The 93,099-nt window shown below is 68.8% G+C and carries 87 protein-coding genes, 1 tRNA gene and 2 pseudogenes; 46 read left to right on the top strand and 44 right to left on the bottom strand.

All coding sequences use genetic code 11. The annotated features are described in order from the left end of the window. The 7 genes and pseudogenes from ACFSCV_RS05995 to ACFSCV_RS05965 all read left to right on the top strand — a co-directional run. A partial coding sequence (locus ACFSCV_RS05995) for a TonB-dependent receptor (RefSeq protein WP_378797958.1) occupies window positions 1-855 on the top strand: 855 nt, incomplete at its 5' end. Further along, window positions 855-1,778, top strand: a complete 924-nt coding sequence (locus ACFSCV_RS05990) for an iron-siderophore ABC transporter substrate-binding protein (protein ID WP_378797956.1) — start codon at window positions 855-857, stop codon at window positions 1,776-1,778. The genes ACFSCV_RS05995 and ACFSCV_RS05990, both read left to right, overlap by 1 nt. Next, the gene (locus ACFSCV_RS05985) at window positions 1,775-2,803 is read left to right on the top strand and encodes a FecCD family ABC transporter permease (RefSeq protein WP_378797954.1); all 1,029 of its coding nucleotides are present in this window, start codon (window positions 1,775-1,777) and stop codon (window positions 2,801-2,803) included. The genes ACFSCV_RS05990 and ACFSCV_RS05985 overlap by 4 nt, the downstream gene beginning before the upstream one ends. Then, complete coding sequence (locus ACFSCV_RS05980; protein WP_378797952.1) at window positions 2,800-3,786, top strand: FecCD family ABC transporter permease; 987 nt, start codon at window positions 2,800-2,802, stop codon at window positions 3,784-3,786. The genes ACFSCV_RS05985 and ACFSCV_RS05980 overlap by 4 nt, the downstream gene beginning before the upstream one ends. 324 nt (window positions 3,787-4,110) lie before the next feature. Beyond that, complete coding sequence (locus ACFSCV_RS05975; protein ID WP_378797950.1) at window positions 4,111-4,662, top strand: RNA polymerase sigma factor; 552 nt, start codon at window positions 4,111-4,113, stop codon at window positions 4,660-4,662. A 32-nt stretch (window positions 4,663-4,694) separates the two neighbouring features. Further along, window positions 4,695-4,883: pseudogene (locus ACFSCV_RS05970) on the top strand (FecR/PupR family sigma factor regulator); the annotation flags it as partial. Between the two features lie 174 nt (window positions 4,884-5,057). After that, on the top strand, window positions 5,058-5,672 hold the full coding sequence (locus tag ACFSCV_RS05965) for a FecR family protein (RefSeq protein ID WP_378798074.1): 615 nt from the start codon (window positions 5,058-5,060) through the stop codon (window positions 5,670-5,672). 328 nt (window positions 5,673-6,000) lie between these two features. Here the strand turns inward: ACFSCV_RS05965 and ACFSCV_RS05960 are convergent, their stop codons facing one another. The 3 genes from ACFSCV_RS05960 to ACFSCV_RS05950 form a co-directional block, all read right to left on the bottom strand. Continuing rightward, window positions 6,001-7,335: an FAD-dependent oxidoreductase gene (locus ACFSCV_RS05960; RefSeq protein WP_378797948.1), complete on the bottom strand. Its 1,335-nt coding sequence runs from the start codon at window positions 7,333-7,335 to the stop codon at window positions 6,001-6,003. After that, the gene (locus ACFSCV_RS05955) at window positions 7,332-7,637 is read right to left on the bottom strand and encodes a ferredoxin family protein (protein WP_378797946.1); all 306 of its coding nucleotides are present in this window, start codon (window positions 7,635-7,637) and stop codon (window positions 7,332-7,334) included. The genes ACFSCV_RS05960 and ACFSCV_RS05955 overlap by 4 nt, the downstream gene beginning before the upstream one ends. Before the next feature lie 82 nt (window positions 7,638-7,719). Beyond that, a complete protein-coding gene (locus ACFSCV_RS05950) occupies window positions 7,720-9,846 on the bottom strand; it encodes a molybdopterin-containing oxidoreductase family protein (protein WP_378797944.1) in 2,127 nt (708 codons plus the stop codon). A gap of 198 nt (window positions 9,847-10,044) precedes the next feature. Between ACFSCV_RS05950 and ACFSCV_RS05945 the strand changes: the two genes are divergently transcribed. Further along, window positions 10,045-10,953: a helix-turn-helix domain-containing protein gene (locus tag ACFSCV_RS05945; RefSeq protein ID WP_378797942.1), complete on the top strand. Its 909-nt coding sequence runs from the start codon at window positions 10,045-10,047 to the stop codon at window positions 10,951-10,953. Between the two features lie 66 nt (window positions 10,954-11,019). Here the strand turns inward: ACFSCV_RS05945 and ACFSCV_RS05940 are convergent, their stop codons facing one another. Both ACFSCV_RS05940 and ACFSCV_RS05935 read right to left on the bottom strand, forming a co-directional pair. Beyond that, a complete protein-coding gene (locus tag ACFSCV_RS05940; protein WP_378797941.1) occupies window positions 11,020-11,886 on the bottom strand; it encodes a transporter in 867 nt (288 codons plus the stop codon). Window positions 11,887-12,563: 677 nt separating this feature from the next. Then, on the bottom strand, window positions 12,564-14,693 hold the full coding sequence (locus ACFSCV_RS05935; protein ID WP_378797939.1) for a molybdopterin-containing oxidoreductase family protein: 2,130 nt from the start codon (window positions 14,691-14,693) through the stop codon (window positions 12,564-12,566). Between the two features lie 246 nt (window positions 14,694-14,939). Between ACFSCV_RS05935 and pdxR the strand changes: the two genes are divergently transcribed. Both pdxR and ACFSCV_RS05925 read left to right on the top strand, forming a co-directional pair. Continuing rightward, window positions 14,940-16,457: a MocR-like pyridoxine biosynthesis transcription factor PdxR gene (pdxR, locus tag ACFSCV_RS05930; protein WP_378797937.1), complete on the top strand. Its 1,518-nt coding sequence runs from the start codon at window positions 14,940-14,942 to the stop codon at window positions 16,455-16,457. A gap of 140 nt (window positions 16,458-16,597) precedes the next feature. Continuing rightward, window positions 16,598-17,296 carry a DNA alkylation repair protein gene (locus ACFSCV_RS05925; protein WP_378797935.1) on the top strand — a complete coding sequence of 233 codons (699 nt, stop codon included), beginning with the start codon at window positions 16,598-16,600 and terminating at the stop codon, window positions 17,294-17,296. Between the two features lie 288 nt (window positions 17,297-17,584). Here ACFSCV_RS05925 and ACFSCV_RS05920 read toward each other — a convergent pair whose 3' ends face one another. Further along, window positions 17,585-18,034 (bottom strand): RrF2 family transcriptional regulator, encoded by a 450-nt coding sequence (locus tag ACFSCV_RS05920; RefSeq protein WP_378797933.1) that lies wholly within the window; start codon window positions 18,032-18,034, stop codon window positions 17,585-17,587. Between the two features lie 592 nt (window positions 18,035-18,626). On the opposite strand from ACFSCV_RS05920, the gene ACFSCV_RS05915 reads away from it, so the two are divergent. Beyond that, window positions 18,627-20,120 (top strand): APC family permease, encoded by a 1,494-nt coding sequence (locus ACFSCV_RS05915; protein ID WP_378797930.1) that lies wholly within the window; start codon window positions 18,627-18,629, stop codon window positions 20,118-20,120. Window positions 20,121-20,183: 63 nt separating this feature from the next. Then, window positions 20,184-20,570 (top strand): hypothetical protein, encoded by a 387-nt coding sequence (locus tag ACFSCV_RS05910; protein ID WP_378797929.1) that lies wholly within the window; start codon window positions 20,184-20,186, stop codon window positions 20,568-20,570. A 51-nt stretch (window positions 20,571-20,621) separates the two neighbouring features. On the opposite strand, the gene ACFSCV_RS05905 is transcribed toward ACFSCV_RS05910, so the two are convergent. The 3 genes from ACFSCV_RS05905 to ACFSCV_RS05895 form a co-directional block, all read right to left on the bottom strand. Further along, on the bottom strand, window positions 20,622-23,228 hold the full coding sequence (locus ACFSCV_RS05905; protein WP_378797927.1) for a heavy metal translocating P-type ATPase: 2,607 nt from the start codon (window positions 23,226-23,228) through the stop codon (window positions 20,622-20,624). A gap of 3 nt (window positions 23,229-23,231) precedes the next feature. Further along, window positions 23,232-23,558, bottom strand: coding sequence for a hypothetical protein (locus ACFSCV_RS05900; protein ID WP_378797925.1), 327 nt, complete (start codon window positions 23,556-23,558; stop codon window positions 23,232-23,234). A 63-nt stretch (window positions 23,559-23,621) separates the two neighbouring features. Further along, on the bottom strand, window positions 23,622-24,029 hold the full coding sequence (locus ACFSCV_RS05895) for a hypothetical protein (protein ID WP_378797923.1): 408 nt from the start codon (window positions 24,027-24,029) through the stop codon (window positions 23,622-23,624). Between the two features lie 417 nt (window positions 24,030-24,446). Between ACFSCV_RS05895 and ACFSCV_RS05890 the strand changes: the two genes are divergently transcribed. Both ACFSCV_RS05890 and ACFSCV_RS05885 read left to right on the top strand, forming a co-directional pair. Further along, on the top strand, window positions 24,447-25,361 hold the full coding sequence (locus ACFSCV_RS05890; RefSeq protein ID WP_378797921.1) for an exopolysaccharide biosynthesis protein: 915 nt from the start codon (window positions 24,447-24,449) through the stop codon (window positions 25,359-25,361). Window position 25,362: 1 nt separating this feature from the next. Then, window positions 25,363-25,683, top strand: a complete 321-nt coding sequence (locus tag ACFSCV_RS05885; protein ID WP_378797920.1) for a hypothetical protein — start codon at window positions 25,363-25,365, stop codon at window positions 25,681-25,683. A 37-nt stretch (window positions 25,684-25,720) separates the two neighbouring features. On the opposite strand, the gene ACFSCV_RS05880 is transcribed toward ACFSCV_RS05885, so the two are convergent. Both ACFSCV_RS05880 and ACFSCV_RS05875 read right to left on the bottom strand, forming a co-directional pair. Further along, complete coding sequence (locus tag ACFSCV_RS05880; RefSeq protein WP_378797919.1) at window positions 25,721-28,210, bottom strand: P-type ATPase actuator domain-containing protein; 2,490 nt, start codon at window positions 28,208-28,210, stop codon at window positions 25,721-25,723. 403 nt (window positions 28,211-28,613) lie between these two features. Next, window positions 28,614-29,357 carry an SDR family NAD(P)-dependent oxidoreductase gene (locus ACFSCV_RS05875; RefSeq protein ID WP_378797917.1) on the bottom strand — a complete coding sequence of 248 codons (744 nt, stop codon included), beginning with the start codon at window positions 29,355-29,357 and terminating at the stop codon, window positions 28,614-28,616. Window positions 29,358-29,982: 625 nt separating this feature from the next. Here ACFSCV_RS05875 and ACFSCV_RS05870 point away from each other — a divergent pair. The 9 genes from ACFSCV_RS05870 (at window position 29,983) to ACFSCV_RS05830 (ending at window position 40,187) form a co-directional block, all read left to right on the top strand. Continuing rightward, window positions 29,983-31,041, top strand: a complete 1,059-nt coding sequence (locus ACFSCV_RS05870; protein WP_378797915.1) for a hypothetical protein — start codon at window positions 29,983-29,985, stop codon at window positions 31,039-31,041. Between the two features lie 231 nt (window positions 31,042-31,272). Continuing rightward, entirely contained in the window at window positions 31,273-32,361 is a 1,089-nt protein-coding gene (gene rutA / locus ACFSCV_RS05865; protein WP_378797913.1) for a pyrimidine utilization protein A, read from the top strand. Further along, the gene (gene rutB, locus ACFSCV_RS05860) at window positions 32,361-33,098 is read left to right on the top strand and encodes a pyrimidine utilization protein B (RefSeq protein ID WP_378797911.1); all 738 of its coding nucleotides are present in this window, start codon (window positions 32,361-32,363) and stop codon (window positions 33,096-33,098) included. Before rutA ends, rutB begins: the two co-directional genes overlap by 1 nt. A 10-nt stretch (window positions 33,099-33,108) precedes the next feature. Beyond that, window positions 33,109-33,498, top strand: a complete 390-nt coding sequence (gene rutC, locus ACFSCV_RS05855; RefSeq protein ID WP_378797910.1) for a pyrimidine utilization protein C — start codon at window positions 33,109-33,111, stop codon at window positions 33,496-33,498. Between the two features lie 20 nt (window positions 33,499-33,518). Further along, the gene (gene rutD / locus ACFSCV_RS05850) at window positions 33,519-34,292 is read left to right on the top strand and encodes a pyrimidine utilization protein D (protein ID WP_378797908.1); all 774 of its coding nucleotides are present in this window, start codon (window positions 33,519-33,521) and stop codon (window positions 34,290-34,292) included. A gap of 54 nt (window positions 34,293-34,346) precedes the next feature. After that, window positions 34,347-34,865, top strand: a complete 519-nt coding sequence (locus ACFSCV_RS05845) for a flavin reductase (protein WP_378797906.1) — start codon at window positions 34,347-34,349, stop codon at window positions 34,863-34,865. A gap of 234 nt (window positions 34,866-35,099) precedes the next feature. After that, entirely contained in the window at window positions 35,100-36,734 is a 1,635-nt protein-coding gene (locus tag ACFSCV_RS05840; RefSeq protein WP_378797904.1) for an OFA family MFS transporter, read from the top strand. Between the two features lie 116 nt (window positions 36,735-36,850). Then, window positions 36,851-38,233 (top strand): sigma-54-dependent transcriptional regulator, encoded by a 1,383-nt coding sequence (locus ACFSCV_RS05835; RefSeq protein ID WP_378797902.1) that lies wholly within the window; start codon window positions 36,851-36,853, stop codon window positions 38,231-38,233. Continuing rightward, window positions 38,226-40,187, top strand: coding sequence for a sensor histidine kinase (locus tag ACFSCV_RS05830; protein WP_378797900.1), 1,962 nt, complete (start codon window positions 38,226-38,228; stop codon window positions 40,185-40,187). Before ACFSCV_RS05835 ends, ACFSCV_RS05830 begins: the two co-directional genes overlap by 8 nt. 103 nt (window positions 40,188-40,290) lie before the next feature. Here the strand turns inward: ACFSCV_RS05830 and ACFSCV_RS05825 are convergent. Next, window positions 40,291-40,364: transfer RNA gene (locus ACFSCV_RS05825), tRNA-Gly, on the bottom strand. A 159-nt stretch (window positions 40,365-40,523) separates the two neighbouring features. Between ACFSCV_RS05825 and ACFSCV_RS05820 the strand changes: the two genes are divergently transcribed. Together ACFSCV_RS05820 and ACFSCV_RS05815 are read left to right on the top strand one after the other, a co-directional pair. After that, on the top strand, window positions 40,524-40,697 hold the full coding sequence (locus ACFSCV_RS05820) for a hypothetical protein (protein ID WP_378797898.1): 174 nt from the start codon (window positions 40,524-40,526) through the stop codon (window positions 40,695-40,697). Between the two features lie 14 nt (window positions 40,698-40,711). Further along, entirely contained in the window at window positions 40,712-41,311 is a 600-nt protein-coding gene (locus ACFSCV_RS05815; RefSeq protein ID WP_378797896.1) for an SCO family protein, read from the top strand. Between the two features lie 7 nt (window positions 41,312-41,318). On the opposite strand, the gene ACFSCV_RS05810 is transcribed toward ACFSCV_RS05815, so the two are convergent. Next, window positions 41,319-43,121 (bottom strand): glycosyltransferase, encoded by a 1,803-nt coding sequence (locus tag ACFSCV_RS05810; protein ID WP_378797894.1) that lies wholly within the window; start codon window positions 43,119-43,121, stop codon window positions 41,319-41,321. 204 nt (window positions 43,122-43,325) lie between these two features. Between ACFSCV_RS05810 and ACFSCV_RS05805 the strand changes: the two genes are divergently transcribed. From ACFSCV_RS05805 to ACFSCV_RS05795, 3 genes are all read left to right on the top strand, one after another. Then, on the top strand, window positions 43,326-44,183 hold the full coding sequence (locus tag ACFSCV_RS05805) for a transporter substrate-binding domain-containing protein (protein ID WP_378797892.1): 858 nt from the start codon (window positions 43,326-43,328) through the stop codon (window positions 44,181-44,183). A 74-nt stretch (window positions 44,184-44,257) separates the two neighbouring features. Continuing rightward, a complete protein-coding gene (locus ACFSCV_RS05800) occupies window positions 44,258-45,904 on the top strand; it encodes a lysine--tRNA ligase (protein ID WP_378797890.1) in 1,647 nt (548 codons plus the stop codon). A 19-nt stretch (window positions 45,905-45,923) separates the two neighbouring features. Continuing rightward, window positions 45,924-46,208, top strand: coding sequence for a DUF6460 domain-containing protein (locus ACFSCV_RS05795; RefSeq protein ID WP_378797888.1), 285 nt, complete (start codon window positions 45,924-45,926; stop codon window positions 46,206-46,208). Window positions 46,209-46,211: 3 nt separating this feature from the next. Here ACFSCV_RS05795 and ACFSCV_RS05790 read toward each other — a convergent pair whose 3' ends face one another. Together ACFSCV_RS05790 and ACFSCV_RS05785 are read right to left on the bottom strand one after the other, a co-directional pair. Next, window positions 46,212-47,306: a quinone-dependent dihydroorotate dehydrogenase gene (locus ACFSCV_RS05790; RefSeq protein WP_378797886.1), complete on the bottom strand. Its 1,095-nt coding sequence runs from the start codon at window positions 47,304-47,306 to the stop codon at window positions 46,212-46,214. Next, a complete protein-coding gene (locus tag ACFSCV_RS05785; protein ID WP_378797884.1) occupies window positions 47,303-47,668 on the bottom strand; it encodes a DUF952 domain-containing protein in 366 nt (121 codons plus the stop codon). The genes ACFSCV_RS05790 and ACFSCV_RS05785 overlap by 4 nt, the downstream gene beginning before the upstream one ends. 206 nt (window positions 47,669-47,874) lie before the next feature. Between ACFSCV_RS05785 and ACFSCV_RS05780 the strand changes: the two genes are divergently transcribed. Continuing rightward, window positions 47,875-48,504 carry a S24 family peptidase gene (locus ACFSCV_RS05780; RefSeq protein WP_378797882.1) on the top strand — a complete coding sequence of 210 codons (630 nt, stop codon included), beginning with the start codon at window positions 47,875-47,877 and terminating at the stop codon, window positions 48,502-48,504. Between the two features lie 3 nt (window positions 48,505-48,507). Here the strand turns inward: ACFSCV_RS05780 and ACFSCV_RS05775 are convergent, their stop codons facing one another. The 7 genes from ACFSCV_RS05775 to zigA form a co-directional block, all read right to left on the bottom strand. Further along, entirely contained in the window at window positions 48,508-50,160 is a 1,653-nt protein-coding gene (locus ACFSCV_RS05775; RefSeq protein ID WP_378797881.1) for a cisplatin damage response ATP-dependent DNA ligase, read from the bottom strand. After that, window positions 50,157-51,200, bottom strand: a complete 1,044-nt coding sequence (locus ACFSCV_RS05770) for a ligase-associated DNA damage response exonuclease (protein ID WP_378797878.1) — start codon at window positions 51,198-51,200, stop codon at window positions 50,157-50,159. The genes ACFSCV_RS05775 and ACFSCV_RS05770 overlap by 4 nt, the downstream gene beginning before the upstream one ends. A gap of 46 nt (window positions 51,201-51,246) precedes the next feature. Beyond that, window positions 51,247-52,509, bottom strand: coding sequence for an Hsp70 family protein (locus tag ACFSCV_RS05765; protein ID WP_378797876.1), 1,263 nt, complete (start codon window positions 52,507-52,509; stop codon window positions 51,247-51,249). 803 nt (window positions 52,510-53,312) lie between these two features. After that, window positions 53,313-54,311, bottom strand: a complete 999-nt coding sequence (locus ACFSCV_RS05760) for a DUF2806 domain-containing protein (RefSeq protein ID WP_378797875.1) — start codon at window positions 54,309-54,311, stop codon at window positions 53,313-53,315. A 244-nt stretch (window positions 54,312-54,555) separates the two neighbouring features. Continuing rightward, window positions 54,556-55,302 (bottom strand): YebC/PmpR family DNA-binding transcriptional regulator, encoded by a 747-nt coding sequence (locus tag ACFSCV_RS05755; protein ID WP_378797873.1) that lies wholly within the window; start codon window positions 55,300-55,302, stop codon window positions 54,556-54,558. Window positions 55,303-55,429: 127 nt separating this feature from the next. Next, the gene (locus tag ACFSCV_RS05750; RefSeq protein ID WP_378797871.1) at window positions 55,430-55,702 is read right to left on the bottom strand and encodes a hypothetical protein; all 273 of its coding nucleotides are present in this window, start codon (window positions 55,700-55,702) and stop codon (window positions 55,430-55,432) included. Between the two features lie 18 nt (window positions 55,703-55,720). Next, window positions 55,721-56,929 (bottom strand): zinc metallochaperone GTPase ZigA, encoded by a 1,209-nt coding sequence (gene zigA, locus ACFSCV_RS05745; protein ID WP_378797869.1) that lies wholly within the window; start codon window positions 56,927-56,929, stop codon window positions 55,721-55,723. A 223-nt stretch (window positions 56,930-57,152) separates the two neighbouring features. Here zigA and ACFSCV_RS05740 point away from each other — a divergent pair, with 223 nt between their 5' ends. After that, window positions 57,153-58,256: an ATP phosphoribosyltransferase regulatory subunit gene (locus tag ACFSCV_RS05740; protein WP_378797867.1), complete on the top strand. Its 1,104-nt coding sequence runs from the start codon at window positions 57,153-57,155 to the stop codon at window positions 58,254-58,256. Further along, a complete protein-coding gene (gene hisG / locus ACFSCV_RS05735) occupies window positions 58,253-59,260 on the top strand; it encodes an ATP phosphoribosyltransferase (protein ID WP_378797865.1) in 1,008 nt (335 codons plus the stop codon). The genes ACFSCV_RS05740 and hisG overlap by 4 nt, the downstream gene beginning before the upstream one ends. Window positions 59,261-59,437: 177 nt before the next feature. Here hisG and ACFSCV_RS05730 read toward each other — a convergent pair whose 3' ends face one another. Both ACFSCV_RS05730 and ACFSCV_RS05725 read right to left on the bottom strand, forming a co-directional pair. After that, window positions 59,438-60,328 (bottom strand): dienelactone hydrolase family protein, encoded by an 891-nt coding sequence (locus tag ACFSCV_RS05730; RefSeq protein ID WP_378797863.1) that lies wholly within the window; start codon window positions 60,326-60,328, stop codon window positions 59,438-59,440. Between the two features lie 93 nt (window positions 60,329-60,421). Next, window positions 60,422-60,973, bottom strand: a complete 552-nt coding sequence (locus ACFSCV_RS05725) for a hypothetical protein (RefSeq protein WP_378797861.1) — start codon at window positions 60,971-60,973, stop codon at window positions 60,422-60,424. A 295-nt stretch (window positions 60,974-61,268) separates the two neighbouring features. On the opposite strand from ACFSCV_RS05725, the gene hchA reads away from it, so the two are divergent. Next, window positions 61,269-62,138, top strand: a complete 870-nt coding sequence (gene hchA / locus ACFSCV_RS05720; protein WP_378797860.1) for a glyoxalase III HchA — start codon at window positions 61,269-61,271, stop codon at window positions 62,136-62,138. Between the two features lie 2 nt (window positions 62,139-62,140). Next, a complete protein-coding gene (locus ACFSCV_RS05715; protein WP_378797858.1) occupies window positions 62,141-62,857 on the top strand; it encodes a PA1136 family autoinducer-binding transcriptional regulator in 717 nt (238 codons plus the stop codon). Window positions 62,858-62,914: 57 nt separating this feature from the next. On the opposite strand, the gene ACFSCV_RS05710 is transcribed toward ACFSCV_RS05715, so the two are convergent. Together ACFSCV_RS05710 and ACFSCV_RS05705 are read right to left on the bottom strand one after the other, a co-directional pair. Beyond that, window positions 62,915-63,406, bottom strand: a complete 492-nt coding sequence (locus tag ACFSCV_RS05710; RefSeq protein WP_378797856.1) for a DUF2269 family protein — start codon at window positions 63,404-63,406, stop codon at window positions 62,915-62,917. Then, entirely contained in the window at window positions 63,403-64,698 is a 1,296-nt protein-coding gene (locus ACFSCV_RS05705; RefSeq protein WP_378797854.1) for an SDR family oxidoreductase, read from the bottom strand. The genes ACFSCV_RS05710 and ACFSCV_RS05705 overlap by 4 nt, the downstream gene beginning before the upstream one ends. 276 nt (window positions 64,699-64,974) lie before the next feature. Between ACFSCV_RS05705 and ACFSCV_RS05700 the strand changes: the two genes are divergently transcribed. Both ACFSCV_RS05700 and ACFSCV_RS05695 read left to right on the top strand, forming a co-directional pair. Then, window positions 64,975-65,835, top strand: coding sequence for a hypothetical protein (locus ACFSCV_RS05700; RefSeq protein ID WP_378797852.1), 861 nt, complete (start codon window positions 64,975-64,977; stop codon window positions 65,833-65,835). A gap of 145 nt (window positions 65,836-65,980) precedes the next feature. After that, window positions 65,981-67,339, top strand: a complete 1,359-nt coding sequence (locus tag ACFSCV_RS05695; RefSeq protein WP_378797850.1) for a diguanylate cyclase domain-containing protein — start codon at window positions 65,981-65,983, stop codon at window positions 67,337-67,339. Here ACFSCV_RS05695 and ACFSCV_RS05690 read toward each other — a convergent pair. Continuing rightward, entirely contained in the window at window positions 67,323-68,210 is an 888-nt protein-coding gene (locus tag ACFSCV_RS05690) for a LysR substrate-binding domain-containing protein (RefSeq protein WP_378797848.1), read from the bottom strand. The two genes, ACFSCV_RS05695 and ACFSCV_RS05690, sit on opposite strands and share 17 nt — an antisense overlap. Window positions 68,211-68,299: 89 nt before the next feature. Here ACFSCV_RS05690 and ACFSCV_RS05685 point away from each other — a divergent pair, with 89 nt between their 5' ends. Further along, entirely contained in the window at window positions 68,300-69,049 is a 750-nt protein-coding gene (locus tag ACFSCV_RS05685; RefSeq protein WP_378797846.1) for a sulfite exporter TauE/SafE family protein, read from the top strand. Between the two features lie 156 nt (window positions 69,050-69,205). On the opposite strand, the gene groL is transcribed toward ACFSCV_RS05685, so the two are convergent. The 3 genes from groL to ACFSCV_RS05670 all read right to left on the bottom strand — a co-directional run bounded on the left by groL (window position 69,206) and on the right by ACFSCV_RS05670 (window position 72,350). Then, a complete protein-coding gene (gene groL, locus ACFSCV_RS05680; protein ID WP_378797844.1) occupies window positions 69,206-70,852 on the bottom strand; it encodes a chaperonin GroEL in 1,647 nt (548 codons plus the stop codon). Between the two features lie 96 nt (window positions 70,853-70,948). Then, on the bottom strand, window positions 70,949-71,236 hold the full coding sequence (gene groES, locus ACFSCV_RS05675) for a co-chaperone GroES (protein ID WP_378797843.1): 288 nt from the start codon (window positions 71,234-71,236) through the stop codon (window positions 70,949-70,951). A 175-nt stretch (window positions 71,237-71,411) separates the two neighbouring features. Continuing rightward, window positions 71,412-72,350 carry an alpha/beta fold hydrolase gene (locus ACFSCV_RS05670; protein WP_378797842.1) on the bottom strand — a complete coding sequence of 313 codons (939 nt, stop codon included), beginning with the start codon at window positions 72,348-72,350 and terminating at the stop codon, window positions 71,412-71,414. A 198-nt stretch (window positions 72,351-72,548) separates the two neighbouring features. Here ACFSCV_RS05670 and ACFSCV_RS05665 point away from each other — a divergent pair, with 198 nt between their 5' ends. Beyond that, a complete protein-coding gene (locus tag ACFSCV_RS05665) occupies window positions 72,549-72,986 on the top strand; it encodes a MarR family winged helix-turn-helix transcriptional regulator (protein ID WP_378797840.1) in 438 nt (145 codons plus the stop codon). 3 nt (window positions 72,987-72,989) lie between these two features. Here ACFSCV_RS05665 and ACFSCV_RS05660 read toward each other — a convergent pair whose 3' ends face one another. After that, window positions 72,990-73,481, bottom strand: a complete 492-nt coding sequence (locus ACFSCV_RS05660) for a GNAT family N-acetyltransferase (RefSeq protein WP_378797838.1) — start codon at window positions 73,479-73,481, stop codon at window positions 72,990-72,992. 216 nt (window positions 73,482-73,697) lie between these two features. Between ACFSCV_RS05660 and ACFSCV_RS05655 the strand changes: the two genes are divergently transcribed. Together ACFSCV_RS05655 and ACFSCV_RS05650 are read left to right on the top strand one after the other, a co-directional pair. Beyond that, window positions 73,698-74,642, top strand: a complete 945-nt coding sequence (locus tag ACFSCV_RS05655; protein WP_378797836.1) for a L,D-transpeptidase — start codon at window positions 73,698-73,700, stop codon at window positions 74,640-74,642. Between the two features lie 131 nt (window positions 74,643-74,773). After that, window positions 74,774-75,136: a response regulator gene (locus ACFSCV_RS05650; RefSeq protein ID WP_378797835.1), complete on the top strand. Its 363-nt coding sequence runs from the start codon at window positions 74,774-74,776 to the stop codon at window positions 75,134-75,136. 133 nt (window positions 75,137-75,269) lie between these two features. Here the strand turns inward: ACFSCV_RS05650 and ACFSCV_RS05645 are convergent, their stop codons facing one another. Together ACFSCV_RS05645 and ACFSCV_RS05640 are read right to left on the bottom strand one after the other, a co-directional pair. Beyond that, complete coding sequence (locus ACFSCV_RS05645) at window positions 75,270-75,461, bottom strand: hypothetical protein (protein WP_378797833.1); 192 nt, start codon at window positions 75,459-75,461, stop codon at window positions 75,270-75,272. 76 nt (window positions 75,462-75,537) lie between these two features. Further along, entirely contained in the window at window positions 75,538-76,203 is a 666-nt protein-coding gene (locus ACFSCV_RS05640) for a DUF2076 domain-containing protein (protein ID WP_378797832.1), read from the bottom strand. Window positions 76,204-76,416: 213 nt separating this feature from the next. Between ACFSCV_RS05640 and ACFSCV_RS05635 the strand changes: the two genes are divergently transcribed. After that, a complete protein-coding gene (locus ACFSCV_RS05635) occupies window positions 76,417-76,593 on the top strand; it encodes a hypothetical protein (protein ID WP_378797830.1) in 177 nt (58 codons plus the stop codon). Window positions 76,594-76,722: 129 nt separating this feature from the next. Here the strand turns inward: ACFSCV_RS05635 and ACFSCV_RS05630 are convergent, their stop codons facing one another. Further along, window positions 76,723-78,516, bottom strand: coding sequence for a hypothetical protein (locus tag ACFSCV_RS05630; RefSeq protein WP_378797828.1), 1,794 nt, complete (start codon window positions 78,514-78,516; stop codon window positions 76,723-76,725). A 176-nt stretch (window positions 78,517-78,692) separates the two neighbouring features. Beyond that, the gene (locus tag ACFSCV_RS05625; RefSeq protein ID WP_378797826.1) at window positions 78,693-80,060 is read right to left on the bottom strand and encodes a cytochrome P450; all 1,368 of its coding nucleotides are present in this window, start codon (window positions 80,058-80,060) and stop codon (window positions 78,693-78,695) included. Window positions 80,061-80,156: 96 nt separating this feature from the next. On the opposite strand from ACFSCV_RS05625, the gene ACFSCV_RS05620 reads away from it, so the two are divergent. Next, window positions 80,157-80,840 (top strand): TetR/AcrR family transcriptional regulator, encoded by a 684-nt coding sequence (locus tag ACFSCV_RS05620; protein WP_378797824.1) that lies wholly within the window; start codon window positions 80,157-80,159, stop codon window positions 80,838-80,840. An 87-nt stretch (window positions 80,841-80,927) separates the two neighbouring features. Here ACFSCV_RS05620 and ACFSCV_RS05615 read toward each other — a convergent pair whose 3' ends face one another. From ACFSCV_RS05615 to ACFSCV_RS05575, 9 genes are all read right to left on the bottom strand, one after another. Beyond that, window positions 80,928-81,410 (bottom strand): DUF3617 domain-containing protein, encoded by a 483-nt coding sequence (locus ACFSCV_RS05615; protein ID WP_378797822.1) that lies wholly within the window; start codon window positions 81,408-81,410, stop codon window positions 80,928-80,930. Between the two features lie 112 nt (window positions 81,411-81,522). Continuing rightward, complete coding sequence (locus ACFSCV_RS05610) at window positions 81,523-82,398, bottom strand: S-methyl-5'-thioadenosine phosphorylase (protein WP_378797821.1); 876 nt, start codon at window positions 82,396-82,398, stop codon at window positions 81,523-81,525. Window positions 82,399-82,487: 89 nt separating this feature from the next. Continuing rightward, window positions 82,488-83,351 (bottom strand): cytochrome c1, encoded by an 864-nt coding sequence (locus ACFSCV_RS05605; protein ID WP_378797819.1) that lies wholly within the window; start codon window positions 83,349-83,351, stop codon window positions 82,488-82,490. Between the two features lie 29 nt (window positions 83,352-83,380). Beyond that, the gene (locus tag ACFSCV_RS05600; RefSeq protein ID WP_378797817.1) at window positions 83,381-84,649 is read right to left on the bottom strand and encodes a cytochrome b; all 1,269 of its coding nucleotides are present in this window, start codon (window positions 84,647-84,649) and stop codon (window positions 83,381-83,383) included. A 48-nt stretch (window positions 84,650-84,697) separates the two neighbouring features. Next, window positions 84,698-85,261 (bottom strand): ubiquinol-cytochrome c reductase iron-sulfur subunit, encoded by a 564-nt coding sequence (gene petA / locus ACFSCV_RS05595; protein WP_378797815.1) that lies wholly within the window; start codon window positions 85,259-85,261, stop codon window positions 84,698-84,700. A 240-nt stretch (window positions 85,262-85,501) separates the two neighbouring features. Then, window positions 85,502-85,762, bottom strand: coding sequence for a hypothetical protein (locus ACFSCV_RS05590; protein ID WP_378797813.1), 261 nt, complete (start codon window positions 85,760-85,762; stop codon window positions 85,502-85,504). Between the two features lie 69 nt (window positions 85,763-85,831). Then, window positions 85,832-86,305 (bottom strand): response regulator, encoded by a 474-nt coding sequence (locus ACFSCV_RS05585; RefSeq protein WP_378797811.1) that lies wholly within the window; start codon window positions 86,303-86,305, stop codon window positions 85,832-85,834. Window positions 86,306-86,394: 89 nt separating this feature from the next. Further along, window positions 86,395-87,591 carry a winged helix-turn-helix domain-containing protein gene (locus ACFSCV_RS05580; RefSeq protein WP_378797809.1) on the bottom strand — a complete coding sequence of 399 codons (1,197 nt, stop codon included), beginning with the start codon at window positions 87,589-87,591 and terminating at the stop codon, window positions 86,395-86,397. 31 nt (window positions 87,592-87,622) lie between these two features. Next, complete coding sequence (locus ACFSCV_RS05575; RefSeq protein WP_378797807.1) at window positions 87,623-88,513, bottom strand: HpcH/HpaI aldolase/citrate lyase family protein; 891 nt, start codon at window positions 88,511-88,513, stop codon at window positions 87,623-87,625. 272 nt (window positions 88,514-88,785) lie between these two features. On the opposite strand from ACFSCV_RS05575, the gene ykgO reads away from it, so the two are divergent. The 5 genes and pseudogenes from ykgO to ACFSCV_RS05550 all read left to right on the top strand — a co-directional run. Further along, window positions 88,786-88,911, top strand: coding sequence for a type B 50S ribosomal protein L36 (gene ykgO / locus ACFSCV_RS05570; RefSeq protein WP_271200636.1), 126 nt, complete (start codon window positions 88,786-88,788; stop codon window positions 88,909-88,911). 90 nt (window positions 88,912-89,001) lie between these two features. Then, window positions 89,002-89,661: a tetratricopeptide repeat protein gene (locus tag ACFSCV_RS05565; protein WP_378797805.1), complete on the top strand. Its 660-nt coding sequence runs from the start codon at window positions 89,002-89,004 to the stop codon at window positions 89,659-89,661. Beyond that, window positions 89,661-90,632 carry an alpha/beta fold hydrolase gene (locus ACFSCV_RS05560; protein WP_378797803.1) on the top strand — a complete coding sequence of 324 codons (972 nt, stop codon included), beginning with the start codon at window positions 89,661-89,663 and terminating at the stop codon, window positions 90,630-90,632. Before ACFSCV_RS05565 ends, ACFSCV_RS05560 begins: the two co-directional genes overlap by 1 nt. Window positions 90,633-90,718: 86 nt before the next feature. Continuing rightward, window positions 90,719-92,365 (top strand): GspE/PulE family protein, encoded by a 1,647-nt coding sequence (locus tag ACFSCV_RS05555; RefSeq protein ID WP_378797801.1) that lies wholly within the window; start codon window positions 90,719-90,721, stop codon window positions 92,363-92,365. 74 nt (window positions 92,366-92,439) lie between these two features. Beyond that, window positions 92,440-93,099, top strand: a pseudogene (locus tag ACFSCV_RS05550) (hypothetical protein); the annotation flags it as partial.

Here is a 93,099-nt window from a genome sequence, read left to right as displayed (position 1 = left end):
AACGACGGCGTGGCGCTCGATCTCGACGCTACCCTCGGTTGCCTCTTCGCAGGCTGTCCAGTGCCGGTCTACGGCGCGCTCGACGAGCGGAGCTCCGTCAGCAAGATCGTGTTTCTCCCCAAGTTCGGTCTGGCCTACGACCTCGCCGAGAACCAGACGATCGCCGCGACCGCGGCGAAGGGCTACCGTTCCGGCTTCTCGGAGGTCGTCGCCGGCACGACGGCGCTCCGCAAGATCGCCCCGGAATATCTGTGGTCCTACGAGCTGGCGTACCGCTCGAAGTGGTTCGACGACCGCCTGCAGATCGACGCCAACGCGTTCTATTACGACTACAAGGACCAGCAGATCGAGTCCCTCAACCCGGCCTTCCCGGGCCAGACGATCACCGAGAACGGCGGCAAGTCGCACGCCTATGGCGCGGAGATCGAGGCGCGCTGGCGCCCGATCGACGAACTGACGCTGTTCACCAACATCGGCCTGCTCAAGACGGAGTTCGACAAGGCGCTGACCACGGCCGGCGACCTGAAGGGCAACGAGTTTCCCCAGTCCCCGGCCGTCACGGTGGCGGCGGGCGCTCACTGGAAGCATCATTCCGGCTTCTTCGTCGGCGCCGACGGTTCCTACACCGACGGCTTCTTCAGCACGGGAGACCTGGCGAACACGCGCAGCCGCTACGTCAAGTCGTTCACGCTGGTCAACGCCACGCTCGGCTACGAGATGAAGCACGCGACCGTCGCTCTGTTCGCGCGCAACCTATTCGACAAGCAGTACCTGACCGGCATTGGCTCCACCGGGACTTCGGCCTCGATCGGCGACGGCCGGGTGGTGGGCGTGCGAGGCACGGCGAGGTTCTGATGACCGCAAAGCGCGGCGCGCTGGCCGCTGTCCTGGCCGTCGTGCTGTCCTCACAGGCGCTGGCCTGCGAGGGACGGCTGTTTGAGGGCGCGGACGTGATGGGCGCGCCGCTCTGCCTGCCTGCCGAACCGAAGCGCATCGTCGCGCTCGAGCCGACCTTCAGCCTCGGCATGGCGCTCGAGCTCGGCGCTCCGGTCGTGGGGGCCTCCATGTCGGGCATGAGCGACAAGGCGCTGAGGGCGCGCGCCGAGCAGGCCGGCGTCGTCGACATCGGCACGTTCGAGCAGCCGAGCATCGAGCGAATCATCGCGCTCAAGCCCGACCTCATCATCGGCAGCGCCTTCCTGGGCGCCAAGGTCCGCGACATGGCGGCGCGGATTGCGCCCACGGCCTTAATCACCGCCGACGACTGGAAGACGTTCTATCTTGCGGTGGCCAGGATCTCCGGCAGAGAAGAGGCCTCGAAAGGAGTCTTCTCCGATTACGAGCGGCGCGTCGCGGACATCCGCGCCCGGATGCCGGACGTGAAAGTGTCGTCCGTGCGCATCACGCCCTGGGACTTTCAGGTCTATCTCGACAAACCTGGCGCTTACGCCCCTTTCGCGGTGATGCGGGAGGCCGGCGTGAAGCGATCCGCCTACGAGACGTCCGAAAGCGGTCCCGGCGTGAAGCGTCCGGACTGGGAGGAGCTGGCGGGGCTCGACGGCGACGTGCTGCTCTACATCGTCGGGGGCTCCAACGATTCCGACCGGAACGGCAGGCATGAAGAGGTCGTGTCCAATCCGCTGTGGCTCATGCTGCCCGCCGTGAAGGCGGGGCGCGTCCACCGCGTCGACGCCGCGACCTGGATGGAGTTCAGCGGGCTCAATTCCGCCAACCGCGTCCTCGACGACATCGAGCGGTACGTCCTGAAGGCGCCGTGAGCGGCGCGGCGGAGCCAGAACACCGGAAGAACCGGGGGAGTCGGCGGCCGGCGGCGCTCGCCGCCCTTTGCGTCATTCTCATCGCCGTCGCGATCTGGTCGCTGTCGGCGGGGACCACGCTTTATCCCGTCGGGACGGTGCTGGACGCGCTATTCGCCGGCGACGGTTCGCGCGATCATCTCGTCATCGGGACCATCCGGGCGCCCCGCCTTTTCGCCGGCATGCTCGCAGGCTCCGCGCTCGCGGTGGCGGGAGCGATCATGCAGGCGGTCACGGGCAATCCCCTCGCCTCGCCCGGACTGCTCGGGCTCAACGCGGGCGCCGCCTTCGCGGTGGTGCTCGCGACCACGATTGCGGGCGCCTCGACGGGCGAGGCCTTCGTCTGGCCGGCTTTCGCAGGCGCAGCCGCCGCGACCGCAATCGCCTACGGGCTCGGATCCATTGGCCGCACGGGCGCGACCCCGCTCAAGATCGTGCTCGCAGGCGCGGTGCTGTCAGGCTTTCTCGGCTCGCTCACCGCAGCTGTGCTGGTGCTCGACAAGGGCACGATGGACACGGTGCGCATGTGGACCGCGGGGTCGCTCGCAGGCCGGACCATGTCGCATATCGAGGATGTCTCCCCCTTCATCCTCGCCGGGCTTGGCGCATCGCTCTTCCTTGGCCGGTTCCTCACGGCGCTTAGCCTGGGGACGGATGTCGCGCGCGCGCTTGGCCAGAACGTGCGGTTCTGGCGCGGCGCCTCGGTCGTCATCGTGGTGCTGCTGGCCGGCGGAGCCGTCGCGCTGGTAGGGCCGATCGGTTTCGTGGGGCTGGTGACGCCGCACATCGTCCGCATGGCGATCGGACAGGATCAGCGTTGGGTGATCCCGTTCTCCGCGCTGGGAGGCGCGCTTCTGCTGACGGTCGCCGACACTGCAAGCAGGACGCTGCTCGGCCAGAACTTCCCGGCTGGCGCGACCATGGCGCTGATCGGCGCGCCCTTCTTCATCATGCTCGCACGCCGTCGGCTTGGCCCCACGCCATGACGCGGATCGTCGCCGGAGCCGGTCTTCTCATCGTGCTGCTGGCTCTCGCCGGGCTGAAGATGGGCGACGTGCCGGTCGCATGGACCGATATCGCCTGGACCCTGACAGACCCGACGTCCAGCCCGCGCGACCTCGCGATGATCGTGCTTGATCTGCGCCTGCCACGCGTTCTGCTGGGGGCGTTGGTCGGCATGGCGCTCGGCGTCGCTGGCGCGATCACGCAAGCGATCTTGCGCAACCCGCTGGCCGAGCCCGGAACCCTTGGGGTCAACGCCGGCGCCGCGCTCGCCGTCACGGTGCTGATCGTGGCCTATCCGGCCTCCTCTCCCTTCCTCACGCCTTGGGCCGGATTCCTCGGCGCGACAGCCATGGCCGCGGCCATCTATGCACTGTCGTGGCGCGCGGGCGCGACATCGCTGCGCATCATCCTCGTCGGCGTAGGGCTGAGCTCTCTTTCCGGCGCCGGCATCACCCTGCTGACCGCCCTCGGCGACGCCCGAGACGTGCACCGCGCCTTCATCTGGCTGTCGGGCAGCGTCTACGAGGCGAACTGGTCTCAGGTCGCGGCGCTGAGCCTCTGGCTTGGACCGGCGCTCCCTCTCTGCTGGCTCGCCTCTCGCGCGCTTGACGTTGCTTCGCTCGGCGAAACGGCGGCGCGCAGCGTCGGGCAGGACGTCACGCGCTTCCAGGGCTTCGTTATCCTCCTGTGCACGCTGGTTTCGGGCGCCGCGGTCGCTGTGTCGGGCCTGATCGCCTTCGTCGGGCTGGTCGCGCCCCATGCGGCGCGGCGGCTGGTCGGGCCTCGTCACGCGAGGATCATTCCGGCCTCGGCCCTGATCGGCGCCGTGATCGTCATGACCGCCGACCTGATCGGCCGCGTCGCCTTCGCGCCGCTGCAGATTTCGGCGGGCGTCCTCACGGCGGTGATCGGCGCGCCGGCTTTCGCGTTCATTCTGTGGCGACGCCGGGCGTCGCTCGGATGAGGTCGTCAGCCGGCCAGCGCTCAGCCCGCTTGTTGTAGCGGCGCCACAAGCCGGCGCAGATCGTGCGGACGGCAGGCGGTCCCCGCGAGGGTCGGCGCCGTAGCCAATCCGAACGAAATGAGGAGCTTCGCTCATTCCTAGAAAGACGCCGAGCCCTGGCGGCGCGGCTGAGTTGGAGGCATTCTAAAACATTGAGATTGCATCACTTTCTTGGTGCGCCAACGATGCCGGACGGGTGCGAGCGCGGCCGTCGGCCGACGGGGGGCTGCCGACCGGCGTTTGAACTCGCGCAGCGAATGACGGATTGCGGGACGACGCGCGACGATGACGACCGGTACTGGCGCACTGACGGGGTTTGGAGCCGGCGACGGCCGTGACCTGCTGAACCGCGCGATCGAGGCGCATTATGAGGAAATGGTCGCGGCCGCGAGCGGGGGCGGCCGCCCCCGCTCGGCGGCGCTCGACATCGTCCACGATCTTTACGTCAAGCTCGCCATGCGGCCGGAAGCGCTGGCGGACACACGCTCGCTCGGAGCCTTCCTGCGCCGCGCCGCCGCCAATCTCGGCGTCGACCGGTTACGGCGCGAACGCTTTGAGGGCCGGCTGTTCTCGGGCACCGACGATGAGGCCGCCGCCGTCCCGGTTGAGTCCGCAGCGCCCTATCACGCGTTTGACGCCGAGCGCCGTATCGCCCTGCTGAAGCGGGCGATCGCCGAATTGCCCCCTCGCCGCCGCGCGGTCTTCGTGCTGCATCGGATGCATGGGCTGACGCCCGGCGAGATCGCGAACCGGCTGAAGCTCAGCCGCAACATGGTCGACCGCCACCTGCGGCGCGCCTTCACGCACTGTCTCGATAGGCTGGCGGAGTTCGACTAAGAGTCCGGAACACGCCTGCTCATTCGTCAGGGATGGGAGACACGAGGGCCGGGGAGCGTTTTTTGACGAACAGGAGGACGGCTGACCCGCGTCGAAAACGTCATGAGCAGGCCGTGGACTGGCTTCTGCGTGACCAGGACGGAACGTTGACGGACGAGGACCGGGCGCGGTTCGAGGCTTGGCGCGCCGCCTCTCCCGAAAACGACGAGGCCTATGCGGCGGCGGAACGCATCATGGGCGACGCCCGAACCGCGATTGCGGACGACCCGACGCTTCGAAGCGCGCCGACGAGAGCGGGCGGCGCGGGAAAACGGATCGCCGCAGGCCTCATCGTCGCGATCGCGGCCGGCGGGCTGTTTTTCGCCTTGGATGGACCGATCCGGCTCGAGGCCGACATGATCTCGGGCAAGGGAGAAATGCCGATCTTCACTCTGGCGGACGGTTCGACGCTGCAGCTCAACGCCTCGTCGGCCGTCGCCGAAGACTATTCGCCGGGTCGACGGACGATCCGCCTGCTTAGGGGCCAGGCCTATTTCGAAGTGAAGCCGGATTCCGACAGACCGTTCACGGTCGAGGCCGGGGACGCTCGGGTGACGGCTCTCGGCACTGCCTTCGACGTGCGGCTGGGAGGTTCCGAGACCGACGTCTCCGTGACCGAGCATTCTGTTCTCGTCGAGTTCACGCATGACCGTCCCGCCATCCGTCTTGAAGAAGGCGAGCAGGTCGCGTACCGGGCGTCGGCGGGTCAACTGACGAAGGGCGCAGGCGGCAAGCTCGCCGCTTCCTGGAGAAACGGGCGCCTGGTCGTCGAGAACCGGCCGCTGTCATTCGTCATCGAGGAACTGAACCGCAGATTTTCGGGCCGCGTCCTGATTGGACGCCCATCGCTGGAGGCGCGAAGGGTGACCGGCGTCATCCACATGTCGGACAAGGACGCGGCGCTGTCGTTTGTGGCGAAGGCGCTCGGGATCAGGATCGTGACGATCGGACCGATCAGCGTTCTGATCTGACCGATTGGTTCATGTCCCGATCGCAGGCGCAGGCGCGCCGGGATAGGATCCGCCGAGCGCCCTGCGGATGCAGGACGAAGAAGATCGTGACACGGGGCGATCATCGCTCAGACTATGGCCGCGATGATTGTATTCTGCAGAGATTCGCGCCTCAGCTCGTTCCCCCGCGAGCAATTTGCCCTTCGGATTCATATTTGTCGTCGGAGATCGCGCCGCCCCCACATCGTAGGTCGGCTTGTAATGGGTGTCGATGGACCCGGCCGGACGAATGACCCACGTACATCGCCTCATATATCAACGAAAATGGACAGAGGTGGATCGCAACGGATTATGCGGAGGCGGACACCATGTCCGCCACCGTGACGAACTTCTCCCGCGGCTTGCCGCGGACGCGGCCACGCTCGATTTCGGCGGCGTCGATCCGCCGCCACGCCTCGTAGTCGAGACATCCGGTCGCCACGCGCGCCAGAAGATCGTCGGTCTCCACCGCCGGAGGGGCGCCGCGGCCTCGCAGATCGGCGATCACGGCCGCGACCGTGTCCGCGCTGCACGCCCTGTTCGTTCCGATCGTGCCCTGTGGTCCGCGCTTGCTCCATCCGCATGCGTAGAGGCCCGGCCCGACGGAGCCCGCCGAGACGATCCGCCCGCCGACGTTGGCGTGGGTCCCGCGCGCCTCGTCGTAGGGCGCTCCCACCAGGGGCGCCGCCCGGCGGCCGATGCTCGCGAACAGCAGGCCGCAGTCGATCTCCACGCGTCCGCCGGCGGGAAGCGTGCGCGCGAACGAGACGCGTTCGACGCGGCCGTCGCCCTCGATCCGCACGGGGTCTAGATGGAACCGGAACACGCACCGTCGCGATTTGCTCTCGGACTCCCGGCCGAAGTTTTCGAGCAGGCCGATCGCCGCGCGGACGTCCGGGCCCGCGTCGGCGGCAACGGTGAAGCTGTCGGGTTGAAGGTCGGAGGCGTCGAGGCTAGCGGAGCACTCCGCGATGTCCTGGAACTCGTGGAGCTCCTTGGGCGAGAACCGCGTCTCCGCCGGTCCGCGCCGCCCTACGATCTGGACCTCACGGATCCGGCTTCGGGCCAGCGCGTCCAGCGCATGTTCGGCGATGTCGGTCGCGCGCAGTTCGTCGACCGTCTTGAGAAGGATGCGCGCGACGTCGAGCGCCACGTTGCCATGGCCCACGATGACGGCCCGCTCGGCCGAGAGGTCGAAGGACAGGTGGCTGAAATCGGGATGGCCGTTGTACCAGCCGACAAACTCGCCGGCGGTGTGGCTGCCCGGCAAATCCTCGCCGGGCGTCCCCAGGCGGCGGTCCACTGAGGCGCCCGTCGCCAGAATGACGGCGTCGTAAGCCGTGCGCAGGCTCTCGAGGGAGACGTCGACGCCGATCTCGATCCCGCCGAAGAAGCGGAAGCCGGGCATGCGCGCGATCCGGTCGAAGACCGCGCAGACCTGCTTCAGCTTGGGATGGTCCGGCGCCACCCCGAAACGCACGAGGCCGAACGGCGTCGGCAGCCGTTCAAACATATCGACGGCGACCGGGAGGTCCGACCGCAACAGCGCTTCCGCCGCATAGAAGCCGCTCGGACCGCCGCCCAGCACCGCGACGCGAAACGGCCTGTCGGACGAAGAGGCCATGGGATCGACCGGCGCGCTCATCCGGCGATCTCCCGACGGCGCTCCTCGGCGGTCGGAAGCGGCTCCAGGCGGGCGACGATGACCGGCGTCTCGGCCGCGCGGGCCCGGTTTATGCCGATCCAGTCCTTCTTGTCCGCAGGCAGCATGTAGTCGGCCTGGATCGCGCCGACCGGGCAGACCGGGACGCAGCCGCCGCAATCGATGCAGTTCTCCGGGTCGATGTAGGTCATGGCCTCGTCGAGATGGAAGCACTCGACGGGACAGACGGTGACGCATTCCGTGTACCGGCAGCCCCGGCACAGATCGGTGACGACGTAAGCCATCGTTCAATGTCCTTGATTGCGGGCGGCGCGCCGAAAGGGCGGCGCGGAAGTCCCGGCCGCCCCTGTTCCGCCGCGGCCCAGGTTAGGCCGAGGCGACCTCGACCAGCATGTCGGAGAAGGTCGGCGCGCGACCGAGATCGGCGTAGGCCGGCGGCGTCAGCGCATGCACCGTCGCGCCCTTGCGGTTCGACCGCTGCCAGTAGCCGGAGGGCGCCACCACGAGGCCCCGCATGACGTCGGGCGAGAGCGTGGCGAAGGCCTCGAACGCGCCGCGCTCGTTGAACACGCGGATCGGCGCGCCTGCGACGATCCCGCGGGCGGCGGCGTCCTCCGGATGGAGCAGCACCGCCTGTTGCTCGCCGGCCTGCGCGGTCTGGGCCGGCAGGTTGCCGTAGTTCGAGTTCAGGAAGGCGTGGCTCTTCGGCGAGATGAGGCTGAGCGGGTAACGCGCGGCGAGATCCGGCGCGGTCCGCGCGCTTTCGTTCGGCGCGATGTAGTGCGGCAGCGGATCGACGGGCTCGCCGGATTGATCGCCGCCAAACCCTTGACGGAACAGCGGAACGACGAAGTTGCCGCCCTCCGAGAGGCTGGAGCGGAATTCGCACTTGCCCGACGGCGTCGGGAAGTTTCCGTCGCGATGCGGTGCCCAGTCGTCCGCCTTCGGCATGTTCAGCCGGAGATAGCCCTTCTCCTTAAGCGCCTCGAGCGTCACGCCTTCGAGCGCCGGGCTCGCCCAATCCATCGACTGCTCGATCATCTCGTCGTCGGAGCGATAGAAGAACGGGTCGTCGATCCCGAGCGCCTTCGCGAGCCTGCGGAACAGCTCGGTGTTCGGCACGGCCTCGCCGAGCGGCTCGATCGCGGGGTTGTTGTAGGAGAGGTAAAGGTGCCCCCAGGAGAACATGATGTCCTTCTGTTCGAGCTGGGTCGTAGCGGGCAGAAGGATGTCGGCGTAACGCGCGGTGTCGGTGACGAAGTGTTCGCTGACCACAGTGAACAGATCCTCGCGCGCGAGCCCCTCCTCGAGCTTGGCCTGCTCCGTCACCATCGACATGGGATTGGCGTTGTAGACAAACAGTGAGCGGATCGGCGGATCGAAGCCGAGCTCGCCCGTGAGCGCCGCGCCGAGCCGCCATGAGTTCATGACCCGCATCGACGGCGGCTGGAGATCGGGGCGCATCAGGCCGCCCCAGTTGACCGGGAACGCCCAGATCGGGAGCTGCAGCAGGCCGCCGCCGACGTGCCGCCAGGCGCCGATCAGCGCCGGCAGGCAGGCGACCGCCCGCACCGTCTGGCCGCCGCCCGCATGGCGCTCGACCGCTACGCCGATGCGCACGACCGCCGGCGGCGTAGTGGCGTATTCGCGGGCGAGCTTCAGGATGTCCTCGACCGGAATTCCGGTCTCCGCCGAGGCGAACTCCGGCGTGTAAGCCGCAGCCCGCTCGGCGAGCTCCTCGAAGCCGATCGTATGCTTCTCGATGTAGTCGCGGTCGATCAGGTCCTCGGAAATGAGCACGTTGATGAGCGCGAGCGCAAGCGCGCCATCGGTGCCGGGGCGGATCGGTATGTGCCAGTCGGCGAGCCGGGCGGTGCGGGTGCGCACCGGATCGATGACGACGAGCTTGGCCCCGTTCTTCCGCGCCTGTTCGATGAAGGGCCAGTGGTGCGAATTCGTGCTGAGCGTGTTGCAGGCCCACAGCACGATGTACTTCGAATGCACGAAGCTTTCCGGGTCTACGCCCGGCGTATGACCGATGGTCATCATGTAGGCGGTGCAGGAGGCGCTGTCGCAGAAGGTGCGCTCGCACACCGTCGCGCCGAGCTTGTTGAACAGCGGATCGCCGACGTTCAGCCCGTTGATGATGCCCTGCGTGCCGAGATAGCTGTAGGGCAGGATCGCCTGCGCGCCGTCGGAGGCGAGGATGTCCTTCCAGCGGGCGGCGATCTCCGCGAGCGCGTCGTCCCACGAGATACGGGCGAACTGGCCTGAGCCCTTCGGCCCGACCCGCTTCATCGGGTAGAGCACGCGTTCTTCGCTGTAGACCCTGTCCTGGTAGTTGTTGACCTTCACGCAGAGCCGCCCGCGCGTGAAGGGATGGTCGGGATTGCCGCGGACCGCGATCGCCTTGCCGTCCTCGACGGTCGTCAGGATGGAGCAGGTGTCCGGACAATCGTGGGGGCATGCCCCGATGACCACGCTGCGCGCCATTTCGCCAATCCCTCGCTCATGCACGTTGCTCATTCAGTGAGCTTGGCGCGGATGTGGGCGGACGGCTTTATCCTGAAGCGACGTGGGATGTTCGCATCCTGCTAAATTTGAACTCACTCCAAAGTGGCTCGAATTTTGCTCCGACCCGAACCAGCGACGCCGTCACGCGTCGCCGATCCAGGATGCAGGGAGCTGCGGATGGTGCTCGGGCATTCAGTCGACAAATATGTCAACGGGTCCATGATCGAGACCTCGAACGCGCGGCGCTGGTCGGGCCTTCTCGCGGAGCGCTGGAGCCATCCGGCAGGCGAACTGCCCTCGCTCGTGCCGCGCGACACCGAGATCGCCGTGCAGCTGAGCGGCCGCACGGTGGTGGATCGCGAGGGCGGCGGGCAACGGCAGCACACCCATGGCCGGCAGGGCACGGTCTGGCTGTGCCCGGCGGGGATCCGGGAAGATTACGTCGAAATAATCGAGCCGATGGACGACTGCCTGCACATCTTTCTGCCTGCAAGGCCGTTCGGGGAGACGCTGCTCCGCGAGCACGACATCGATCCGGATCGGGTCGAAGTGCGCTACCAGACCGTCGCCCGGGACGCCTTCATCGAGACCGTCGCGGCGCACATCATGCGCGAGCTGTCGGTGGAAAGCGCCGGCGGCCGCCTTTTCGTCGAAGCGCTCGGCGTCGCGCTGGCCGCGCATCTCGTTCACGCCTACTCGTCCGCCACGCTTCGTCCCGACGCGGCGAGCGCGCAGGACCGGCCCCTCGACCCCCGACGGCTGGCGCGCGTCATGGAGTTCATCGAGGCTGAGATCGACGGCGACTTCACCGTGGCCGACCTCGCCTCCGTGGCCTGCATGAGCGTGGCTCATTTCGCGAGGTGTTTCCGGGCGGCGACGGGCGAGACCCCGCACGCGCATGTGAGCGCCCGACGCCTTCAGCGCGCCAAAGAGCGCCTGCTGGCGGACGATTGCGCGATCTCCGAGATCGCCTTCGCCGCGGGCTTCTCCTCGCAGGCGAACTTCACGCGCGCGTTCCGCAACGCGACGGGCACGACGCCCTTCCAGTATCGGATCGACGGCCGCGCGAACCGCCGGCCGGCGTAAAGCGCGTCCCCGCGCCCTCGATCGAGGCGGAGCGCTCGGCCTCGCCGAAACGCTCCGCCCGCGGCGTCAGGGGAAGATCTTGGCGATGCGCAGCTGCAGGAAGGCGTCCTGCTTCAGGCCGTTCTTCACGGACAGGTCGCGTCCCGCCATCGCATGGATCTGCCAGGTCGGCTGGAAGAAGTAGGAGACGGAGAGCCGGCCATAGGTCGTCTCGGTCTTCGAATTGGCCACCGAAACGTCTTCGAAGGTCTGCTTGCCGCCGAACCTGTGGCCGAGGCCGGCCGCGAGTTCGAGCGTCGGGTCGACCTTGTAGCGGACATAGCTGAGCAGCTCGAACTGCGGATCCTGCTCCAGGCGGCCTTTGACGCCGCCGACGTTCGCGGACGTGTTGTCCGAGAAGAACGAGACGTCCGCGACGAAGTCCATCGACCACTTCGGATCGAAATGCTTGACGTAGGCACCCTGCAGGACGGTCTGCCAGCGGTTGGCGCCGAGATTGAGGCCCCGATCGGAATCGTATTGTCCCGTCGGCGCGATGAGATAGGGCGTGAAGGCGATGACGTCTTCGGTCGCGTTGTTCAGCTTGTACTTGAAGGCCGTCGCCAAGATCAGATCGCCGATGCCGCCGGGCGATCCCAGCGGATCAAGCGCGCCGCTCGTCGACAGCTTGCCGACGGGCAGGAGAAACTGCGGGTCGACCGTCAGACGCGGCGCGATCTCGAAGACATGAAGCGCACGAAAGATGGAGACATTTGAATCGAGCTTTGCGTCGCCTGACACTTTATGGCCATCAGCGTAACTGTCGGACGTCTTGCCATACTGATAGTAGAGAATTCCTATCGTCGCCCCGACAGGGAATTGCTCATAATCCCCTGCGTTCACCTCCAGCGCCTGCGAGGCGCCGCCGAGGCAGGTCAAAGCCAGGCCCGCCATCGTAAGAGTCACGCACTTTGACCGCATTTTTCCAAACCCCCAGCGCATCCGTCTACAATCATGTAAACTGTAAGTAATTCTCTCCGCTCGTCAGATTTAGACAACATGTGATGATGTTCATAATCTGCTCAATCGTGTTCATGGACCGCGGCTGCGGTCTTCCCGTTTGGGAACGTCTTGCTGAGGTTGGGTGATTGGTTCTCCCGAGCCGCCGAAGCACGGGGTCAAGGCGACGTGAAGCTCCCGCCGCCGCTCCGCGAGCAAAAGCTTCGCGACATTTGCTGAGTTGATCCGTTCAATACCGAGCGCTCGACGGCCTTGCGGAGCAACGCCTAAGGGAGGCGCCCGATACGCGCGCGAACAGCGCTTGGTCACCGGAGTGTTTACATGGCCATCTGCGCCAGCGCTTGACCGGCGGTTACTGACCGAATGGGCTCGCCAGCGCGGTTCTGTTAGAGGACGCTCGTTGAACGCAGCGCCGTGGCTCGGCCCGGACTGTCCGGCTGGCGCGCGACAGCGCCAGACCGCCGTTCAGACGCTCAGCCGACATGATCCATCAGCCGCGTACTGAGCCAAGTACGCCTCAATTCGGTCGCCGTAGGCGCAAGGCGCCAATGCGCGTCTGTTTCGGCCGGGGCGGGGATAAGAGGCGGCGCCTGACGCGCCGCCTCCTATCGTCAGTTCGACAGCGACACCTCGACGAGGTTGTCGGAGAAGGTCGGCGAGTGGCCCATGTCGCCGAACTGGTGCGACGAGATCGAATTGACCGTGCCCTCGTTGAGCTGGCGCCAGTAGCCGAGCGTCGCCACCACGATCCCGGACGTCACGTCGTCTGTGATGCGCGCCACGCCCTTGAAGGCCCCGCGGTCGTTCGCGACCCTGACCCTGTCTCCCTCGCGAATGCCGCGGACGCCGGCGTCCACCGGGCTGATGAGCACGAACTGCTCGCCCTGCACGTGCTGCTTGTCCTTCATGTTGGCGTAGCAGGAGTTGAGGAAAGCGTGGCTCTTCGGGCTCACGATGTTGAGCGGGAAGCGCTTCGCGAGCTCAGGATCGTTCGTGTGGCTCTCGCGCGCCCCGACATAGTCCGGCAGCGGGTCCAGGTCCTCGCCGGGCTGGAAGCCGAGGTACATCTGGCGGAACGGCGGGGCCACGAAGTTCTTGGCGCCCTCGACCTTGAACTCGCATTTGCCCGAAGGCGTCGGAAAATTGCCGTTCCTATGCGGCGCCCGATCGTCCGGCGTGCCGACCTTCAGCCGCGCGAAGCCGTGCTTGCGCATGTAATCGAGGTCGACGCCGTCGCAGGCCGGCGACGACCAGTCGACGTAGTGCTCGAGACACTCGCTGTCCGACCACTTGAAGTTGTCTTCCTCGAAGCCGAGCCGCGCCGCCAGACGCCGGAAGATCTCGTTGTTCGGGATCGCCTCGCCGGGGCTTTCGGCGCATTTGGTGTTGTAGGTCAGGTAGAGATGGCCCCAGGAGAGGATCATGTCCTCCATCTCGGCGCCCATCGACGCTGGCAGCAGGATGTCGGCGTAGGACGCGGTGTCCGAGATGAAGTGTTCGGCGGACACGAGGAACAGGTCCTCGCGCATCAATCCCTCGACGATCTTGTCGGTCTCGGGCGCCTGGGTGACCGGGTTCGAGTTCCAGCACATCAGCGACATGATGGGAGGGCCGTCCCCGAGCCCCTCGCCCAGCAACGCCCGGCCGATGTGGAGGTTCGAGACCACGCGGGTGCCTTCCGGGATCAGGTCCGGCCGGCAGATGACGTCGAACTTGTACGGATGCTCCCAGACCGGGAACTGGGTCACGCCGCCGCCCACATGCCGCCAGGCGCCGGTCAGAGCCGGGAGCGACGAGACAGCGCGGATGGTCTGTCCCCCGCCGTAATGGCGTTCGAGCGCGACGCCCATGCGGATCGCCGCCGGCTGCGCGGTCGCGAGCTCATAGGCCAGCTTGCGGATGTCGTCCGCGGACACGCCGGTGATCTCCGCCGCCCATTCGGGCGTGCGGGTCGAGGCGCGCTCCTTCAGCTCCTCGAAGCCGACCGTGTAATTGTCGACGTAGGCCTGGTCGACCAGGCCCTGTTCGATGATCGAGTTGATGAGCGCCATGGCGAGGGCGCCGTCGGTGCCGGGCTTCGGAGCGATGTGCCAGTCGGCGCCCTTCGCGGTGCGCGACGCATAGCTGTCGATCACCACCACCTTTGCGCCCTTCTTCTGGGCGTCCTTCACGATCGCCCAGTGGTGCAGGTTGGTCGAGACCGAGTTGCACGCCCAGATGACGATGTACTTCGAGTGGATGTAGCTCTCGGGGTCGAGGCCGGCGGTCGGGCCGACGGTGAGCAGCCATGCGGTGCACGAGCCTTCGCCGCAGAAGGTGCGCTCCATGACCGTGGCGCCGAGCCGATTGAAGAAGGCGTCGCCGCCGTTCAGTCCGTGCACGAGCCCCTGATTGCCGAGATAGCTGTAGGGCGCGATCGCCTGCGGGCCGTACTGGTCGATGATCGCCTTCCAGCGCGTGACGATCGTGTCGAGGGCCTCGTCCCAGGTGATGCGCTCGAACTGGCCCGATCCCTTCGGGCCCACCCGCTTCATCGGGTGGAGCAGCCGGTCCGGATGGTAATGGCGCTCCTCGTAGTTCTTGAGTTTCACGCAGAGCGTGCCGCGCGTCATCGGGTGGTCCGGGTTGCCCTTCACGCCGAGCAGCTTGCCGTCGGCGACCTCGAAGATCATCGAGCAGGTGTCGGGGCAATCGTGCGGACAGCCGCCATAAAACGACAGCGATTTCACGTGATCGTTCATACAGGTCCCTCCCGCGCAGGCGCGTCTTTCACGCAGGGCGTCGCCGCCCGTCGCATGGCGCATTGGAACTAGAACATCTAGAAATTTGGGCGGGAGGAAGTGCCAATCACGGCTCGATCCATGGCGCCAATGCACATCGCGGAGGCGGCGCCCTATCGATGGACGCATGGACAGGTCGCCGATTGGTCCTCAAAGTCCGAAGCTTGTCGCGCCACTTATGGCGCCAAGGATCGGGTCGGCTGCTTCGTGGAACTTACGCTCTCCCTGGACCACGGCTGCGGGAAATCCCTGCAGGCGCAGATCTTCGAACAGGTTCGCGCCCTGATCCTCGACGGTCGGCTCAGGGCGGGAATGGCGTTGCCGCCGAGCAGGATGCTGGCCGAGCGGTTCGGGATTTCGCGGAACACCGCGCTCATCGCCTACGAGCGGCTGACCGCGGAAGGCTATGTCGAGGCGAGAGGGACCGCGGGCCTCTACGTTACGTCCATCCCGCCCGACGCGCTCATCCTCATCCGCGACGCAGGCAAGGCCGCCGCCCAGGAACCGGCGGCCGAGGCGTCCGCCACCGAGCCCCTGCTCTGCTTCGCGGGCTCGCCCGGCGGGGGCGGCGATCGGCCCGCGTTCGATTTCTGGGTCGGGCGGTCCGACGCGGCGTCGTTCCCGCTCAGGGCCTGGCGGCGGATCGTAAACCGTCTGTTAGCCGACGAAAGCGGCTACCTGACAGACTACTGCGATCCGGCCGGCCTGCCGGACCTGCGCCGCGCGATCGCCGACCATCTTGGCCGCGCGCGGGGCATGGGAGTGACCGAGGACCAGATCATCGTCACGGCCGGCGGCCAGGACGCGCTCAACCTCGTGGTCAACCTGCTCCGGTCCCATACGCGCCAGCTCTGCATCGAGAACCCCTGCTATCTCGGCGCGTCGATGCTTTTCAGCAGCACGTCGCTCCCCATCCACCCGATCCCCGTCGACGGGGACGGCATACAGACGGATCGCCTGCCGACGTCGCCGGGCAGCCTGCTCTACGTCACTCCCTCCCATCAGTTTCCGACCGGGGTGATGATGACGCTGGCGCGTCGGCTGGCCCTGCTGAGGTGGGCGGAGGAGACCGACAGCTATGTGGTCGAGGACGATTACGACAGCGACTTCCGCTACGACGGCCCGCCTCTGACGTCGCTGGCGGGCCTCGACCGGGGACGGCGCGTCCTGTACGCGGGGACGTTCTCGAAGTCGGTCGGCGCCGGCCTGCGCATCGGCTTCGCGGTCGTACCGCGTCAGATGTGGGACGACGCCCGGCTGCTGAAGGCCCGGATGAGCAACGGCCAGGCCTGGCTTGAACAAGCGACGCTCGCCGCGTTCATCAACGAAGGTCATTTCGACCGGCACCTGCGAAGGCTTCGCCAGGTCTACAAGTCTCGCCGCGACGCGCTCGTCGCGGCGTTGCACGCCCATTTCGACACCCCCCGGATCTCGGGCGCCGACAGCGGCCTCCATCTGACATGGCGCCTCCCCGAGGGCTTTCCCAGCGCCCGCGAGGTCCAGGTCATGGCGCGGGAGGCGGGCGTCGGCGCCTACGCCCTGTCGAGCGGAGCGGCCTTCGATTTTAACGGGGAAGCCGCGGACGACATCCTTGTGCTCGGCTATTCCTCCCTCGACGAACGCAAGGTCGCCGAAGCGATCTCAAAGCTCAAACGCACCTTGAGCTCCGGCGGAACCTTTGGAAACGACGGCCGCGACGACGTTCTATCGGGCGTCAGGCCGTGAACCCGTGAGGAGAAAACGCCTAGGATGGGTCGTCCGCCGACGCCTCCCGACCAGACCCTTTTATCCGCCCGCTAGCGTCCCAAAGCAGCTCCGCGCCAGTCGATCCAATACCGCTATCCGAAGGAAGGGGATCCTCGATCTTGGCCGGTCTCTCTCCCTCTTCATCCGCCGCTGACATTGTCGCCCACCTCGAAAGCGTGGGGTCGGAGCAGACGTTGACCTCCATGCGACGCGTAGGAATACGCGTCGACAAGGCCTTCGGCCTCGCCAATCCGGCCCTGCAGGGATTGGCCAAGCAAGTCGGTCGAGATCAGGGCCGCGCGCTCGCGCTGTGGCGTACGGCGATACGCGAGGCGCGCGTTCTGGCGATCTACACCGCAGAGCCACGTCGATTCACTGCGGAGGAGGCCATTGCGTGGGCGAACGATTTTGACTCCTGGGAAATCGTGGACATGGCCGCGGATCTGTACGTGGAAGTTGGTCTTGACACGCTCGTAACGGAGTTCGCAGAAGATGAACGCGAGTTTGTTCGCCGCACGGCCTTCGCCATGATCGCGGGAATGGCGGTTCATCGAAAGACCGAACCGGACACAACCTTTTTAGCACTGCTGCCGTTGATCGAGCGTCATTCGACGGATGACCGAAATTACGTTCGAAAATCTGTGAACTGGGCTTTACGCAATATCGGCAAGAGAAGTCTTGGCTGCCATGGCCCGGCGGTCGCCCTCGCCAGTAAGCTGGCGGCTTCGAGCGACAAGACAGCGCGCTGGATCGGCCGCGACGCGAGCGCGGAATTGACCTCCGACAAGACGCTGCAGCGCCTTCATCGGAAGGCCTGAGCCGCCATAGCGGCTCTTTCGTCTTGCTCGTCGCGATCGATCAGGTTTGAACCGCCGTCGGCGGTCCTTCGACGGTTCATCGGCCGAATTTGACGTAGTTCAGGCCGAACCGCCCAGTCCCATTGACCTGGATCGCCGCGGCCTCGCCTGTGGTCCAGAGCGAATGGGGCTTTTCGGCCGGCAGGTGGAGGAAGCCGCCCTCGCGAAATGGCTCGCCGCGGCTTTCTACTCGGGCCCTCCCCCGTTTCCCGGCCTTGAGCCGGGCCCGGCGCTGTGCGGCCCCGACGCTCAGATTTGATAGACGAAGCTCGCCATGAGATCGCCGCGGGCGTCCCGCAGTTCCGCAAGCGTGCGGTGGTCGAGCACGTTTGCGATCGCCTCCCGCACGTCGAGCATCATCAACCTGATTTCGCACTGCTCGATTGGACCGCAGTCGCTGCAGGGAACGTAGCTGGTTCGGCTCGCGCAGGCGATTGGCGCGAGCGGCCCGTCGAGGGCGCGGATGATCGCGCCCATCGAGATGTCCTCGGGTCGTTTCGCCAGCGTGTAGCCGCCGTTCCGGCCCTTCTTGCTCAGCAGCAGCCCCGCGTTCCGGAGATCGGTCAGGATCGCGTCGAGGAACTTCTTCGGCAGGTCGTTGCGCTCCGCGATCGTCGCCACGAAGGCGGACTGCCCATAGTCGAGCCTGGCCAGATGCAGCATCGCCTTGACGCCATACTTGGCCTTCTTGGTCAGCATGCGGCACGCTCGCCGAAGCGCGGCGCGACCGCCCGTTGCGCCGGAGCGATTTCGGCGCCCGCCGGCGCCTGAGCCGCGCCTGACGCATGGCGCAGGAAGGTTCGCCTAGGGACGCGGCTACGGGGCATGGCGATTCCGGTGTCGGTCAACCAGCGCATAGAACGCCAACCCGATCGAAATCTCAATCAAAATCGATCGATTTAGTATTATATGTAGACATGCATGTGGCCGAGTGACATATTTTTGACGGTCATGACGCTGTGCGGCGCCACGCGGACGTTAATCCCGGAAATACCCTATCCCTAGTAGGGAATAGGTATTTCATTGCGAAATGAATGACTTAGGCAAAAAAATTTGTGCTTCGCGCATTGCAAACCTGCATTTTGCAGTGCATTAAATGACGTACTGATGACGAAGCTGTGAGAGCGTCGAAAAGCTCTCGGCTCGTCGGCTTTCGGTGCGGAACGTGAACACGCAGGCATGACGCCTCGCCGCCTTCGGGCCGGGGAGAACGGAGACTTGCGCCTTAGCGGTCCGTTGATGCGGCGGCGTTCGCCGCGTTCGGTCCTATCGGAGCGAGGTGATCCCGATCATGCAGACCCAGCCTGTCGCCCTGGACGCCAATGACGAGGCCGTGGCTCCCGTGATCGGCGGCCTGCGTCGTGAGTGCCTGTCCTATCCGGAGGTGCTGGCGCAGTCGGTATCGGTGATCGCGCCCTCCACCGTGCCGGCCGCGATCATCGGCCTGATCTTCGCGTCGGCGGGCACGGGCACCTGGCTGAGCTTTCTGCTCGGGATGCTGGGGCTCGTGCTGGTCAGCCTCAACGTCAATCAGTTCGCGACCCGCTCGGCCTCTCCAGGTTCGCTCTACACCTACATCGTCCGCGGCCTCGGCCCGACGTCGGGCATCCTTGGCGGCTGGGCGCTGGTCTTCGCCTACACGCTCACGGGCATGTCGACGCTGTGCGGCTTCGCCATCGTGGCGAATGTGCTGCTCGGTCAGGCGACCGGGCTGCAGCTTCCGATCCTGGCGTGGTTCGCCATCGGCGCTGGCGTTTCCGGCTGGGTCGCGATGCGCAACATCCAGCTTTCGGCCAAAACCATGCTCGTGTTCGAGGCGGTGGCGATCGTCTCGATCGTCATCCTCGGCGTCCTGATCTGGCGCCAGCACGGCTTCGAGATCGATTCTTCGCAGTTCAGGCTCGAGGGCGCGACCCCGAGCGGCATCCTGGTCGGCGTCGTGCTGACGATCTTCGCGTTCTCGGGCTTCGAGAGCTCGACCTCGCTCGGGGGCGAGGCGAAGGACCCGCTGAAGACGATCCCGCGCTCGGTCATGCACTCCGTCGTCTTCTCGGGCGTCGTCTTCATCTTCATGGCCTATGTCGTGGTTCTGGGCTTCAAGGGCGAAACCGCGTCGCTCGCGACCTCAGAGGCTCCGCTCGACCACCTGGCCGCCAAGCTCGGCGTCGGCCCGCTCGGAACCGTCATCACCATCGGCGTGGTGCTGAGCTTCTTCGCCTGCACGCTCGCGGCCATCAATTCGACCGCCCGCATCATCTACTCGATGTCTCGCCACGGCCTGTTCTTCGAGGCCCTCGGCGAGGCGCACGAGACCAACCGCACGCCCCATGTGGCGGTCGCCGTCGCGGCGCTGATCACCTTCGCGGCGCCGACGGCGGTCTATCTTTCAGGCGTCGGCGCCTTCGACGCCCAGGGGTACTTCGGCACGCTCTGCAGCTTCGGCTTCATCACGGTCTACATCCTGATCACCATCGCAGCGCCGCTCTACCTGCGTTCGATCGGGCGGCTGACCGCGCGCGCCGTGGCCTACTCGGCCGCCGGCCTCGCCTTCCTGGCGCTCCCGCTGCTCGGCACCTTCGGTCTTCCGGGAAGCGAACTGTTCCCGCCGATCGGCCTCCCGGACTCGCTGCTGGCCGGCCTGTTCCTGGCCTACATGCTGATCGGCGCCGCCTGGCTTCTGGTCGAGCGTATCCGGCGCCCCCGCATGATCGCGACCATGAAGGGAGCAGTCGACGCCGCGCCGCTGCCGTTCGCCGTGGCTCCGGCCGCCGAGCGCGTCGGCTGAAGCCCGGACATCATCGCGGCGGCCCTCCGGGCCGCCGCTTCACGCTCGACATGGAGATGAGACATGAGCGCGACTGAGACGATCGAGACCCCGCAGCACAGCGCCCTCGAAGGCGTTTCGCACGCTGTCGAGAACGCCATCGACTACATCGGCAACGCCAGCGCGAGCGCCGGCGCCTCGGTAAAGTCGGCCGCCGGCAAGGCGGGCGCGGCGATCGGCGTCGGCGCCTACAAGGGCGCCTATGGCGCGTCCTACGGCGTGGTGTTCGCCGCCGTGTTCCTGAAGGAGCTGCTGCCGACCGGAAACGCGGTGCGCCGCGGTTTCGAGGACGGCGCCCACGCGGCGTTCAACGCCATCGACGAGCGCAAGGCGGCTGCGGCCGAGGCCGTCGAGCCTGAGGCTGAAGCCCCGAAGCGCTCGCGTCGCAAGGCCGCGGCCGCCGAGGACTGACCCGAAAAATTCAAAGGCCCCGCGGCGCGTTGGCGCCGCGGGGCCTCATCGTCACTTTGCGGCGACAGGCGGCGGGAGCGATCTCGCCGCTTGCAGTCGTTCTTTCTCCAGCCGGATCGCCGACGCCTTGCGCAGCGGCAGCAGGCCGTTGCCGACCGCGAGCAGACCGCCGATCTGATTGAAGATCATCGAGTGCATCACGGTGAAGCCGCCCAGCAGAGCGCCCGCGATGCAGATGATGTTCGGGATCAGGATCACGCCCCAGCTTCGGCTGATGTTGCGGCTCAGCTCCTGCGAGACGTCGCGGAGCTGCAGGAGCTTCGTCAGGTTGTCCTCCATCAGCACGACCTGCGCCGTGTCGGTGGCGATCGACGAGGCGCCGCGCAGCGAGATCGAGACGTTGGCGGTCTTCAGCGCGATCGAATCGTTCACGCCGTCGCCGATGAAGCAGACCGTGCGGCCCTCCTTCTGCAGCAACTCGACATAGGCGGCCTTGTCCTGCGGAAGGACCTCGGCGAAGTACCGATCCATCCCGAGCTTCTCGGCGAGCTTCCTTGTCGGCTGCTCGTGGTCGCCGGAGATGATGACGAGTTGCTTGGCCCCACGGGCACGCAGGCCCTCGATGACGGCCTTGGCCTCGGGCCGCTCGGCCGCCTGCAGTTCGAGCGCGCCGCCGAGCTTGTCGTCGACGCCGACCATGACAAGGGAGTGCCCCTCCTCATGTGCGGCCTCGATCTCGGCCTTCAGCGCCGCCGGCAGCTCGACGCCCTCATGCTCCATGAAGCGGGCGCTGCCCACGCGGACCGTGTGGCCGTCGACCGAGACCGTGATGCCGTAGCCCACATGGTACTTGGAGTCGTCGATCGCCGGCGGGTCCAGCTTCAGCTCGCGCGCCTTGTCGACGATCGCTTTCGCAATCGGGTGGCTGAAGCGTTTCTCGGCCGCGGCCGCCCAGGTCAGGATCTGGTCGGCCGAATGCTCGCCATAGGTCAGGACGCGCCCGACCTCTGGCCGTTCGCGGGTCAGCGTTCCAGTCTTGTCGAACAGGAACGTGTCGACGTTCTTCAATTGCTCCAGGGCGCGGCCGTCCTTGACCAGAATGCCAAGCTCGGCGGAGAGCGTCAGCGACGTCAGCATCGCGATGGGGGCCGCCATGCGGATGCCGGTGCCCAGATCGCAGTTCACCACCGCGGTCGCGGCGTTGACGCCCGTCAGGGCGTAGCCGAGACCGCCGAGCGCGAGCGTCGGGACGACCGCCTTGTCCGCGAGCTCTTCGCCGCGCGACTGGGATTTCAGCTTGTAGCCGGCGGTGTCGTTGAGGATGCGGGTGAGTTTGGCCGAGGTCGTCTGGTCGCCGGCGCTCGTGACCGCGATCCTCACCTTGCCGGCGATCAGGGTGGTGGAGGCGAGGACCTGGTCGCCCTTGATCTTCTCGACCGGGGCGGATTCGCCCGTCAGCGTGTGCTGGTCGACCATCGCCATGCCGTCGACCACTTCGCCGTCGACCGGCACGGTCTCGCCGGTGTGCACCACGATGACGTCGCCGAGCTTCAGCTTCTCCAGCGGCGTCTCGACCTCGGCGCCGTCGACCTCGAGCCACACGAAGCGCGGCTGCTTGCCGAAGACGTTGAGCAGCATCTTCTTGGAGTCGTCCTCGGTCTTCTGGACGAGGCGGCGCGAGACCGAGAGCGTGAACCCGAGCACGGTGCCGGCGAGCACCTGGTTGGTGGCGAGGCACGCCGTGACCACGATCGCGTCGAGCACGTCGACGCCGATCCGCTTCTCCTTGAAGACCACCTCATAGGCCGACTTGAAGCTCGGGATGACGGAGTAGAGGAACAGCGCCGCGCTGACCGGCGCCAGGGCCGGGACGAAAAAGCGGCTCGCGACCGCGAGCGCGACCGAGGCCGTGTTGATGGGCAGATCGAGATCGACCGGCGAGGGCTCGGCGTCCGGCGCGGAAGCCGTGACCGCGTCTAGCAGCGCGATGATCTGGGCGAGCTTGAGCTGCTTCGGATTGAAATGCACCAGCACGGTGCCGGTGAGCACGTTGGTCGAATAGCGGTCGACCCCGAACGTGTTCATGAACTCGCGCTCGACGAGCTGGCAGACGTCACGCCGGCGCACGAGGCCGGGGTTGTAGAGCCGCACCCGGCCCGGCAGCGCGTGCCGGGTCGTCCAGCTCGACAACCGGCGATCGTAGCGCTGCAGGCGTATGGCGCGGGTCGATCCCCGACCGAAGTCCTCCGGGAAGATCAGCGCCTCCGAAGGATCGGCGCGGCCGACCGGCCGCGCCAGCAGCGACGCGAGCGCGCTGACGCCCTCGCCCTTCGCCAGCGGCGCAGTGAGAAAGAGTTCGGCGCTCCGCGTCGCGCCGTCAATCTCGATCTGCGCGACGTTCGGCGCCTGGAACGCGCGCTCGAAGAAGTCGCGCGCCGTGGCGCTGCGGGGATCCCCGAACAGCCGCGCGCTTGTGAAGCGGACGCGGCTGGGTGAGGGAAACGAGACCTTGAGGTCGGGCGTCCCCGGCGCCGACGCGCCGCGCGGCCGCGTTCGGCGGGACCCGGCGTTGAGACCTGACGAACCGGCGCGCTGCGCGCCCGGCCCGGTCGCCCGCGTCCTGGATTGCGCTTTCGTCGACGGCTGGACGGTGGCCATGGATCAGCTTCCGGATTCGAGTTTGGCGGCGCGGTTCTTCGTGGACGCTTCCGGGCGCGGCCCGTGTCGTCGTTCGGCGGCAAGATCTTCAAGCGCTTCCTTGTGGTCGAGCACGACCCGCGCGCTGGACGCGTAGGCGTCGGCGACCGCCTCGCCGCCGCGCGACCAGGCCTCGCGCAACGAACCGAACAGCGCCGCGATGATCGAAACCCCCTTCGGACGCCGGGGGAAGTCTATCTCGTAGGACGGCGACCGCCCCTGCGGCAGCGCCCGCCGTTTCACGGCGCCGGGCGCGGCCGGCCGTTTCGAAGCTTCATGGGATGACGACATGACGGACCGTTCCTGAAGGATGGCGGACGCGGCGGGGCCGGAACCCGGCCGCATCGCACGTAATCAGCCGGCCTTGCGCGACTTGATCACGACCTTGCGGGCCTTGGGCTTCGGGGCCGACTCCGCTGCGGGCTCGGCGGCTTCAGCCTCGACCGGCTCGCGGGCGACGCGGCGGCTCGCGACGGCGTCGATGGCGGCCTCCGCCCCGTCCTCGAAGCCGCGGCGAAGCGCGTTGTCCTCGGGCAGGAGCTCTTTCAGGAACACGGCGCCGAAGACGACGCCGAATGAGAGCCCGTAAGCCGCGTGATAGGCGCCGGCGGACACGCCGGACTTCACCTTTCGGGCCGCGACCTTCGCCTGCTCGCTCGCGTCGGCGCGTGCGTCGCCGATCGACTGGGCCGCCGCTTCGAGCGCGTCGCCGAGGATGGAGAGGGGATTGCTGTCAGAAGCTTCGGCGGTGGCGGCGGCCATGGCAGGTCCTTTTACGTCGTGAAGGAGGGCGTCCGGGAAGTCTTCATAACTCTACGGCCTGAAGGATTTCAGCCCGCCGATGGCGGTTCGGGTCGGGTCTTTATCCAAAGGATCGAGCAGCGAGCGCCGAAGCCATCTTGTCTATTTAATCCATTAATTCTATAGACTGAAGGTGACGCGTAACGGCGACGATCGTTTTTGTCAAACGGATGACGGCGCCGGCAGGCGTTCATGTCGATCTGTCGCAGCAAGGACGGCGCCAGACCGGAACGGGTTGGAACCTCAGGGCCGAGGCAGCGTCAGAAAACTGTGACGTCGCTGACGTAAAAGCCAAGTCGAATGAGTCGATATGCAAGGCGTCGATAGATGGTCAGACCAGCGGCCCAACGGCTCCGACGGCCGAGCAAGGGGCCGGTGATGGCCGATACTGTTCTCCGGCCGAACGCGATGGCCCGCACGTCGGATCTGTTGCGCGGCATCCTGACCGCGAATCCCGGCGTCGACGTTTTTACGGTCGGTCAGATCCTCGACTGCCTCGGGGCGGACAGAACGGAAGCCTCGCTCGTCTTCTTCTCAATGCCGTCGATCGTGCCCGTTCCGGACATGCCCCCGATTAACGGCGTTTCGACCGGGCTTCTGGCGGGCCAAATGATCGCCGGGCGCAAAACCACAAGCCTTCCCAAAGCCGTGCTGAGCCGCAGGGTGCCGCGTCGTTCGCTCGCGGTCGCCATCCACGCGCTCGCCCCCGTCATCGAAGCGGCCGAAAAGATCTCGAAACCCCGCCTGCGCTGGGCGAGTTGCCCTCTGGCGCGCCGCGTCATCGGCCTGCTGCTTTTCATCCTCGGGGTCGCGATCGCGTTTCCGGTGATCGGTTTCGACCCGCTGCATGCGGCGTCGGTCTCGGTCATCTCGCTCGGTCTCGCCGAGCAGGACGGACTTGCGATCCTGCTCGGCGTCGTAGCGGGCCTGATCTCGCTGGCTCTGATCGCGACCTCGGGCTTCACCGGCAGGATCCTGAAGTCGAAGGTCGCGAAATGGCTGCGCAAGCTCGCCCGAAAGGCGGGCTCCAATGCGCTGGCGCGCATGTGCGAAAAGCGCGGCTGGACGCGCCTCGCCGCGATCCTGCGCTTCGAATGGGCGGACATGCTTCTATGGTGGGATCCCGAGCGCCGGGCGCCCGAACGTCAGGAGCGCGAGCACGCGGTCAACGATCGGGCGGCGAAGCGCTCTTCCGCCGACGAACGTCCGCGCACGACAAAGCGGCGCGCCGTTCGCCCGACCCAACCCGCCCTGCCCGGGGCGCTCCGATCCAAATCCTTGCTGACGGCCTGAGATGAAGCGACAGAAGATTTACGAGTTCGACATCGACACGCCGTTGAACGAGGAGCGCCGCGAGGCGCTCGAAGCGAACATCGAGAAGAACGCCGGGCTGTCTCCCAAGCCGTTCGAGTATGGCTGGGAGGAGGACGCCGACATACTCCACATCCTGATCGATCCGGTTGACATCGAGGTCGAGTTCTCGGCCGGGAAGGTCGAAGTCTTCGCGACCGCGCCGGTCTGGGCGAAGGTCGGCTTCACAGCCAAGCGGAAGGCCGAGCTTCACACGCTGGTCGAAACGGTGCTCCGGGAGTCGGAGTTCATCTCGGCCGCCTGACGGAACGGGTCGGCCAGAGGGCTCCGGCCTGTAGTCCTCACCCGACCAATCGTCCGCGCTGCGCCTCGATCGCGGCGATCAGGCGGTTCAGCCGCCGCACATGCCGCGCGTAGACCAGCCCCGATCCGAGGTTCGACAGCAGTCCGGACTGCAGGCTGCCGAAGTTGGCCAGGAATGCGCCCGCGACGCCAAGCAGGTTCGCGGCGTAGATCGTGCGGTAATCGCCCCGGATGCGCGCGCGGCGCGCAGCGGCGAGGTCGTTCAACGACGGCAGGCCCGCGAGTTCTCCACGCAGCAGGATCACGTCGGCCGCATCGGTCGGCGCCTTTCCGAAGCCCGCCACCGAGACGCTGACGTCGCTGGCGGCCATGATCTCGACCGCCTCAGGCGCGGCGCCGTCGCCGACCCAGATCGTTCGCCGCCCGAGCCCCCTCAGGACCGAGATCTTACCGCGGGCGTCGAGCCCGCCGAACGCGAACTCGATCCCGGCCGCGTCGGCCGCCGCACGCGCGGCCGCCGTTCGCCGGCCTGACACGTGGACGAAACGGAGCTTCGGATTCTGTCGTTTCAGCGCCGCTATCGTCGTCGCGGCCTCGGCCTCGCCCCGCCTGCGGAAGGTTACGACGCCAAGCGGAGCGCCGTCGCGCAACGCAATGACAGGCCTACCGTCGGGATCTTCGAAGAAAGCCGCCAGCCGCTCGAGCTTCGGGGGGAGCCGGACGCCGGCGCGCTCCACATAGGCGGGCGACGCCACAATGACCTCGCGGTCGAGCGCATCGCGAAACCGTATGGCGCCCGCGCTTCGGCGCAATCCGTAGGCCTCCACGTTGGCCGAAGCTCTCCGGGCAGCCAATCGCGCGACAGCCAGACCCCGCTCCGACCGGTCAGACGCCAACGCCGTGGCCACGTAAGCGAGCGCGTCCTCGGCGGAGCCGGACGGCGCCGCGATCTGGTCGACCGCCAGGCGGCGCCGGTCGAGGCCCGCGCTGTCGTCGAACACCACGACATCGATGTCCGCCAACGCGTCCACCGCCGCGAGCTTGCGGAACAGCACGCCCCGTTCAAGGCCGCTCGCGAGGTCGTAGAGCGCGGACAGCTGCGCGCTCAGCCGCGGAGCCGTGATGTAGTCCGGCCGGATGACCGCCTGCGAGAAGCGCGGCGCGCGAACGGTGAGCAGGTTCAGCGTCGCGAGCGCCAGCGCCGGCTTGGCGTTGCGGTTCGCGACGCGCTCCGCGTCGAACAGCGACGGCAGGTTTCGGAACGCCGCGTGCGGCAGAATCTTGCCCACATGCGCGGCCGCCGTCGCGTCGCCCGCCCGTACGACGCGGATCGTCACCTCGCCGTCCCGCACCAGCGCGCCGGCATAAAGCGCGTCGCCGGGCGCGACGTCCCGCAGCGGGCTGGCCCATCCGCCGAGCACGTCGGCGACCGAGGCGGCGCCCGCGATTACGACGCCGTCTACGGGCGCCGTCTCGCCGGCCCGCGCCACGACCTCGTCGCCCGGCTTCAGATCGTCGACATGGACTTCGATCTCGACCGTCCGTCCCGCGACCCGCGCCCAGGTCGGACGCTTGCGATGCGCGGCGAACAGCCTGCGCTGCCGGTTCACGATCGTGCGGTGGGCGAGATAGGGCCAGAGCTGCATCAGCGAGGCCATGATCGTGCCTGTGAGCGGCAGGCCGCTCAGCAGCATGAGGCCGAGGCCGAACGAATAGAGCGCCGGCAGGCCCACCTGCCCATGGCGCGCCTGCCGGATGGCGGCCACGACGTTTGGCGCGGCGTAGACCACCACAGCGCCGACCGCGACCGGACGCAGGGCCGGCGCCGCGAACTGCGCGACGGCCGCGAGCGTCAGCAGAGAGCCCGCCGTGAACAGCCGTTTCGCCGAAGGCGGCTCGTCCTCGCCCTCGATCAGCGCCGGCCAGGCGCGTTCGAGCTCGCGCGCCAGCCGCTCGAGCGTCAGAATCCCGGGATCGAAGCGCAGCACGACGTCGGACGAGAACGAACGATCGCGCACCTCGCCGACGCCGAAGATCGCCGCGATCTGCTCCTCGAGGCGGTGGCGGAGATCGCGTCTGCGGTGAAGCGCCGGATGCGAAAGCCGCACCGCGTCGTTCCCCACTGGACGGAGCCGCCAGGTCGACAGCGTCCCGCCGACACGGCTGACGCGGATCGGCAGTCGGGCCGGATGGCCGAGATAGAGATGAGCCGCGCCAACGGCCTCTAAGGTCTTCTGCGAGGCCCGGCCGTTACGGAGCGCCTGATCGGGATCGTCCGTATGTGCCGACCGACGCAGGGCCTGGGCGAGTTTCCGCCACACGCCTTCGGGCGCCGCGGTCGGGGCGTAAGCGATGCGCCCATAGGCGTCAGCGCTGCGGATTTCGAGCCTCGCGACGTCCTCGACCGAGAAGGCCCTGGCGATGAAGTCCCGAAGGCGGTGAGCGTCGGGCGCCCCGAACAGCTCTTCGCTCCAGATGGAGACCCCGCCCGCGCCAGGCGAAATGCGCAGCTTCGCAGGATCGCTCATGCGAGGCTCGATACGAAAACGGAGGTCACGCGAGCGCCTTGGAGAGGTTGCGGAGAATGGAGAAAGCGAGCGGCGGTTCCGCGGCGATCGTCCGCACGAGAGCAGGCGGCCTCGTCACGAGCCGCGCCGCTTGCGGAGCCGAAGACGATCCGGAATGAAAACGCCCTGAACGGCCATTGATCTTGTCCGCATCGAAATGAGCCCGCGACGCTCGTGAGGGTCGCGGGCAGGAAGTCGTTGTCGGGCGTGTCTACGCCCGCCAGACGCGCCCATCGTCCTCAGCCGACACGCCCTGTCAATTATTATCTATCGAAATTGTGGTTTAATTGGAATTTACACTGTCGTGACGTAATTTACCGCGCCAGCCGCCGGAGACAGGAAGACCCCTCCCCGGCGGTCAGAATCAAACCTGCGCCAGGCCGCCGTCGACGAACAGCTCCGCGCCGTTCACGAAGCTCGAGGCGTCGGAGGCGAGGAAGACGGCGACCTTGCCGGTCTCGTCGGGATCGCCGATGCGCCCGAGCGGGACCACGGCGGAGAAATGCTCGAGCAGACCGGGCGCCTGGTCCGCGACGCCGCGCAGCGCCGGCGTGTCGATCGGCCCGGGGCTTAGGACATTGACCCGGATCCCGCTGCCCTTGAGATCGAGGATCCAGCTGCGCACGAAGTTGCGGATCGCCGCCTTCGTGCCGCTGTAGACGCTGAACGCCTCGGTTCCCATGATCGAGGTGGTGGAGCCGGTCACGATGATCGAGCCGCCCTGCTTCATCAACGGCAGCGCCTTCTGCACCGTGAAAAGCACGCCCTTCACGTTGATGGCGAAGGTCCGATCGAAGTGCTCCTCAGTGATCTCTCCGAGCTTCGCCAGGCTGCCTCCGCCGGCGTTCGCGACCAGCACGTCGATGCGGCCGTGCCGTTTGGAGACCTCGGCGTAGAGCGCGTCGAGGTCGGAGAGGACGGAAACGTCGGCCTGCACGGACGACGCCTTCTCGCCGATCTCCGCGACCGCGGCGTCGAGTTCGGCCCGGCGACGCCCGGTGATCACCACGGTCGCGCCCTCGGACACGAAGCGCTTGGCGATGCCGAGGCCGATGCCGGTGCTGCCGCCGGTGACCACCGCGACCTTGCCTTCAAGTGAGTTAGACATGAGGAATTCCTTTGACGGCGCGAGCGCCGGACGGATCTGGAAGGTAGATTTCATATCGACCGGTACTGTACCGATCGGTATTTATCTCGGCGGGACCTGTCAAGGCTTACTGTAGCGATCGCTATTTAAAATACGGCTGAGGAGCCGCCACACGCTCGGCGTGGAGAAGGCCCAAGCGCGGTGCTCGCCATGTTCTGCAGCGACCGTCCCGACGGCGCGAACCGGCCGGCCGAGCTAGCCGGCGAGAGCGCGACGGTCAGATAATATAAGATATTTATTTAGATGATTAATATTTATTAGAACACGTATACATGAATAATAATTCCAATTCCATCATTTATACTATAGTTATACGCTGATTTTATCACTTACAGATATTAAGTTTTCTGCCGTGGCAGAACAATCCTACGTCGGCGGCCGGGCCGGACTCCGGCGCGGCCAGCCTGACCGGCGCGAGCCTGCCCGCGACTTCACGCCTCCGGCAAATGGTCGCGGGACCGCGACGTCCGGTCCGTTGCCATCTCATCAGATCCCGATCATGAAAGGCCGAGACGCCAAGAACGGAAAAAGACACTCAGGGAGCGCGCCGTTTGCAAAGCAGCCTTATGGAGCTCGAAAGGCCTTTATGAAGATCTTGATCCTCGGCACGTCGAACTCGATCCTCAAGGATGGTTGGACCTACGGTTTCCGCGCTGCTTTACCTGAAGCTCAAATTGACAAGCATATTGTTGGCGCGTCCCCCGGGATGCAGTTCGTGACCAATCTGGCCGACGACCTGTCAGGATACGATCATGTTATCCTGGACTGCATCGTAAACGATGAACATCTTTCGCAGCGCATCGGCGACATCAATTACAATAACCGGCTCATCTTCGAGCTTATGTCGACACTGGCCTCGCGAGCCAACCTGATCACGCTTGGCTTCACCAAGGTGAACTTCATCAAGAAGGCCTCGCCGCAGTATCTGAAACGGCGCGTGATCGCGGCCGCCTGCGGCTCGCAATTCGTCAGTTTCCGGGATCTGACCCTCAAATACGGGCGGAAGATTCTGGGCGAAAAGCCCGGCCTCTACGAGCATGTCGGCCATCCTCGCCGCGAGATCTCCTACGCGGCCGGATATCAGCTTGGACTCGCGCTTGCGGACTACGTAGCCCCGAAGCGCGCCCCCACGGTCGACTATTCCGGCAACTTCAGCGTCTTCAAACCCGAGCAATTGATCCCGGGCCGCGCCCTGTCCGTGCGCAAGAACAGGCTGCTCTCCTTCGAGCACATTGAGCTCCGCGCCGGCGATGCAATCGAGTTCCCGAGCGCCGGCCGCTGCATCGGATTCTATGTCAACGCCCGTGACTGCCGCGCGATGCTGAAGCTCGCCGGGCCGTCCGGCGCGCGGTTCAAAGAGACTTGGTTCAGCGTCACCGACGGGCTCGAGCTGAAGTTTGTGCCGGTGACCGGGGGCTTCCCGCTCGACCGCATCGAGGTCGCAGACGCCGAATTGCCGTTCGAACGGTCGATCCACAGCCGGTTCGACGAATGGCCGGGAAAGAAGGGGGCGCGGCTGACCCTCGGGACGGTCGCGTTCTGGAACGGAGACATCGACGTTCCGATCCCAGCGCCCGCCAGCGACTTCGACGCTTTCGACCTCCACCGTCTTGTCGATCGCCGGATGGCCGAGCAACACGGCTGAGGCGCGACAAGGGCCCGTGGGCGCAACGCGCCTCTTCGCTGGGCGAGAAATGGCGGCAAAATCGGACCAACTGCTCAAAAACAGACCATTTGGTCCGATCAGATTCCGATCGTTATGGCCAAGGCGCTGAAAAAGCTGAGGCATCCTCGTCTGGCACGCAGCCTGCTTGCGAAATGCACGACCGATCGGGCGGCCATGCGCTCGATCGGCCGGAGCAGGAGGACGCGGACAATGAAAATCGGCGTATTCATCCCGATCGGGAACAACGGCTGGCTGATCTCCGAGACCGCGCCGCAATACAAGCCGACCTTCGAACTCAACAAGACGGTGGTGCAGAAGGCGGAGAAGCACGGCTTCGACTTCGCCCTGTCGATGATCAAGCTGCGCGGCTTTGGCGGAAAGACCGAGTTCTGGGACCACAACCTCGAGTCCTTCACCCTGATGGCGGGGCTCGCGGCGGTCACCTCGCGCATCAAGCTGTTCGCGACCTCGGCGACGCTGGTCGTGCCTCCGGCGATCGCGGCCCGCATGGCCTCGACGATCGACTCGATCTCGAACGGACGCTTCGGCCTCAATCTCATCACCGGCTGGCAGAAGCCGGAATATTCGCAGATGGGGCTGTGGCCCGGCGACGAGTATTTCGGCCGGCGCTACGAGTATCTGGCGGAATACGTCCAGATCCTGCGCGATCTGTGGGAGACGGGCAGCTCCGACCGCAAGAGCGACTTCTTCCAGATGAACGACTGCCGGCTGAGCCCGCGGCCGGAAGGAGAGATGAAGATCATCTGCGCCGGGCAGAGCGACGCCGGCATGGCGTTCTCCGCGAAATACGCCGATTACAATTTCTGCTTCGGCAAGGGCCTCAACACGCCGACCGCCTTCGCTTCGACGGTCGAGAGGCTGAGCCGCTGGACGGACGAGACGGGGCGGAACGTCACCTCCTTCGCCCTGTTCATGATCATCGCCGACGAAACCGACGAGGCGGCGCGTGCGAAATGGGAGCTCTACAAGTCCGGCGCCGACGAGGAGGCGCTGAAATGGCTCGTCGACCAGTCGAACGTCGACAAGTCGTCGGGCAAGGACACCAATGTCCGCCAGATGGCCGACCCGACGTCGGCGGTGAACATCAACATGGGCACTCTGGTCGGCTCCTACGCCAACGTCGCGAGGATGCTGGACGAGATCGACACGGTGCCCGGCTGCGAGGGCGTGCTGTTGACCTTCGACGACTTCGTGAAGGGCGTCGACGACTTCGGCGAACGCATCCAGCCGCTGATGCGCTCCCGCGCGGCGGCCGCGTCACTGGCGGAGGCGGTCTGATGGCCGCGCCGCTCCACGCCGGCTATGTCGCGCCGTCCTCCGACGACCATGTGGTCCTGCCCGCGCGGCCGGAGCCGCTGACGCTCAGGCCGAGCGAGACCGCGGTGATCGTCGTCGACATGCAGAACGCCTACGCATCCACCGGCGGCTATGTCGACATCGCCGGCTTCGACGTCTCCGGCGCCGCCCCCGCCATCCGGCAGATCGGCAAGACGCTCGAAGCCGCGCGGGCGGCGGGCGTCACCGTCGTCTATTTCCAGAACGGCTGGGATCCCGACTATGTCGAGGCCGGGGGCCCGGGCTCCCCCAACTGGCACAAGTCGAACGCGCTCAAGACCATGCGCGCCCGGCCGGAGCTCAAGGGGACGCTGCTCGCGAAGGGCGGCTGGGACTACGACATCATCGACGAACTCAAGCCGCAGCCCGGCGACATCCTGATCCCGAAGACGCGCTACAGCGGCTTCTTCAACACCAATGTCGACAGCGTGCTGCGTTCGCGCGGCGTCCGCACGCTGGTGTTCGTCGGCGTCGCGACCAACGTCTGCGTGGAGTCGTCGCTCAGGGACGCGTTCCACCTCGAGTATTTCGGCGTCGTGCTCGACGACGCCGTGCACCACCTCGGACCGGACTTCATCCGCGAGGCGAGCCTCTACAACGTCGAGAAGTTCTTCGGCTGGGTGTCCACCACCGCCGACTTCTGCGGCGCGATCTCCCAGACCCCGGCCGCGAAGGCTTAAAGGAGCTCCGATGCCGAAGACCATCATCACCCCGCCCGGAACCGGAAAGCCGATCGCGCCCTACTCGCCCGGAACGCTCGCCGACGGCGTGCTCTACGTCTCCGGCACGCTGCCCTTCGACAAGGACAACAACGTCGTCCATGTGGGCGACGTCGCCGCCCAGACGCGCCATGTGCTGGAGATCATCAAGTCCGTCGTGGAGGCCGCGGGCGGCGCGATGACGGACATCACCTTCAACCACATTTTCCTGACGGACTGGGCGAACTACGCCGCGATGAACGCCGTCTACGCCGAGTACTTTCCGGAGGACCGCCCGGCCCGCTACTGCATCCAGTGCGGCCTCGTGAAGCCCGACGCGCTCGTGGAGATCGCCTCGATCGCCCATGTCGGCAAAGCCTGAGCCGGACGAGGACCTTCGTCATGCGCTATGACGTGACGGGCCTGACGGGGCCGGACGCCGGCGTGGTCGTGCTGTCAACCGGCCTCGGAGGCTTCGGCGCCTACTGGAAGCCGCAGCTCGCCGCGCTCGAGCAGCGATACCGCGTCGTCGTCTACGACCATCGCGGCGCCGGCGCGAACGCCGGTCCGCTGCCGGACGGCTACTCGATCGGCCACATGGCCGACGACGTGCTCGACATCCTCGACGACGGCGGCTTCGGGCCGGTCCACTTCGTCGGCCACGCGCTCGGAGGCCTCGTCGGGCTCGATCTCGCGCTCAGGCGGCCGGACCGGCTCGCAAGCCTCACGCTCGTCAACGCCTGGGCGAAGATCGCGTCACCGACCCTGCGCTGTTTCGAGGCCCGCACTGCGCTCCTGCGGCATGCGGGCGTCGCGGCCTATGTGCGGGCTCAGGCGATCTTCCTCTATCCCGCGGAATGGATCGCGGCGAACGAGGCGCGTCTCGCCGCCGATGAGGCGCACGCGATCGAAGGCTTCCAGGGCGAGGACACGCTGCTGCGGCGGATCGCGGCTTTGAGCGCCTTCGACGTCTCGCGAAGGCTGTCGGAGGTTCCGACCCCCACGCTGGTCGTCGCGGCGACGGACGACGTTCTGGTCCCCTGGACGGCCTCGCGCGACCTCGCCGAAGGGCTTCCGCGCGGCCGGCTGCAACTCGGGACCGGAGGCCACGCCTCGACCGTGACGGAAGCCGCCGCCTTCAACTCCGTTTTGCGGGAGTTCCTCGATGACCTCTGAGACGGCCGCCGGCCGGCGCCCTGGGCCGGTCGACGCAGGCGCCGGGCGGCGCCCATGAACGCGATGACCGGACGGCCTGCGGCCGATCCCGATCGCAGCGCCGTCAGCCGCGAGCGGTTCCGGCAGGGCATGTCGCGGCTCGGAGCCTCCGTGACCATCGTGACGACCAACGGGGCGGCCGGGCGCGCGGGCTTCACAGCGTCCGCGGTGTGCAGCCTCTCCGACGCGCCGCCGTCGCTGCTCGTCTGCCTGAACCGCTCGGCCTCGGTGTTCGAGACCTTCGCCGGCAACGACGCGCTGTGCGTCAACGTGCTCGCCCCCGAGCACGAAGCCCTGTCGCGGCTGTTCGGCGGCCAGACGCCGACGCCCGAGCGTTTCGCCGCGGCGGAGTGGCGCGCAGGCGTGTCGGGCGCGCCTGCGCTTATCGGCGCGACGGCCGCGTTCGACTGCCGCATCGTCGACGTGTCGTCCTTTGGCAGCCACGACGTCCTGTTCTGCCACGTCATGGATGTGCATCTGCACGATGTCGCCGCGGGCCTGGTCTATTTCGACCGTCGCTACCACGCGGTGTGACGGATGCGCCGGGCGGGGCCCGGCCGCGCCTGCAGCGAGCGCGGGAACTGGACATTTTGTCCATGCGCGCCGCCGCCGCGGCGGCTGGCCCGGACATAATGTCCGCGGAAGATCGCGGCGAAAACCATCAACCTGTTGGAAACAGATGATTTCCTGACATGGCCCGGACATTGCTGACCCGGCTGGCCAAGCGCGGCGGAGACCGCGCGATCGAGCGCCCCGCCAGGAGGATCCATGTCCGCCACCATCGCCGCCGAAGCCGGCTTCTTCAGCCGCGAACGCACCGTCGCCGCGCCCAGCTTCAACCGCTGGCTCGTTCCGCCGGCCGCCCTCGCCATCCATCTCTGCATCGGCATGGCCTACGGCTTCAGCGTGTTCTGGCTGCCGCTGTCGCGCGCCGTCGGGATCGCGCAGCCGATCGCCTGCCCGGCCGACATGAGCTTCCTCGCCGGCCTCGTCGCCACGGGCTGTGACTGGAAGATCAGCCAGCTCGGCTGGATGTACACCCTGTTCTTCGTGCTGCTCGGCTGCTCCGCCGCGATCTGGGGCGGCTGGCTGGAGCGCGCCGGCCCGCGCAAGGCGGGCCTCGTCTCGGCGGCCTGCTGGTGCGGCGGCCTGCTGATCTCCGCGCTCGGCGTCTACACCCATCAGCTCTGGATGCTGTGGCTGGGCTCGGGCGTCATCGGCGGCGTCGGGCTCGGCCTCGGCTACATCTCGCCGGTCTCGACGCTGATCAAATGGTTCCCCGACCGCCGCGGCATGGCGACCGGCATGGCGATCATGGGCTTCGGCGGCGGCGCGATGATCGGCGCTCCGCTCGCCGACTGGCTTATGCGCCAGTTCGCGACCGAGACCTCGGTCGGCGTGTGGCAGACATTCGTGGCGATGGCGGCGATCTACGCCGTCTTCATGGTCGCGGGCGCGCTCGGCTACCGAGTGCCGCGCGAGGGCTGGAAGCCCGCTGGCTGGACGCCGCCCGCCGCGTCGAAGAGCGCCATGGTGTCGTCTGCGAACGTGCATCTCAATGTTGCGACCAAGACGCCGCAGTTCTGGCTGATCTGGGCCGCGCTGTGCCTCAACGTGTCGGCCGGCATCGGCGTCATCGGCATGGCTTCGCCCATGCTGCAGGAGGTGTTCGGCGGCAAGCTGATCGGCCTCGACGTCGCCTTCGGCGATTTGAGCGCGGCTCAGAAGACGCAGATCGCCGCGATCGCGGCCGGCTTCACCGGCCTGCTCAGCCTGTGCAACATCGGCGGCCGCTTCGTCTGGGCGACCTCGTCGGACAGGCTCGGCCGCAAGCTCACCTTCGCGATCTTCTTCGCGGCCGGCTTCGCGCTCTACGTCGCCGCGCCGACGCTCGCGGGGCTCGGCACCACGCTGTTCTTCGTGCTCGCCATGGGCGTCGTCATCTCCATGTATGGCGGCGGCTTCGCGACGGCGCCGGCCTATCTCGCCGACATTTTCGGGACCAAGTATGTGGGCGCCATCCACGGACGGCTGCTGACGGCGTGGGCGACTGCCGGCATCCTCGGCCCGGTGCTTGTGAACTATCTGCGCGAGCACCAGCTGGCCGCGGGCCTGCCGGCGGCGGAGGCCTACAACCAGACCATGTACATTCTCGCCGGCCTGCTCGTGATCGGCATGGTCTGCAACCTCGCCGTCCGTCCGGTCGCGGCGCGTCATCACATGCCGGAAGCCGCGCCGGCCGGGGCGGCGGGCTCCGCCGTCGAGGCCTCGATCGCGGACACGCCGGTCGCACCCGCGACGACGTCGCCGGTCCTCGTCGCGCTCGCCTGGGCGGCGGTCGGCGTTCCGCTCGCCGTGGGGGTGCTGATCACCCTCCAGAAGGCCGTGATCCTGCTGCACTGAGCGAACGAGCTCCTCCGCCCCGCAGGCCCACCCTCGGGCCGGCGGGGCCTTTCGCGCTCCACGCCACGATGCTCTAAGCAGATGATGGCGGATCGTCCGCCTTCGACGGCGGTCTTATGAACCACGACAGCCAGGCGAGCCAGACGGCGGACGCGCCGGCCGACACGGTCGCCGATCCCTGGCTCGCGCGCGCCCACATCCTCGTCGTCGACGACGAACCCGGCATGCGCAACTTCCTCACCCGCACGCTCGCGCCGCGCTGCGCGCGGGTGGAGGCGGTGGGCGACACGGTCGCCGCCGGGCGTCTGATCGACGCCAGCCATTTCGACCTCATCATCCTCGACAATGTGATGGCGGGCCGCACCGGGCTCGAATGGCTGGCGGAGCTGCGCCGCGACGGCTTCTTCACCGAGGTCATCCTGATCACCGCCTTCGCGGATCTCGAAACCGCGATCGAGGCGCTGCGCGCCGGCGCGGCGGACTTCGTGCTGAAGCCCTTCCGCACCAAGCAGATCCTCAACGCCATCGCCCGCTGCCTCGACCGGGCTGCGCTCCGGCGCGAGAACTTCGTGCTGCGCCGCCAGCTCGGCGCGCAAGCCGAACCGGAGGAGCCCGGCCGTCTTGTCGGGACCTCGCCCCAGATGGCGCGGATCCGCGAGATGGTGACGCGCGCCGCCGCGACGCCCACCACGGTGCTGATCACCGGCGAATCCGGCACCGCGAAGGAGATCACAGCGCGGGCCCTGCACGAGCAGTCGCCCTACGCCGCAAAACCCTTCGTGCCGGTGAACTGCGCCGCGATCGCGGCCGAGATCATCGAAAGCGAGCTGTTCGGCCATGTGAAGGGCGCCTTCACGGGCGCCGCCTCCTCGCGCGAAGGGTTGTTCTTCTACGCCCAGGGCGGCACGCTGTTCCTCGACGAGCTGGCCGAGCTGCCCCTGACGCTGCAGGCGAAGCTTCTGCGGGTGATCGAGGACCGCAAGGTGAGGCCCGTCGGCTCCGACCGCGAGGTGCCGATCGACGTCCGCCTCGTCGCCGCCACCAATGCGGACCTGTCGGAGGAGGTGGCGGCCGGCCGCTTCCGGGCGGATCTCTACTACCGGCTCGACGTGTTCCGCATCCATTTGCCGCCGCTGCGCGAGCGTCCCGAAGACATCGCGCCGCTCGCGCGCATGTTCATGGCGCAGATCTCCGCTCAGCTCGGCCTGCCGCCGCTGCCGCTCGACCGCGACACGCTCCGGCGGTTCGAAGCCTACTCCTGGCCCGGCAACGCGCGCGAACTGCGCAACCGGGTCGAGCGCGGCCTGATCCTCGGCGCCTTCGACGTCGGCGAGCCCGCGGCCGGACCCGAGCCCGAAACCGACGATCTCGCGGAGCTCGAAAAGCGCCACATGCTGCGGGTGCTGAAGGCCTGCGGCGGCAACCGGGCGGCGGCGGCGGCGCGCCTCGGCGTTTCGCGCAAGACGCTCGACCGCAAATGCGCCGAATGGAATGCCTGAGCGCCCGCCCTCGGGCTGGCGGCCGCGATCGGTCCGCGCCCGGCTGCTCGCCATCGCGCTGCTGCCGATGGTGGTCGTGCTCCCCGTGGTGCTCGGCTTCGCGCTGTTCGGGTGGCTGGCCCAGTTCGACGCTCTGCTGGTGTCGAAGGCCAATGACGAGCTGATCGTCGCGCGCCAGTACCTAAACCGCCTCAAGGAGCGCGGCGGCGAACAGCTTTCCGCGCTCGGGCGGTCCGCCGCCTTCGCCGAGGCCGCGCGCGACGGCTCCATCGCAGACCTGCTCGAAAGCCGCCGCCAAGAGCTCGGACTTGACTTCCTGCGCCTCGTCGAACGCGACGCGGCCGCCGCGCCCTCGCCCGAGCGCAAGGTCGTGGAGGCCGCGTTCGCTGGCCGTGCGGGAACAGCGCTCGACGTGTTCGAGCAGGACGAGATGGCGCGGCTGTCACGCGGCATGGCGGAGCGCGCGCGGATCGAGCTGGTGCCGACGCCGAACGCGGCCGAGACCGATCGCGCCGTCGAGACCCGCGGCCTCGTCATCCATTCGGCGACGCCGGTGACGCTTGCGGACGGGCGCTCCGCCGCGCTCGTCGGCGGCGCGCTTCTGAACGGCAATCTTGGCTTCGTCGATACGATAAACGATCTGATCTACGCCCATTCCGCTCTTCCGGCCGGCGGGCAGGGCACCGTGACCCTGTTCCTCGACGACGTCCGCATCGCCACCAACGTCCGCCTGTTCGGCGATCGGCGCGCGCTCGGCACGCGGGTTTCGCGCGAGGTGCGCGACGCGGTTCTTGGAGAGGGGCGCACCTGGCTCGACAGCGCCTTCGTGGTCAACGACCGCTACATCTCCGCCTACGAGCCGATCGTCGACGGCGAGGGCCAGCGGGTCGGCATGCTCTATGTGGGCTTCCTCGAAAAGCCCTTCCGCACGGCCCGCTGGACCATGATCGGCGCGGTGGTCGCGGCCTTCACGCTCGCGCTCGCCGTCACGGTGCCGTTCCTGCTCGGCCTCGCCCGCGCGATCTTCCGGCCGCTGGAGCGCATGAAACGCACGATCGCCGCCGTCGACGCGGGGGATCTCGGCGCCCGCACCGGCGAGGCGCCCCGCGACGACGAGATCGGGGTGGTCGCTCATCGCCTCGACGACCTGCTCGACGGCCTGCAGGCGCGCGACGCTGAACTCAGGGCCTGGGGCGCGGAGCTCGACGCGCGCGTCGGGGAGCGGACGCGGCAGCTCGAAGAAACTAGGCGCCAGCTCGTGATGTCCGAGAAGCTCGCCTCGATCGGAGAGATCACGGCGGGCGTGGCTCATGAGATCAACAACCCGATCGCGGTGATCCAGGGCAATCTCGAGGTCGCCCGCGAGATCCTCGGCTCCGCCGCCGCGGAGGTGAGGACCGAGTTCGACCTGATCGACCAGCAGGTCCACCGGGTGAACATGATCGTCACCCGCCTGCTGCAGTTCGCACGGCCCGACGAATACGCCGGCTATGTGGAGACGGTCGCCCCCGGCGGCGTGGTGGCGGACTGTCTGGTGCTCGTGCGCCACCTGCTGGAGCGCGCCGACATCGCGGTGACGACCAGGGACGCCGCGGAGCGCTCGGTGGAGGTGAGCCGCACCGAGCTTCAGCAGGTGCTGATCAACCTGATGGTCAACGCGATCCACGCCATGCCGGAAGGCGGCGCCCTCACCGTCTCGACCGCCGACGAGGACCGCGCCGACGCGCCGGGCGTCGCGATCCGCGTGGCCGACACCGGCGTCGGCGTCCCGGCCGAGAAGCTCGGCAGGATCTTCGATCCGTTCTTCACCACCCGCGCCCATGGCGGCACCGGGCTCGGCCTGTCGATCAGCTACACGCTGATGGCGCGCTATGGCGGCGCGATCACGGTCGAGAGCGAAGTCGGCCGCGGCTCGACCTTCACGGTCTGGCTGCCGGTCGCGGCGGCGGCCTGAGCGACGACTCGCGCGCGTCGGGAGCGCCGGGCGAGCTTTGGGGAACGTAGGGAACGCGAGTTTAACGGTCGAACCGTAACACGCTGCAACTGCTCTGGAATTTTGGAGCGGGCGAAGGGAATCGAACCCTCGTATGCAGCTTGGGAAGCTGCCGTTCTACCATTGAACTACGCCCGCTCGGGTGAATGACATTAGGGGCCGGACGCGGCGGCGACAAGGCCATTGTCGGCGCCGCGCGCGGCGTCGTGAAGCCGTTCTCGGGCAAGGACGTCGACGGCGGCCTTCGGCGGGTCTATGACAGCGCGCAAGGCCTCTCGGGCGCTGGCGCGCTGTCACATGACCCAACACGAACCCGCACCATCGCCGCAATCCCCGGCCACGCGGCTCGCCTGGGCCGCCGCGGCCGTGGGCGTCGCCGCGCTGACCGGGGCCGCCCTCGCCCTCTGGGCCTCCGAAGGCTCCGGCGTGTTCCTCGAGCAGGCCTTCGCGGCGGTCATCGCCTGTTTCTGAAGGAGTATCCGCCGATGTCGTCCCGCACCGCCTTCCTCGCCGGCGCCCTCGCCTTCACGGTCGGGGCGGGCGTCCTCGCCTTCAGCCTTATCCACTTCAGCAAGCCCGGCGGCGAGGTCGCGACCCAGGCGTCGAGCGTCGGCGGCCCGTTCACGCTCGTCGACCAGAACGGCGCGACGGTCACCGAGAAGGACGTCGCGGGCAAACCCTACCTCGTGTTCTTCGGCTTCACCCATTGCCCGGAGGTCTGCCCGACCGCGCTCGCCGACATCACCCAGGTGTTCGAGGCGCTCGGCCCCGACGCGGAGAAGGCTCAGGCGCTGTTCGTGACGGTCGACCCGGCGCGCGACACGCCGGAGGCGCTGAAATCCTACCTCGACAGCTTCTCGCCCCGCATCCGCGGCCTGACCGGCGCGCAGGAGCAGGTCGACGCGACGGTCAAGGTCTTCCGCGCCTACGCCAAGAGGGTCCCGCTCGACGGCGGCGACTACACCATGGACCACACCGCGCTGGTCTATCTGATGGACCGCAACGGCGCCTTCGTCGCGCCCTTCAACCTCAAGCGCGAGCCGCAGCAGTCCGCGGACGAACTGCGCCGCTACCTCGGGGCCTGACAACGGTTCAGGTCGGCGTGCGGCGTCGGCTCGAGACGCCGTGCACGGTCTTCTCCCAGCGCGTAGAGCTGCCGTAGACGATCTGGCCGAGCGCCCGCCACGCCGCCACGCCCACCAGCAGCCAGTAGATCGGCATGGTGAAGAGGTCGAGCGCGAGCCGCGCCGGCCCGCGCCGGTCGACGCCCATCCAGCCGCAGGCGAGGCCGGTGGCGTAGCCCACGATCAGGTTGGCGACATGGACGCCGACGAAGGCCGCCTCCGTCAGGCCGCCCGACACGGCGAACAGCGAGCCGGTGAGCCCGCCGATCAGCAGCCCAACCACCACGACCGGGTAGGCCAGCGCCGTCAGCGCGACGCCCGCCACCGCCATAGAGGCGCTTACGAAGCGCGCCGGCCCGAGCCGCGACGCGAGGTCGACGCCGCTGCGGCCGTGCACGACGGCCGTCACCATGAACCCCTTCATCCAGCGCGTGCGCTGCTTGAGCCACGGCCACAGCGAGGTCGTCGCCTCCTCCCAGGTCGTCGAGCGCACGGTGGTCGTCCGCCAGCCGAGCCGGGAGAGCCTCAGCCCGAGATCGGCGTCCTCGGTGACGTTCGAGGCGTCCCAACCGCCGACCATGCGCAGCGCGGAGGTGCGGAAATGGTTCGACGTGCCGCCGAGCGGGATCGGCATGCCGAGGGTGGCGAGCGCGGGGACGGAGACGTCGAACAGCGCCGCGTACTCGACGCCGAACTGCCGGGCGAGCCAGCCGTCGTCGAGATTGTCGATCGCGAGCCGGGCCTGCACGCAGGCGAGATCGGGCCGGTTGCGGCGGAACACCTCCAGCGCGCGCCGCAACTGGTCCGGCTCCGGGCGGTCTTCGGCGTCGAACACGGTCAGCAGCGTCCCGCGCGCGGCGAGCAACCCGGCGTTGAGCGCGCGCGGCTTGGTCTTCGGACCGCCGGGCGGCAGCGTCAGCACCTCGATCCCGGCGCGCGGCGGCCGGCGCGCGAGCGCGCCGAGCGTGTCGTGGTCGCCCTCCTCGATCAGCAGCTTGATGTCGAGCTTCGCCGCCGGATAGTCGAGCGTCTCCAGCGCGTCCAGCAGGCCGGGCACTACGGCGCCCTCGAACGCCAGGCCGACCAGCACGGTGTAGATCGGGAGGTCGCCGTCGTCGCCGCGCGGCAGCGCGACGTCATCGGTCGCCGGCGTCATCGCGAGCAGGAACCGGAACAGGTTCATCGCGAAGAACAGCAGCCCGGCGATCGCGGCCAGGGCGAAAAACACCATGTCGAAGGCGAAGGCGGCAGCGACGCCGACGGCGGCGGCGGCGAGCGCGACCTCCCTCCGCGGCTGGTCGAAAACCGGCATGGAGACGGCGGCCGTGAGCTCCGGGGCGATCGCGCCGGGCCCGAGGCTCGCGCGGTCGGCAAGGGCGGAGCCGGCCCGGCGGACGGCGATGTCGGCGAAGGCGCGGGGCCCGGCGATCGCGACGCGGCGGCCGTCGGCCGGACGGCCGCGCCGGAAGGACGCCAGCCGACCTATGGCTGGCCCCCGCGCCGCGACCAGCAGGCGCGCGCGCCCGTCGGCGTCGAAGCGCATGACGCCCGTGCGGCAGGCGAGCGCGAACTGATCGGCGTCGATCGGGTCCCCGGCCGGCGCGTCCGATCCCAAGGCCTCGAGCCCGATCGCCCGCGCGAGCGCGGCCACGAGTTCGTATTCGGGGAAGCCGCCCGCGGCCATGAGAACGTCGAACGGCGCCGCGCGAAGGCGCGAGGCCTCGCGGGCGGCGTCGATCAGGGGCTGAAGCGGAAAGCCCTCCGCCGCCATCGCCGCGAATTCGGGCGGGAGGCTCGAAGCTGCGTACGCCGCACGCCCGGCGCGCGACGGAACCGCGTGGGCCGCCGCCCTCCCCGCCGGCGCAACGCGCCGCGCCTGCTCCGATCCGGCCATGCCGAATGTCCCCAGGACGCCGTCCTTGGATCAGGAGGGTCGAAGAAGTGTAGAATCCGCGAAAATGAGGAGTCGAGTCGTATGCAACCTCTACGGGTTTTTGCGCAGATCTGCGCCGCGATCCTCGGAGCTGCGATCGCCGCCTCCGCCTGCGCCGCCGAGACATCGGCGCCGCCGGTCGCGATCCCGCGCTTCAGCGATCCGAAGGCGCGGCTCGAGAAGCCGGATCTGCCCGCCGGGCGCGTGGTCAAATGGGCGACGGGCGACGACTACCCCCCGTTCCATTACTCCGACGCCGACGGCCAGCCCGCCGGCTTCGCCGTCGATCTCGCCCGCGCGGTCTGCTCGGAGCTCGCCATCGCCTGCACGCTGCAGGCGTGGCGCTGGGACGCGCTGCTCGACACGCTCGACAGGCGTCAGTCGGACGTGATCCTCGCGATGGTCAAGCCGACGCCCGAACTGCGCGCGCGCTTCGCGATGACGGAGCGCCTGCACCAGACGCCGGCCCGCTTCGTCGCGCGCCGCGACAAGGCGATCGCGTCGACCGCCTCCGAAGCGCTGAAGGGGCGCTCCGTCGCCGTGGTGACGGGCTCGTCGCATGAAGCCTTTCTCAAGGCGTTCTTTCCCGGCTCCGAGCTGAAGACCTTCGAGCGCGCCGCGGACGCGCAGTCCGCCGTCCGGAACGGCGAGGCGGATCTGGCGTTCGGCGACGCGGCCGCCCTCGCCTTCTGGCTGAACGGCGCGGCGTCCGACAATTGCTGCGCCTTTGTCGGCGGCGCTTACACGGAGAGCCGCTACTTCGGCGAGGGCGTCGGGGCGATGCTGCGCCCGAACGACGACCGGCTGCGCCAGGCGATCGATTTCGCCCTGCAGCGGCTCGACGAGAACGGCGTCTACGCGGAGATCTATCTCCGCCACTTTCCCGTGGGACTGTGGTGACATCGCCGTCGATTGACGCGCAGGCGGACGGTTTCTAGTTTCCGCCCTCTTCTACCCTTACGCCTGCAGGCATCATGACCGTCCCTGACGCATCCGCCCTTGTCGAACCCGCGCTCGCCTCGACCGCTTGGCCGTTCGAGGAGGCGCGCAAGATCGTCGAGCGGCTGAAGCGCAAGCCCAAGGACGGCCCGGTGCTGTTCGAGACCGGCTACGGCCCGTCCGGCCTGCCGCACATCGGCACCTTCGGCGAGGTGGCCCGCACCACCATGGTGCGCCACGCCTTCCGCACGCTGACCGAGGACAGGATTCCGACCCGGCTGCTGTGCTTCTCCGACGACATGGACGGCATGCGCAAGGTGCCGGAAAACGTGCCGGACCCGGCCGCGCTGACGCCGTACCTGCAGATGCCGCTGACCTCGGTGCCGAACCCGTTCGGCGGCGACTATCCGAGCTTCGGCCACCACAACAACGCCATGCTGCGGCGGTTCCTCGACACCTTCGGCTTCGATTACGAGTTCGCCTCCGCGACCGACTACTACACGTCCGGCAAGCTCGACGCCGTGCTGCTGCGGGCGGCGGAACGCTACGACGCCATCATGGAGGTGATGCTGCCGACTCTCGGCGAGGAGCGGCGCGCCACCTATTCGCCCTTCCTGCCGATCTCGCCCGTCTCGGGCCGCGTGCTCTACGTGCCGCTGAAGGAGGTGAACGCCAAGGACGGCACGATCACCTTCATGGACGAGGATGGCGTGGACAAGACGCTGCCGGTCACCGGCGGCAAGGTGAAGCTGCAGTGGAAGCCGGATTTCGGCGCCCGCTGGGCCGCGCTCGACGCCGATTTCGAGATGTTCGGCAAGGACCACCAGACCAACGCGCCGATCTACGACCGGATCTGCGAGATCCTGGGCGGCGTCGCGCCGGAGCACTTCGTCTACGAGCTGTTCCTCGACGAGAACGGCCAGAAGATCTCCAAGTCCAAGGGCAACGGCCTCACCATCGACGAGTGGCTGACCTACGCCAGCCCGGAGAGCCTCGCGCTCTACATGTTCCAGTCGCCCCGCTCGGCGAAGAAGCTGCACTTCGACGTCATTCCGAAGGCGGTCGACGAGTATTACAACTTCCTCTCGCGCTACGAGGCGCAGGACTGGAAGACCCGGCTCGGCAATCCGGTGTGGCACATCCATTCCGGCGAGCCGCCGGCGAACGACATGCCGGTGTCGTTCGGACTGCTGCTGAAGCTGGCCTCCGCCGCCAACGCCGAGGACAAGGCCGTGCTGTGGCGCATGATCCGGCGCTACGCGCCGGGCGTGACCGCCGAGACCCATCCCGATCTCGACCGGCTGGCGGGCTACGCCGTGCGCTACTTCATCGACCGGGTGAAGCCGCGCCGCGCCTTCCGCCTCGCCGACGAGGTGGAGGCGGACGCGCTCGCGAAGCTCGACGCCGGGCTCGCCGCCCTGCCCGCCGACGCGGACACCGCAGCCATCCAGGACGTGGTGCTCGACGTCGCACGGCCGATCGAGCGCTATCAGGACAAGAAGCGGAAGGGCCCGGACGGCGGCCCCGGCGTGTCGTTCGCCTGGTTCAGCGCGCTCTACGAGCTGCTGCTGGGCGAGAAGGAAGGCCCGCGCTTCGGAACCTTCGTCGCGGCCTACGGCGTTGACGAGACGCGCGCCCTGATCCGGCGCGCGCTCGCCGGCGAACTGGCGCAGGCGGCCTGAGAGAGCGGGAGAACGCCCCATGTCCTACGGTTCGTCAGGCGTCTCGCGCTTCCTCGGCGGCTCGCCGCTCGGCGTGCTGCTGCGACTGCTGTTGCTGTGCGTGATCGTCGGGCTGGTGCTGGACCAGCTCGACCTCGACGTGTTCCGGTTGCTCGACTACGCGATCGACGTGGTGCGCGACCTGCTCGCGAACAGCGCGGACCTGCTCCGGGCGCTGCTGCGCTACCTGATCATCGGCGCGGCGGTCGTCATACCGATCTGGCTGATCCTGCGCGTGCTCAAGATCGGCTCCGGCCGGGCCTGAGGCTCACGCCTCCGGTCCCGCCGCCGCGACCGCGGCGGCGTCGCGGCCGACGAGCGGGGCGAGCGATCCGGCGCCTTCGGAGGCGATCGCTTCGTTCAGGTCGGCGAGAATCCGCCCGATCAGCGCCGGGCCTTCGAACACCAGCGCGCTGTAGAGTTCGATCAGCGTCGCGCCGGCGCGGATCTTCGCGACCGCGTCGGCTCCGGACGCGATCCCTCCGACGCCGACGAGCGGGATGCGGCCTTCCACGCGCAGGAAGGTCTCGGCCAGCATCCATGTCGCGCGGCGGAACAGCGGCGCGCCGGACAGGCCGCCCGCCTCCTTCGCCGCGGACGAACGCAGCGAGGCCGGCCGGTCGAGCGTGGTGTTCGACACGATCAGCCCGTCGAGACCGCGGCCGAACGCGACCTCGACCACGTCGTCGAGCCCGTGCAGGTCGAGATCCGGCGCGATCTTCAGCAGAACCGGTCGCCGCCGCGCGCCCCGCGCCACCGCCCCGTCCCGGGCGCCGAGCGCCCGGGCGACGAGATCGTCGAGCGCGGCGCGCGCCTGAAGGTCGCGCAGTCCCGGCGTGTTGGGCGACGACACGTTGATCGTGAAGAAGGACGCCACGTCCGCGAAGGTTTCGACGCCCTGCGCATAGTCCGCGGCGCGGTCGGCGGCGTCCTTGTTGGCGCCGACATTGACCCCGACGATCCCCGACCTGCCGCGACGGCGTTCCAGCCGCGCCAGCGCCGCCGCCGCGCCTTCATTGTTGAACCCCATGCGGTTGACGACCGCCTTGTCCTCGCCGAGCCGGAACAGTCGGGGCCGCGGGTTGCCCGGCTGCGGCTTCGGCGTGACCGAGCCGATCTCCACGAAGCCGAAGCCGAGGCTGAGCAGAGCGTCCGGCGCCTTGGCGTCCTTGTCGAAGCCGGCGGCGAGGCCGACGGGGTTCGGGAACAGCAGCCCGAACGCTTCCGTCGCGAGACGCGGATCGCAGGCCGGCGGCCGCATGACCGGCGCGCGTTCGAGCGCGGCGAGCGTGGCGCGGTGGGCGGTCTCGGCGTCGAGCGCGTGCAGCGCAAGCCGCGCGAGCGGCCAGAGCGGGCCGATCATGCGCCCTCTCCCGCCGACAGCTCCGGCGGGAACGCATGCGCGCCGTCCGGCCCGAGCGGCAGCTCCTCGACCGACAGCACGGCGGACAGCGGCAGCGGCGCGTAGAGATGCGGGAACAGAGCGCCGCCGCGCGACGGCTCCCATTTCAGCGCCGCCCCCAGCGCCTCGGCGTCGACCGCGACCAGCACCAGATCCGTCTGCCCGGCGAAATGCCTCGCGGCGGTCTCGCGCGCTTGGGGACCCGTCGAGAAATGGATGTAGCCGTCCGCGACATCGACCGGCGCGCCGTCGAACCGCCCCGCCCGTTCGGCTTCCCGCCAGAGTGCAGCAGGCGCGATTTTGTAGATCGTTGGGGCGGGCATGATCGCCAAACTCGTTCGGTCACGAAGCGCGGAACGCAGACCTATCCGGCGCGTTTGACACTGGAAAGCGCGCCCGAAGGCCTAAAGCGACCGGGGCCGCCATGCAAGGCGCGAAGAAAAGCAAGAAAATCATGGACAGGACGTCCGTGAGGTACTAATTCCTATCAGAGCGGTGTTCCGCTCGCCACAAGGGGTGGAGACAGAGGATGCTCGGGCACGGCCAGATTTGGTCCGCGATCGACGCGCTCGCCGCGAAGAACGGGCTCTCCGCCTCCGGCCTCGCGCGCAAGGCCGGGCTCGATCCCACCACGTTCAACCGCTCCAAGCGCATCGCGAACGATGGACGGCCGCGCTGGCCGTCCACGGAATCGATCGCGAAAGCGCTCGACGCCACTACGACCGATCTCGACGCCTTCATGACGCTGCTGACGGACGGCGCGCCGCGGCAGCGCAAGCGCGTCCCTCTGATTGGGCTCGCGCAGGCCGGCGAAGGCGGCTATTTCGACGACGCTGGCCTGCCGACCGGCCAGGGCTGGGACGAGATCGAGTTTCCGGACGTCGATCGCGAACAGGTCTACGCCGTCGAGATCCAGGGCGACAGCATGGAGCCGGTGTTCCGCGACGGCGACATCGTGCTGGTGGCTCCGGGCTCGCCGGTCCGCCGCGGCGACCGCGTGGTGCTGCGGACGACCGAGGGCGAGGTGCTCGCCAAGGAGCTGGCCCGCACCTCCGCCAAGCAGATCGAGCTGCGGTCGCTCAACCCGGCGCACCCGGACCGCACCATCCCGGCCTCGCAGGTGGCGTGGATGGCGCGCGTCGTCTGGGCGAGCCAGTAAGCCTCAACTCCCCGCCGCGGCCTCGCGTTCTTCGATCAGCTTCTCGAGACTTTCGAGCCGGTCGGCCTCATGGGGCGGCTTGTCCCAGCGGATGCGGGCGACGCGCGGAAACCGCATCGCGACCCCCGATTTGTGCCGCGCGGACTTCGCTATCCCCTCGAAGGCGATCTCAAGCACCAGGCCGATCGCCTCGGTGTGGGTCACCTCGCGCACCGGCCCGAAGCGGTTCACGGTGTTCTTGCGCACGAAGCGGTCGAGCTCGACCAGTTCCTCGTCGGTGAAGCCGAAATAGGCCTTGCCGACCGGCGTCAGCCGGGGACCGTCGGCGTCCTCGGTCCAGACGCCGAAGGTGAAGTCGGAATAGAACGACGAGCGCTTGCCATGGCCGCGCTGGGCGTACATCAGCACCGCGTCGACCGTCATCGGGTCGTGCTTCCACTTGAACCAGAGCCCCTTCGGCCGGCCGACGACGTAAGGGCTGTCGCGACGCTTCACCATCAGGCCCTCGACGGCCGCGGCGTCGGCGCCCGCGCCGGCCGAGGCCGGGTCGAGCCGGGCGGCGGCGAGCCCGTCCCAGTCGTCGAACGGCACCAGCGGCGACAGGTCGACCCGCGCGCTCCCCTCCCGCGCCACGAAAGCTTCCAGCCGCTGGCGGCGCTCGACGAAAGGCAGCCCGCGCAGGTCCTCATCGCCGTCGAACAGCAGGTCGTAGGCGCGGATGTGGGCGGGAAACTCGGCGGTCAGCTTCGGCGTCACCGCCTTGCGGTTCAGCCGCTGCTGCAGGACGTTGAAGGTCTGGACCCGCCCCTCGCGCAGGATCAGCAGCTCGCCGTCGATCGCGCCGTCGAAGGTCAGCGCGTCGAGCAGGTCGGGGAACGCGGCCGAAACGTCTTCGCCCGAGCGGCTCCACAGCCGCGCCACATGGCGCCCCTCGGCGTCACGGCCGGCCGAGGCCTGGACGCGAATGCCGTCCCACTTCCACTCCGCCACGAATTCCGCCGGGTCGAAGGCCCGGAAATTGGCGTCCTCCAGCGGATGGGCGAGCATCGGCGGGCGGAACGGCGCCGGGTCCTCGGCGTTCGGGCGCTCGGCGCGGCCTTCGACCCAGGCGAACAGGTCCTCGTAGGGCGGCGCCAGTCCCGGCCAGACGAGCTCAACGTCGTCGGGCGCGATCCCCTCGCCGAGCGCCGCCACCGCGGTCTTGGCGAGCCGGGCGGAGGCTCCGATCCGAAGCGAGCCGGTGATGAGCTTCAGCAGGGCCCAGCGCCCGGTCTCGTCCAGCGCGTCGAGCCACTGGGCGAGGCGCTTCGGCAGGTCGAGCTTGGCGGTCGACGCCAGCCCCTCGACGATCTCGGACAGCGGCGGCGCGCGGTTGGCGCGGGTCTCTCCCGGCCACATCAGCGCGACGGTCTCGGCGAGGTCGCCCACGTAATCATAGGACAGCGCAAACAGCTCGGGGTCCGCGCGCTCCATGATCAGGCCGCGGATCAGCCCGGCCTTGGCGTGGCGGAACGACAGCGCGCCGGTGATCGCCGCAAGCGCCCAGCCGCGCTCGGGGTTCGGGGTCTCTCTGAAATAGTCCGCCATCAGCCGGACCTTGGCGTTGCGCCGGGGCTCGTAGGAGAGGCGATCGAGCAGGAAGGCGAAGCGGTTCATGGGGCTGCGCCCTCCCCCTCCGCCGCCGGCTCGTCCGTCTCGCCTTCGTCGCCGTAGCCGACGAGCCTGAGCGGCCGCGCCTTGAGCCCGGCGGTCCCGCACCAGTGGACCAGCGCGTCCTCCTCGCCGTGGGTGACCCAGATCTCGCCCGCCCCGGTGTCGAGGATGGTCCGGCGCAGGTCGTCCCAGTCGGCGTGGTCGGAGACCACCAGCGGCAGCTCGACGCCCTTCTGGCGCGCCCGCGCCCGCACGCGCATCCAGCCGGAGGCGGCCACCGTGACGGGGTCCGGGAACTTGCGCGCCCAGAGCTCCCGGAGCGCCGACGGCGGGCAGATGACGATCGCGCCGGCGAGGTTCTTTCGCTCCGCGGACTTAACCTGTTCGGTCAATCCGAGGTCAATTCCGAGGTTAACGTAGGTTTCGGTCACCCGGACCATGGCGCCGTGCAGGTGGATCGGCCGGTCCCAGCCCGCGATCCGCAGCAGCTTCATCAGCCGCTGCGCCTTGCCGAGCGAATAGGCGCCGACGAGATGGGCCCGGTCCGGGAACAGCGCGACGCTGTCGAGGAGCTTCGCGACCTCGTCGCCGGCGTCGGGGTGGCGGAACACCGGCAGGCCGAAGGTGGCCTCGGTGACGAACAGGTCGCAGGGGACCACCTCGAACGGCGCCGCGGTCGGATCGGCTTGCCGCTTGTAGTCGCCGGATACGACTGCCCGGAACCCTTTCCACTCGAACAGGATCTGCGCCGCGCCCAACACATGGCCGGCGGCGTGGAAGCTGACCGTGACGTCGCCGATCTTCGTCCGGGCGCCGTAGGGCGCCGGCTGGCGCGTGGCGCAGAACGCCTCGCCGTAGCGCGCAGCCATGATGGCGAGCGTCTCCGGCGTCGCCATCACCGCGTCGTTGCCGGGCCGGGCGTGGTCGGCGTGGCCGTGGGTGACGAGCGCGCGGGCGACCGGCCGCATCGGGTCGATGTGGCAGTCGGCCGGCGGGCAGTAGAGCCCTTGGGGGGTGGGGACAAGCAGGTCTTCGGGGCGCATGCCCAGAGACAGATAAGCCGCGCGCGGCCGGAAAACAGACGGCGGCTCAGCCGTAGCGGCGCGCGGCCTCCAGCGTGAGGCCGAGGCCGACGGAGCCGAACACGTCGCCCTCCACCGGCCGCGCCGCCGGCACGGCGCCCAGGATCGCGGCGCGCACATGGGGGATGCGGGTGGAGCCGCCGGTGAGGAACACCGCGTCGATCCGCTCCGGGCCGACGCCGGCGGCCGCGAGGCAGCGGCCGATGCGCTCCGCGATCTTCGCGGTCAGCGCGCCGGTGTGGCCGACGAAGCGCTCGCGCCGCACCGCGGCGGCGAGCCTCGGCTCGGCCCAGCCCAGCGGCACGGCGGTCTCCTCGGTCTCCGACAGCCTGATCTTGGCGCCCTCGACCTCGGCCGCGATCCCGTGCCCGCCCTCGCTCTCGATAACCCGGATCAGCCGGTCGAGCAGCTCCGGCCGGGCCGCCTCGCGGCGCGTCTCGCGGATCTGGCGCACGGCGCGGCCATCGTAGAGCTTGTTGATGCTCGACCAGGTCGCGAGCTCGTGGAACCAGCTCGACGGCGCCTCGAGCTCGCGGCGCTTCATCGGCGAGCGGAAGCCGAGCAGCGGCATGACCTCGCCCAGGCTCAAGCGGCGGTCGAAGTCGACGCCGCCGACGCGCACGCCGTCGTTCGCCAGGATGTCGGCCGCCCGGTCGTCGCGGCCGCGCCGGTCCGGCGACAGCCGCACCACCGTGAAGTCCGAGGTGCCGCCACCGATGTCCGCGATCAGCGCCAGCTCCTCGGCCGCCACGCTGCGCTCGTAGTCGAGCGCGGCCGCGACCGGCTCGTACTGGAACGACACCTCGCGAAAACCGACCGACTGCGCGATCTCGCGCAGCGTGGCTTCCGCGCGGGCGTCGCCCTCGTCGTCGCCGTCGACGAAATGCACCGGCCGGCCGTGGACGACCGCATCGAGCGACGCGCCGGTCGCGGCCTCGGCGCGGCGCTTCACGATCGCGAGGTAGCTCGCGATCACGTCGCGGAACCGCACGCGGTCGCGGCCGACCTGGGTCGCCTCGTCGATCAGAGAGGTGCCGAGCACGGACTTGAGGCTGCGCATCAGCCGGCCCGGCTCGCCGTCGAGATAGGCGCTCATGGCGGCTCGCCCGACCTTGGCCGCGGCGGTCGGCGCGAAGAAGATCGCGCTCGGCAGCGTGACCTCTCCGCCCTCGAGCCGCGCAAGCTCGGCTCCCAAGGCTTCGGCTTCCTCGGCGCGGGCGAGCCCGAGCGTGGTGTTGGACGTGCCGAAATCGAGGCCGCAGGCGGTCATGGGAAAGGTCGGGGCTCTGGACGAAGGGCGCGTCTTCTACCCGCCCTGCCGGCCGGCGTCCATGCCCAACCGAACTGTTCGATCACCGAGTCAAACGGCCTCTTTCGGCCGTTGAACCGGGCTCTGAATCCGTCAGGAAACTCAAATCGCGCTCGGGTCTGGAGCCTAAGTTAAAATCCTGACTCGACTTCCATAAGAGCCAGCCTCCATTCTCCGAATTGCGTGTAAAATACTGATCCGTATCGTCATGATTCTCAGCATCATCGGACTTTTTCTTGCCTTGTTTGTGCTGGCTATCGAGTGGCAGCGCATCCAAGAGCACGTCAACCGTACCGGCGTCCCCCCTCCGTCCTCAAATGCTGGTCGTCGCATCAGACGAAACGCTAGGCGCAAGGGGATCAGCGAGGAAGAAGCCTACCGAAACTGGTTGGCTTGGCATCAGAGGCATAAAAGGATATCGCCCACTCAAGCGAACCAACTCAATCTCCAGGCGCTCTATCCCCGCTCGACGTCGAATTCCAACCACCGGAACCTTGAGGCCGAACACCGTGCCGAGTTACGTGACTTACAGCGAGCCGAGGAAATACGTCGCCAGAACGAAGAAGAGATCCGTATAAAAGAGGAGAGGCGCCAAGGGCGTACGCCTTCCCCTACAGGCCAAAACGCTGTCGCTGAGGCGAAGCTTAGAAGCCTCTCGAGAGCGGTAGCACGGAAGCCCTAATCTACTAGAACTTTTGACATTTGATCAGATACAAACAGAGGGTTGCACTCGACTTTTTTAGTCTCAAGCCTTAAACGCCCATTCAAAGCGACACTTCAGATGCATTCACAATTTTGAACTTCGTCTCACTCGTCCATTCAACATCTCCTACATAAAATTTATATGCGCCGTCTTTCTGATAGAACTTCAAATACTCCCCAAGCGCTGCAACATCGTCCTCCCAATCCACGGTCATATAAAGCTCGACCCCGGCGCGCGTAAGATTTACGCTTTCAAAGGACTTTTCCATTCCCGGAGCGAGGGGATATTTTGCAATAATCCCCTTCTCTTTTAGACCGACCACCAAGCATACATTCTCATTTAAAGGCATTGCATTGGAGCATGTGCCGCCCACACCGGCAATAATTCCAGCCTCCTGAAGCAGCATTAAATGCTTTGCAAACCCGTCCGCCGACACAACTTTTTTTGCGATGTATTTCCTATAAACAACATATGGAAACAACGCGGCGCATGAATTCACAACACTCTGATCTGCTACTGAGAGCACCTGAAGCGTCTGAAGTGATATAGATCCAGGCTTTCTTATTTCACCTTTAAGAATTCGCGCCCAAGTATTTCGCATGCAAGCAGAGCTTGCTCTCTCGGCATAATCTGTAAAAACGTTCATCCAATCATCGTCAATTTTGACCTCATCGGCTACTCGATCAGAATCATGAACGTTTTCGCTCGCAATTTGTTCGATCGCTAGCTTTGCAACCTCCTCGCGATTTTCCTGTTTTCGTAGTTCGTCTCGGACTAGGCGGTCGAGCGCCATCTGCACGAGCGCGTGATCGCCTACGACTGCCTTGGCTGACTCTGCTCCAAGCGCCTCAATCACCTGCGATCTGGCCCCGGCATAATCTCTAATCCGTGCAGCCCGCTCCTCGCCCTTTGCTTTGGCGATATCGACCCACGCCGCCGCTGCTTCAGCCGAGCCAGTCACTAGGATGGCGATAGCTCTTGCGACGCCTGGGAACTTCAGCCAGTCGAAATCTTTGATCGTCGCAAGCCACGTACTTCCGGACGGCTCGATACCGGACATTTTTGACCCCCAGCTTCCACGCCGAGGTTAGATTACTCCCTCGATTCTCAAAATCGGTTTTGCAAAGCCGGAGCGACTGCAGCGAGAGCGCATAGAAGGCTCCCTGCGATATGAGTCTGCGCATGTCGCCCGCGGTAAAAACGCGACGGCTTCACGAAAGCCCCCTTAAACTTCTTGTAAGCGCACGGTGCACGATGTTTCCCAGCGCCGGACGCTAGGGAGCATTTCCGCCCCTTCAGCGCCCTCACCCGCCGATCTTCGCCATGATCTCGTCGGAGATCTCGTAGTTGCCCCAGACGTTCTGGACGTCGTCGTCGTCGTCGAAGGCGTCGAGCATCTTCAGCAGCGAGGCGGCCTTGTCCTCGTCGAGGGCGGTGGTGGTCGAGGGCCGCCACACGATCTTGGTGCTCTCGGCCTCGCCGAGCGCGGCCTCGAGCGCCTTGGAGACCTCGTTCAGGTCCTCGAAGGCGCAGGTGACGACGTGGTTCTCGTCGTCGGACTCCACGTCCTCGGCGCCGGCCTCGATCGCGGCCTCCAGCACCGCGTCGGCGGTGCCGGCCTTGGCGGGATAGACGATCTCGCCGACGCGGGTGAACATGAAGCCGACCGAGCCGCTTTCGCCCATCGCCCCGCCGGCCTTGGTGAAGTAGGAGCGCACGGCGGCGGCGGTGCGGTTGCGGTTGTCGGTCAGCGCCTCGACGATGATGGCGACGCCGCCGGGGCCGTAGCCCTCGTAGCGGACCTCTTCGTAATTGTCGGCGTCGCCGCCGGCGGCCTTGTTGATGGCGCGCTGGATGTTGTCCTTCGGCATGGACTGCGCCTTGGCGGCGGCGACCGCGAGCCGGAGGCGCGGGTTCATGGCCGGGTCCGGCAGGCCGGACTTGGCGGCCACCGTGATCTCGCGCCCGAGCTTCGAGAACAGCTTGGCCCGCACCGCGTCCTGGCGGCCCTTGCGGTGCATGATGTTCTTGAACTGTGAATGCCCGGCCATGATCGCTCCGACGTCGTTCCGGGAACGTCGCTCCGCCGCCGCGCTCGCGCGACGCTCCGGCGGACGGCCGCTCCAATCCCTGAGGTGGGCGGCGTTATATGATTCTCACGCGCCTGAGGGAAGACCGTCAGCCGGCGGCCGCGAAGGCGCCGGCGACGTCCTCGGGGGTGACCTCGACCGTGGGCTTCAGAAGCTTCACGGCTTGCGTCTTCCGGCCGACGCGCATGACGAGCACCACCGTCTCCGCGCCGCCGCAGGCCGGGTCGCCGCAATCGATCTCGCTGACCGTCACGGCGTCATCCTCGCCTAGCGCAAGCGCGGCGCGGACCAGCCCCGCGACCCGGCGCGAGGCCTCCGCGCGGCCGGGATCCTCGGACTTGGCTTTGAAGAACAGCGGCATGATGGAGGGGAGATAAGCTCAGGCCGCGTCCCGGCGCCAGAGGGGGAAGGGATCGGGCAGGCCGGGATAGGCCGCCCAGTCCGGCGCGGTCTCGTCGCGGCCCACGAGCGCGGCCTCCAGCGCGGCGCGGAGCGGCACCTCGTCGAGCCCCACGCCGATGAACACGAGCTCCTGGCGGCGGTCGCCCCAGCCCTCGGCCCAGCGCGCGCCGAGCCAGCCGCGCCATTCCTCATGCTCCGGCCAGTCGCGGCGCGGGACCGCGGCCCACCACGTGCCCGCGCCCTCGGTGCGGCAGATCGCGCCCGCGAGCGACATCTCGCCGGCCCAGTCCGGCCGCGTCGCGAGCCAGAAATGCCCCTTGGCGCGCACCAGCCCCGGCCAGGTCCGCTTCAGGATCGCGTCGAACCGCTGGGGGTGGAACGGCCGGCGGGCGCGGAACACGAAGCTCGACACGCCGTATTCCTCGGTCTCGGGCGTGTGGTCGCGGAAGCCGAACAGCTCCTTCGCCCACATCGGGTTGCGGCGGGCGCGCTCGAAGTCGAACCGCCCGGTCCCGAGAATCTTCGACAGCGCCACGCGCCCGAAATCGGCGTCGACGATCTCGGCGTCGCCGTTCAGCGCGCGGATGACGCCGCGCACGCTCGCGCGGGTGGCGGCGTCCACGGCGGACGCCTTGTTCAGCACCACCACGTCGGCGAACTCGATCTGCTCCACCAGCAGGTCGACGAGCCTGCGCTCGTCGCCCTCCCCCGCCGTCTCGCCGCGGTCGCCGAGGAAGTCGCGGCTGCCGTAGTCCTTCAGCAGGTTGGCGGCGTCGACCACCGTCACCATCGTGTCGAGCCGGGCGACGTCCGACAGCGAGACGCCGTCCTCATCGCGGAAGTCGAAGGTGGCGGCCACCGGCAGCGGCTCGGAGATTCCGGTGGACTCGATCACCAGATGGTCGAAGCGCCCTTCCTCCGCGAGGCGGCGCACCTCGGTCAGGAGATCGTCGCGCAGCGTGCAGCAGATGCAGCCGTTGGTCATCTCGACCAGCTTCTCCTCGGAGCGCGACAGGTCCGAGCCGCCGCGCACGAGGTCGGCGTCGATGTTCACCTCGGACATGTCGTTGACGATGACCGCGACCCGGCGGCCCTCGCGGTTGGCGAGGATGTGGTTCAGCAGCGTCGTCTTGCCGGCGCCGAGGAAGCCGGAAAGCACGGTGACGGGCAGGCGGGCGTCGGGCATGGCGGCGCGATCCATGTTTAAATGTTATAACATAACATATCGAGACGAGACCGCGCGGACAACCCCTGCGCCGCCGCGCAAACCGTCGCGGCAGGCCGGCGCGGCGGGCGGCGCGAAGGCGGCCGATCGGCCTGCACCCACGAAAACAGTCGCGCTCGGGCGTCTCGCCTGCTAGACGCGCAACCGTTCCGCCCGCCTGCAACAGTCCCCGCGTGCCTGCCCGATGTCGCCTCTGGTCCCGATCCCGCCGAGCCTGCTCGACCGCTTCGAAGCGGCCGGCTTCGCGCGCGCCGAGCCTTCGATCCTGCAGCCGGCGGAGCCGTTCCTGCATGTGATGGGCGAAGGCCTGCGCGCGCGGATGTTCCTGACGAGCGACGGCGACGGCCGCGACCTGTGCCTCAGGCCGGACTTCACCATCCCGATCGCGCTCGGCCACATCGCGGGCGGCGATCCGGCGCGGGCGGCCTCCTACTACTACGCCGGCCCGATCTTCCGTCACCGCCGCGGCGGCGGCGGCGAGAGCGCGCAGGCCGGCGTCGAGAGTTTTGGCCGCGCTGACGCGATCGCGGCCGAGACCGAGATCCTCGCGCTCGCGCTCGAAGCCGCCGCCCTGCTCGGCGAACCGGCGCCGATCATCCGGCTGGGCGACCTCGCGCTGATCGCGGCGGCCGTCGAGGCGCTCGACGCAGCCCCCGCGTTCCGGCGGCGGCTGAAGCGCGAGATCACCTATGGCGAAAGCCTCGACGCGCTGTCCGCCGCGACGCCGGCGCAGGCGGCGCGGGCCGGCCACGCCGGCCTTTTCGCGGCGCTCGACGCCGCCGGCCCCGAGGCCGCGCGCGCCGTGATCGAGGACGTGCTGTCGCTCGCCGGCATCGCGGCCGTCGGCGGCCGCACGCCGGCCGAGATCGCCGACCGCTTCATCGAGCAGAACGCCGCAGGCGGCGCCGCGGGCCTCTCCGCCGAACAGCGCAAGGCGCTGACCGACGTTCTCGCCGTCGACGCCGACGCGCGTACGGCGGTGGAGCGGCTGCGGGCCCTCGCCGCCGGCGGGCTCGCGATCGGCCCGGCCGTGGAGCGGCTTGGGAGCCGGATCGAGGCCTTCGCGGCGGCCGGCCTTCCGGTCGAGCGCATGCGCTTCGCGAGCCGTTTCGGCCGCAAGCTCGACTACTACACCGGCCTCGTGTTCGAGCTCGGCCGTGACGGCGGCGACGGGCCGCTCGCCGGCGGCGGGCGCTATGACGGGCTGCTCGGCGCGCTCGGGGCCGCTCCTGCGCCGGGCGTCGGCTTCTCGCTCTGGCTCGACCGTTTCCCCGGAGCCGCGCGATGACCGGACCGCTGATCCTCGCCGTGCCCTCCAAGGGGCGCCTGCAGGAGAACGCGCAGGCGTTCTTCGCCCGCGCCGGCCTCAACTTCGTGCGGGCGAACGGCGCGCGCGAGTATCGCGGCGCGATCGCCGACCTGCCGGACGTCGAGATCGCCTATCTGTCGGCCTCCGACATCGCGGGCCAGCTCGCGAGCGGCGCCGCCCATCTCGGCGTCACCGGCGAGGACCTGATCCGCGAGCAGATCCCCGACGCCGCCGGCCGCGTGAAGCTGCTGCAGCCTCTCGGCTTCGGCTACGCCGACGTGGTGGTGGCGGCGCCGAAGGCCTGGATCGACGTCCGCACCATGGCCGACCTCGACGACGTCGCCGCCGACATGCAGCGCCGCCACGGCCGGCGGCTGCGCGTCGCGACCAAGTACCTCAACCTGACGCGCGGCTTCTTCGCCTGGACCGAGCCCGGCGGCGGGCGGGCGCGCACCAGCGTCTCAAACTACCGGATCGTGGAGAGCCTGGGCGCGACCGAGGGCGCGCCCGCCGCCGGCGCCGCCGACGTGGTGGTGGACATCACCACCACCGGCGCGACGCTCGCCGCGAACGCGCTCAAGGTGCTCGACGACGGCGTCATCCTGCGCAGTCAGGCCCAGCTAGTGGCGAGCCTCGGCGCGGACTGGGGCGCGCCGGCGCGCGCGGCCGCCCGCACCATCCTCACCCGCATCGCGGCCGAAGTGCGCGCGCGCTCCATCCGCGAGGTGCGCGCCCGCTTCGACGCCGGCGTGGAGCGGGTGCTGATCGACGTCGCCGCCCGCTTCGACGCCCGCGCCCCGTTCGGGCCGCCGGCGCCGGGCGCGCCGCTGGTGCTGCACGCGCCGAAGAAGGCGCTGTTTCCGCTGGTCGAGGCGCTCGCCGCCGCGGGCGCCGGCACGGTCACCGTCGCGACGCTGGAAGACGTGTTCGAGCCGAACCCGCCTCTGGTGGCGAGCCTGTTCGACGCGATCGGGGAAAAATAAAAAGGCGGAGCCGCTTCGGGGGGGTAGCGGCTCCGCCTCTGTCCAGGCGCTTCGGTCGGGGGGGTCCGAAGGCCCGATCAAAAGCTCTTCTCGAGCTTTCGGTCGGACAACGCGAACCTCGGCCCGCGGTTCCCGGTCCGCGCGAAAAAAATGCGCCGCCGTCGTCCGGCCGCCCGATCAGGTCGGGGGCGGAGCCGCGCCGAGATGGCTTTCCAGGAAGGCGATGGTGCGGTCCCAGGCGAGGTCCGCCGCCCTCTTGTTGTAGCGGGCGGGATTGGCGTCGTTGTTGAAGGCGTGGTCCGCGCCCTCGTAGATGAAGAGCTCGAAGGGCTTGTCCGCGGCCTCGAGCGCCTTCTTGAAGGCCGGCACGCCCGCGTTCACCCGCTCGTCGAGGCCTGCGTACTGCAGCAGCAGCGGGGCCTTCACCTCCGCCGCCTGCTCGTCGGGCAGGGTCGGGCCGTAGTAGGACACCGCGGCCTTCAGTTCGGACGAGGCCGCGGCGAGCCGGTTCGCCATGCCGCCGCCCCAGCAGAAGCCGACGGCGCCGACCGAGCCGTTCGCCTCCGGATGCTGCTGGAGGAAGGACACGGCCGCGACCAGCATGGCGGTCGCCTTCGCGGGATCGAGCCCGCCAATCAGCTCGCGAGCGGCGTCCTCGTCCTCAGGCGTGCCGCCGACCGGCGACAGCAGATCGACGCCGAACACCATGAACCCCGACACGGCGAGCCGGCGGCAGACGTCCTGGATGTGCGGATTGAGTCCACGGTTCTCGTGGATGACGACGACCGCCGGCCGCCGACGTCCCTCGGCCGCCCCGCGAGCCAGCAGGCCCTTCACCGGGCCGTCCGGACCGGCGTAGGTCGCGGTCTCGATCTTCAGGCGACGGTCGTCCGGCGCGACGATGGCCGCGCGGGCGTAGTCGTTCGACAGCGCCGACAGCAGCGCCTGCGCCGCGGCCGTCGAGCCGGCGAGCGCGGTCAGCCGCGCCATGAAACCGCGACGGTCGAGCTCGCCATGGGTGAAGCGATCGTAGAGCGCGATCGCGCTCCGGTCCGGTCTCGGCGTCATCAACGTCCTCGGGCCTTGGCCCCAGCGCCGACGTGGCGCGGGAGACCCGGAGACTACACGCTGCGGCGCGCGAAAACCGCCCTCACCTAGAAGTCATCGCGGCGGCTGCACCGCCCGCGCCACGGCCTCGAATTCGGCGCGGCGGGCGTCGAAGTCGGACCGCGCCGCCACGCACACCAGCGTGGTCCGCCCCTTCGGCGTGTCGAGCAGCACGAGATAGGAGCGCGCGTCGGGGGCCTGCGTCTCGCCTTCCGCGGCCTTGATGTCGCCGATCACCGCGGCCCCGGCGAGCCCGGCCTGCTCGAACGGATCGACCGAGGCCACGTCGTAGTAGAGCGCGAGCGTCGCCTTGATCAGATCGGTCCACTCCGGCTTGGCGGTGAAGGCGTTGATCTCCTCCTGCGTCAGGCCGGCGTTCTGCGGACTCGCCTGGAAGCCGACCCGGCAGCCGGGCTCGTCCGCGCCGGTCTTCTTGACGTTGAAGGCGGCGGCGTAGCGCTGCCCGCCGTCGATCTTCTCGACGGAGTAGCCTGCCGGCGGATCGATCGCGAGCCCGCTCGCCTCGTCGCGCACCGGCTCGGCCGCCGCCGCCAGGGGAACGATCGCGAGGCAGACGGCGGCGAGACGGCGGAAACGGACGGCCATCGGGACTCCGGCGATACGCGACGCGCGCCTTAGCCGGCGCGCACGCCGGCTAAAGTCCGACGTGACGCCACATTAGCCGAGCCGTGCGGCGACCGTGAGGAGAACCAACGGCTAGGGTCCGCACGATCGTGATGAAGCGAGCGGCAATGCTCCCCACTCGCCCCTCATGTCTGCGCCAAACTGCGGAAAAATGGCATCCGCGTGCCCTGGAACAGGATAGCGGCGTTGAGGGAAATCCCTCATTTCCCCCGCGTTGGCCGATGTCTACCTTGCGAATCCAACCAGGAGAAACAGGATGAGCATCCTGCCGCAGAGCAAAAAACCACAGCCGGACGAGGCCGAATTCAACGCCTTCTTCCCGTCTCCTTATTCGCTGTCGCAATACACCAGCCCGAAGAGCGACCTTGAGGGCGCCGACTACCCGCGCCCCTATGCCGGGGCGCGACGTATTCTTGTCATCGGAACCGACGAGCGATACCTCAAGACTCAGAACGGCACGATGTTTTCGACAGGCAACCACCCGGTCGAGACGCTGGTGCCGATGTACCACCTGCACAAGGCTGGATTCGAGTTCGACATCGCCACCGTGTCGGGCAACTCGGTCAAGTTTGAGTTCTGGGCCATGCCCAAGGAAGATGAGGCGATCACGGGCCTGCATAAGGCCTATCTTGAGCAGTTCCAGCAGCCCTTGAAACTCGCCGACGTGCTCGCCGGACTGGGGCCCGACAGCGACTATGTCGCGGTGTTCATTCCCGGCGGGCATGGCCCGCTCGTGGGCCTGCCGTTCAGCTCGGAGGTCGCCGATGTGATCCGATGGACTCTCGACAACGATCGGCACCTCATCTCGATCTGTCACGGTCCGGCCGCCTTCCTCGCCTGCGCGCCCAAGGCGGACGGCGACGTGTTCCCGCTGGCGGGGTACGCGATCACCGCCTTCCCCGATGCCGCCGACCGCCTGACGCCGGACATAGGATACATGCCCGGCCAATTGACCTGGCATTTCGGCGAGAAGCTGAAAGCTCTCGGGGTCGACATACTCAACACGGAGGTGAACGACGCGACCCACCAGGACCGCAAGGTGCTGACCGGCGCCAGCCCCTTCGCCGCCAACAATCTCGGCAAGCTCGCGGCCGGGGCGCTGCTGGCCGAGGTCGCGCAAGGCTGAGCATGGGCGGATCGGGCCTCACGGCGACCGCCGCGGCGGTCGCCGCCATAGAGCGGAGCGAGGATATGGACTCCCTCCGCTCAGCGGTCCGGGGGCTCGCCGGACCGCTCGGGTACGACCGCTTCGTCCTTTACGCCTCGCCGCCATCCGGCGACGGCCTCGTCGAACGGCTGCTTTGGCTGGAAGGCGACTGGTTCGGCGATAGCGGACAGGTCGAGCCTGAAACCTATCTTGCGCGATGCCCGGTCAACCGGCACGTGCTGGAGACCGATCGCGCCTTCTTCTGGACCAAAACGGGCGCGCCGGACCAGGAAAGCTATCGGGTCGTCAGGCGCCCGAGCGGGCCCGGCGTACACGGCCTTCAGGTTCCGATCTTCGGGCATAGCGGCCTGATCGGCGCCATGTCCTTCGGCGGCGAGACTATCGACAGCGCGATTGAAACCCGATTGGCGCTGACGCTGGCGGCGACCGCCGCCTTCCACGCAGCGCGGCGTCTCTGGCCGACCGTGTCCCCCGCCACGCCGCGCCTCTCCGACCGCGAGCGGGAAATCATGCGCTGGATCGCCTCCGGCCGGCGACAGGCGGACATCGCGCTGCTGCTCGCGCTATCCGAACGGACGGTCGAGAATCACATGCGCCGCGTCCGCAAGCGTCTCGGCGCCGCCAGCACAGCCCAGGCCGTGCATCTGTTGGTCCGCGCAGGCGAACTGGAACCGTAGCGGCGGGCGGCGCGAGATCGACGGCGGCAGAAGGCTGCGCCTTCTGGAGCAGGAGCGTCAGCCGTCGATCCACGGAATGGCCGGCTTCGCGATCATCAGCCAGAGGATCGCCGCGACGAAGCCGAAGGCCGGCGCGCCGCACGCGAACCAGAGCCGGAACAGCCGATGGTAGGCCCGCGGCAGCTCCCCGCCCCCGGCCGCCGCAGCCTGCGCGAGCTTTCGCATCCGCGCCTGCATCCACACCACCGGGAGCCAGAGCGCGCCCGTGGCGACATAGAGCGCGAGCGAAAGCGCGATCCATCCCGTCGTCAGCGGCCACCCCAGAAGGTGCGCCAGCGCGGCGCCGGTGAGCGGCTGCAGCACGACCGCGGACGCGGTGAAGATCGCGTCGGCGATCACCACGGTCCCCGCCACATGGGCGACGAGACGCGCGTCGCCGGAGCGGTGGGCCATCAGCATGAAGAACGCGATGCCGGCCCCCGTTCCCAGCAGCACGGTCGCGCCGATCACATGCAGCCAGCGCAGCGCGTCGACGAACGACGGGGTCATCGCTCCTCCTCGATCGCGAGCGCGACCAGCGCGAGCACCGCGGCGGGGAAGATCTTGACCATCGGCCCGAGCGGGTCGAGCCAGAGATCCGGCGCGAACGCCGCGGCGCCGAGCGCATAGAGGCCCGAGACCGCGATCATGCCCCAGGCGGCGGCCACATGCGCGCGGCGGAACAGGATCGCCACGCCGAGCGCGACGTCGACGACGCTTCCGAGCAGGACCGCGAGCCCCGCGGCCGTCTGCGGCGCTCCGCGCACGACGAGGATGTCGGCGGCCTGCTGAAAGCGCACGAGCCCGATCAGGCCCGACGCCGCCCAGAACGCCGCGAGCGTCAGAATGATCACGGGTTTGAGCAGGAACATGCGCCCGAACCACCGCTCCTGGACCGTGGAGGGCAGCGTCCGCAAGGTGGCCGCGAGACTTCGGACGGGCGCTCCCGCCGCGGCCCGCCACGGCGCCGGATCGCCGCGCACGCCCGCTTCGATCTCGCGCAGCGCCGCGCTGCGCATCGGCGGCCGCCACCCCAGCGCGCCCGCCAGGTCTCCGCCCCGGAACAGCAGCCGGCCGAGCCAGCGCGGCGCGTTCAGCGTCCGGGCCGGCGGGCGGTCGAGCGCCGCCCGCCACGCCGCGACGACGCCGCCGAGCGTGTAGGCCTCGTCCTCCACGAGATCATAGGCCGCGCAGGACGGAATCTCGCCGGCGAGCGCCTTCCGCACGGCTTCGGCGACCTCGTCGACCGGCGCCGTCTGGATGGGCGCCGCGCCCTCGATCAGCGGCGTCGCCCAGGGCGCGTTCGCGAGCCCGCGCAGCAGCGCGGTTCCGCCATAGGCCGCCGCCCCGATGACGAGGCCTGGCCTTAAGATCACCCAGTCGAGCCCGGACCCGGCGAGCGCCGCGTCCGCCTCGCCCTTGGTGCGCAGGAACGTCGTCACGGCGTCGGGCCGCGCGCCGACGGCGGATATCTGCACGAAACGCCGGACACCCGCGGCCGCGCAGGCGCGCTGCAGCGCCAGCATGGCGTCGCGGTGCACCGCCGCCACGTCGTCCCGTGCGCCGTCCTGCAGCGCGCCGGCGCAGTTCGCCACCGCGTCGACGCCCCGCAGGAACGGCGCCCAGTCATCCGGGCTCAGAAGCGCGGCGATGTCGGCCGAGCGCCATTCGATCTCGGGCCGCGAACGACGCCCCGCGCGCTCGGACCGCCCGAGCCCAACGACGCGCCAATCCGCCACCAGCAGGCGATCCGCCACGGCGGCGCCGATCAAGCCGTAAGCTCCGAGCACAAGAACGCGCATGCCGCCGCCTCCTTGGCGCCGGCATAACACGCGGGAGCCAGCGGCGGCCGCGAATCCGTCCGGCGAACAGGCCCCCGTCCGTGACGCTCCGGCGCAGGATTTCCGCGCTGACCGTGCCCAAAGTCGAACACGAATCCGTGAACGAGGCCGCGGGATACCGCGTGGGACATCGGCCCGTCACCGCCCGCGCACGATCCTTGCCCGGACGTTCGCGCCAGAGCCGATCCGGCCCTGGCTACGCCCGGAACGAACCATCCTTGCAGGGGACCGCTCGCCATGCTCCGCCATCTCGCCCTCGCCGCCACGGCTCTCGCGGCCGTCTCGCTCGCGGCGCCCGCCTTCGCCGCCGAGATCGACAACTCCTCGATCGGCAAACCGGAGTTCCGGGAGCACAAGACGACCTACGGGCTCGTCTACACCCTGCCGAAGGACGCCAACGACGTGCTCGACGCCAAGATCCGCGGGCCGCTGAAGGCGCGCCTGCTGGAGCTCGGGCTGAAGGCCGAGGCCGAGCTCCCCAACATCCCGCACATCACGGTCGTGCACATCCACAACGCCGATCCCGAGACCCCGGCGGCGATGCTGAAGGTCCTGCCGAAGCCCCCGGCCCCGCTCCAGATCACGCTCAAGACCTTCTATACGACCGAGGCCGCCAAGGGCGCGGGCCGGCCGTGGTGGCTCGATCTCGGCGTGGTCAAGGAGGGCAAGGCCTATGACGACATGATGGCCTACAGCGTGACCGCGACCGCGGCGCTCGCGCCCTTGCGCGACGGTCCGCTGCCGCGCGTCACCGGCCCGGTCTACGCCGCCATGGGCGACGCCGGAAAGGAGCTGGTGCGCACCGTCGGCGTCAGCGGCGTCAACGTGATCAAGGACGGCAAGGCGACCGCCTCGCACAACCCGCACAACACGCTGGTCTATTCGATGGAGCCGTTCGCGACGTTCAAGGCGCCGATGGACGAGACCGCCGCGGAGTTCAACAAGCTGCTGCCGGACGGCTTCCAGACCACGCTGAAGACGGTCTCGATCGTGGAGCTGCAATTCTCCGGCAACGTGGTGCGCGAGATCTATCGCATCAGCCTCGAGGACGGCTCCGTGACCGACGTCGCGACCGGAAAGGCCGTCGCGGCGCGCTGACCGCCGACCCCAGCGTCCGCCGCGAAGCCCCCCGCTTCGCGGTGGATCGCTCGCCCGAAAGGCTTGAGGTCGCCCCCGGCTCGGACAGATAGAAGGGCGTCACGCCGCCGCTTCGGGCGCGCGCAAGCGGGGGATCGCGCCAGACATGCCATCCGGGGGCGTCAAACGGCCGGGAGACACGTTTTCGAGGACCGTCATCGCGCCGGTCAGCCTGCTCGTCGCCGTGATGATCGTGGCCTGCATCGCCGCCGCCGTCTGGGTGGCCCAGCGCCAGACCGCGGACATGCAGGCGCGCGAACGCGCCCTTGCGGAGACCGCCCTCGCGACCCGCGCGGCCGCTCTCGAGAAGACGACCAACGACTACGCGCACTGGGACGAAACCTACGACCGGGTGGCCAAACAGGGCGACGCGGAATGGTTCGGCGAGAACGTCGTCCGGCCCGCGACCGATGAATACGGCGCGCATCTGGTCGCCGTGGTCGACGGCGAGGGCGCCGTCGTTCTGGGCTCGCGCGACGGCGCCGAGATCAGCGGCCCCCTCGCCGCAATCCTGCAGGGCGGCTTCGGCGTCCTTGCCCACCGGGTCGGGGCGGACGGCGGCGTCGAGACGGCGTCCGGGCTGCTGCTGCTCGACGGCGCGCCGGCCCTGGTCGCGCTCTCGCGCATCCGGCCCTACGCCGAGGACCGGGGCGCCGAGCCGGCCGAGCCGAGAATGCTGGCGCTCGTCGACCTGCTCGGGCCCGCGCAGCTCGAGGCGCTGTCGAAGGCCTACCTGCTCCCCGGCCTGCGGGTGGCGAAGGCCGCCCGCCACGACGCCTCGGTGCGGATTCCGACCGCCGACGGAAAGGGCGCCGTCGCCTTCGCCTGGCGCGGCTCCGATCCCGGCGCGGAGCTTCTGCGCAGCCTGCTGCCGATCATGCTGGCGCTGCTCGTCGCCTTCGCCGCGCTCACCGCCTACGTGCTGCGCCAGGGCAAGGCGGCCGCGATCCGGCTCGGCGAGAGCGAGCGCCGCGCGCTGCTCGACCCCCTGACCGGGCTGCCGAACCGCTTGGCGCTGTTCGCCCGCGTCGAGGGCATGATCGGCTCGCCGCGGAACGACGGCTTCGCGCTCGCCTATCTCGATCTCGACGGCTTTAAGCAGGTGAACGACGAGCACGGCCACGGGCTCGGCGACGCGGTGCTGAAGGAGGCGGCGCGCCGCATGTCGCTGGCCCTGCGGGACGGCGACCTGCTGGTGCGGCTCGGCGGCGACGAGTTCGCGCTGCTGCTGCCGGGGCTCACCGACGCCGGCCCGCTTCGGCAGATCGCCGAGCGGGTGATTGCGCACGTCGGCGAGCCGATCGAGATCGACGGCGTGACAGTGCGCGTCGGCGTCACCATCGGCATCGCCGTCTCGCCGGCCGACGCCCGCGACACGCTCGAGCTGGTGACGATCGCCGACGCCGCGCTCTACCGCGCCAAACGCAGCGCCAAGGGCACGGTGCAGTTCAGCCTGACGGCGTGAGCGCCGCGATCAGCGCCGCCGCGTGGGGCGACGGCGGACCGCCGCGCCGGGTCGCGATCACCAGCCCCCGCGCGGCCCACGCGTCCGACAACGGCGCGACGCCGAGCGCCATGGTCCGGCCCGCCCTCGCCGCTGCGGCCTCCGGCGCGACCGCGACGCCGACGCCCTGCTCCACCAGCCGGAACACGGCGTCGAAGCCGCGCACCTTCACACGCGCCGGCAGCGCCCGTCCGAGCCGCCGCGCCCGCCCGGCGAGATAGTCCTGAAGCGCGCCGCCGGAGCCGAGCCCGACCTGGGGATGATCGAGCGTCTCGGCGAAGGCGACCGCCCGCCGCGCCGCGAGCGGGTGGCCGTGCGGCGCGACGAGCGCGAGCGCGTCCCTGCGGAACGGGGCAAGGACGAGGTCGCCATGGTCGACCTGATCGGACGCCACGCCGAAATCGACGCGGCCCGCGGCGACCGCCTCGTAGATGTCGGCGCTCGACGCCTCCTCCAGCTCGACGTCGATGCGCGGGTTGGCGGCGAGGAACGCGCCGAGCGGAGCCGGCAGATGCTCGGACACCGCCGAGGTGTTCGCCATCATCCGCACGACGCCCCGCAGCCCTTCGCCATGGGCCGCGAGTTCCCCGCGCATGCGCTCACAGGCGGCGAGAATCTCGCGGGCGTGCCGCGCGAGCGCCTGGCCTGCGGCGGTTGGAACGACGCCGCGATGACGCCGCTCCAGCAGCGGCGCGCCGCCAGTCGCCTCCATCCCGCGGATGCGTTCGCTGGCGGAGGCGAGCGCGAGGCCCGCGCGCTCCGCGCCCGCGGTGATGCTGCCCGCCTCCGCCACATGCAGGAAGAGACGCAAATCCGCGAAGTCAAAGCGCATGGCGCGTTCCGTTTTCCTCTGGATTTACCGAAGGCCGTTTTCCGAAACTCCACATTGCGCCGCGCCCGGGGCGGCGTTCAAGTCGGCCCATGCCGGATCTTGCGCCGCCTTTCCTCGCCTTCGCTTTCCTGACCTTCTGCCTCGCCGGGCTGGTGAAGGGCGTGACCGGGATGGGCCTTCCCACGGTCGCCATGGGCCTGCTCGCGGCGGTCATGCCGCCGGCGACGGCCGCGGCCCTCCTGCTTCTGCCTTCGCTCGTGACGAACCTTTGGCAGCTGGCGGCGGGCCCCGATCCTCTCGGGGCCGTCCGGCGTTTCTGGCCGATGATGGCGGGGGTCGCCGTCGCGACGACCGCCGCCGCCGGCGCGCTGTCCGGCGACGACGCCCGCCTCGCCTCCGCCGCTCTCGGCGGCGTGCTCGCGCTTTACGCCGCGCTCGGCCTGAGCGGCTGGCGGCCGACGTTGAGAGAACGCGCCGGCCGAAGGCTCGCGGCCCCCGTCGGCCTTGTGACCGGCGCCGTCACCGGCGCGACCGGCGTGTTCGTCATTCCGGCGGTGCCCTACCTGCAGGCGCTCGGCCTGGAGAAGGAGGAGTTGGTGCAGGCGCTCGGTCTGTCCTTCACGGTGTCGACGCTCGCCCTCGGCGCCGGCCTCGCGCTGCACGGCGGCCTGCCCGCGCCGGCGATCGGCGGCTCGGCCGCGGCGCTGATCCCCGCCGGCCTCGGCATGGCGGCGGGCACGAAGCTCCGCCGCGTCATCGCGCCGGAGACGTTCCGCACCTTGTTCTTCGCGGGGCTGCTGGCGCTCGGGCTTTATCTCGCGGCGACGGCCGCCGGATAAACGCAGGCTCCGACGTAAAACAAAGGGCCCCGGATCGCTCCGGGGCCCTTGTCATTCGCAACCGTGGCTGGCTGGATCAGAAATCCATGCCGCATGCCAAGTCGGGTGTTCCCGACTTGGCCATCCTTGAGGGACAGGCGGCTTTTATGGACTTCCTCAGAAGTCCATGCCGCCCATGCCGCCGCCGCCCATGCCGCCCGGCATGCCGCCAGCCGCTTCCTTCTTCGGAAGCTCGGCGATCATCGCCTCGGTGGTGATGAGCAGAGCCGAGACCGACGCCGCGTCCTGCAGCGCGGTGCGCACAACCTTGGTCGGGTCGACGATGCCGGCCTGGATCATGTCGACATACTCTTCCGTCTGGGCGTTGAAGCCCGACGTCGCGTTGTCGGTCTCGAGCAGCTTGCCGACGACGATCGAGCCTTCGACGCCCGCGTTGGCGGCGATCTGACGGATCGGAGCCTCGAGCGCCTTCAGAACGATGTTGAAGCCGGCCTGGATGTCCGGGTTGTCGTTCTTGATGTCGCGGATCGAGGTCTTGGCGCGCAGCAGGGCGACGCCGCCGCCCGGCACGATGCCTTCCTCGACCGCCGCGCGGGTGGCGTTGAGGGCGTCGTCGATGCGGTCCTTCTTCTCCTTGACCTCGATCTCGGTCGCGCCGCCGACGCGGATGACGGCCACGCCGCCAGCCAGCTTGGCGAGACGCTCCTGGAGCTTCTCACGGTCGTAGTCGGAGGTGGTCTCTTCGATCTGGGCCTTGATCTGGGCGACGCGGCCCTCGATCGCGTCCTTCTCGCCGGCACCGTCGACGATCGTGGTCTTCTCCTTCTCGAGCGTCACCTTCTTGGCGCGGCCGAGCATGTCGAGGGTCACGTTCTCGAGCTTGATGCCGAGGTCCTCGGAGATGACCTGGCCGTTGGTCAGGATCGCGATGTCCTCGAGCATGGCCTTGCGGCGGTCGCCGAAGCCCGGAGCCTTCACGGCCGCGACCTTGAGGCCGCCGCGGAGCTTGTTGACGACGAGGGTGGCGAGCGCCTCGCCCTCGATGTCCTCGGCGATGATGACGAGCGGCTTGCCCGACTGCACGACCGACTCGAGAACCGGCAGGATCGCCTGCAGGCCGGAGAGCTTCTTCTCGTGGATGAGGATGTAGGGGTCCTCAAGGTCCGCGATCATCTTCTCGGCGTTGGTGATGAAGTACGGCGAGAGGTAGCCGCGGTCGAACTGCATGCCCTCGACGACTTCGAGCTCGGTCTCGAAGCTCTTGGCTTCCTCGACCGTGATGACGCCCTCGTTGCCGACCTTCTGCATGGCGTGGGCGATCATCTCGCCCACTTCCTTGTCGCCGTTCGCGGAGATCGTGCCGACCTGCGCGACCTCGGCGGAGGTGGCGATCTTCTTGGACGAAGCCTTGAGGTGCTCGATGACCTTCGAGACGGCGAGATCGACGCCGCGCTTGAGGTCCATCGGGTTCATGCCGGCGGCCACCGACTTGGCGCCCTCGCGGACGATCGCCTGGGCGAGCACGGTCGCGGTGGTGGTGCCGTCGCCGGCGAGGTCGTTGGTCTTCGAGGCCACTTCGCGCACCATCTGGGCGCCCATGTTCTCGAACTTGTCCTCGAGCTCGATCTCCTTCGCGACGGTCACGCCGTCCTTGGTGATCCGCGGAGCGCCGAAGGACTTCTCGATCACGACGTTACGACCCTTCGGGCCGAGCGTGACCTTCACCGCGTTGGCGAGGATGTCGACGCCGCGCAGCATCTTGTCGCGCGCGTCGGCGGAAAAACGTACGTCTTTCGCAGCCATGTGAGTGCTCCCTTGAGCGAAGTTTCAGGTTCGATCCCGCCGGCCGCTGCGCCGTGAGGGCGCGGCCCGGCCGGGCGTAAAAAAAGCCGGAAAACCTCAGGCGATGACGCCGAGGATGTCCGACTCCTTCATGATGAGCAGGTCTTCGCCGTCGATCTTGACCTCGGTGCCCGACCACTTGCCGAACAGGATCTTGTCGCCGGCCTTGACGTCGAGAGCGACGATCTTGCCGGACTCGTCGCGGGCGCCGGCGCCCACGGCGACCACTTCGCCTTCCTGCGGCTTTTCCTTCGCCGTGTCCGGAATGATGATGCCGCCCTTCGACTTCTCTTCGGCGGTGAGGCGGCGGACGACCACACGGTCGTGCAGCGGACGAAATGCCATTGGTGAACCCTCTCGAGCGCGCGCTTTGGCGCTTCGCGTTCCAATACCTTGGCCGGACGCCGGACGTCCGGGTGTTAGCACTCGCTTATGGAGAGTGCTAACACGTCGGCGAGATACGAACGCAGGCGCCGGCTGTCAAGGACGCGGCCGGACGCGGGGCGCAGGATTTTTTGCGTCACGTGACGGGCGGCGCGGCGCGCGGGCTCCGGATGCGCGGATAAGGCGTGAGCCGCCGCAGCAGCGCGGCCGCCCTGCGCCGGAGACGCCGCCACGCCATGCGCCTCGCCCAGCCCGGCGGGGCGGGCGTCGGCGACAGGTCGAAGGTCGCGTCGACATACTCGTCGACGGTCGGGAGCGCGACGGCCGCAAGGATCTCGCGCACGAGCGTCAGCCGCTGGGCCTCGTCCGCGAACAGGCCGTCGTCTGCCGCGTCGCCGCCGAACATGCGGTCGACGCCCGCCCGCACCTCCTCCTCCGGGCGCCGGATCAGGTTGAGGAAGCCCATGGCGTTGTGGATCGCAGTGGGGACCGCGGCGTGGCGGACGTTCGGCCCGTCGAGGGCGAGCGCCTGCTCCATGTCCTCGGCGTTGCGGCCGGGGTAGACGACCTGGGCCACCAGGTTCGGGAGCTCAGCCACGAAACGGACGTCGCCGAAGCGGCGCATGTCGGCCCTGAGGCCGGGCTCCTTCGACGCGCGCCGGTGCTGGCGGTGATAGCTCGGGACCTTGCGCTCGCGCTGGTAGGGCCAGATCCAGGCGCGCGGCTGGAAGGCGAGGACGCGGATCACCCGGTCCGGCCGCATCCGCGCCGCCACGCCCCCCACCAGCAGCGCGCCGAAGCCCGCCTTGCTACCGCCGACCAGCAGCACGCGCTCGTAGTCGCCGCGATCCGCGATCGACATGATCGCCTCCGCGAGCGCCTCGGTTCCGTGCACATAAAAGCCGACCCGCCCGTCCGCCACGAACAGGACGTCGCGCGTGAACTCCCGCCGGTACATCGCGAAACGCCGCTTGGTGGACAGCACGACCAGCAGGTCGCCGCCGCCCGCCTCGGCCCTCCGGAGCTGCAGCGTGAAGTCCGCGACCTGAACGGCGGGCTGCGGCCGCGTGGTCACGCGCGGACTCCCGCGCAACCGAGGCGGGAAAGACGGCGCATCGTCGTCATCGGGTCTCGGGCGTCCTCGCGTCGGGCGCCGCCGCGCCACCCCATGCGCGCAAGACTATCCGCCCGGCGTTCCGGGGGAAGCCCGCGCGACGCCGCTGTGGCGTCTTGGCGCTTGATCTTTCGCAGGATTCGGCGCGATCCTCACGGAATGGCGACCCGCGAGGAAATTCTCGATATCCACACCATGTGCGCCTGCTCGCACACGCGCATGGCGGCGCGCGCGGTCACGCGCTTCTACGACGACGCGCTGCGGCCGTCGGGCCTCAAGGGCACGCAGTTCGTGCTGCTCGCCGCGATCGAGGCCGACGAGGCCGGCTCCATCACCGATCTCGCCGACCGCATCGAGATCGAGCGGACCACGCTCGTCCGCAATCTTCAGCTCCTGCGCAAGGAAGGCCTCGTCGCGCCGGAGAAGGGCGCGAACGGCCGCCGCAAGCCGACGCTCACCGAGAAGGGTCGCGGAGCGCTCGACGCGGCGCTGCCGCTGTGGCGCATCGCCCAGGGCGAAATCGAGAACCGGCTCGGCTTCGGCTCGTGGCAGGTCACCCGCCGCCGCCTCGGCGAGCTGCGCAAGGCGGTCGGCTGACGCTCACGCCACCTGCGCGACGTCCCGCGCGTAAGCGTGCTGGAGAGTGTCCTCGGCGTCATGGCGCGCGCGGACGCCCGGCAGCCTGAGAAACCCCTGACGCTCGTAGAACCGCGCGCCGCTTTCGAAGCGGGCGTCGAGCCACGAGGTCAGCCGTTCTCCGCCCGAGGCCGTCGCGAAGGCGGTCGCGCCCGCGAGCAGCGCCGCGGCCAGCCCCTGCCCGCGCACGTCGCGGTCGAGATACAGCAGCGCGATCTCGAACTCGCCGGCCCGAAAGCGACGGGCGACGGCGAGCCCACCGACCAGCGTATCCCCCCGCGCCACCACCCAGAGCCGGCCGCCGCGCCCGGCATAGGCGCTCGCCGGCTGGTCGAGCTCGGGATGCCGCGCCGGATCGAACGCCGCGCCGCCGTGCTCCTCGAACACGCGGCGGGCGAGGCCGGCCAGCTCCGGGCCGTCGCCGTCGTTCGCTTCGCGGATCAGGAATTCGCTCATCGCAGGTCCGTCCCGTCGGCTGGAGGAGCGTCGCGTTCTGTCACGACATGCAGAGCCGGACAACCCGGCGCCGCCGCCCCTCGATTTCGCCACGGTCGCGCAGGACAAGGCTCACGCGCTCGTTCATGCAACGTAAGGCGGTTTCCGTCCATTGTAGCGTAAGATGTCGCCCGACCGCCCTCTCCGGCCGGGCCTGTTTTCGAGGAGTAAGCATCCGTGACCGCATTCCGCGCTCCTCTCGCCGCGATGCTTGGCGCGCTCACGATCGCGGCGCTGGCGCCGGCGGCGCCCGCCGTCGCCCAGTCCCGCGTGATCGAGACGCGCGAATACGCGCCCCGCGCCGGCGCGGGCTATTACTATGACGACGAGCCGCGCGTCGTCCGGCGCGCGCCGTCCCGCAACATGGGCGGCGGCCTGATCGAGGAGATGTTCGGCGACGACGAGCCGGTCTACCGGACCCGCCGCATTCCGACCTCGCGGGAGCGTCAGGCCGAGCGCCGCAGCGGGCGCATGGCGCTCGACGGCGGCGAGGCGCGGGTCTACCGCTACGGCGACGAGCCGCGGGTGCTCTACGGCCGCGAGTACCGCCGGTACGATTACGACGACCGCTACGACGATCCCTACGAGATGCGCGAGCCGCGCATCGAGCGCACGCCGCGCCGCCTCGCCGGGCCGCCTTCGGCCGCTGGCGCCGGCGACGCCGCCCGCCGCACGGTGGACCCGAAATTCGCGCGCACGACCGTGCAGTACGCCGGCTCCGAGCCCGCCGGCTCCATCGTCATCAACACTCGCGAGCGCTTCCTCTACCTCGTCCAGGGCGACGGAACGGCGATCCGTTACGGCGTCGGCGTCGGCAAGGAGGGCTTCTCGTGGAAGGGGACCGAGACCATCTCGCAGAAGCGGGAATGGCCGGACTGGCGGCCGCCGGCGGAGATGCGCCAGCGCCGTCCCGAGCTGCCGGCGTTCATGCCGGGCGGCCCGGACAATCCGCTCGGCGCCCGCGCGCTCTATCTCGGCTCGACGCTCTACCGCATCCACGGCTCCAACGAGCCCTGGTCGATCGGCCGCGCCGTCTCCTCGGGCTGCATCCGCATGACCAACGAGGACGTGACCGACCTTTACGAACGCGTCCGCGTCGGCACCGTCGTCAAGGTGATCTAGGGCTCTGGCGCGAGGGGCCGGCGTCCGCGCCGGCCCCTCGCGCGCCGTTAAAATTAATTCTTCATCGACCATGAAACCGGACGGGCCGGAGCGCGTTTCTGTGCGAGTGAAATTCGCCAGGAGTACATGCGTTGGCGCCGTTCCGCGTTCTGATCCTCGAAGATGACGCCATTCTGGCGCTGGATCTCGAAACCATCGTCCGCTGCTGGACCGACGCCCGCATCACCTCCTGCCGGTCGATCGCGCAGGCGCAGAAGGCCCTGAAGGGCGGTTTCGATCTCGCCCTGCTCGACATCGACGTGGTCGACGGCAAGTCCTACGACTTCGCGCGCACCCTGAAGGAGCAGGAGCTTCCGTTCGCCTTCGTCACCGGCTCGGACGTCTCCGGATGCCCGGAGGGCCTGCGCGACGCCGCCTTCATCGCCAAGCCCTACAGCCAGCGCGCGATCGAGGCGGTCGTGGCCTCCGCGTCGGGCGGCCGGCGCCACCCCTGAGATCAGGCGGACTCACGAAAACAGGCGGCGCCGGACCGGGCGCCGCCTGTTTTCGTTCGAGCTCCATCACTCCATTCCCCGGCGCGCCGCCCTCCAGGTTGGAGGGTGGGCGACGCGCGGATCCGGCGGCGTTCTATCGGCCGCTCGACCGTGGGGGGAGGAACCGGTCGAGGAACGAGCCCGCGCCGGAATCCTCGGATCCGGTCGCGCCGTCCTCGATGTCGTCCGAGGCCATGAAGTCGCGCTCGTGGCCCTCGCGCCGGTCCGGCTCCACGCCGGGCTCGCGCACCATCTCGGGTTCGTCGTATCGCTTCCGTTCAGCCATCGCTGAAATCCGTCTTCTGGCGTCCGCCCGGCTGCCGCGCGGACGCAAACTCGCCCCTGCTTCGATGTTCTGGACGTCAGATCCAGTCGCTGTCGCCGCCGTCGTCCGGCGGGGCCGACCCGGCCTCGTCGCCGCCGAGCAGGCCGGAGAACCAGCCGCCGCCCGCGTCCTCGGGCGCGGCGGCGTCCGCCTGCGGCTCGACCGCATTCGCGGCGGAGCCGGCGGCGTGAGCCTCCTCGCCGCCGAACAGCGACTGGAGGCCGGAGAACAGCAGCGCGCCGCCTGCGACGCCTGCCGCGGTCGTCAGGGCGCCCGCGAGAAAGCCGCCGCCGCGCGACGGAGCGGCCGCGGGCGGCGGAGCGCCGTAGGAGCCTTGCCCGAACGGCCGGTCGCCATAGGACGGCCGCCGCCCGTAGTCCGGATCTGGATCGCGCTCGCCCTGCCCGCCGAAGGCGGGCGGAGCGCCCATGGCTTCGCTCGCGCGCGGCCCCCAGGGCGACGCCGCCTGCGGCCCGCGCGGCGCTTCGTCGAGCGCACGCTCGAGTTCGGCGATGCGCGCCTGCGCAGCTTCGAGCGCCTGGTTCTGCACGATCAGCGTCTGCGCCATGGCGTAGGGCGCGTGCGGCTGGCGCGCGACCTGCCCGCGGATGAACTCGTCCGCCTCGGGGTCGCGATAGGCGTTCTCGGCGCCGCGCAGCCTGTCGAACAGGCCCGCGATCAGATTGCGTTCCTCGGCGTTCATCACGAAGCCCTCCTGAGGCGTCGAAACACTTTCAACGCATGAGGATCGCGATTGGTTGTGGCGCGGTTCCGAAGACGTCGTGACGTTTCCTTGGCGGAAGCGCGGCCGATGGACGGCGGCGAGCTTTCGCACGGAACCAAAGCGCTCCGCGGACCCTTTGGACAGGACGGCGGCGCTCCGGAACGCGCCGCGCAACCGGTAAGGAGACGATGGATGGAAGGCGGAGGAGGACTCTGGCTGATCCTGACGGTCGGCGGCGTGATCGTGCTGGGCCTCGCGCTCGGCTACGGCATGCTGCGCAACCGCCAGACCACGCGATCGGAGAGGATCGCCGCCGAGCGCGGCGCCGAACGGGTCTACGACGCCGAGAGCCGCGACCCGGCGAACTAGAGGCCCGAAATCGGGCGGCCGGACCTTCATGATTGCGGGCGATGGGCCACACGCGGAGGACGTTCGCGCGGCTTTGCAAGAAGAAGCCCCGTGCGGCGGCGGGGCTCCGGGCCGCGATCGCGACGACACCTACGCCTGGCGCCAAGCGAGAACGCCGCCGGTCTTGCGGTAGGTTCCGCCGATCGGAACGCCTGCCGTCCCCGCCGCCGCATCGTCCGCATAGGGGCCGGGAAACGCTCCCGTCAGGTTGACGGCGTGCACCGTCGCCCAACGCGCGCTTGCGAAGCCGAGGCTTTTATCGTTGTCCGCAAGGGGCCCGACGCCGTTCCAATAGAACCGGCACGACGAAATGTTCCGGCTAGCCGGTCCCGAGACCTTCACCTCCGCGAACGTCTCGTCGCCGGCCGCCGTCGCCGCGTGGACTTCGAATGAGCCTGCTTCTCCCGGGCCACCCGCATGGGACGTGTCCGACGTGCGGACGACGAAACGGCCGACAGGCTGAAGGCCGGGCTCCCAGCTGCTGTTGCGTGTGTTGTGCGCCACGAACTCTGGCGCCAGATGGTGGCGAGCCGTGATGGTTCCCCGGTAGACGTTCGGCTCGTACTCGATCAGCGGATTTCCCGAGATCGATCCAGCGTCTAGCATGGCGCGGCCGCCTTCTTTCATGCCCGTCACCCGGGAATAGGCGTCCACCGCGCCGCTCACGCGCACGCAGGCTCCGCCCGTCGTCGCCCTCGCGCCGAACGTCGCTTCTACATCCAGCCCCGCCGCGCTACCGGTGATCTCGATGTCGTACTGCCCGGGCGCCGCTGTCCCGTTACCCCAGAAGTTGCCGCGGATGCGCACGTTCTTGGCGCCGACCTGGCTTTGAATTGGAGCGCTCGCGTAACCCGAAAACGTTCCGTCGATGGAGACGTTCTCGAAAACGGCGTCGCCGTAGTACCTTATGGCGCGGTTTGCCGGAGTTGCGGCGTCCGCGCTGAATCTGTTGCCGATGAACCGATTTCCCTTGCCGCCCCGTCCAATGCTGATGGTCACCGCGCCGTCCGCGCCCGACATGATATTGTCAATGAACTCGCTGTTGCTGCAGCCTCCGTTAAAGAGCGCCCGGCCGACGTCAGCCTCGGTGCCCGCCAACCGGAGCCTGAGGTGCTGGCTGTCCACACCGATTCCGCGGACGACCGCCGAGATCGCGTGGGCCCGCGTCGCTTCGACGACCATGGCCCGCCATCCGGTCGCGGGGTCAGGGTCGGCGCCAACTGGCGATTCCGGCCAATGAAGATCAAACCCGTAGGTGCACCCTCCAAAGCCACTTTGTCTCGCCAGAAGACCTCGCCCATAAAATATTACGGAAGATACGAAATTCGTGAATCCGCAATTTAGTATTGTCGCATCTACATCCACATTTACTTCATTAGAAGGAGCATCTGCGTTCTTTCGGAATTCGAGAGCGCACTGACCTCCCGAATTATTTCCAAGAAATGACATATTGAATATGCGGAAGAACTGTCCTCGGACGTGAATGCCGGGGCCAGTTTGCTGCATTTCAATACGAGATCCAGGAATTCCGACCAGACCGGATTGCTCGTTCACGCCGGATGTCACCGTGTTCTCGAGCACGAAGCGCGCTGCCGGCATGAGGATGCGCCGGCTCTGTTGCGGCAACGCGTTCGCCTCGTCGAAAGCGTCTTGCAGCGCGGTGTCAATGACGAGACCGTTCGCCGGCGTGGGGCCGACGAACCGCCGGAAATCGAGACAGCCGTCCCGGGTCAGCCAGCGATCCAGCGAAGCGTGCACGGCGGGAGCCGCGGGGGCCGTCACGCTTGCCTTCCCGATTTCCCCGCCCGCGTCGGCCAGGGTCTTCAGCGCCAGCGGCTTGTCCGGCACGTCCGAGAGATTGGCGCTCTGTTCTAGGTAGGCCATCGAGATCCCCCTTTGTCGCTAATTCGTCAAACACCTCTAGGTAGAAATACACTGTCGGACGAACGATGACGTCCTGTCCACCAGGCTCAGGACTCACTGCTCAGAGCCGGACGATGGCGGTTGCGGCGCTGCCGAGGGGCGGAGATGGAGCGCGTTGTCCTTCCCCGAGGCGTTCTTCAGCGCAACGTCAGGGTCATGCGTTGCGCCTGGTTGGGCCGGAGCGTGACTTTCATGACGGGCTTCGGCGGCTCGGGCTCGATCGTCGCGAGCCGGACCTTCTGAAGCAGCACCGCCAAGATGGCGACGGCTTCCATGACGGCGAAGGCGTTGCCGATGCAGACGCGCGGACCCGCGCCAAAAGGCATGTAGGCGTAGCGGGGCCGTGTCTTGACCGCCTCCGGACGGAAGCGGTCCGGGTCGAACGCCTCGGGATCCGGCCACAGAGACGCGTGGCGGTGCACCGCGTAGATCGGAACGATCAGCACCGTTCCGGCCGGAATGAGATATTCGCCAAGCTGGACGTCCCGCAAAGCGGTCCGCGTGATGATCGGCGCGGGGGGATACAGGCGCATGGCTTCCGAGAAGACCTGCCGCGTATAGACGAGCTTCGAAACATGCTCGGCGTTCACCGGCTCGCCTTCCGTGACCGCGTCAATCTCGTCAAGAACCTTTCTCTCGATCTCCGGGCGCCGCGCCAGCAAGCCGAACGTCCAGGCCAGCGCGAGCGCCGTCGTTTCATGGCCGGCCGTGATGAAGGTCATGAGGTTGTCGACGATGTCCGCGTCGCTCATCGTGCGCCCGGTCTCCGGGTCAGAGGCCGACAGAAGCATGTTCACGAGATCCTGGCGGTCGTCGGGGCGTTTGCGCCTCTCCTCGATCACGCTCAGGAGGCTGGCCCGCAGGAATTCAACGGCAGCTTCCGCCCTGCCGCGGCCGGGATAGGGTATCCAGTCCGGGGCGTGCAGAAGTCCGAGCGCGAACGTCCAGCCGGTCGGCTTGAGGAAATCTGAAATACCTTTTTCGACCCGATCGACGTCGACGCCGTATCCGCCGGACATCATCGTCTCGACGATGATATCGAAGGTGGTGCGCATCATCTCGTGGCTGACGTCGACTGTTCCATCGCCCGCCCCGATCCACCTGTCGCGCGTGCGCTGGGCCGCTGCGATCATTGTCGGCTGAAGTTCGAGCAGCTTGTCGTGCCGAAACCCGCCGGCGACGGACTGCCGTTGCCACTTCCAATGCGCGCCGTCCGCCGTCAGCAGGCCCCGGCCAAGGGCCGGTCCCAGCGCTCGCCGGACTTGATCCCCCTTGCCGAAGGCTTCCGCATTCTTGACCAGCGCCTCGTGTATTAGCGCGGGGTCGGCCATGTAGACCTTCATCTCTCCGGCGGTCTTCGAAAACACCACAGGTTCCGTGAAGATCGACGAGGGAAGCGCTTCGAGCGGGTTGCGCACGATCGCAAGCAGCACAGCGAGCGTTGACTGTGGCGTCAGGGGAAACGTCGTCTTCGGCGCGCCGGGAACTTGGGCCGAGCCAGCCATGATGTGCATCCTTGCTTGCCAACCGTCCGCGCCGTATCTGTAAGGCGCTCACCTTATGAGACCTAAGGTGGACACCTTATCGATGCAAGGGGCGGCATGGCAGGAACAGCGGCGGCAGGCGCGACAAGGGCCGATCGGACTGGCACCCGAGACCGGATCCTGAACGCCACTCTCGTCCTGTTCAACGACAGGGGGCCGGATCGGGTCACGACCGCCGAAATCGCTCGAACGGTCGGCATCAACGAAGGCAACCTCTATTATCACTTCAAGACGAAGGAGGCGCTTCTCCAGGCGCTGTTCAAAAGACTGGAGGCCGACGCGACCGCCTTCATGACGGACGCAGGTTCGAACATCTCCGTCGACCCGGGCGTTTTCTCCGGTTTCATGCGGCGCTGGTTCTCGATCGTCTGGGACCATCGCTACATCTTCCGGGATCTGCCTGGCGTCATCGCCATCGCACCGACCCTGCGCGAGCCGATCCGCGGGCTCAGCGCGGCGATGCGGCTCGTCGTAGACGGGGCGCTTCGTCAGATGACGGATGCGGAACTGATAGATGTCCCAGACGAAGAAGCGCCGCTGTTGCTCGCCAATGTCTGGATCGTATCGACCTACTGGGCGCTGTATCTCAGCCTGCAGGAAGGTATCGAGGACTTAGGGCAGGACCATCTCGACTGGGGACTGAAACAGGTCGCGAGCCTGTTTCAGCCCTATCTGTCGGATGCGGCGAAGAGCGAGTTGATCGCCATGCTTGGCCGCCCTGTCCTGCGAGAGGCGGTCTGACGTCGCTTCGGACGAGCCGCGTGGCCGCGGTCGGACCCCGCGGCCCCATGACCTCATCGAGACGATGCGCGTCCCTTAGCCGGCGCGCTACCGCGCTGGCGGCACGTTCACGACGGTGCCGTTGGGCAGGATGACGTCACCGGGGCGCTGGTCGGGCTGGCAGTCTCCGAGACGGCGCGCCTCGATCGCGGAGGTGAAGGTGCGCGGCCCGGCCTCGCCCGGCAGGCCGGACATCACCGTGGTAGTGGACACGCGCGCGAAGGTCGCGAAGTCCCCGGTGATCTCGACTTTGTTGTCGATCGACATGCCGCCCGAGCGGCAGATCGCACCGGCGGCGTAGCCGTCGGCCGTGCGCTTGAAGTCGTCGTTGCGGCAGGTCACGCCGGACGTCGCCTGGCGCACGATCCGGTCGGTCCGCTCGTCGATGCATTCGCGAGCCATCGTGCGGCCGGCGTTGGTGATGGTCGCCGTCTCCCACAGGCCCGGCGTGCGCGTGGGCGGACGGTCGGCGAAAGCCGGCGTCGCGGCGAGAGCGAGACCTGCGAAGGCGAGGCGGACGGCGGCGGACATGGCGGCGTTCATCCTGAAGGGCTGGATCAGCCGCGCGTCGCGAATCCGTGCGGCGAGCGATGCTGCGGCGACAGGCGCGCCGGAGCAATGGGTCTTGTGGGGAATGCCCGACTCAGCGCCCGAGAACGCGGCCGGCCACGGCGTCGAGCTTCGCGAGCAGCGCGGCGTCGCGATGCTCGGGCGCGGTGATGATCGCAAAATCGAGCGCGCGGTCGGAGCCGACGGGGCACGGCTCGTGCTCGGCGGGGAAGTCCGCGGCGAGGCGCGCGATCAGCCGGCGGGCCTTTTCGCCATTGTCGCGCATCACCGCGATGACGTCCGCCACATCGACGCCGGCCTCGTGCGGACGCCAGGCGTCATAGTCCGTCACCATGCCGACGGTGGCGTAGGAGATCTCCGCTTCGCGGGCGAGCTTGGCCTCCGGCATGTTGGTCATGCCGACGATCGACGCCCCCATGGCCTTGTAGGTCGTGGATTCCGCGCGGGTCGAGAACTGGGGCCCCTCCATGCAGACGTAGGATCCGCCGACCACGTGCGGCACGGCCTCCGCCGCGGCGGCGCGGGCGAGCCGGGCCACGAGATTGGGCGCGACCGGGTCGGAGAACGCCACATGCGCCACGCAACCCGGCCCGAAGAAGGTGGGCTGGCGCCGGAAGGTGCGGTCGATGAACTGGTCCGCCAGCACGAAGGTGCCCGGCGGCAGCTCCTCGCTGTAGGAGCCGCAGGCGGAGAGCGAGACGAGATCGGTGACGCCCGCGCGCTTCAGCACGTCGATGTTGGCGCGATAGTCGATGTCCGACGGCGACAGCCGGTGCCCGGCGCCGTGGCGCGGCAGGAACACGATCGTCGTCGCGCCGATGCGGCCCTGCTTCGGCTTCGCCGACGGCGTCCCCCACGGGCTCGTCAGGTGGAGCTCGCGCACGTCCTCGAGCCCCGGCAGGTCATAGACGCCGGACCCGCCGATCACTCCGAGGATGGCTTTCGTCATGCGTCGTCTCCTCTGCGCCGGCCCCCACATGAAAACGGCGGGCCGTTGGCCCGCCGTCGATCCTATCCGCTCCGGCCGCCGCCGGGCGATCAGGCGTGAACCGGCTTCGCCCCGCTCCACACCTTCTTCTTCACGTAGACGAGCAGCCCGAGGAACATGATCAGGAAGATCATCACCACCAGGCCGGTGCCCTTGCGCGCCGCGAGGTGCGGCTCCGCGGTCCACATCAGGAAGGCGGCGAGGTCCTTGCCGTACTGGTCGACAGTGGTCGGCGTCCCGTCGGTGTACTCCACCTGCCCGTCCTGGATCGGCTGCGCCATCGCGATCCAGTGGCCGGGGAAATACTTGTTGTAGTGCAGGCCCGGCGAGCTCGGCTTGACGCCCTCCGGCGGCGCTTCGTAGCCGACCAGCAGGGCGTGGATGTAGTCCGGCCCCTGCTCCTGGTACTGCGCGACGATGTCCCAGAGGAACCACGGGAAGCCGCGCTCATAGGTGCGGGCCTTGGCGAGCAGCGAGAAGTCCGGCGGGTAGGCGCCGCCGTTCGCCGCGCGCGCGGCCTGCTCGTTCGGGAACGCCTTGGGGAAGGCGTCGGAGAGCCGGCCCGGGCGCTCGAACATGTCGCCGCTGTCGTTCGGCCCGTCCTGAACCTTGTACTCCTCCGCGATGGTGCGGACCTGCCCTTCCGAGAACTGCGGGCCTCCCGGCTGCATCAGGTTGCGGAACGACACCAGCGAGAGCGAATGGCAGCTGGAGCAGACCTCGCGATAGACCTTGAAGCCGCGCTGGAGCTGGCCGGGTTCGAACTTTCCGAGCGGGCCCCAGAAGCTCCAGGACTGCATCGGCGGCTTGGGGCCGGCTTCCGCGGCCTGGGCCGCGCCGGCTCCGCCGAGCGTGACGGCGAGAGCGGCCGCGGCCGCGAGCGACCGCGCGAGGCGCGAGATGGTCATGGGCATGCTTTCCGAACGCATGGTCATCGCCGCCCTCAACCCTTCCGCTCGGGCGCCGCGACGGCGCCGGCCGGCGTGCCGTGCCCGCCGAGCACGGATTCGGCGATCGAGTTCGGCAACGGCTTCGTCTTCTCGAACTTGCCGAGCAGCGGAAGGATCACCACGAAGTAGGCGAAGTAGTAGATCGTCGCGGCCTGCGCCACATAGACGTAGGGCGCCTCCGCCGGCTTCGAGCCAAGCCAGCCGAGCAGGATGGCGTTCGCCACGAACAAGCCGAAGAAGATGCGGAACATCGGCCGGTAGTTGCCCGAACGGACCTTGGACGTGTCGAGCCACGGCAGCACGAACAGGATGGCGATCGCGCCGAACATGGCCAGCACGCCGCCGAGCTTGGACGGGATCGCGCGCAGGATCGCGTAGAACGGCAGGAAGTACCATTCCGGCACGATGTGCGCCGGCGTCACCAGCGGGTTCGCCTCGATGTAGTTGTCGGCGTGGCCGAGATAGTTCGGCACGTAGAACACGAAGTAGGAGAAGAACAGCAGGAACGCGACCAGTCCCACGGCGTCCTTCAGGGTCGCGTAAGGCGTGAACGGCAGCGTGTCCTTGCGGAAGTCCTTCACCTCGACGCCGGTCGGGTTGTTCTGCCCGACATGGTGGAGCGCCCAGATGTGCAGCCCGACCACGCCCGCGATGATGAACGGCAGCAGGTAATGCAGCGCGAAGAAGCGGTTCAGGGTCGGGTTGTCGACGGCGAAGCCGCCCCACAGCCACGTCACGATCGCCTCGCCCACGCCCGGCAGCGCCGAGAACAGGTTGGTGATGACGGTCGCGCCCCAGAACGACATCTGGCCCCAGGGCAGCACATAGCCCATGAAGGCGGTGGCCATCATCAGCAGGAAGATCAGCACGCCGAGGATCCAGAGGATCTCGCGCGGCGCCTTGTAGGAGCCGTAGTACATGCCTCGGAAGATGTGGAGGTACACGGCGATGAAGAACATCGACGCGCCGTTGGCGTGCAGGTAGCGCAGCAGCCAGCCGTAATTGACGTCGCGCATGATCTTCTCGACCGACGCGAACGCCTTGGTCGCCTCCGGCGTGTAGTGCATCGCGAGCACCACGCCGGTCAGGATCTGGGCGACGAGCATGAAGGTGAGGATGCCACCGAAGGTCCAGAAATAGTTCAGGTTGCGCGGGACCGGATAGGCGACAGCGCTGGAGTGGACCAGGCCGACGATCGGCAGCCGGTCCTCCAGCCACTTCGCGACGCCGCCCTTCGGCTGGTAGGTCGAGTGTCCTTGCATCGTCCCTCTTGCCTCATCGCCGCGGCTTCAGCTGGGCCGCAGTCTCGTTCAGCCGATGGTGATCTTGGTGTCGCCCATGAAGGCGAACGGCGGCACGTGGAGGTTCTCCGGCGCCGGCCCCTGGCGGATGCGCCCGGCGCCGTCGTAGTGCGAGCCGTGGCAGGGGCAGAACCAGCCGCCGAAATTGCCCTGCTGGCTGATCGGGACGCAGCCGAGATGGGTGCAGACGCCGACCACCACGAGCCAGTTCTCCTTGTCCTTCGCCGCGCGGTTTTCGTCGGTCGCCGGCGAGTCGTCGGGGAGGTTCTGGTTGCGGGCCAGCCGGTCGGGGAGCTGGGACAGCTCGACCGCCTTGGCGTCGTCGATCTGCTGCTTCGTGCGGTTCCAGATGAAGACCGGCTTGCCGCGCCACTTGACCGTGACGACCTGGCCTTCCGCGATCTGGCTGATGTCGACTTCGCTGGTCGCAAGCGCGAGCGCGGAAGCGTCCGGATTCATCTGGGCCACGAACGGCCAGGCCAGGAACCCGCCGCCGATGGCGGCCGCCGCGCCGGTGGCGAGAAACAGGAAATCCCGACGATTGGGATCCTGCGCGTCGTGCGTCGCTGCCAAGAGATCGGTCTCCTCACGCATCGATGACGCGCCGGGTTTGAGGGCGTTCGCGCCCTCGTCCCACCGCGCGAGCCGTATCTTGGAACGGCTCTGATCTTTGAGGCTATCTCGCACTAAGGTCGGAGACTGTCCACCCCGGCCCCAACCCTATGACACCGTGTCGCACGGGAACTATTGCCGCGCCTTTGGGGCTGGCATGCCAGTGAGCGCAGGAAGGCCTCGCCGTTGCCGCGCAGGCGCTTAGAGCAGGTCGCCCTCGGCCTCGTTCTCCCGGCTCAGGGCCTGGTCGCGGAGCTCTTCCGGCGACGGCGAGAGCGTGCCCGCGAAACTGTGGAGAATGAACAGAACGAGCATCGTGTACAGGCCGCCGGCGACGCCGAAGACGATCACGGGCGGAATCCAGTGCACCGTCTTCACGACGTAGATGCAGAAGGCTCCGATCAGGAAGAACAGCGCTATCGTCAGCGCGAAGACCAGCACGCCGCTCGCGTATCGCCCCATCGGACCGCCTCCGCTCCAGGCGGGTTCAGACTGCCATGAAATCGCCGCTAAGGCGAATCGCCGGCTCTCTCAAATTTGAAGATTCGCGCGTGGAAGAAGCGGCGCCGGCGACGGTGCGGAAGCGCTCTGCGGTCGGCCCTTCCAGTAGGGCGACAGCGCGAATCCCTGCGGCGGAGGCACCTCCGTCCCGCCTTCGAGCCGCGCTTGCACGAAGGCGAGCACGTCCAGGATGCGGGCCTCGTCATAAGGCTTCTCGATCAGCCCCATCGCGCCCGCGAAATCGTTCGGCACGAGCCCGAAATTTGCGGTGGTGAAGGCGGCTGCGGCGCCGGCGGCGACGGCCGCGCGGACGACGTCGACCCCGGTCCAGCCGTCGATCAGGTGGATGTCGACGAAGGCGAAGTCGACCGTCACGGACTGGAGGAGCGCGATCGCGCTGCCGCGGTCCGCGGCGAGGCCGACGAGCTCGTGGCCCGCCCGCGCGACCAGAGGCCCGAGATGACCGGCGATGATCATGTCGTCCTCGACGATCAGAACGCGCATGGCCTCGACCCCCGAGTTCGCGAAAGGCCCGAAGGGTTAACGCAATCTTGCGGCGCGCGCCACCTGCGCGCCGGAATTCGTGAGCGGCGTCAACGCGTCAGAGCGGCGAGAGCGGCGGCGAGATCGCCCTTCGGCTGCACCGCGACGTCGTCCAGGCCGAGCCACGCCGCCGCGCGGCGCAGCTCGTCGGCCGCCGCCTCCGCCGTGGGCCCGGCCGCGGAGCCGGGCTCGAGCCAGGCCGCGGCCACCACGAGACGCCGGCCGGCGCGGTCGGCCTTGAGGTCGAGCCGCGCGGCGATCCGCTCGCCCGCCAGCAGCGGCAGCACGTAGTAGCCGTGCTGCCGCTTGTGCTCCGGCACGTAGATCTCGATGCGGTAGCGGAAGTCCAGCAGCCGCTCGGCGCGGTCCCGCTCCCAGAGCAGCGGGTCGAAGGGCGACACCAGCGCCGCCGCGCGGGGACGCCGGCGCGGCGGCTCGGTCCCGGCCGCGAGATAGGCGGGCTGCCGCCAGCCCTCCACCCGCGCCGGGATCAGCGCCCCCTGCTCGACCAGCTCCGCCACGCGCGCGCCCGCCTCCTGCGGGCCGATCCGCCAGTAGGCGCGCAGATCGCCGACGGTCGCGACGCCGAGCGCCTGCGCGGCCGCGCTGATCAGGCGCCGCTGCCCCTCGGCGTCGTCCGGCGTCGGCAGCGCCGCGATCTCGGGCGTCGCCCGCTCCGGCAGGTCGTAGACGCGCTCGAAGCCGCGGCGGCCGTGGGTGGTGACGAGCCCGGCCCAGAACAGCCACTCGAGCGCGCGCTTGGCGTCGCTCCAGCCCCACCAGCCGCCCGCGCCCTTCTCGCCGGCGTCGAGGTCGCGCGCCGCGAGCGGGCCGCGCCGGGCGATCTCGGCGAGCATGGCGTCGATGAAGGCGCGCCGCTCGCGGCCGAATCGGGCGAGCCCGTCATAGATCCCCCGCCCGTCCCGCGCCCGCGCCATGCGCCAGCGCAGGCTGGGCTGGAGATCGGCGCGGATCAGCGAGGCCTCATGGCCCCAGTACTCGAACAGGGCGCGCCGCTTCCCCGAACTCATCTTCTCGAGCAGGCCGACGTCGTAGCCGCCGAACCGGGAGAACGCCGGTAGCGTGTGCGCGCGGGCGAGCACGTTGACGCTGTCGATCTGCGCCATCCCCAGCCGGTCGAACATGCCGGAGAGCGCGCCGCGGCCCGCGCGCGCCGGCCGCGGCCGGTCGAGGCCGACCGCGGCGAGAGCGACGCGACGCGCCTCGGATGCGGAGAGTTCGATCATCGCCTCGATCTGGAGCGCGACCCGCCGGCCGTCACTGGTCCCGCGCCGAGATCGCCTCGTGCCAGGCCACCGCGCGCCGCGCCATGCCGATGTGCTGGCGCTCGTACATTCGGCCATCGATCTTGATCGCCCCTTTTCGGGCGTTCTCCGGCAGGTCGAACACGTCGATGACCTTGCGCGAGCGCGCAACCTCCTCGGCCGTCGGCGCGAAGGAGGTGTTGGCGGGCTCGATCTGGTTCGGGTGGATAATGGTCTTGCCGTCGAAGCCGAGATCGCGCGATTGGCGGCATTCGGCCCGGCAGCCCTCCACGTCCGCGATGTCGTTCCAGACGCCGTCGAGAATCGTCAGCCCGTCGGCGCGGGCGGCCGCGAGCGCGAACATGATCCACGGCAGCATGGGCGCGCGGCCAGGCACGATCTGCGCCCAGGTGTCCTTGGCGAGATCGTTGGTGCCGAGCACGAGGCAGGTGAGCCGCGCCTCCGGCATCACCCGCCGGACGGCCGTGATCTCCTTGATGTTGAGGATCGCGGCCGGGGTCTCGATCATCGCCCAGATCTTGATGTCTTCCGGCGCGTCCATCGCCTCCAGCCGGTTCGCGATGCTCTCGAGCACCGCCGGCGACGACACCTTCGGCATCAGGATGGCGTCCGGCTTGGCTTCGATAGCGGCCTTCAGGTCCTGCTCGCCCCATGGCGTCTGCGGCGCGTTCACGCGGATGATCAGTTCGCGGTGGCCGTATTCGCCGCTTTTCACCGCAGCGCACACCTGCTCGCGGGCGAGCTCCTTCGCGTCCGGCGCGACGGCGTCCTCGAGATCGAGGATCAGCGCGTCGGCGGCCAGGGTCTTCGCCTTGTCGAGAGCGCGCTGGTTCGAGCCCGGCATGTACAGCACGCTGCGGCGCAGACGCAGATCCGAAGCCATTCTCGATCTCCCATTCCGATGTTATCGTTGGCGACGAACCTAGTCCGGCCGGCAAGGCCATCGCAACGTCGCCTTTCGCAGGTGCGAGATGGCTTTCGGCGCGCCGCCGCGGAGCCGCCGGCCTTGCAAAATCGGCCGCGTCCGACTAGAAGGCGGCCCGAACCGGCGGTCGCCGAGGTCGCGGCCGGGCCGCGCCCTGTCCGCTCCGACGAACACCAACACGACCGACGCAAGTCGCCGCGCCAGCGGCCGGCGTCTTGAGGACGAGACCGATGAAGATCCGCAACTCGCTGAAGTCCCTGCGCAACCGCCATCGCGACAACCGTCTGGTGCGCCGCAAGGGCCGCGTCTACGTCATCAACAAGACGCAGAAGCGCTACAAGGCCCGCCAGGGCTGAGACCGCGCGGCCGGCGGGCGCCAAAAGTCCGCTGCGCTTCACGCCGAAGATTTTTGACGCCGCGCCGGTCCGGAGCCTAAGCTCCGGGCCATGACGCGTTTCGCTCAGTCTGCGGCGCTCGCCGCCCTCCTCTCGCTCGGCGGCGCTCTTGCCGCCATGGCGCAGCCGGCGCTGCCGCCCGACGCCTCGCCGGAAGGCTCCACCCCTACTCTGCCGGCGCCGCCTCCCGCCGCGCCGCCGCCCGCGGACGCCCCGTCCGCCGCCGATCAGGGCAAGGCCGTCGACGCGCTGCTGGAGCGTCTCGCCAAGACCGAGGATCCCGCCGCCGCCCGCCGCATCGCGGGCGCCGTGCAGGCGCTGTGGATGCGGTCGGGCAGCGACACCGCCGACCTCCTGACCTCGCGCGCGCTGGAGGCCCAGCGCAAGGCCAAGGCCGACGTCGCGATCAAGCTGATGGACCGGGTGGTGTCGCTCAGGCCCGAATTCGCGGAAGGCTGGAACCGCCGCGCCACGCTGCACTTCCTCGGCAAGGACTATGACCGCGCCATGATGGACCTGCGCGAGGCGCTGGTGCGCGAGCCGCGCCACTTCGGCGCCTGGCTTGGGCTCGGCCGCATCCTGCGCGAATCCGGGCTCGACAAGCCGGCGCTCGGGGCGTTCCGCAAGGCGCTCGCCATCCATCCGCAGATCGACGGCCTTAAGCGCGAGGTCGACGAGCTGACGCTGAAGGTCGAGGGCCAGCCGATCTGATGCGCGCGGGTCTCGTCGCGGCGGCCGTCGTCGCGACGCTCGCCGTCCTGCTTGCGGCCGCGACGGCGGTGGAGGCCCGGCGTTCCGCCGCCCTCGCCGAACATGGCGTCGCCCGCCGCGTCGCCGTCACGGGCGGCGCGCTGAACGTCGTAGTGCTGGAGCCGCGAGGACCGGCCTCCGGCCGCACGCTGCTGCTACTGCACGGCGCGAGCGGCAACCTCAAGGACCTCGAGCTTTCGATTGGCCGGCGGCTGGCCCGCCGCCACCGCGTCGTGCTCGTCGACCGCCCCGGCCACGGCCGCAGCGACCGGCTCGGCGGGCGCGAGATGGCGTCGCCGGCCCGCCAGGGCGCGGCGATCCTGCAGGCGCTCGACGCGATCGGCGTGAGGCGGGTGGTGGCGGTCGGCCACTCCTGGTCCGGCGCGCTCGCGACCAGCCTCGCGCTCGACCATCCCGACCGCGTCGTCGGCCTCGTCACCCTCGCCGGCGCCACCCATCCCTGGCCCGGCGGCGTGGCCTGGTACAACAGCGTCGCGGCGACGCCCCTGTTCGGCGACCTGTTCGCCGCGACCGTGGTGGCACCGGTCGGCCTCGCCACCTTCGACAAGGCGGTGGCGAGCGTGTTCGCGCCCGCGAGCCCGCCCCCGGACTACGTCGCCCGCACCGACGCCCGGCTGCTGCTGCGCCCGTCCGAGTTCCGCGCCAACGCGCAGGACCTGAAGGACCTGAAGCCGTTCCTCGAAGCCCAGGCGCCGCGCTACGGCGCGATCCGCCAGCCGACGCTGATCGTCACGGCCGACGTCGACGCCACCGTCTCGCCGACGCTCCATTCCCGCGCGCTGCACCGCCAGGTCGCGGGCTCGAAGCTGGTCGTCCTGCCCGGCGCCGGCCACATGCCGCACTGGAGCGCGACCGGGCGCGTGGTCGCCGAGATCGACGCGCTGGCGCTCCGCGCCGCCCCGGACCGCTGACGCGGACGCCGTCGCGGCTCTTTCCACCGCCGCCGCCAGATTCTAGGGTCGCGACGGCGTCCAACCCGTTCGCGAGCGTCCCGCGCATGACCGCCTACGATCTCGCAGCGCCCCCGGACCTCGCCGGCCGGCTCGCCACCCGAGGCTACGCCGTCGCCGCGGGCTCGGGCGCCGAGGCGCTGTGGCGCGAGGGCGCGGTTCCCGCCTCCGATCTCGCCGACGCGCTCGCGGAGACGCACGGCCTGCCGCGCGCCGCCTTCGCCGAGGTGGCGCAGCGCCGGCCGCTGATTGGCGGCCTGTCGCTCCGGTTCCTGCGCGACGCCCGCGCCTACCCGTTCGACGACGACGGGGCTCCGACCGCCGCGATCGCCGACCCGTCCGACCACGACGCGCGCGACGCCATGGCGCTGGCCCTCGGCCGCGCGCCGGCCTTCGTCGTGCTCTCCTTCGAGGAGATCGAGCTGCTGTTCGAGCGCTGCGCGCCCGAGGCGCCCGCCCTGGACGGCCCGGCGGAGGCCCCCGACGGCGCCCGCGCCGACACCGTCGAGGCGCTGCAGGACCTCGCCCGCGGCGCGCCGATCGTGCGCACCATCGACGAGCTGCTGGAGCGCGCGGTGGAAACCGGCGCGACCGACATCCATCTCGAGACCGGCCGTGACGAGGTCCGGGTGCGGCTGCGCGTCGACGGGCGGCTGAAGGTGGACCAGACGCTGCCGAAGCATCTCGCCGCCGGCCTGATCTCGCGGGTGAAGATTCTGGCGGGGCTCGACATCGCCGAGCGCCGGCTGCCGCAGGACGGGCGCGCCAATGTGCGCGTCGGCCGCGTGGAGGCCGACCTGCGCGTCGCGATCGCGCCGACCATGTATGGCGAGACAGCGGTGCTGCGCATCCTGATCAAGGATGGCCGGCTGCTGGATTTCGACCGCCTCGGCCTCAGCCCCCGCGACCGCTCGACGCTCGAGCGCCTGCTCGCCGAGCCGCACGGGGTCGTCGTCGTCACCGGCCCGACCGGCAGCGGCAAGACCACGACGCTCGCGACCGCCATGGCCGCGCTCAACGACCCGTCCCGGAAGATCGTCACGGTCGAGGACCCGATCGAGTACCAGATCCCCGGCGTGCACCAGACCCAGATCAAGCCGGCGATCGGGCTGACCTTCGCGGCGGCGCTGCGCTCCTTCCTGCGGCACGATCCCGACGTGATCATGGTCGGCGAGATGCGCGACCGCGAGACCGCGAGCGTGGGCGCGCAGGCCGCGCTGACCGGCCATCTCGTGCTGACCACGCTCCACACCAACACCGCGGCCGACGCCGTGCTGCGGCTCGCGGACCTCGGCGTCGAGCCCTACCTGATCCGCGCGGCGCTGCGCGGCGTCGTGGGCCAGCGGCTGGTGCGGCGGCTGTGCGACCGCTGCAAGACGCCCGATCCGCTGGCGGCCGATCTGGCGCGCGGCGTCGGCGAGGCCCGCGGCGCGGCCGCGCCCGCGCGCGCCTCGTTCCACGCCCCTCGCGGCTGCGCGGCCTGCGGCGGCTCCGGCTTCCGCGGCCGGATCGGCGTGTTCGAGGCGCTGCGCGTCGACGACGCCGTGCGCGCCTGCATCGACGACCGACCCGACCCGGCAAAAATCCTCGCCGCGGCCCGCGCCGGCGGCATGACGACCATGCTCGAGGACGGGCTCGCCAAAGCCGGCGCAGGGCTGACCACCGTGGACGAGGTGCTGCGCGCGACCGGCTGACACCGTCACGCGGATGTCGTTGACCTCGGCGCGCCGCAGGCTAGGGTCGGCGCGGGGGGCGATCGCCCGAACCGATGCTGGGGGCCGGCGCCGTGGCGCTTGCGGGCGTGTTTCGTAACCTCGCGGACGACCTCGCCGCTCTGGCGGCGCCGCTGTTCGCTCGCGCCGGCGGCCCGCGCCGCCGCGTCGCCGTGGCCGAAGGCGACGCGCTCGCGCTCTATGAGATCGCGCCCGACGGCGCCGCCCGGAAGCTGACGCCGCCGGTCGCAGGCGCGAGCGGCGCGCTGACGCTGCCGCCGGGCGCGACGCTGCGGCGCGAGCTGAGCTTCCCGGGCGCGACGAGGCCCTATCTCGACGCCGTGCTGGACGCGCGCCTCGACCGGCTGGTCCCATGGGCTCCGGAGCGGGTCGTCTACGCCTATCGGCAGGAGGACGCCGCCGACGGCGCGCTGAAGGTCGAGGTCGTCGCCGCAGCGCGCGAGACGGTCGAGCTCTGGAGCGCGCGCGCGGAGGCCGCCGGCTTCACGCCGACCGGGATCGGCCCCGGCGGCGCCGACCCCGCCGCGCCGCTCGCGCTCGACCTCTGGCGGGGCCGGCGCGATCCGGCGCAGGCCCGCGCCCGCCGCATGGTCGCGGGCGCTGCGGCGGCGAGCGCGCTCGTGCTGTTGCCCCTCGCCGGCTGGTCGTTCGTCGCGCTCGGCGCCGTCGAAGCCCGCGCCGCCGATCTCGCGGCG

The organism is Methylopila henanensis (assembly GCF_042681025.1).
GTDB lineage: Bacteria > Pseudomonadota > Alphaproteobacteria > Rhizobiales > Methylopilaceae > Methylopila > Methylopila henanensis.
This window is presented reverse-complemented; position numbering and strand designations above follow the sequence as displayed.

What these genes read in the sequence shown, in the direction of transcription:
- ACFSCV_RS05920 (WP_378797933.1), bottom strand. Translation starts at nt 18,034, where the DNA reads ATGCTGACCAAGAAGGCCAAGTATGGCGTCAAGGCGATGCTGCATCTG.
- ACFSCV_RS05845 (WP_378797906.1), top strand. Translation starts at nt 34,347, where the DNA reads ATGAACGCGATGACCGGACGGCCTGCGGCCGATCCCGATCGCAGCGCC.
- ACFSCV_RS05590 (WP_378797813.1), bottom strand. Translation starts at nt 85,762, where the DNA reads ATGGGGCGATACGCGAGCGGCGTGCTGGTCTTCGCGCTGACGATAGCG.
- ACFSCV_RS05740 (WP_378797867.1), top strand. Translation starts at nt 57,153, where the DNA reads ATGTCGCCTCTGGTCCCGATCCCGCCGAGCCTGCTCGACCGCTTCGAA.
- ACFSCV_RS05700 (WP_378797852.1), top strand. Translation starts at nt 64,975, where the DNA reads ATGCTCCGCCATCTCGCCCTCGCCGCCACGGCTCTCGCGGCCGTCTCG.
- ACFSCV_RS05990 (WP_378797956.1), top strand. Translation starts at nt 855, where the DNA reads ATGACCGCAAAGCGCGGCGCGCTGGCCGCTGTCCTGGCCGTCGTGCTG.
- ACFSCV_RS05840 (WP_378797904.1), top strand. Translation starts at nt 35,100, where the DNA reads ATGTCCGCCACCATCGCCGCCGAAGCCGGCTTCTTCAGCCGCGAACGC.
- ACFSCV_RS05715 (WP_378797858.1), top strand. Translation starts at nt 62,141, where the DNA reads ATGGGCGGATCGGGCCTCACGGCGACCGCCGCGGCGGTCGCCGCCATA.
- ACFSCV_RS05645 (WP_378797833.1), bottom strand. Translation starts at nt 75,461, where the DNA reads ATGGCTGAACGGAAGCGATACGACGAACCCGAGATGGTGCGCGAGCCC.
- groL (WP_378797844.1), bottom strand. Translation starts at nt 70,852, where the DNA reads ATGGCTGCGAAAGACGTACGTTTTTCCGCCGACGCGCGCGACAAGATG.
- ACFSCV_RS05950 (WP_378797944.1), bottom strand. Translation starts at nt 9,846, where the DNA reads ATGGCGCGCAGCGTGGTCATCGGGGCATGCCCCCACGATTGTCCGGAC.
- hisG (WP_378797865.1), top strand. Translation starts at nt 58,253, where the DNA reads ATGACCGGACCGCTGATCCTCGCCGTGCCCTCCAAGGGGCGCCTGCAG.
- ACFSCV_RS05625 (WP_378797826.1), bottom strand. Translation starts at nt 80,060, where the DNA reads ATGGCTGGCTCGGCCCAAGTTCCCGGCGCGCCGAAGACGACGTTTCCC.
- ACFSCV_RS05660 (WP_378797838.1), bottom strand. Translation starts at nt 73,481, where the DNA reads ATGAGCGAATTCCTGATCCGCGAAGCGAACGACGGCGACGGCCCGGAG.
- ACFSCV_RS05870 (WP_378797915.1), top strand. Translation starts at nt 29,983, where the DNA reads ATGAAGATCTTGATCCTCGGCACGTCGAACTCGATCCTCAAGGATGGT.
- ACFSCV_RS05630 (WP_378797828.1), bottom strand. Translation starts at nt 78,516, where the DNA reads ATGGCCTACCTAGAACAGAGCGCCAATCTCTCGGACGTGCCGGACAAG.
- ACFSCV_RS05805 (WP_378797892.1), top strand. Translation starts at nt 43,326, where the DNA reads ATGCAACCTCTACGGGTTTTTGCGCAGATCTGCGCCGCGATCCTCGGA.
- rutA (WP_378797913.1), top strand. Translation starts at nt 31,273, where the DNA reads ATGAAAATCGGCGTATTCATCCCGATCGGGAACAACGGCTGGCTGATC.
- ACFSCV_RS05890 (WP_378797921.1), top strand. Translation starts at nt 24,447, where the DNA reads ATGGCCGATACTGTTCTCCGGCCGAACGCGATGGCCCGCACGTCGGAT.
- ACFSCV_RS05830 (WP_378797900.1), top strand. Translation starts at nt 38,226, where the DNA reads ATGCCTGAGCGCCCGCCCTCGGGCTGGCGGCCGCGATCGGTCCGCGCC.
- ACFSCV_RS05555 (WP_378797801.1), top strand. Translation starts at nt 90,719, where the DNA reads ATGACCGCCTACGATCTCGCAGCGCCCCCGGACCTCGCCGGCCGGCTC.
- ACFSCV_RS05640 (WP_378797832.1), bottom strand. Translation starts at nt 76,203, where the DNA reads ATGAACGCCGAGGAACGCAATCTGATCGCGGGCCTGTTCGACAGGCTG.
- ACFSCV_RS05955 (WP_378797946.1), bottom strand. Translation starts at nt 7,637, where the DNA reads ATGGCTTACGTCGTCACCGATCTGTGCCGGGGCTGCCGGTACACGGAA.
- ACFSCV_RS05685 (WP_378797846.1), top strand. Translation starts at nt 68,300, where the DNA reads ATGCCGGATCTTGCGCCGCCTTTCCTCGCCTTCGCTTTCCTGACCTTC.
- ACFSCV_RS05960 (WP_378797948.1), bottom strand. Translation starts at nt 7,335, where the DNA reads ATGAGCGCGCCGGTCGATCCCATGGCCTCTTCGTCCGACAGGCCGTTT.
- rutC (WP_378797910.1), top strand. Translation starts at nt 33,109, where the DNA reads ATGCCGAAGACCATCATCACCCCGCCCGGAACCGGAAAGCCGATCGCG.
- ACFSCV_RS05965 (WP_378798074.1), top strand. Translation starts at nt 5,058, where the DNA reads ATGATCTCGGGCAAGGGAGAAATGCCGATCTTCACTCTGGCGGACGGT.
- ACFSCV_RS05900 (WP_378797925.1), bottom strand. Translation starts at nt 23,558, where the DNA reads ATGTCGTCATCCCATGAAGCTTCGAAACGGCCGGCCGCGCCCGGCGCC.
- ACFSCV_RS05775 (WP_378797881.1), bottom strand. Translation starts at nt 50,160, where the DNA reads ATGAACCGCTTCGCCTTCCTGCTCGATCGCCTCTCCTACGAGCCCCGG.
- ACFSCV_RS05760 (WP_378797875.1), bottom strand. Translation starts at nt 54,311, where the DNA reads ATGTCCGGTATCGAGCCGTCCGGAAGTACGTGGCTTGCGACGATCAAA.
- ACFSCV_RS05790 (WP_378797886.1), bottom strand. Translation starts at nt 47,306, where the DNA reads ATGATCGGCCCGCTCTGGCCGCTCGCGCGGCTTGCGCTGCACGCGCTC.
- ACFSCV_RS05605 (WP_378797819.1), bottom strand. Translation starts at nt 83,351, where the DNA reads ATGCCCATGACCATCTCGCGCCTCGCGCGGTCGCTCGCGGCCGCGGCC.
- ACFSCV_RS05785 (WP_378797884.1), bottom strand. Translation starts at nt 47,668, where the DNA reads ATGCCCGCCCCAACGATCTACAAAATCGCGCCTGCTGCACTCTGGCGG.
- ACFSCV_RS05725 (WP_378797861.1), bottom strand. Translation starts at nt 60,973, where the DNA reads ATGGCCGTCCGTTTCCGCCGTCTCGCCGCCGTCTGCCTCGCGATCGTT.
- ACFSCV_RS05705 (WP_378797854.1), bottom strand. Translation starts at nt 64,698, where the DNA reads ATGCGCGTTCTTGTGCTCGGAGCTTACGGCTTGATCGGCGCCGCCGTG.
- ACFSCV_RS05610 (WP_378797821.1), bottom strand. Translation starts at nt 82,398, where the DNA reads ATGACGAAAGCCATCCTCGGAGTGATCGGCGGGTCCGGCGTCTATGAC.
- rutD (WP_378797908.1), top strand. Translation starts at nt 33,519, where the DNA reads ATGCGCTATGACGTGACGGGCCTGACGGGGCCGGACGCCGGCGTGGTC.
- ACFSCV_RS05560 (WP_378797803.1), top strand. Translation starts at nt 89,661, where the DNA reads ATGCGCGCGGGTCTCGTCGCGGCGGCCGTCGTCGCGACGCTCGCCGTC.
- ACFSCV_RS05915 (WP_378797930.1), top strand. Translation starts at nt 18,627, where the DNA reads ATGCAGACCCAGCCTGTCGCCCTGGACGCCAATGACGAGGCCGTGGCT.
- ACFSCV_RS05750 (WP_378797871.1), bottom strand. Translation starts at nt 55,702, where the DNA reads ATGCCGCTGTTCTTCAAAGCCAAGTCCGAGGATCCCGGCCGCGCGGAG.
- ACFSCV_RS05910 (WP_378797929.1), top strand. Translation starts at nt 20,184, where the DNA reads ATGAGCGCGACTGAGACGATCGAGACCCCGCAGCACAGCGCCCTCGAA.
- ACFSCV_RS05575 (WP_378797807.1), bottom strand. Translation starts at nt 88,513, where the DNA reads ATGGCTTCGGATCTGCGTCTGCGCCGCAGCGTGCTGTACATGCCGGGC.
- ACFSCV_RS05815 (WP_378797896.1), top strand. Translation starts at nt 40,712, where the DNA reads ATGTCGTCCCGCACCGCCTTCCTCGCCGGCGCCCTCGCCTTCACGGTC.
- ACFSCV_RS05565 (WP_378797805.1), top strand. Translation starts at nt 89,002, where the DNA reads ATGACGCGTTTCGCTCAGTCTGCGGCGCTCGCCGCCCTCCTCTCGCTC.
- ACFSCV_RS05695 (WP_378797850.1), top strand. Translation starts at nt 65,981, where the DNA reads ATGCCATCCGGGGGCGTCAAACGGCCGGGAGACACGTTTTCGAGGACC.
- ACFSCV_RS05820 (WP_378797898.1), top strand. Translation starts at nt 40,524, where the DNA reads ATGACCCAACACGAACCCGCACCATCGCCGCAATCCCCGGCCACGCGG.
- ACFSCV_RS05585 (WP_378797811.1), bottom strand. Translation starts at nt 86,305, where the DNA reads ATGCGCGTTCTGATCGTCGAGGACGACATGATCATCGCCGGTCATCTC.
- ACFSCV_RS05885 (WP_378797920.1), top strand. Translation starts at nt 25,363, where the DNA reads ATGAAGCGACAGAAGATTTACGAGTTCGACATCGACACGCCGTTGAAC.
- ACFSCV_RS05620 (WP_378797824.1), top strand. Translation starts at nt 80,157, where the DNA reads ATGGCAGGAACAGCGGCGGCAGGCGCGACAAGGGCCGATCGGACTGGC.
- groES (WP_378797843.1), bottom strand. Translation starts at nt 71,236, where the DNA reads ATGGCATTTCGTCCGCTGCACGACCGTGTGGTCGTCCGCCGCCTCACC.
- ACFSCV_RS05935 (WP_378797939.1), bottom strand. Translation starts at nt 14,693, where the DNA reads ATGAACGATCACGTGAAATCGCTGTCGTTTTATGGCGGCTGTCCGCAC.
- ACFSCV_RS05800 (WP_378797890.1), top strand. Translation starts at nt 44,258, where the DNA reads ATGACCGTCCCTGACGCATCCGCCCTTGTCGAACCCGCGCTCGCCTCG.
- ACFSCV_RS05875 (WP_378797917.1), bottom strand. Translation starts at nt 29,357, where the DNA reads ATGTCTAACTCACTTGAAGGCAAGGTCGCGGTGGTCACCGGCGGCAGC.
- ACFSCV_RS05895 (WP_378797923.1), bottom strand. Translation starts at nt 24,029, where the DNA reads ATGGCCGCCGCCACCGCCGAAGCTTCTGACAGCAATCCCCTCTCCATC.
- ACFSCV_RS05835 (WP_378797902.1), top strand. Translation starts at nt 36,851, where the DNA reads ATGAACCACGACAGCCAGGCGAGCCAGACGGCGGACGCGCCGGCCGAC.
- ACFSCV_RS05795 (WP_378797888.1), top strand. Translation starts at nt 45,924, where the DNA reads ATGTCCTACGGTTCGTCAGGCGTCTCGCGCTTCCTCGGCGGCTCGCCG.
- ACFSCV_RS05730 (WP_378797863.1), bottom strand. Translation starts at nt 60,328, where the DNA reads ATGACGCCGAGACCGGACCGGAGCGCGATCGCGCTCTACGATCGCTTC.
- ACFSCV_RS05905 (WP_378797927.1), bottom strand. Translation starts at nt 23,228, where the DNA reads ATGGCCACCGTCCAGCCGTCGACGAAAGCGCAATCCAGGACGCGGGCG.
- zigA (WP_378797869.1), bottom strand. Translation starts at nt 56,929, where the DNA reads ATGCCCGACGCCCGCCTGCCCGTCACCGTGCTTTCCGGCTTCCTCGGC.
- ACFSCV_RS05635 (WP_378797830.1), top strand. Translation starts at nt 76,417, where the DNA reads ATGGAAGGCGGAGGAGGACTCTGGCTGATCCTGACGGTCGGCGGCGTG.
- hchA (WP_378797860.1), top strand. Translation starts at nt 61,269, where the DNA reads ATGAGCATCCTGCCGCAGAGCAAAAAACCACAGCCGGACGAGGCCGAA.
- ACFSCV_RS05880 (WP_378797919.1), bottom strand. Translation starts at nt 28,210, where the DNA reads ATGAGCGATCCTGCGAAGCTGCGCATTTCGCCTGGCGCGGGCGGGGTC.
- ykgO (WP_271200636.1), top strand. Translation starts at nt 88,786, where the DNA reads ATGAAGATCCGCAACTCGCTGAAGTCCCTGCGCAACCGCCATCGCGAC.
- ACFSCV_RS05690 (WP_378797848.1), bottom strand. Translation starts at nt 68,210, where the DNA reads ATGCGCTTTGACTTCGCGGATTTGCGTCTCTTCCTGCATGTGGCGGAG.
- ACFSCV_RS05770 (WP_378797878.1), bottom strand. Translation starts at nt 51,200, where the DNA reads ATGCGCCCCGAAGACCTGCTTGTCCCCACCCCCCAAGGGCTCTACTGC.
- ACFSCV_RS05980 (WP_378797952.1), top strand. Translation starts at nt 2,800, where the DNA reads ATGACGCGGATCGTCGCCGGAGCCGGTCTTCTCATCGTGCTGCTGGCT.
- ACFSCV_RS05665 (WP_378797840.1), top strand. Translation starts at nt 72,549, where the DNA reads ATGGCGACCCGCGAGGAAATTCTCGATATCCACACCATGTGCGCCTGC.
- rutB (WP_378797911.1), top strand. Translation starts at nt 32,361, where the DNA reads ATGGCCGCGCCGCTCCACGCCGGCTATGTCGCGCCGTCCTCCGACGAC.
- ACFSCV_RS05710 (WP_378797856.1), bottom strand. Translation starts at nt 63,406, where the DNA reads ATGACCCCGTCGTTCGTCGACGCGCTGCGCTGGCTGCATGTGATCGGC.
- ACFSCV_RS05940 (WP_378797941.1), bottom strand. Translation starts at nt 11,886, where the DNA reads ATGGCGGGCCTGGCTTTGACCTGCCTCGGCGGCGCCTCGCAGGCGCTG.
- ACFSCV_RS05945 (WP_378797942.1), top strand. Translation starts at nt 10,045, where the DNA reads ATGGTGCTCGGGCATTCAGTCGACAAATATGTCAACGGGTCCATGATC.
- ACFSCV_RS05615 (WP_378797822.1), bottom strand. Translation starts at nt 81,410, where the DNA reads ATGTCCGCCGCCGTCCGCCTCGCCTTCGCAGGTCTCGCTCTCGCCGCG.
- ACFSCV_RS05810 (WP_378797894.1), bottom strand. Translation starts at nt 43,121, where the DNA reads ATGGCGGCGGAGGGCTTTCCGCTTCAGCCCCTGATCGACGCCGCCCGC.
- ACFSCV_RS05765 (WP_378797876.1), bottom strand. Translation starts at nt 52,509, where the DNA reads ATGACCGCCTGCGGCCTCGATTTCGGCACGTCCAACACCACGCTCGGG.
- ACFSCV_RS05755 (WP_378797873.1), bottom strand. Translation starts at nt 55,302, where the DNA reads ATGGCCGGGCATTCACAGTTCAAGAACATCATGCACCGCAAGGGCCGC.
- ACFSCV_RS05580 (WP_378797809.1), bottom strand. Translation starts at nt 87,591, where the DNA reads ATGATCGAACTCTCCGCATCCGAGGCGCGTCGCGTCGCTCTCGCCGCG.
- ACFSCV_RS05780 (WP_378797882.1), top strand. Translation starts at nt 47,875, where the DNA reads ATGCTCGGGCACGGCCAGATTTGGTCCGCGATCGACGCGCTCGCCGCG.
- ACFSCV_RS05600 (WP_378797817.1), bottom strand. Translation starts at nt 84,649, where the DNA reads ATGCAAGGACACTCGACCTACCAGCCGAAGGGCGGCGTCGCGAAGTGG.
- ACFSCV_RS05975 (WP_378797950.1), top strand. Translation starts at nt 4,111, where the DNA reads ATGACGACCGGTACTGGCGCACTGACGGGGTTTGGAGCCGGCGACGGC.